The following is a 115,343-nucleotide window of genomic DNA, read 5'->3' on the forward strand; positions in this document are numbered from 1 at the left end:
TTTTGGACAAGCGCCCGTGCGATCACCACTTTCTGCTGATTGCCGCCGGACAGTTCGATGACGCTCGCATCGGAATCGATGGCCCTGATGTTGAGCTTGTCGCTCCAGTCCGCCGCCATAGCCTTCATCTCGGCATAGCTCACGAAGAGGCCCGGGCTTACATTGGCCGCCTGGGCCGCCCGATGGATATTTCTGCTATCGACATGCTTTCATAAAATCCTTCTATCTTGCGGTCCTCGGTGACATAAACGATCCCGTCCATCACCGCGGGCCGGGGCGTGCGGTAGCGAACCGGCTTGTTCTCAAGCCTCACCTCGCCGCCGTGAAAGAAATCGCGTTTATAGATGCCGCAGACGACCTTTGCGGTTTCGCTGCGCCCCGATCCGATCAGGCCGAAGATGCCGGTGACCTGCCCGCCATAGACCGAGAACGAATTGTTCTTGACGATCTTCGACATCGACAGGTTCTGAACGGACAGAACCTTGTGGCCGGGGGGACGGATCTTGTCCTCGCCATGGCTGTGGTAAAGCTCGTCGGACAGGCTGCGCCCCACCATCGCCTGAACGATCATATCGCGGTCGAACCGGTCCGCATCGTCGCTGATCACCAGCTCACCATCACGCAAGACCGAGATCCGGTCGGCAATGCTCAGCGCCTCTTCGAGCGCATGGGTGATGAAGATCACCGCCACCCCGCGCGCCTTGAGATCGGACCAGCGCAAAGAAATGCCGTTTTTCCTCGGGCGTCAGCGTCGCGGTGGGTTCGTCGAAAATGATGACGCGGGCCTTTTGCCGGACGGCGCGGGCAATCTCCACCATCTGTTTCTTGGCTGCGCCCAGGGTCGCCACATCGGCCCAGGGATCGACCTGAAAGTTCAGCGACTGCATGAATTGCTGCGCCGCGATGTAAATCCCGCGCAGCCGGTTGAAGAGCTTTTCCTCCCCGAGAAAAAGATTTTGCGCAACCGTCATGCTGGGGACGAGGCTGGTTTCCTGAAACACCATCGCCACGCCTTCGGCCAGCGCCTCTCCGGGTGTCGCAAAGGACACCGCCTTGTCGTCGAGCCGCATTTCGCCCGCCGTCGCCTGGGTGACGCCCGCCATGATCTTGGTCAGCGTCGATTTACCGGCGCCATTCTCGCCCAGCAGCGCATGCACTTCTCCGGGAAGAAGCTTGAAATCCACGTTCCGGATCGCGGGAATACCTCGATATTCCTTGGTCACGGATCGCATTTCGATAAGTGGTGATATCTGCATGGTGGTCACCTATAGTTTCGCACGGACGACAACATCGCCGCCCTTGGACGTCATGAGCAGGCCGTCACGGGACGGCAGACAACTGGTCACGCCGTGGCGCACCCCGTTTGCGCGGGAATGCAGGCTCTCTTTTGCATGGCCCGCCGGGTCCAGACGCAGCACGATGCCGAGCGAGCGTGACGGCGCCCATGGTTTGAGTTCTCCGAGTTGCTTGAGACTGCCGCCTTGCAACGGTTCCAGATAAGAGGTCGGAGCATGCAGTGACGGCGCGATCCAGTATTCCGGCTCGATGGTCGCGATCATGCGCTGTCGGTATTCGTCCTCGCGCAGAACGAATTCGATCAACTGCGTCCGCGGTGCAAAGAGAGTGAGCCACAGGCCCTCTCCCTCCGCGTCCCGCACCAGACGCCCCGGATACCCGGGAAGCTCCGCGAGCATGACCTTGGTCCGCCCGTCCGCGCCGATCCGCAACACTTGATGGCGCCAGCTTTCCGACACGATGACACTGTTCTCCTCGGCCGCCACGATCCCGTAGGGGAACGCCAGATCCCGGCACAGGCAGGTTGCTGCGCCAGCCGCGAGATCGAGTTTCCAGACAGAGCCGCTAGCCCGTTTCGTCATCAGGTCGAGCTCCAGTCGCCCATCCGGTTGTCCTGACTTGCCAGGCACAAAAGGAGTGTGTCCGGGTCGGTGAAAACGGCGGCGGACGGGGCGACGATCGGCATGCCGTTCAATTGCGTCCCCTCCCAGCCGTCATGACGACCACCGCGAATGAGCACCCGACCCTCGTCGAGCCCCACCGCCAAAGCTCCGCTGTCGTCGCTTGCAAGGCATGTGATGTCGCTGGACGCGCTCCAGATCACATCGGTTCCGCCCTCCGGCGTCAGACGCAGCAACCGCTCACGACTCGACAGCAAGATGCCATCAGGGGTGGACAGGATGTTGTCTGGGGCTTCCAGAGAAGCAAGCGCCTCTGCCTCGTCGATCCGCGTGTTCGGTCGCAGCGCCCCGTCCATCGGGGGCAATGTGGTGGCCGCGCTGCCGCTGCCCCGAAATCGGTCCAGTGTCCGGAGAAAATGTTACTCATCGGTTTTGTCTCCCTTGTCTTGCTTGTCTCCCCAGTAATGTTTGATGCCCGTCCACTCGGGGTCCGCACCCGGAAGGTCGTAAACCCCGATCCGGTCGTTGAAGAGCCCCCCGAGATAGAGCCTGCCCTTGTGTTCGCGCATTGAGGTGATCGAGGGGTGCTTGACCCCGTCGCGATCCCACAGCACATCAAGGATTTCGCCCTCCAGGCTGAACTTGAACAGACAGCCCGCATTCATGTTTGGATACATCCATTCGTCCGCCGCCACGCGGTAGACCATGCGCCGCCGGAACTGTGGCATCCGCTGAGCGAGATCGAATGTCGGCGACCGCATGCCGATGACGGCACACCAGAAGGACCCGTCCGAGGCACGGTTGATATTGTCCGGGTAGCCGGCAGATCCGGGATCACGACTTCGGTCTGCCCCTTGCGCGGGCCCGCGTACCAATAGCGACTGATCCGACAGCCCCAGGTTCGGCAAAGAGGAAGGATTCATCGTCGCCAACCATCGTGATGCCATTCGGGAACTGAAGGTTCGACAGAACGGTCCGGGACGAGCCGTCGTGCGGGTCGTAGCAGATGATCCGACCATTGCCGCGCGATTCCAGCGCATCGAGAATCCAGTCGTGAATCTCGTAGCGGATGGTGGCTTCGGAAAAGAAAATCCGACCGTCCGGCGCGATGTCGAGATCGTCGGCGAGCCGCATACGGGAATCGTCGATCACCGAGAACAGCGAGCGGTTGGTTTCGTCCGAAAGTTTGACCGGCTTGCGGTCCTTGGTGACTTTGTAAAGCCCATTCCCCCGACACAGACCACAGCTCCTGATCCCGATTGAACGCCATGCCAAGCGGCTGCCCCCGATATGGACATAGACCTCGTGCCGTTTGTAATCCGGGGCAAAGAACCGGATCACATCGCCATGACGGCTGCCGCAATAGAGGTTGTCGTCTTCATCGAGAATAATGTCTTCCGGCCCGTCGAGCTCGCCCAGACGATTGCCTCCGCCGACGACAACCTGTCGTTGACCTCGTAAACCGACGACGAGCCTTCCACCGTTTCGGGACAGGGCGGAAGCGCGAAATAGGTCGGGACACATAGGCCCGGTTCAGGATCTTGAGCCGGTTCTTGACCCATTTGACGTCGATCGCCACGGCGGCCAGAAGAATCAGCCCCAAAACGAGTTCGCTTGTCCCGGTGCGCAGCCCGAGCCGCACCAGCGCATTGGTCACCAGCACGACGATCACCGTGCCGATAATGGCCTTGGCCACAGACCCACGGCCACCGCCAAGGCTGTTGCCGCCGAGCACCGCCGCCGTCAGGATCACAATTTCGAGTCCGACACCGACAGAGCCGCCTATGCTGCCGAGGCGCGAGGCATAGAACAGCGCCCCGCCGCCGTCAGAACGCCGGACATCACATAGGTCTGCGCCACGATCCGCTGACCGGCAGACCCACATTATAGGCCGAGCGGCGCGAGCCACCGACCGCACTCAAATGCCAGCCGAAGCGCATGCGCGTCATCAGGATATGGATCATCACCGCGACAATGGTGGCAAATACAAGCGAGACCGGCACCCCATGACACTGGCCAGCCCCAGATAATCCCATGCCGGCACCGCCGTGTCGGAATAGGAAGCCTGGACCCCGTAGTTCAGCGACAAAAGTTCCACGATGGCGCGCAGCAGGATGAGCGTCACCAATGTGGTCAAAAACGCGCGCAGACGCATGTAGCCGATAAGCAGCCCGTTCAACATCCCGACGAGCCCGCCGAGCAGCAGGACCGCAGGATGACGACAATCAGCGGCATGCCGAGCGCATTCACCAGATAGAGCCCGGCGAAATTGCACAGGCGAAATTAGACCCGACACTCAGGTCGATTCCCCGGCCTTGAGCACCAGCGTCATGCCGATGCAGATGAACATGTATTCCCCCAGAACACGGGCAATCGTCGACAGGCTCCCGATGGTGAAGAACCCCGGTATGATCGTGGAAAACACGGCGATGGCGAGGACCAGGAAAAGCACCGGGATCGCGTTGTCGACCCAGTTCTTGGCCAGAATTTCGCCAAGCAGATGATCCGGGACATAGCGATACCGCCAGCGCTGATACGTTTCGTTTACGCTCATTCAACTTACTCCGAAGATATGCGCGGCCGCAGCACACAGGCATACGACCGCGTCCGGGGCTCAGTCGCCCGCCTTGATCCCGTCCAGCGTCCAGCAGGATGCGGGGCCCACCGTGTCCGGTGTCAGGATCTTGTTTTCCGTATAAAGACCGAAGGGCTGCGATCCCGGTTCGGGCCGGGTCTGCAACAGGATCTGGATGGTTTCAGCCAGTTGATTCGCCTGATCGCGGGTGTCCACCTTGACATAGGACGCAAACGCGCCGCTCTCGAGGTTCGTACAGCCGAATTGCTGATTGCCGCCGCCTGTTGAAATCAGTTTGACCTGCTCCGTCAGCCCGGCTTCGCGAATGGCCGCCGCGATGCCGACATCCATATTGTCCCACAAGCCGATGAAGGCGCAGAGATCGCCATGTTGTTTGAGAATGGTCGAGGCGATCGAGCGCGCCTTGGACGCGTCCCAGTCGGCGGCCTGATTGGAAACGATCTCGATATCCGGGTACTCCGACAGGGCATCCTCGACGCCTGCAACGCCCAACTGGTTCGGCGGCGCCGTGACCGGCCCCTGCACCACGGCGACCTTGCCCGAGGTTCCCTTGCCGCACATCCGGCGGCCTCCTGCGCCGTTTTCACCCCGACATCGTACCAGTCCCGCCGACGAAGGCGTCGGAGTTGACCGGGGTCTTCAGGTTCATCTGGATCACATTGATGCCCGCATCCATCGCCCGGCGAATGAGCTTGGCATAGGCCTGCATATCGTTGTTGTGGACGATCAACACATCGGGCTTTTCGTTGATGAGCTGTTCGATGGCCTGGGCCCCGGCATCGACATTCCAGTTGGGATCGCGGATCGTCAGCTCATACCCGAGCCGCTCTGCATCCCGTTCAACGGCCGCCATCCAGCCCTGTGTCAGGTCGAACCCCATCGTGATCGGAACGAAAGCGACCTTTTTGCCTTCCAATGCCTTGTGATAGTCAAAGATCAGGCCGTCGTTCGGCGCTCCGCCATCGCTGGCATGGAAACCCTAGGGTCGCGCACAGAACGGCTGTGACACCGAGCGCCTTTGTCAATCTGGACAGTTTCATGTTTCTCCTCCCATGAGACTTGTTGTGCTTTTTTTCGATTATTGTTGGGTGTTGTTTTGGCCTGTAAGCGCCTCAGATATCCCCCTGTTGAGAGGTCTGTTCATCTCTGGGGTTGAGCACCGAGTCGACAATGATCGCCAACAACAGAATGAGGCTCTTGATGATGTTCTGCGCGAATAGCTGATGTTCATGATCGTCATGCCGTTCAGCAGCAATCCGATCAAAAGCGTGCCTGAAAGAACATTGCGTACGCTGCCCTTGCCCCCGGCCAAACCGATCCCCCCGATCACGACCACCAGAATGATGTCGTAGATCATCGTCGAACTGGCCAGTTTGGTGTTCACGGAGGACACCGTCATCGCCATGATCAGACCAGCACAGAAGGCGATGAACGCCGAACTGCTGTACATCAGGACCTTGATGGGGCGGATCGGGATACCGCTGTTGCGCGACGCCATCGGGTTGTCGCCGATCGCATAGACGAACGCCCCGTAGCGCGTCAGGCGCAGCCCGACGAAAGCGGCACAGGCGACGACCAGGAACAGCACGACGGGCATCGGCAACGCCGCGACGCTCCCCGTCCCAAGCGAGGCCAGCCAGCCAACATCGCCGCTGATGAAAATATTGTCGCTCGGCACCAGCGCGAAACGCCCGAGCCCGGTAATGACGGTGGCCATGGCGAGCGTGGCGAAGATATCCGGGATTTCGACATAGGCCACGAGGATGCCGGTGACCGTCCCAATGGCCAGCGCCAGCAACAGCCCCAACAGCAACGCCAGTTCGATCTGCATCCCGCCGGTAAAAAGGACAAAGGACCATCCGGTGGAAAACACCATGACCGCAACCATCGTCAGGTCTATGCCCCGTCCGATGACGACCCCGGCCATGCCAATGGCCAGAATACCCAGCATCGAAACATTCTGTAAAAGCGACACGAGATTCGACACCTGAAAGAAGCTGTCGAGTGTCAGCGAGAAAATCACGAAAAGCGCCCCGGAAATGGCAAGCACCATTTGTTCCTGGTTCAACGAGAGCCTCGTTTTTTGATGTGCAGTCATGGCGGCTTCCTCCCCAAGCCATGCCCCTGCCCTCGTCGCATCTTCATGTGCGATCGTTTCAGAGCGGGACCCAAAATAATGTCATGCCTGACAATCCCGGGCGAATGTCTGCATTCATCCCGACAGGCGTCATGTGTCGTCCGTATCACCTGACAGAGGCGATGCCCTCCTTGCCATCCTCCCTGTCGCAAGCCTTTGGCAAGATCGTTGTGCGGCGCCAACCGGACGCGTCATTTTGTCGTCTTGTTTGTTTTGCTGCCCGTATCTTTGGGATCGGGCGATATTTTGTCTAATATCAACTTCACAAAAATACATATGAGATAGATTATGAATTAGAGTTCTCATAGTACGACATCCATGACACCCCCACCCATACGGGAGAACGGATATTCCCTTGGAAACATCGACCGCCCGCCAAGCCATCACCGACACCGCCCGCGAACACGCGCCCGACGCGTGTTCGCGAATAACCTTCGCAAAATCGTTCCCCTGCCGGGACATCTCGGCCTGCCAATACCGACTGAAACCTGAAACCGGACCGAAGCCATGACACAACAGCCGAAACATGTCCCTCTGCCACAGGAGTTTCTGCATTCCAGAAACCTGACGTTGCATAAACTCAATGTATTTTGCATCGTTGCCAAATATTCCAGCGTGACAAGGACCGCCGAACATCTAAACATTGCCCAGCCGGCTGTTACGGCGCACCTGCGCAGCCTCGAAGAAAGTCTCGGAACGCAACTTGTGCGCAAGGCCGGGCGCAATATCGAACTGACCCAAGCCGGCGAACGGGTCTATTCCTGGGCAACCGAGGTCATGCAACGCAGCACGGAGATGTTTCTTGATCTGGAGGATATCCGTCAGGGTATCCTTGGAGAAACCAAGATCGCAGCCACAATGGTCGTCGGAACATATAAACTTCCAGATATCATTATCCGGTTTCACAAGGAGTATCCGACCAGCAAGGTCTGCATGTCGATGTCCAGCCCCCGCCTCGCCACCGAGGCCGTTCTCTCCGGCGACTGCGATTTTGGCGTCGCCCTGATTGACCCTAACCAGGACACATCGCGGCTTGAAATCGAATTGCTCTGGAAAGAACCCCTCTTCCTTGTTGCGGCCCTGAACAGCAGCTTCGCCGGAAATGTCGCAAGCCTGTCGGACCTCGCCTCCCTGCCGTTCGTCACCCCCCGCAAGGGACAGATCGCCCGCGAACTCATTGACGAGGCCCTGCGCACCGCGGGCGTTGTCCGCACAAACAGCGTCCTGGAATTCGGGCATCCTGAACCGATCCTGAGCGCCATTCGCGCAGATATCGGTGTCGGCTTTGTGTTTCAGAGCGCCGTGCCCGCCAACCCGGAAAAAGACGGGCTTCGCATCGTGCAGACACCGGAAATCGACATCGCCATCCCTCTGTTCCTGATCCATGACAAGAAAATGGTCTTCTCCGCGCCGCAAACCGAACTGATCTCGGAAATCCGCAATACGTTTGCGAATTTCGGACGGGAAACCACAAAATCATAGACCTCTAAGATTATGTCGTCTAAGGTTTCGGAAATCATTTTCGGACTGTGAGGACATCGTGACCATTAAAAACATCCTTCTCGCCCACACTGGAAGCGCGGGATTTCCCCATAGCCTTCGTCACGCCGTGAAAGTTGCAAAACGCCATGAAGCATGGCTGACCGGCATTTATGGCGGACCGTCGTCCTATTTCGATCAGGTGCTGGGTCTGACCGAAGACCTCCACGACAAGCTCAAGACGGTGAGAGCCGCAAAAATCGAGGGCTCGCGGGAGTTGTTTCAGCAGGAAGTGGAAGCCGCCGGGATCGAAAATCGCGCCCGTTTTCTCATGCCCGAGGTCATCGGCAAACTTTCTCTGGCAGAGATCGCCCGGAATTTCGACTTCATCGTAACCGGCTATCCTCCGAAACTTCCCACGGATGAATACCGGGCCGTCAGCCCGGATGTGATGGCGCTGCAAAGCGGTCGCCCCGTACTTGTGGTGCCCGATGACTATATCTCAGAAGGGCTGGCCAATCATGTGCTGGTCGCATGGGACGGCAAACGGGCCTCCGCGCGTGCGCTGAGCGACGCCATGACCGTGCTCGAAGATGCACCGAAGAAGGTCTCGATCCTGACCGTCGGCGATGTGCTTCACGAGATGCCCACAGGCACCGATATCGTGACCCACCTCGAACGCCACGGCATACAGGCGGAACACATCCTGCGTCCCCGATCGGGACGAAAAATCGCGGAGATCATCGAAACTACGGCTTCTGAAATCGGCGCACAGCTGATCGTGATGGGCGCATACGAGCACAGCAAGTTTTCGCAGGATCTGTTCGGCGGTGTCACCCACCATGTAATCCGCACCGCCAAAGTGCCAGTGTTCATGTCGCACTAAAAGAATGCCCCCTACATGCATGTTTTATGCCAACAACAGGACAGTTAGACAAAGCGGAACGAGACGACATTTCGTTCATATTAACCACTAAGAAGTGGCTCTATGGATGCCCGCCAGCGCGGGTCTACCCCGTCTTGATAAGACGCGCGATGCTCGTGAATCACATCCGGACTCGTGCGCCTTAGCCGCGCGGACAGCACAGAGAATAATCTGCAATTGTAACATATATTTAGCGTGACTGCATGTCGCGCATAATGTCCATTCCACAGTCGTCAAATTGAGCAACTGTGTTTGTATTGAACATGCAGGAGCTGAGACGCGCGTTTTCTTAGTCATGACGAACTTACTAATCTGTCCAACATGAGTCGAATTCATATGGCAAGGAGGAGAACGCAAAGTTCGCTTCATCCATTAATTTATTGGAACGTATCACAAAATTCTTGGAGGGTGACCCGACCCTCTTGTTCACAGAGCGCTATATAGGCCTTTTATCATACCCCTGCGCGCTCATGCGCACATTTTATTTGTAAGCAGTATTTTTATGGGTAAAAAGAAGATCGGAAGGCCCTTTCAGGAAGGCTATTTCCTCTCAAAGCAAGTCGAAACCCACGTCTTCACGGACTACCGTTGGAACGATGGCACCACCAGCCGTCTCTGGCATTTTGACCCTGACCAATATGACCCGTCGGCCATTTACATCCGCCCTTTTTCCCTCAGCGATCCTGATGAGAGCGATCAATAAGCAAACCACTCCGAGTGGCCCATGTTGCCCTCATAGTCGCCGTATTCGACCATGATGCTGCGAAGAGAGAATTCACCTGAGCGTCGCCTCGTGGGCAACTCGATCACTTGGCCACTTTGAGAGACGAAACTGTCAGGCCATGACCGGCTTTCTCGTCGCGCGCGCTGGAGATAGGTGCAGGTTCGGTTCTCCCGATCGCACGATTTCACGGACCAGTTCCACACACGCCCATCCTCATTGGTGTCATATGAGCTTCCAGTGAACCAGATCACATGGGTCCGGTTCAGCCATTCGTATTCCGGCAGGTTGGTGTCGAGCTCACCCTCCCCGCCGGGCCCGCCCAGCTCGACCGGCACATGGGCAAAGGTGCAGACCCCGAAGGGCGGCAGGCTCGGCCAGGGCGTGATGCGGCGGATCATGGTGCGATAGGCCCGTGCGCAGACCGCGCTTGGCGGGAAACCACCCGCCATGCAAAGCATGATGGCGCAGTCGATATCATAGGCCCGCGCCTTCTCAGGGGTGCCGAACGCCGCCATCACACCCATCACCGCAGCCATCGCCTGTCGCTTCATGTCGCTCACCAGCCTTGTTTCGCGCGAAAGTTGCGCGAACTATCGCGCAATTTGTATTTATCTGCAATATGTCGTATTGACTCCATATGACTTTATGGCCTTAGTGTCGTGAAGTAGAAGGGCTCTCATGGGGAGAGTCCGAACATGCCGATAGCGCGCAACCAAATTTTGATCACCATCGATGGTGTAAAAGACCTTTTTGAGAAGGGCGTTGCATTCCGCTGCCGGTATGAACTCGTGGGGTTCACGGACGATGGCAAGCCGCGCTACCAGTGCATCTACCTGCGGATCGGCGAGCCGGAAGCCATTCTCGTCTCCACGAGAATTACCCCGCACGGGCCCGAGCCGCGGTATTTCAACATCTGGCCGGGGCTCTTTAAACATCATCTCGAGTTCGGTGACGGGCGCAATCTGTGCTTTGGCCCTGACTACAGCATCACCCTCGAGGAGTGCGGCTGACGTCATCGCTTTTGCGCGCGATGGCACTGTTCGGACGTCAGGTTGGACCTTCCACGGCGAAAAACCCGCCTGGGCAGGGCTGAACGACGGCGCTGAACCCGTGGTTTCATTTCCACCTCAGGAGGCTACACCGACTTCGGGGCGCACAGAGATCCTCAATTTGATCCTGGCCACCGCAGATCGCCACGAGGGCAATCGCGCCCTGCGGCAGGTTGGTCTGGGCCCGGATGATTGGCAGGTCCTGTTCCGCGCACTGGTCGAAGCTGAAAGCAGCTACAACCCGACCGCCGTAAGCCCCAAGGGCGCCTATGGTCTCGGCCAACTGATGCCGGATACCGCCCGTGCTCTCAGCGTCGATCCGCGCGATCCCTCCCAGAACCTCGACGGCGCGGCGCGCTATCTCCTCGCTCAACTCGCCACGTTCAAGGACATCGACCTTGCGCTCGCGGCCTACAATGCCGGTCCTCACCGCGTGATCCAATACGCGGGCGTCCCACCCTTCTCCGAGACGCGTGCCTACATTGCGCGCATTCACCGGATACAGTCTCGGCTGGCGGGGACGCCTACGAACAAGCCAAGCTTCCGCCTCGCGACCAGCCTGCCAGAGCGCGCACCGGTCCTCATTGATTTTCAGTAATTAAAGGAACTTCGCATGCTTCGACATCGCCTCAGCCGCCTTTTGCCCACCGCTACAACCTTGACGATTCTCTCGGCACCCGCTTTCGCGCAAGACTTGTCGCCGATCCAGACCATGCTGGAAACCGTCGAGGCCGCTCTCACCGGTCCGATCGGGATCGCGGTCGCGACGCTCGCGGTCATTGGCACCGGCTTCATGTGTATGATGGGAAGGCTCAACTGGGGCTGGTTCGCCTCGGTCATCATCGGGATCGTGCTGATCTTCTCGGCCGGCACCATTGTCGACGGCTTCTCGTGACATTCCGGCAAAATAGCATCCTACGAGCGACCCGAACGCGTTGTGCTGCGCAAACGCTGCCTCGGGTCCCTCTCCGGACACACAATTTCTTCTAAGCCGGAATATCACCCAATGGCAGAACGATCCCCCCTGTTTCTGGGCCTCGCCCGTCCGCCCAAGTATCTGGGTCTCCCTGTCGGATACCTCGTGGTGCTGGCGACAGGGGTCGTTCTGCCGTTCATCTGGACCAAGTCCATGGCCTTCTTCCTGATCGGCCTCGTCGCCTATCCGATCCTCTGGTTCGTCGCCGACCGCGAGCCGCATTTCTTCGAGGTGCTGCGCGTCTCCTATGGATCGGTGCGCCCGACGAAGAACCGGGCCCTGCATGGAGGCGACAGCTTTGGCGCTTGATGCAGGCACACTTTCCACTCACGGAACGGCACTCCTTCAGGCTGGCGGCGGGGAGTTCGCGCGGGAGAGCTATCTCGCCGAACACCTGCCGTATTTTGCTCTCGCCGATGACGATGTCATGGTCCTGCGCGAGGGCGATCTGATGGCGACCCTGCGCCTCGACGGGCTTAACCCGATGACCACTGAGGACGCCCGGCTCGATGCGCTCAAACGCGCGGTCGCAGCCATCGTCGCCCAGACCGGTAATGCCTTTGGTTTCTACATCCACCGGATCTCAGTCCCGCAGGATCTCGGGATGCGCCCTATCGAGGGAGACAGCTTCGCCGCCGCGATCGACACGCGCTGGCAGGCCCATGTCAAAGACCTGCGCCCCGCCAAACGCCAACTTTATCTCAGCGTGATTCGGCGGCCTGACATCTCGGCCCGTATTCCGCTCCTGCGCGCGCTGGCCCGCAGGGCCTGGGTCAAGGACCGCGCGACACGCCTGCAGGAGCTGAACGAGGTCATGGGCTTTTTCGAGGTGGCGCTTGCGTCGGCCAACCCAGTCAGACTCACGAAGTCCGGTGGTGAATGGCTGGGCTATCTCAATACCCTGAACGCGGGCAGCTTCTCCCCCATCGCCTTCGGGCATAGCGCCCTGCCCCTCTCGCATACCTTGAGCAATTGCCGCGCGACCTTTGATGGCGAAGTTGTCACCCTGACCGATGCCGTGACCGGTCGGGTCAAATACGGCGCTCTCTTTTCGATGAAGTCCTACCCCGCACTCACCGACGTCACACTCCTCGACGCGCTCGACCTGCCGCTGGATATCGTGCTGACGAACTCCTTCAGTCCGATCCCGAACAACATCATGGCCGAACGCATCCAGCGCATCATCCGTCAGATGCATGCCTCCGACGATGCCGCCGTCTCTCTGCGCGAACAACTGGGCCAGGCCGCCGATGACCAGGAAGCGGGCCGCATCGCCTTTGGCGATCATCACCTCTCCATCGCCGTCTACGCCCCGGACCGCGACACGCTCGAACGCGCCGCCGCCCAGATCAAACGCGTTGGCCAAGAGATCATGTCGGTGATCGTGCGCGAGAACATGGCGCTTAAAGCCACCTACTTCGCACAATCTCCCGGCAACTTCGGCTACCGCGCCCGCAAGACGCCGATTTCCTCGATCAACTTCGCGGATTTCGCGGCACTTCACGGCAGCGTCGAAGGGCGCGGGCCGGATCAGTCGCCTTGGGGTCAGACCATTTCGGCCCTGCCCACGGTCGGCACCTCGGGCTATCGGTTCAATTTCCACGAGGCGGGCGGCCCCGGCAAGGAACCAACGGTCGGCCATACGCTTGTGCTCGGTCGCACCGGCACGGGCAAGACGCTGACCACCGCTTTCCTCGCAGCCCAAGCGCAGCGGGTCGGCGCGCGGCTCTTTTTCTTCGACAAGGATCGCGGCCTCGAAATGGCGGTTCGCGCCTTGGGCGGGCGCTACAACGAGATCCGCGCGGGCGTACCGACAGGGCTGAATCCGCTCGCCACCGAGACAGACGAGCGCGGCCGTGCCTGGCTTTCGGACTGGCTGGCGACACTCCTCACGCGCAATGGCACACTCACCGGCGAGCAATCCCGCCATATCCAGAGTGCGGTCGGCCAGAACGCCGATGCGGGCGCGGCGCTGCAGCGCTTTGTCAGTTTCGAGACGCTGTTTCAGTCGCTCGATGATGATGGCGAGCTGCAGTCCCGCGTCGCCGAATGGGCGCCGGGTGGACGTTACGGATGGGTTTTCGACGAGTCCGAGCGCGGCGCGGGCCTCAAGCTCACAGGCGACATCGTCGGGTTTGACATGACCGAGATCCTCGACATGACCACCGAGCGGATGGCGGTGCTCTCCTACATTTTCCGCCAGATCGAACGCGTGGTCGAAGACCGCCGCCCCACCATCATCGTGCTCGACGAGGCCTGGAAGCTTCTGGACGATCCGTATTTCGGGGCGCGGCTGGAAAACTGGCTGGTGACGCTGCGCAAGATGAACTGCGTCGTGATCATGATGACGCAGTACCCGAGCCAATTGCGCGACAGCCGCGTCGGCAAGACCATCGTCGAGACCGTCCCGACCCAGATCCTCTTCCCCAACGATCGCGCCACGATCTCGGACTATGACTTCCTGCGCGTGAACGCCAAGGAGGCCGCCCTTCTGGTCCAGCCCACCATCGGCCAGCGCATCGCGCTTGTGCGCTCGGCGGGCGACAGTGTCTTCGTCGATGCCGATCTCTCTGCCTTGGGCAACCTCCTCCCCATCCTTGGCGGCGGCGCCACCGGCGAAGCCCGCGTACGCGCCGATTGGCGCGCCAATCCCGATTTCTGGAGACATGTGATATGAGTCTGAAACCCCTCCTTGCGCTTTGTGCGGCCGCAAGCCTGCTGGCCGCTTGCGAGAAATACACCGAGAAAACCTCACCCTGCTTTGGTCGCAATGGCAAGCCGCAGGTGACCCGGTCCGCGCTTTCCTTCTCGATCATGGGCGTACCGGCTCAGGAGACGGCCAAGCCCGACTGTACCTTCGAGCCCCTGCCCCGTCCGGAATGAGCCGTGCCGCGATCATATCTGCCGGGCTCTGCCTCGGCCTCAGCGCCCTGCCCGCGCTCGCCCAAGGCGTGCCGACGCAGGATAATTCCGCGATTGGCCGCGCTATCGCGCGGGTAACGGCGCTCGCCGAGGATCTGGGCGTTCAGCAAGACAAGGACCGCACCGAGTCCACGCTTGCGGATGTCCAAGCCGACCAGCTGCGCGTCCTCGAAGAGATGACCGCGGCGATCACCGGTCCCGGCTTCGATATCCGCGCGCTCGAGGGCAATGCGAATTTCGGGGTGGCGGCGGTCTATCCCAATACCGATCCCAGCCCGATGAACAGCCGCCTTTTCGGAGAGGGCCGGGAGACGGTCGAGATGATGATCGTCGAGGTCGCGGGCGAGTTCGCAGGCGCCCCGGGTGTGACCCGGGCCGGTCTCTCGGCCACCCAGTGGCGCTGCCTCTTCCAGGCGCTGATCAAGCAGGAGAGCCGCTTCAACGTCACAGCACAAAGCCCCGTTGGCGCCTATGGGCTGACCCAACTCATGCCCGGAACCGCCGCCGACCTCGGCGTCGACCGTTATGATGTGAAAGACAACCTCCGCGGCGGCGCGCGTTACATCACCACCCAGCTCAATCGCTTCGGCAACATCCCTCATGCGCTTGCGGCCTATAACGCAGGCCCGGGCCGGGTGATCGAATATGGCGGCGTTCCGCCCTTTGCCGAGACCCAAGGCTACGTCCGCAATATCTCGAAATTCTACAACGAATACCTGGCTGTCGTGGGCGGTGCCGACGCGCTCGGCACACTCTCTCCCTCGGATTTTGCGCTCGCCGAATATGCCAGCATCTCCGAGGCGGGCGTCTATTACGCCGCCGACAGCTCGGCCACCACCGAACAGGTGATCAACCGCTTGCGTGCCATCATCCTGCAGATCGACGCGCAACCCAATGCCAAAGCGGCCTGGGAGCTCAACACCTATGCCAAAGCCGAGATCGGTCGCATCCTCAACCTTCGCGTCCGGCTGATGGCGGCAAACCAGCAGCGCGAGGCGGCTTACGCGCAGCACCTCGTCGCCGACCGGCTGGCCGAGCGCGACTTCATGCAGATGGGAGTTCCCGAATGAGACATTTTCTCCTGACCGTGGCCGCAGTCACCACACTCGGGTTTGCCTCGCCCGCAGCGGCGCAGGGCGTGCCGACCTTTGATGGATCACAGCTTGGTCAGCTCGTGGCACAGCTCGAGCACATGGCCGAGGACCTGAACGTCCAGATGCAGCAGCTCGCCACCATGCGGCTGGAACTAGAAACCCAGTTGTCGCAACTGACGAACCTCGAGGCGCAATTGACTTCACTGATTGAGGGCAGCGGGCTCGGAGAACTCTTCGCCACTGTCGAAGAATTCCGCGCGCTGCGTGGCAAGCTGGTGGCCCCCCTCAATACCGCGCAGTCACTGGCCAGCGGCGATTTCCTGAGCGGGTTCAATCCAGGCGCAGAACTCTCGGCCTCGGTCGAACGGGTTCTGTCGGGCAGCGGCTTCACCTCGGGACGACTGAGCACGCTCTCGGGCTCCGATCAGCCTGCCGACAACCGCATCGCCACCTCGGCCGGGGCAAGCGCCATGCTCTCCGTCGCAGCCGAGGCGAGCCACGAAGAGGCAGGGCAAAGCCTCGAACGGCTCGAGACCATGGTCGGGCTCATCGACGATCAGGACGGGCTGAAGGCCGCCGTCGATCTCAACACCCGCGTCACCGCCGAGCTCGGCATCATTCTAACCCAGATCTGGCGCCTCGAAGCAGCCCAAGGCGTCAGTGCCGGCCAGCTTGGCGTCGTCGATGCCGCGACCCTCGCGGACGAGCGCAAATTCCGCTCAATGGCGGTGGATCCATGAGGACCTCCAAGCTTACCCCGAGCCGCTTCACCCTGAAGGAAGCCGGACTTCTGAGCCTTTCGCTTGCCCTGCCGCTCGGCCTCCTTGTCTTGCCTGACGCGGCATCAGGTCAGGATCGGCCCTTCACCTCGATGGAGATCGCACGGGATGAAGAGGATGCGTGCCGCGTCCCCAAACCCCCGGTGGATCTCGCCGAGACCGCTTACCTGCGGAACGGCTACCGCGCGATCCTGCGCATCCTTGTTGCTGAAGAAGCCCTCGCCTCGGAAACCTGCACCTGCCTGCTGGGCGACTTCACCTGGGATCAGGCGCTCACCGCCCTGCCCCGGTTCCAGACCTCGGACAACCCACGCCTGCCATTCAAGGTGCTCGATCTCTACGCGCAGGCCGACGCGCTCGAGGCGCAAGTTGTGGAGGCCTGTGCGGAGTAGATGGGGGTCATTCGCGACATCCTGAGCCAGGTCGACGCCGCGGTGGATACCGTGGCGCAGGACGGGTTTGTCTCTTCGGCAGGTGCTGTCGGCGATGTGATCTCCGCCGGGGCCGCGCTCCTTGTCGTGCTCCTCGGGATCAACGCGGTGATGCAACTCCGCCCCCTGCCCTTCGGCACCGGCTTTGCCTTTGGAATGAAAGTCGCGCTCGTGGGCATATTCGCGCAGAGCTGGGACAATTTCAGCGTCATCTATGACATCGTTACGCGCGTGCCCGACTCCGTTGGAGCCTCGATCCTGGCGCTTACCGGCTCGGGCGACGAGGCCGGGGTCTATGAGAGCCTCGACAACATGGTCGCCCGCATCACCGCCTATGGCGACACGATTGGGGATCGCGCGGGCTGGGTCTTTGGCGCGGTCCTGGGCGCGATCTTCTTCGTCCTCTCCGCCGTCTTCGCCGCCGTCACCGCCGGGATCATCGCTTTCGCCCGCATCGTCTTCGCGCTTATGATTGTCATCGCCCCCTTCATGATCGTGACCTCGCTCTTCAAGCCGACCCAGTCCCTCTTCGAGGCCTGGACCCGCGCCACCATCGGCTATGCGCTCATGCCCGTCGCCGCAGCCGGGGCCGCGGGCATCATCGTCGCCATCGCAGAAGCCATCGGCGACGCCTCAGCCGATCCGGGCGATGTCGAGACCGTCAGCCTCATCCTGCCCTTCCTCGTCATCCTGATCCTTAGCGCCGGGATCATGGCCTCGGTGCCCTACATCGCCTCCAACCTCACCGGGGTCGTCGGCATTGCCTCGAATGCCGTAGGCCTGACCGGCCTCGCGCGGCAAGGTTTCGTGAACACGCGGGAGTACGGCACTGGCGCGACCTCGCGCCTCGTCACTGGCAAATCCCCGCATGAGCTGAACCAGATGGCCAATGCGGGCGTGGTGAAGACCGGCGAGATGATCCGGCAAAGCCCCGGCGCGCTTCTCTCCGCCGCCAAGGCCTTCCGCAAACCCTGATGTGAAAGACGATTGACTTGAAGAAGACGGTACCTAGTTCCTCCGCGCCTGACCGCGACGCTTTCGAGGCGGATTTCATCTACGGGCCAAGACGGCGTGAGCGTTTCGCCTGGTTCGTTGCGGCGGCCGGCGTGCTGGTCGGCGTGGCCGGCATGGTCGCGGGCGCGAGCCTCTTTCCAATCAAATCGACCGAGACCTTCGTGGTCGTGGTCGATAAGGAGACCGGCGAGATGGACCGGGTAGCCGCCGTACAGGCCCTGACGCTATCCGAGAGCGACGCCATCATCCAGGCCAATCTTGTCGCCTACGTCGATGATCGAGAGACCTATGACCTGACCGATGGCGAGCAACGGATCAACTCGGTCCTCGACCGTTCCGATGGCGATGCCGCCCGAACGCTGCGCGATCTCTGGTCCTCCACCAACGAAGACTACCCGATCACCGTCTATGGCCGCGACGCCAAGATCGAGGTGGTGATCAAGTCGGTGAACCAGATCGAGCGCGGCGTGGCCCAGGTCCGCTTCACCCGCACGCTGCGCCGGCCGCGCGACACCCGCACCGTGACCCGGTCTTACGTCGCCACGCTCAGTTACGACTTCCAACCCGAAACCCGCCAGCGCCTTCAGGATGTCTGGGCCAACCCCTTGGGCTTCGTGGTGACCTCCTACCGCGTCGACGCCGAGACCCTGGAGAACTGACCCCCATGAAATCCCTGCCCGCGCTCCTCACCACGTTTCTCCTAGCGCTTACCATTCCTATTGCCGCCCTCGCCGAGGCCACGCCGCAAGGCGGGTCGCTCGACATCCGCATCCGCACCGCCGTCTATAACGAGAACCAGGTCTACCGGATCGAAACGGATCTTCGGCATTCGACGACGATCCATTTCGGGGCGGGGGAGCGGTTTGAAGCAGTGATCGTCGGCGACACCGAAAGCTTCCAGGTCGATCCGATCCCCGAGCTTGGCAATGTGCTGACGATCAAGCCGCATGTGGCCAATGCCTCGACCAACATGACGGTGATCACCAACCGCCGCACCTATTCCTTCCATCTGCGCGAAGGCTCGATCCCGAACCGCACCGGCATGTTCTTCGAGGTCCGCTTCCGTTACCCCGACGAGGAGCGCCGCGCGGCGAGTGCAACCCAGCCCAAGGGCGTTGAGGCCCCGCGCAACTACAATTACCGCGTCTCGGGCGAAGGGGATTTCCGCCCCAGCCATATCTACGACGACGGGCGCTATACGTATTTCGTCTTCCCGGAGAACGCCCGTCAGCCCGCCCTCTTCAAGGCCGATGACCAGGGCCGTGAGCGCACGGTCAACTGGACCCAGCAAGGCAACACCGTTCGCGTGCTCGGGGTAAACACCTACTGGACGCTGCGCATCGGCGATGAGGCGATCTGCGCCTGGCGCGACGAGAGCGCCATCTATGTGAGCAACTGACCATGGCCGATCAAACCCCTCCCGATCTTCAGGACCGTCTCGACCAGTTCAGCCAGCGCGGCAAATCCAAACGCCGCGGCAACAGCCTCGGGGTTGGCGCGATCGCCGCTGCCCTCGCCCTTGGCGCCGCCGGGGTCGCGTATTTCCTGGCCAACGGCCTGCAGGAGGGCGACAGCGCGCTGGGAACCTCCGATGTCGAGACCTTCCAGGACCGCCGCCCCGGCACCGGCGGGCGGCTTGAGTTTCCACCCGACGAAACAGAGCAACGGGTCAATGACGCGCTGATCGCTGTCGAGGAAGCGCTCGATGTGCCCGCAGCCCCTGTCCCGGAACCGAGCGCCGAAGTGCTGGCCGAGATCGCCAAGCTCCGCGAGGCCCTCGCCGCCAGCCAGGCCGCCCGCAACTCGGAAATCCAGTCCGCCGTCGCGGACCTGCGCGAAGCCTTCGACGAACAGAAGGCGGCGCTTGAAGCGACGCTGGCCGCAAAAGAAACCGAGCTTGCCAACCTGCAGCGCCAGACCGAGACCCGCATCGAAGGTCTGCAGGCCATGCTCGATGCCGAACGGGCGCAGCGCGAGGGTCTTGAGGCAGAGCTGGACCGCGAGGGGCTGATTGCGGATCAGCGCCTTCTCGAAGAACGCCGCCGGCAGGAAGAGGAACAGCGCCAGCGCGAGGCCGAACGGGTCGCCGAGGAGCTTCTGACCGCGCAGATCAAATCCCCCGCAGTGGTCTATGCCGACGGTCCGCGTGGTGGCCAAAGTGGCGCGGCGGTGGCCGATCCGGCGGCCGCTGGCACCGGGGGGCCGGTCCTCTCGGGCAATGAACAGTTTCTGCAGAGCGCGCGGCCACTTGAGGTGCAGGAGGCCGCCCGCCTCACCCATCCCGAGCGCACGCTGACCCAAGGCTCGGTCATTCAGGCCGCGCTCCAGACCGCCATCAACAGCGATCTGCCTGGCTCGGTCGTCGCGGTGGTCTCCGAACCGGTTCCGGCATTTTCCGGGGACCGGATCCTGATCCCCCGGGGTTCCCGCCTTTTTGGCCAATACCGCTCGGGCATCGAGATGCATCAGAAGCGTATCCTGATCCTCTGGACCCGCGTCCTGACGCCGGACGGCACCTCGATGGAAATCGCCGCCGTGGGCGGGGATCAGCTCGGCCGCTCTGGCCTCACCGGTCTCGTCGACACCAAGTTCGCCGAGCGCTTCGGCGGAGCGGCACTGATTTCCGTGATCGGGGCGGCGCCGGCCGTGGCGGCGGAGAGTACCAACAACGAAACCACCAGCATCGTTCTGGGCGATGTCGGCAGCGACCTTCAGGACGCCGTCGGCTCAGTCATCGCCGACCAGGTCTCGATCGCACCGACGATCTATGTCGATCAAGGGGCCTCGGTCACCGTGCTCGTGGACCGGGATGTGGTGATTTATTGAGCCATTCAGAAAGCCCAACCTCCTATCTCGAGCGTTATCTCGACCCGTTCCGTGACCTTCTAAGGCGTGACGACGTGGTCGAGATCGCGATCAATCCAGATGGCAAGGTCTGGCTCGAGGCCGCGGGCGACGCCACCATGCGCCACGAAGGCCAGACCGTGGACCGAACGACTGCGCTCAACATGGCCCAGACCATCGTCGGCGACGCCAAGGCCCGCGTCTCTGAAAAGAACCCGCTCGTCTCCGGCAAAGTAGAATACGCGGGCCGCCCGCTTCGGGTCCAGGTCGCCGTGCCGCCCGCCATCGACCGCGGGGCCTCGATCACCATCCGTCTCTTCGCCTCGGGCAGCGTCCGGGACTACGCTCCTGCCTATCTCTTCGGCAAGGCCGTCTCGCTCGACGCGCTCCGAGCCGAGAAGATGAAGAACATTTCCAGTCTCGCCGAAGAGAACCTCGAAGCTGCCCTACAGACCCTGGTCGAGGCACGGCTTAACGTCCTGATCAGTGGCGGCACCTCGACCGGCAAAACAACCTTCGCCCGCCATCTCCTGACCCATGTGAGCGAGCACGAGCGGTTGATCACCATCGAAGACGCCTTCGAGCTCTTCCCCGGCCAGCCGAACACCGTCGCCCTCCTGGCCGACCGCGGTGCCGGTTCGCAACGCAGCGCCAATGCTCTCCTTCAAGCCTCCCTCCGTATGCGACCCGATCGGATCATCGTCGGCGAGCTGCGCGGGGCCGAGGCCCTGACCTATCTCGAAGCCATCAACACCGGTCATGGTGGATCGGTTTCCACCATCCACGCCGAAACCGCGGAACTCGCCATCGACCGGCTGGCGATTATGGTGCTGCAGGCAGGGACGCCGCTAACATTCGCCGAGGTGCGGGAATATATCCGCAAGTCCATCGATGTGATCGTCCAGCTCGGGCGGGTTGAGGGGAAGCGCGGGATTACGGAGTTCTATCTGCCGGGTGAACGAAGCCATTGAACGTTGACGCATTGAAAGCAGATTAGCGACGTCTTGAGTGCAGTGATATCGGTGAAACGTTCGGACACACATGGCGTAACGATCACCCTATGACACAGCAAGTATCTGTTCCTGGCTTCGAAGGAGAAGTTGCTGTCGCCTAGACGCCGTGCTGAAAGATCGGGGGGCGCCCATTATCCCAATCCTCTCGGTTCAAGAAGATTCGGTACGAGTTGAGGTGGAAGGCGGCATTTCCGAGATCCTTCACCGGATCTAGGGTTTCGACATGGATGAAGTGGCGATAGGAGACCCGGAATCCGTCGCCAGGTGCCGCACGGAAGTGAATGCCCTGGGGCCCGATCGTCAGACATGCCTCTTGCTGCGGATCGTTCATCTCAGACAGCGAAGAAGCCGCGAAATCAGGCTGCAATATCCAGTCGGTTCCAAAGGAGATACACCACTCGTCCGCTTCCCACTGGAATATCCGATGCCAATTGGCTTCGCCTTCACGCCCAAAGTCAGGGTTCAATAGCAGAACCGTCGGTTTGTCGTTGGGCTGATTCAATGGTTCGGAAAGCTTAATGCCATAGATCGGCTGATGGCCGTACCTCTTGAGGAGAAACAGCGTACCTTTCGGCTCCTCGGCGAGAGCGGCTGATTTTGCGTTCAAAGTGCTTCGCATATGTGGTCTCCCTCACGAGCCTTCATTCCCAACCCCTCCGGATATCGGTTCGATAACATTCGGGACAATGCACCGCGCTAGTCGGCCGCTTTTCACGGCGGGCCTCGCGACGTTCGTACTCATCAAGCACTTCGACTTCGAAGCGGTGCCCACAATTGTTGCAGCGGAAATGAACACGCTCAGTCATAGCTGATACCTGCGTTACCAATGAACTCATTCCAGAGCACCTCAGCCGCTCGCTCTGGAGTCAGTCGTTCATCAGTTCTACCGAAGACGTTCATGGTTTGAATCAGGAATTGCTCGTAATCATCGGCCGAAATGTTGAAACCGCCGTTTGCTGTGTTGTCACCGGCGTTTTCGCTGAACGAGTAGTAAATATCGCCCAGGGCGACCTGCGAGCTACGGCAGTGCACCGAGATGTGGGCCGTACCATTTCGATGGCCGCTGTTGACAACCGTTGCCCCAAAAGAGGTCGCACTTCTGTCAACGAAACGTCCGCGCAATCCATCGATTGAGTCCATTTCGATGATCGCTCGTCGGAAGTAATCCTTGAAGGTGGCGAAGGCAGCATCGCGGAAATCACCCTTGTCGATTTGGTCGAACTGCCGCTTTGCTCGGTAGCGTGCCATCGAGGGGCGTGTGGCCGACGGCTCATGGGCTACCTCCGCCGCAGCTGCAGGTACAGCTTCAGCTTCGATGATGCGTCGAAGCTCCTGCACGACATTTAGGTAAGCGGTGTTTGGATTGGCCCATGCGCTGATCGCCTTGCCGTCAGTCGGCGCGGCCTTCAGTTGGCGCAACTCCCTCATCGCTTTCCAATCGCATTCCTCCACGATGATCGGCACTACACGGGCGGTCCCTGCGGCGTGGCGTTCAAGCGCGCGTCTCATTTCGCGCTCGACACAGTAGTCGGATGCGATGAAGTCGGGGCTCACCAGGAGCAGGAACAGGTCGGAAGCCTCCAGTTCCCGTTCAATCTCAGCGTCCAGTTCGCCACCAGCCAAGATGTTGCGATCATACCAGGTCTCAATACGCCCTTCCCTTGTAAGGTTCTTGAGGTGGACGTGCAGCCGATCAAGCGCGGCCTTGTCGTTATGGGAATAAGAAATGAATGCCCGCATCTGCTCAACTCAAATGTTTAATGTTTGTTCATGATTTACCCAAAGCGCTACCTACGTGAGACACGGCCTGTAGCGCTTGAGCCCGAAACCACTGTTATACTGTCTACAGTCAGCGCTTCTTGTTCGACTGGGACAACACCGAAGCGGCAAGTGTCTTTGTCTTTTCAGAATAGCGATCGCTGCGAAGTACCTTTGACGCGAGGTCCTCCATTTCCGCTCCGGTTTGCCGATTGGTCTTTGACTGAGACAACGCCGAACCAGCAAGCTTGCGGGCGATCTGTGAAGAGCCAGGTTTGAAAAGGGTGTCTGCTGCAAGCGAGGCAACCTTGGTCGAAGTTCCTTTACGATTTACCGCCATACTATCCTCCATATGGTGTTTGGTTTGCTTCTAGATACTAGATGTGGGATTGGAGCCAACTTTTCGCAAGCTTCATCAGTGACATTTCAAAATGGCAGCCTCGCCTCAAAAAGGTCTGGCGTGTCTTCGTCGCGCCGCCTGCTCAGGCCTTCACCAAGATGCAGGCACGGATGTTTAATACGTGTCAGGCCTTTGCCGCCCTCAAAATGGACCCACCCTCCTCTGGGCATGCCCACGCTTACGATCAGCGCCCCGCATATTGGACAAGTCCGCCTGAAGGATGCGCCCTTCTTGCTTTCACGATCGCCTCGAACTGCCCAACCTCCGCGAACGGATACCGTGCGCCCTGTCGACAGACGGCGGGTATGTGCCTTCCTGTAATACCAACGGTCCGTCATCCCAGCCCCCTCCTTTCCTCGACCCGGCTGCCGCTCGGGGTCGAACGCACGTAGAAGCCTTGTGGAATAGCCTCTTGCACCAGCCCTACATGGGATATCAGGCCCACGGCACGACTGCCCTCTGTCAGCGCGGCAAGAACTTGGATCACTTGATCCAGCGTGCCCGCCCCATTCTCGGTGTCGAGGCTCCCAAAGCCTTCGTCGATAAAGATTGTGTCCATCCGGATCTTGCCCGAAAGGCTCTCGACCACATCAGCTAGCCCAAGCGCGAGGGCCAGTGCCGCGATAAAGGTCTCGCCGCCTGACAGCGTGGCTGTCGGGCGCGCCTTGCCGGTGTTGATGTCGAAGACCTCGATTTCGAGCCCACGCTTGCCGCGACCGCCAGATGCCTCGAGCCCGCGCGTTAGCCGGTAGCGACCACGTGTCATTGGGTCGAGCCTCATATTCGCCGCCTCAAGAACCTGGTCGAACATTGCCCCGATCGCGAAGGTCTCGAGTGTCATCTTGAAATCGTTCTTGCCGTTAGCCAGATCAGCCAGCCCCCGGAGCGGACCGGTTTCGGTTTCTAGCCGCTCGGTTTCGGTCAGAGCCGCGGCAAGCGATTCCTTGAATTTGGTCAGTGACGATACATCCGTTCTCGCTGTGGCAAGTGCTGCGTTGGCCGCGTTCAAGGTCTGGGTGGCGTCTGCCAACGCCAGCTGAAGTGGGGCAAGATCCGGGCGTTCACGATCTGCGCAAGCGGCGATGGCGTTCTGCAATGTCGTGCGAGCAGCGATCAATCCATCGCGGTGATCGGTTACCTTCTTGCGGTCGGCGTCGAGAGTCGGGAAATGGCTCTTGCAAGCATCATATCCCGCTTTGTCCAGCCCAACCTCGGTAAGCCGAGCGACAAAATCACCTTGTGCCTTCTTCACGCGCTGCTGCTGCCCGTCGCGCGCCCGCTTCGCTGCTTCTAGCTGCTCTTGCGAACGGGTGAGCACTTCACTGGCGGCTCGGTCCTGTTGCGTCGCCACTTCCAGCGCCTCGGAGAGTTGCCTTTGCTCTCTCTGCAAAGCCTCCCGTCGAGCGACAACCGCCTCAGGCGTGCGCAGACCTTCCGGCAGGGCCTCAATCACTGTGTCCAGCTTGGCGCGCGCGCCGGCAAGAGCGTTCTCGGCTTTCCCCGCAGCGGTGCGCGCCGAAGCCTCGCCGGTTTCTGCCTCAGTCACCTTGCGCTTGAGCTCGGCCAACTGCTCCGCCATCGCGTCCAGATCAACCGCCTCTCCAAGCGTGGCGACGGTGCCTTCAATCCGCGCGATTTCGTCTTCGAGTTCCGCCAACGTGCGCTCAGGGCGCTCCTGTTCCTCCAGCGCCCGCTTCTTTTCGTCGAGCCGCATTCGGAAATTGCCGAGGTCGCTTTCGGCCCGAACTCTGGCTTCGGAGGCGATTCTCGCCTGAACCTGAGCGCTCCGAAACGCTTCTGTCAAACCAGATTGTTCAGGCGCACCATGGGCAGGCGCCGGATGATCATGGGAACCACAGACAGGGCAGGGCGCCCCTTCGGTCAACTTTTCCGCGAGAATGATCGCTTGCGTGCGCGAAAGCCGTGCCTCGGCTTCTAGCAAGCCCGCGTCAGCGGTTCGCGCCGCGTCGGTTCTTGTCGCCAATTCGTTCGATGCCGCTTCGACTTTTCGTTGAGCATCTGCGACAGCTTCTTGCGCCTTAGCATACGCCGCTGCCTTGACCCTTTCTCGGTTGAACTCGGCCAGCTCACCGGTCAGCTGGCCTCGCTCCGTTTCGGTCTTTCGCGCTTGATCAAGCGCCAGATCGGTCGCATCGCGCTGAGACTTGAGCTTCTCTCGGGCATCAATGGCCTCGGTCAGAGCCTTCTTCGCTGAAGCTTCGTCCTTTACAGCGTCGTCAAACGCGCTTCTAAGATCCGCTGCCTGCCCGACCTGCTTCTCGATCGCCTCCAACCTTGTCAGGTCAGCCTGAACTTGTTGCCGTCGGTCCTCGCCAGACTGTGCCTCAGCAAGTTTCTTTTCCGCCAACTCCTTCGCGCCAGTGGCGATGTTGAGTTCCGCCTCGGCCTTCGTGACAGCCTCCACCGCTTTCAGGCTATCCTGCTCCGCATTGCGCCAAGCCGTCTCAAGATCACGGGCCTGCAAGGCATTCCGGACAGCCTCAACGCGCTTGGCTAGCTCTTCGACCTCGATCGTTTTCTTTTCTAGATCATCGACAGCCTGCTGTGCCGTGTCGGCAGAAGAAAATGCCTTTTCGATTTGCTCGCCTTCGGTCAGAGCTTTACGCGCAGCTTCGTTTGCCATCTCCGCACCACGCTGAACGCCCTGCTTTTGTTCGACTTGGGCTTCGGCTGCGACAATCCCAAGTTCAAGCGCTTCGGCGCTCTCGAACCCGCGCTCCTCGAGTCGAGCCAGGTAGAGCGCACGCTGGTCGCGCAACGCTCGTTCTGCCGCTGAGGCTTCTTCCTTCAGCCTTGCGGCGAGATCGCGATAGACCTTCACGTCGAAGAGATCCCGCAATATCTCGACCCGCGCATCCGTTTTTGCGGCCAGGAACGTCTCGAACTTGCCTTGCGGTAAGAGCACGATCTGTCGAAACTGATCCGCCCCGTAGCCAAGCAGCGCCTCGACCTGCTGCCCTACTAGCGAGACCTTCTTTTCCGCAATGACACGGCCGGACTGACTCGGACCAAGAGTGTCCACCGGAATCCCGGTGACGTCGAATAAAGAGGCTTCCGCCGCGTCCTCAGTGGTCCCTTCACCGCGTGCCTTCGGACGTTCCTGCGCCGGACGACGACGGATTAGGTAGGCCTTGGTGCCCAGCTCAAAGACAAATTCGACTTCGGTAGGTAGATCCGAAGCGGCGTGATCCGAGCGTAGTGAACGTGGTTCCTGATCGGTCTTGGTTGGTGCCCCGAAAAGCGCGAAAGACATCGCCGAGAACAACGTCGACTTCCCAGCCCCTGTCTGGCCGTAGATTCCGAACAGCCCTGTCTCCAGCGCGGAGCGAAAATCTACTACCTCGGTTGTCGCAAATGGCCCGAAGGCTTGAAGCGATAGGCGAATGGGTCTCATGTCTGCTCCTCCCCGGAGGCTCCTGCGTGGAGCTTTTCCGCGACGATCGCGACTTCGGTGGCGTATGGTTCCCGGCCGAGCACAACTTTCACGAAGTTGCCAATCATCTCGATTGGCGTGACCGCGGCCCGCCCACTGCCGAGCACCTTGGTCTCCGCAGCGCGCTCCTGCCGGGCATAGGCCAGATGGCAAGCATTGGGATAGGTCGCGCGTAACCGCTTCATCGGATCGATCAGAGGGTTTTCATCCGTCAGGATCGCCTGGATGAAGTCATCAGACGGCGTTCCTTCCAGAAGATCCGAGAATGCCCCGGTAAGCGAGCGAACCTGCCGGATCGGTCGGAACGGTACGGTGCGGATCTCGGCCCCTTCAGCCTGCAGATCGACGACAGTCATGGATTTTTCGTTTCCTGCCTCGTCGAACCCGAAAGCGAGCGGTGCGCCGGAGTAACGAATATGGCTCGCGCCGACTTCCTGCGGCTTGTGCAAATGTCCTAGTGCAACATAGTCCGCCCCGTCGAAGACATTGGAGGGAACAGTTTCGATACCCCCGACTCGCGTCAGGGCGCGCTCGGTCTCGCCAACCGCACCCCCCGCGACGAAAGCATGGGCCACGACGACCCAACGCGCCCCATCAGGCACCTGCCTCCTCGCCGCAGCGATCTGAGCGGCAACGACTTCCGCTGGCGCATCAATGCTTTCATCCCCGAACACCTCGCGTGCGGCGTATTCATAGGAAAAGGGCAGTGCGGAAAAGGCGATCTCGCCTTGCGGGTCACGCAGCACCAGCGGCGCCTCTACCGCGTCGGCAATCCCGCGCACCAGCACACAAGACGCGGTGGAAAAGACAGACATTGCCTCGATCCGGTCGCCAGAATCGTGGTTTCCAGAGATCATCACCACAGCGGCTTCGGTCTCCTCCGCCACGCGCTTGAGGAAACGATTGAACTGCCGGATCGACGAATTGGGCGGCGAGGCACGGTCAAAAACGTCTCCGGCGATGACAAGAACATCGACCCGATCGGCCACAAGCGTTTCAAGGATCTGACCCAGGATAACCTCGTGATCCTCCTCAAGGCTCAACCCCATGAACTGCCGCCCCAAGTGCAGATCCGCTGTATGAAGTATTCGCATCAGATCAATCCACATTCTATACGTATAGTAAATGTATGGACTTTGTGAGCCGAGTCAAGTACTGCTTCGTGCATGACCCTAGAAGACCTCAAACACGCGCAACGCGAGCGAATTTTGTTCCTCGACCAATGCCTGACCTGGAGGGGTCAGGCGAACCGTCGTGACTTGATGGAACGATTCAATATCTCTATGGCACAGGCTGCCGTTGACTTTCGAACCTATCTCTCGCTGACGAATACGCCGCCAGTCTACGATGCTGGGGATAAGGCCTACTTCTCGACCGGCGACCACTGCGCATTGACTGATGCTGGCCCGAAACAAGTTTTCGAATTGCTCGATGGCAAGGCTGCATCGCTTGGCGCGAGCATCCCGCTTCCCACTCGCGTGATGGATTCCACCATCGTCGCACAGCTCTACCGCGCGATGAAGGGCGAACGAGACATCCAGATCACCTACACCTCGATGACAAGCGGCCTCTCCGACCCTCAGTGGATCAGTCCAGTTCAGTTTCATTTTGACGGAGAGGCAATTTATCTCCGCGCCTGGAGCTATAATCACGAAGCGTACCGCGATTATCTCCCAATACGAATAACGAAACAAACCCAGCTGGAAACGCGGGAGAGGCCTGCCTCTCTGCGATTTGACACGGACTGGAACAGCTTGGTGCGCTTGTGGATACGCCCGCGTTCAGATCTATCCGATGCACAAGCGCAGGCCGTCCGGCTGGAGTACGGCTTTGGCGACAAGACGCACCTACTGATCGAAACGCGTAAGGCGCTCGCATTTTATGTCGTAAGACGATGGCGCCTCGATGACGAAAAAGCTCGGCTAGAATTAGATAGGATGGAAGAATTGGGTGCTTAAAGTACGCCCTCAGCGAAAAGACTGCAAATTCAATGCCGAACAGGATGAGATAAAACAGTGGCCCTGTCTGCATCTGTACGCCAACATGAGCCTAATGAAACTGACATAGTAAGCTGGCATCTTAATTTCCGCATGACGGAGGCAAGGCATTTCGGCCTAGCGGGATACAGAACGCACGACAGACACGCCCCCTGCGCACACTATCCAAACTGCGCTGCTAACAAGCGCAACAAGCTTCAATGCGGTTGGAAAGCCGGAGCCTTTTCAGACGGCCGCCGTAGACGGGCGAGATCGAGCGTGAAATATTGAACCAAGTGCTAGATGCGAGGATGCAGAAGCAAGTGTTGAGGGAGCGCAAGTTGACTGTCAGTGTTCATAATCCCGATCAGTATATGGCGGCGCTTAGGACGATCGTCGCGCAGGGCCGGAAGCGGATCGGGCTGTTGGTTGGCGCTGGAGCTTCTGCCGGAATGGCAAAGCCCGATGGCACCTATCCGCTCATCCCGGCAGTTGCGGGGCTCACGGACCAAGTTCTCACGACACTTGCCCCAACCTATCAAAAACAGATTGATGGCCTGAAAGCCGAACTCGCGCAGCATGACATCGAGACGATCCTTTCGAGGATTCGCTCTCTGAGCCAAGTGATTGGTTCGTCGAAAGTCCACGATCTCGACGGCCCAGGCTTTGCGACCTTCGGAGAAGCGATCTGCTCCGAGATAGGCAAGATCGTGGACGTCCGATTGCCCGAGACTGAATCAGCATATGCAGATCTCGTGAATTGGATCACGGGCACAACGCGTGACTATCCCGTTGAAATCTTCACCACGAACTACGACTTGTTGTTCGAAGAAGCGTTCGAATCCGTACGAGCGCCGTACTTCGATGGCTTCACGGGTGGTCGCGAACCATTCTTCGACCCCGTCTCAGTGTCGCGCAGTGATCTTCCCGCGCGCTGGACGCGGCTATGGAAGCTCCATGGATCGCTCGGCTGGCGCGCTAGCTCTAAGGGCGAAGTAATTCGCACGGGCCAAAGCTCAGCAAGTCACCTCGTCTTCCCCGAACACCTGAAATACGATCAAACACAGAAAGCGCCCTACGCAGCGTTGCTCGATCGCCTTCGTACGTTCCTGCTCACCCCCGACACGCTACTCATTTCTATCGGATTTTCTTTTGCCGATGCACACATCGCGGCCCGAATAGATGAAGCGCTCGCAGCCAATCCATCCTCCAGCGTATTCGCATTCCAGTACAAGATTCTAGATGAAGAGGGTCCGGCGTGCGACCTCGCGCGCCGTCTGCCTAACTTTAGCGTCTATGCACGTGACCAGGCCAAGGTGAACGGCACGCGCGGCGCATGGAAAGCTCCGGCCGAACTTCCGAGCAAGGATTGGGGGCCGATAAGGTCAACCTACATGGACGACAAAGGAAACTTCACGCTCGGTGCAATAGAACCCTTTGCTCGCTTCTTCGCGGCATCACGATCGGTTCAAGCATTTCCGACACAACCGGACCTTGCAGCATTGGCAGCGGAGGCGCCACCACCGACAGCCGCCACCGCGTCGGAGGCCAAATGAACGCCCCTACTCTTCTCGGCCATGTCGGCTCTGTCGCCGGTTCGACCGTAAGTGTGCGTCAATTCGAGGGCGTTGCTTCGGGCATTGCGATCATCGGAGGACGAAGCTACCGGGTAGGTCAGGTCGGCAGCTTTGTGCGGATACCACAGGGGTATCATGATCTTTATGCTATCATATCAGAGGTCGGGGCAAGTGCGACACCGGTGACGCTAGTCGATGCGCTAGACCGCGGCGAACGATGGCTAACCGTTCAGCTCATTGGCGAGATTGTCGAGGCCTCGTTTGAGCGAGGCATCAGCCAGTATCCGAACGTGAACGATGAAGTGCATCTGGTCACAGAAGAGGATCTGGCCAAGATCTACGGTGCAGAGTTTTCCGGACAAGTGATAGTCGGGCGACTTGCTAACGCCGAGAGCATTCCGGTCCGCCTGGACCTCGACAAGCTAGTCACGCGCCATAGCGCAGTGCTTGGCTCTACCGGGTCGGGCAAGTCCACGACTGTCTCTAGCTTGTTGCGGTCAATCTCGGCGCCTGACGGAGCAGGCTTTCCGAACGCGCGCATCCTCTTACTCGATATCCACGGCGAATATGCCAGCGCGCTCGCCGACAACGCTGAGATTTTTCGGATCACACCCGGAGTCGGAGAGAAGCAGCTGGTCATTCCGTACTGGGCACTACGGCCGGCCGAAATACTCAACTTTCTGTGCGGGAAGTTGGATGATCGCGCAACGACCGCAATACTCGACAAGATCTTCGCAGCCAAAAGCGCGATTGCTCAAGCAGACAATTTGCCTGGTGTCGATCTGAATTCAATGACCTTCGACAGCCCTATTCCGTACAGCTTGCGAAACCTGTGGCTCGAGCTGATCGAACCAGAAGTTAAAACCTGGCTCGATCAGGCCAAGACACAACCGGCGATCATTCAGCCCGGCGACGCGACCACGCTTCGTCAACCAGCCTACCAGCCGCACACAACAACGAATTCAGCACCTTACCAGAACAACGTCGGTGTGCTCGGAATCCGCAAGCAGCTCGACCGAATGCGATCACGTATGCTCGATCGTCAGTTCGAGTTCCTGCTCAAGCCCGGTGAATGGGAGCCTGACCTGACGGGCCACGTAACGAATGACCTTCCATCCCTGCTCGAAAGCTGGATTGGCCACGAGAAAGCGATAACGGTGCTTGATCTGTCGGGTATTCCTAGCGCGGTTCTTCTAGATTTGATCGGGGCGATTCTGTCGATTATCTATGAAGCGCTCTTCTGGGGTCGCGAGCGCGATGAGGGCGGCCGAAAGCGGCCTCAACTCGTCGTTATGGAGGAAGCTCACCGGTATCTTGGTCGAGAATCCGACAACCCTGCGCGCGAAATGGTTCAGAGAATCGCGAAAGAGGGACGCAAGTTCGGTATTGGTGCAATGATCGTCAGCCAGCGTCCTTCGGAAATTGACGACACCATTCTCTCCCAGTGTGGGACTTTTGTCGCGTTGCGCCTCACCAATTCCACTGACCGCAGCAAGGTACAAGCCGCTTTGCCCGATAACCTGAGCGGTATCGCCGATAGCCTCTCGGTTCTAAGGACCGGCGAAGCAATAATAACCGGCGAGGCTGCACGGCTTCCAGTGCGCTGCCGCGTCACTCTCCCACCCAAAGACCGTCGTCCAAACAGCGAAGATCCGCTTGTAGCGGACAGCTGGAAGCGCCCCAGGGGCCCTGAAAACTATGATGAGCTTGTCGCGGTATGGCGTGCCCAGGACCCAAAGTGGAAGCCACCAGAAGTGGGCGAGAACGAAGACGAGAACGAGGGAGGAATTTGATGGAACGACAGCCAGTAACTTCCAGCAACTTGGCTGAGGTCGGGTATGACCCTGAATTAGAGACGCTCGAGGTCCAATTCAGGCATGGCGGCGTTTATCAGTATTTCAACGTGCCTGCCTTCATGTACGAGCGTCTCATGTCCGCCGACTCACTAGGTCGTTTTTTCAACGCGGAAATAAAGGGGCACTACCCCGAGGCGAAGATCTAGCGTGCTGCGTTGAAATGACTTTGAAGTTTTCAAGCCGCATTGAGATGCATCTCAAGCGCGCTTGTCTCCAATCAGTCCCAAGGGCAAAGCTGCCTACAAGATTGTCGCGCTCACCCACCCAACAACTCCTCAATGAAATCCTCCTGCCGGTCGAGCGCCGCCTCCCATTCCTTGGGCACGTTCGCTTCCCGCTCGAGCGTCTCTGGCTCTGGTTGCCCACGCCCGGCCTCCATCGTCCTCAAGCTCATCGCGCGCGCTTCGCGGCGGTGCGAGCGATCCCGGACTGGCGCGCGTTCGGTTGGCTTCAACGGCTCATCAGCACTTGCCTCGTCACTACCGTCGCTGTCCCACGGCCCCACGCCCTGCACACTCGGGGGATAGGGGAAGGGCTTTCCCTCCTGGCGCGCCAACATCTCCTTGAAGAACGGATCGTCGTAATATTTGATCCGGCTCGCCTTGATCGGATGCTGCGGCGAGGCGAGGATAATGACCTCGTCGGGGTCCATCAGGCGCGCTTCGGTCTCGGAAAGCAATGGCCGCTCTTCCAGACGCGCCGAGCTCGAGGTCGCCCCGAGGAAGCCCTTGTTCCGGCCATACATCCGGGTAACCGCCTCGCGGGTGGTGCTGCCGACCGCAGCGGAGACTTCCTTCACGGTGCGCTGATCGCGAGGCGTGATGTAAAGCTTCAGCCCCGCCCCGTTCTCAAGGCTTTCGCGGCCCTCGGGCCCGTAAATCCGGTCGAGCGAGGCCAGCGACTGCGCAATCATCGCGACACGACCGCCATAGCTTGCCAGCGAATGGATCGCGCGTTCGAGATAGGGCATCGCTCCCATTTGCTGGAACTCGTCGATCATCATCATGACGGGCCAGGGCTCGTCCGGACCCGGCTCATTCAGGCGGATCGAGGCAATGAGATCGGCGAACATCAGGCGTAGGAGCGGGGCGAGAGTCGCGATGTGATCCTCGGAGACGGCGATGTAGAGCGACTGCGGTTGCTTCCGAAAAGTCGAGAAATCAAAATCGCTCGCCTCGGTGGCCGAGCGTACCGCCGGGTTGTCCCACTGTTTGAGACCGGCGGTCATCAGCGCCTGGATGTTTGAGGTCAGCAGCCGCGACGAGGCGCTCGCGGCATTGGTCCAGAGCTCGCGCAGGATGTCCTCCTCGGCCTCGTCGGCATAGGTCTTGTATTGCGCGTTCTTGTATTCGCCCCCGGCGACGATCTTGTTGACCTCACCAAGATTCGGCGTGCCGCGCTGGATCGCCAGCAGACAAGCGGCAACAAAGATCGACTTGCCCGCCTCGGAGAAGGTGTCGAGTTGCTTGTTGTCCTTGTCGAGAAAGAGGTCGGCCAGGATCGAGACCTCAGTGAAGCGCTGTGCGAAGCTCGGGGCCTTGGCGATCCGCGCCAGCGGATTGTAGCGATGCGTGGCATTGGCCCAGTCGAAGGGGCTGAAGCGATAGACCTCGTCGCCGTTCAGCGCCCGGAGCCGTGCGGTCTTCTCGAAGTTCTCGCCCTTCACATCGAGCACCACGACCGAGCCCGCGAAACTCAGAAGGTTCGGGATCACGAAGCCAACGCCCTTACCGGCCCGCGTGGGCGCGACCATCATCACATGCGGGATGGTGGTCGAGGAGATGAACTCAGCTTTGGACGTCGGGGCTCCGAGCTTGCCGCAGACGAAACCTTTGCCCGGAGCCTGCAGCATGTCGTTCTTCTTTAGCTCCGCCTTTGTCTGCCAGTGCGCCGAGCCGTAATCGTCCCGCTCCTTCTTCCAGGTCCAGGCCAGCGCCAGGGCGCCGAGGCCGAAAGCCCCGAAGCCGACAGCGCCAAACCCCACTTTGAAGGCCTCGGGGTGCGCCGCGCGGGTGCCGGCGCTGGCCTTCCAGAGCGCCAACATGTCGAAGCTTTGAAACCCGGATTTCAGGGCCAGGGTCAGGTAGAAGGCGGCGATGATCGTGCCGATGACAGCACCGCAGATCACGCCGAAGAGGAGCGCAGCCCAGAGGGGAAGTGTCTTGGTCATGGTGGTCATCCCCCTCAGAATTCCATCTCGTCATCGAGACCGCGGTCGCGACCAAGATCGCGGCCCAGCTCCTCCTGCTGGCCACGCATCCGCGCCACTTCGGTCGCCTTGTCCTGCTGCAACCCGGCAGCGCGGTCGGTGAAGACCTGATCGCCGGTCTCCTCAAAGGTCATCTCGAGGAATTCCTGCGTGACGGTGATCTGGTCGAGCTTGCTCGGCAGGGCCGCATCCAGCACTTCGTAGTTGCCACGGCGTAGCTCGGCCAAGCCCTCTTCGCCCAGCTCCTTGAAAAGCTCGGATTGCAGGGTCCGCTCGACCACCTCTTCCTGTTCTTCGGTGAGCTTGCCATCCCGCAACATGTCGGCGAGGTCCTGCAGGTAGGGATTGGGCGTCCGGTCGTCCTCGTCGATGAGAGGCAAGGTCGCCTCCTCCTCGTCCGCGAGGGTCCGGCCGATCTCGACGCCCATCTCCTTCGCGCGTTCCATAAGCGCGTCCATCACCCCGTCGACCTTCTCGAGCGCGACATCCAGTTGGTCGTCATTGGCCGTCTCAACGCTGAGGCCATCCTTCGCCAGCACCGCGTTCATGTCCCGCTCGACCCAGTCCTGTGCCATGCCGTAGTTCCGCGTGCCACCCGCCGCGATCCGGGCCACCAGCTCTTCGCTGTCCATGCCTGCCTCTTCGGCGCGCTCGAGCAAGTCACGCAGCCCTTCATCATTGCCAGCCTGAAGTGCCGCGATCAGCACCTCGCTGCCCGCCCCGGCGGATAGGGTTCTTCAAGCTGCTTGCCGAAGCGCGCGCGCAACTCCGGGTCGGGCACCATCTGCGAGAGATCCGCGATGATCGGCGCGGCCTTCGCCTCGAAGGCGGCCCGCTCGGCCGGGTCCAGTTCCTCGGCCTTGAGCCTCAACGCCTCGATCGTGCGCTCGGAATAGTCGATCGCGTCACCGACGGTCTTGATGTCCTTCATGTCTATCTCTCCTTCGGTGAAATTCCACGGCGTGCCCGAACCAAGCCCGTCCGCCATGCCGCGCACGGCACGCGCCATGTGGCGTTGGTCCATCCGGTCCAGCAGGTCGGCGAGGTTCTTGTAGTCCTTGGCGAAGCCCACCACCTGCGCCTGCGCAATGGCGGATTCCTGGGCCGTCATAACGATCTCGCGCGGCAGGCGGGCCTCTTCCTTGGCGCGGTAGATCTCCTCGATCCCGGCGGGTTTCTCGAAAATGCCGCGCTCGAGCCGGGTGGTGGCATCAAGCATCACGCCATAGCGTTCCGCGATCTCAGCCTGCTTCTCGCGCATCAGCTGCGGCGACATTACACCCTCAGCCCAGCAGGAAAACCAGGTGCCCTTCTCGACGCCGCGGTTGTTCAGGATGATATGGGCGTGCTTGTGCGCCCGGTCGTCATGAACCGCGAGCACATAGTCCCACTGATCGCCGTACTCGCCGCTCTCGAAGAAATGCTCCGTCCAGTCCATCGCGATGTCGCGCACCTGATCGACCGTCACGTCGGTCGGGAAGGACAGGAGCATGTGCGAGGTGAAACCGAGCTTGGTCGAGCCGCGCCAGGTCCCTGCCCAGTCCTCGATAATGTCCTCTTTCTGCTCCTCAGAAAGCACCGCGGCATCGGTCAGGGCATTGGTCATCGTCGAGTAGGTGTAGACAGCCTTGTCGTTGATGTAGGAAATCTGCGCCCCGAGCGAAGCACGCGTCTTGCAGCCTCCGGCCCGGATCCGTTTGAAGACCGCCGCCCGGCTCTGACCCGACGCTGCCTTCAGCGCGTTGCGCGCCGACATGGATCCGACATGCGCGAAGCTCCGCCCCTGCCGACGCCCCGCCAGCCGCGCGTCGATCCGCGCCGCGGCCTGACCCCGGATGCGCTCATCTTCCCAGAGCCGCCCCATGACCGAGGTATAGAGGGCGAGCGGATCAGCCATTTCTTACAAGCCTCAATCCGCGTTCGATCGCGCGCGGGTCCTCCTCCAGAACCGCGCTCTCCGCCCCCTGCCCTCCTTCCTTTTGCGGCCACTCCTGATGACGAAGCACCTGCGCCGCATCCTTCATCCGGCCCATCTCACGGCTCATCGACTGCGCCAGATCGAGCAACTCGATCAGCACCGCCCGGTCCGCCTCCGAGACCTCCAGCCGACCGCGATGGACCGCCTTGGCGAGCACCAGTCCGGTGTCGCTCACGTCCCTCGCCTGACGCCATGCGGCGCAGAATTCGGCGACCAGATCGCGGGGGACATCAAGGAATCCGCAGCGACCGCGCAGCACCGCATTGAGTGCCTGAGACCGGTTGGCATAGCCCCGCGCGCGCCACTCCGCATCGAAGGCGTCCAGCTCGGATCGGCTGGCCCTGAACGCCACTGTCTCGCTCGGATCGCGCACCGTGATCCCCTCGCCCGCCCCCTCTTTCGCGAGCCGGTTCACATGACGCGGAGAGATGCCAAATGCCGCCGCCAGGTCCCGCGCGCTTTCGCCCGCTGCAAAGCGCCGCGCGACTTCGATGCGCTCTTCAAGCTTCAGGTTTTTCGCTGGCCTCGGCACAGGTCAGACCCCTCGGACAAAATGTGCAAACATTGGCCATATCCTGCCAACGTCTTCTTTCTCTCCTTCGTTTATACTTCAATACATCACATTGCGCAATATTACGTTTTGCATTTTGTGTCTTTTTGCTGGCAATATGGTGCAGTCAAGACTGCTCCGCAGCGCAACATGGAACGGGTCCCGCCCTCATCGATGCAGGACAGCCAGGTCGAAAAAGCTTCCGAAACTTGTGTTCAAGACGCACGCGACGAAAGGCAACCCAACGCTCGAGCCGGTCACGGATAGGGCGCTCCGAACGCGAAAATGGCCCGCGCTGGATGGCGCGGGTCGCACCCTCTGCGAGCGTCACGATGCTTCTGAGTGTCGACGTCAGCCCCCTGCGGATCCGAAGACCCGCAGGGGTGTCTGGGTCAGTGACCCAGTCCCTGATTGCGCAGATCGTCGTAGCGGCTGCGGGCGATCAGCGCCTCGGTCTCGAGGCTGTCGAGGGTCTCGGGATGGGCGTCTTCATCGAAGGCGGCGAGGTAGGCATCGAAGGCCATGTCGGCTTGCAGTTCGGCGAGGTCGATGGATTGTTCGAGTGTCATGGTGTGATCCTTTCCGTTGATTGTCGTTGGACGGATCGTGGAAAAGGTCGGGGGCTTGAGAGCGGGCTGCACCCGGCACGGGGCGGAATGAAATGGAGCACGCCGGGGGCAGGTTTGTTGTGAGCGGTGCACTGCAGCGCTCAAGGCGCAAGCCGTCCAGAAACCTGCCCCCGGCGTTGCCAACCGCTCGACCCCGGGCTAGCGATCTCTAAGGCCAACAGGTCGACGGAAAGGCGCGCGGCGGTGATCCTAACGTGAGACGTTGCCCCGGGATGCATGACGATGATTTGCGATTTCCACCCTCGCGGCAAAGGGTGAGTTTGCCACCCCTGGGCGCATCGCCTAGACGACCGTGACGCAGGTTGCTCGACTGAGAGATGGGGGGCGCTTACCTCGCTCAGCGGGCTGCCAGCTCTCCCTGCGGACATTCGGTTCCGACTCGGGTTCGCGCGATGCACGTTGTCACTGAACAGAAAGATCGAAGCCGCGTCAGCGGCCTATCCAGACTGACTGTCCCCTTGTGCGTCCGCGTCCGAAATATGCCGTGTTCTTCGGACATCAGCTTTTTGGCCCGCCCATCAGGCGCACCCAAGAACGAGAAATAGCCAGACCGCCGAAGCGGTCTGGCCTTTGGCTTAGGCGGCGTCCTTGGGCCCCCAGGGGATGATGGCCTGAAGGGACAGGTCGTCCTGGTTCGCGGCCTTGCCGAGGTTGGCGTTGAAGCCGTGATCGCGGATGGTCAGCGTGTAGTAGTCGGCGCCGGTCTCCTTGTTCTGCTTCTTCCAGATACCGCCGCATTCGACCAGCTTGCCGCGCGGGGAGCGGCCGAGGACGCGGTGCGTGGGGGCCATCGGGTTGGTGCTCGCGACGGGTTCGACCGTGATGTCGAGATCGAAGGTCAGGGTCGAGATGGAGCCGACGCCCTTGGCGGTTTCGATGTCGGCGCTGGTGAATTTGATGCAGTTCGTGGTCATTGCTCTTCTCCTTGTTTGCGTTGCAATGATGGTCACCTTGCAGCTGGCCAAGGCCTGGCCACACCGAAGGCGAAGCGCAGCGGAGAGGGGCAGGCGCCGGTCTTTTTGGTGCGCGAGGAATGACCCGCAGGGTCAGGGGAAAAAAATCGGCGACAACCTTTGTGGACGGGACGACAGCTGCGACCAGCATGTCATGCAACTCAGACAAAAGGAGAAGTGCGGTGGCCACGAAGGAAACTGGGAGAACAGCCGAAAGAGAGAAATGCCTGTGGTGGCGATATTTCTGCCCTCTCGCTCCGAGCCGAATCCCGACCAGTCAGAGCTTTGCTGACCCTGCCTCACGTGCCACGACGGCTGGTTTCCGTGGCAACCCGATGTGTGTTGTCTGGAAGCGCAGCATGGAGAACGTCGAAGCTTCGACAACCTGTTCGGATCACCGGGATTTCGAACTGACCCTCTACGGCAACCCGATAGCTTGGGTTTGCACAGCACGACCATCACCGGCCTTCTGCCAGCTTCGGTCAATGCAATCCGGCGGTCGTCGGACATCGTTTGCGACCCATGATCGCGGCGCGGAGCTGCGTATCCGGCAAAGCGAGGACCAACAGCGGCCGAGACGCGAGGTACGTGATCACTGATGTCACACGCCCGCCCCAGCGACCGTTACCGAATGGCCGAGATGAAGCGTTACCACGACCATGCGACGGCTGGCCGGGCTGGCTCCGGAGGAGACGGCATGGCCAGCGGCACGTCGCAGGGAGAGGCGGCGGTTCAGCTCGGGGAGGGCGGCTGCGCGCAGCCGACCGAGTGGGGCGCGGTCCTGACCAAAGGGCAGGAGGGGCCAATAACACTAAAACCTAAGATTTGCGCATCACAAAACCCTAAAGATCGTTCGACACATACACCTAAATCATGTACGACGCTAAAACCTAAATCTCGAACGGAGCCGAATAATTATGCCGAGTGCCGCAGAGAAGCTTGCAAGCTCCTTGGAAGAGCTCGAGACACTACAGTCTGGTGGTTCGATTGCCATTCGCTCCAAAGACATGTCACGCACTCACCGCGAACGGCTGCTGAAGGCAGGCTTCCTGAAGGAAGTCATGAAGGGCTGGTACATCCCATCACGCCCCGATGAAAACGCCGGTGAGAGCACAGCATGGTACACATCGTTTTGGGGATTCTGCGCACAATACCTGTCAGATCGGTTTGGCACTGACTGGTCTCTGTCTCCTGAACAGTCCCTCATCATACATGCTGGAAACACGACAGTTCCTGCTCAGCTATTGGTAAGAGCGGTCAAGGGCGGAAACTCTAAGACCGATCTGCCCCACAACACGTCGCTTTTTGAGACGCGCGCAACGATCGCGTCAGATGGGGCGCTCGAAATCGTCGACAATTTACGCCTATTCTCCGTCGAGGATGCCCTAATCCTCGTTCCCGAGGTCTTCTTCCAAAACCATCCGACAGAAGCGCGCACTGTGCTTGCTATGATGCCGGATGCCTCACGGCTGCTTGGCAAGCTGTTGGACGGGGGGCACACGCGAGCGGCCGGCAGGCTTGCTGGTGCTTTTAGAAGCATCGGGTCCGAAAAGGTCGCAGACGAAATTCTTGCGGCGATGAAAGCCGCTTCGCATGACGTTCGCGAGATCAACCCCTTTGAGCAGTCGATTCTTGTGCCAAACGCCGGGCGGATCACCTCGCCCCACGTGCATCGCATCCGCTTGAAGTGGGAGAGCATGCGCGACGATGTTATTGATCTCTTTCCAAAGGCCCAACCCATCACCAATGACATCGACGCCTATCTCAAGCAGATCGACGAAATCTATGTCACGGATGCGTATCATTCGCTCTCCATTGAGGGCTATCGTGTCTCGCCGGAACTGATTGACAAAGTGCGTTCGGGGACCTGGACCCCAGAAACAGATGAGCAAGACCGAGCGCTGAAAGACGCCCTTGCAGCGCGTGGATATTGGGAAGCATTTCAGAGAGTGAAGGAAAGCATTCGGGCAGTTCTGGAAGGTGCTGACGCGGGTGAGGTTGTTGAGCGCGATCTGAGTGATTGGTATCGCAACCTATTCGCAACGTCTGTCACAGCGGGCATCCTGAAGGCCTCTCAACTTGCAGGCTACCGATCGTCCCCTGTGTACATTCGGCAATCCCAGCATGTCCCAATGAGTCCTGAGGCAGTTCGAGACTGCATGCCGGTCTTCTTCGACCTACTCAAGGCGGAAGATGACCCGACTGTTCGGATCGTCCTTGGACATTTCATCTTCGTATTTATCCATCCGTTCCTGGACGGGAACGGTCGAATAGCGCGCTTTCTGATGAACGTCATGATGGCCGCTGCCGGGCAACCATGGACAGTCATCAAGCTCGAACAGCGCGCGGCTTACATGGCCGCTTTAGAGACAGCGAGCGTGAGGGAAGATATTCGACCGTTTGCAGCTTTTCTGGCCGAGACAAGGGCAGCGCAATGACAAATAAATATGTTCTGGTCATGGGAAGCGCCAATGACGCCGAACGCCAGCCATTCAAGTTCTACATTTGAGCGAGTCCGACGATGAGAAACACTCATTCTGCAGCTACCGTTAAGACGCCAAGCCTGATCGACATCGCTGAGTTGCGCGTCTAGCTCATGCCAGTAACCCTAACCCCAATACGGCAGAAAGATTGTTGGTCGGGCTCCACTTGGACGATTGAGGACGAGGACCAGCTTGCTGAGCTCCTGGCCCGCGTCGCAATAGGTCAGTCGCGAACAGTGGAGCGCATATTGCGCGCCACAGGCGATTTGCCCGCGCGCTATCCCAAAGGCGGTTTCGAAGGTGCGCGAAAGCTTTTGACCGTCGGCACTGGCGACAAGACCTACCATCGGGATGGTTGGTTTTTTCAGGTCATTGCGTGGATCGCCGCTCACCGTTTCGACGATGAGGCTCTCATACGGGCTCCACAGATGATTAAAGCGGACAAAGGGTTGGATGGCCTCATTATTGAGTTCGACAGCGACGGCATTGCCCATGTTGTCATCTGCGAAGAGAAGGCGACCAAGAACCCTCGGAACCAAGTTAAATCAAAGGTCTGGCCGGAGTTTGAGCAGTTTGAAACAGGCGGACGAGACAACGAACTCATTGCGTCGGTAACTTCGCTACTTGAGGTATCCAGAGACCCAGACCCCGACGGGACTGTTGCCGATATTCTATGGAATGAAAAACGGGCATACCGCGTGGCGGTGACCGTTGGTGGCAAATATGCATCGGCAAAGGGACGCAAGGGCTTGTTCAAAGGGTATGAGAAGTCTGTACTGGGTGACGTAGCACGCCGGCGCGCCGAAACCTTAGTTTTGGAAGACGTTCGCGACTGGATAGATTGTGTAGCGGAGAAAGCGCTCGTCAAGATCGACAGTGCGGAGGCGGCAGCCAATGTATGATCCCGCAACGTCCGAACTCATCAGGTCCACCCCAGACTTGCCCGACCTGGACCGCGAAGGTTTGCCTGACCGACTTGCACGTGCTTTCGCCGAGATCGTATCGGCAAGGGTACTGCTTCGCGAGAGTGAAAATGGGGAAGAGCTTCTCGAGGACACAATTCGATTTGCACGCCGGTTGGCGCAGACCAATGAAGCATTGGTAGCCATTAATCCCGATAGAGAAAACCGGGCAGCGGCAGGCTTTGTTGCCGCAACGGCTTATCAGTTGGTTCATCAAGCGATCGCTCTACGGGACTCGGACCAGCCAGTTTCATTTGTATCGCCGAATGCGATCAGTCCGGATGTTTCGGCAATGCTTCTGTTCTTGGTAGCCGGGGCATCGGCGGATGCTGCTGAGGTGGCAGACTCTATCCGCATCCCGAGCGGCGATTGGCTGCAGTCGGAACTGATTCTTCACTTGATCATGCTCGCAAAAGGACAAGTTGGTCGTATTCGGAATCGAAAGCGACCGCCCCAAGACCGACTCGTCTCGGGTACCGGTGGCGAGCGAGCCAATGCAGCGCTCTACTATCGACTCTTGCGAGGTGTGCGAGCCTTGGCCTTCGTGCTGCAAGGGCGTCGAGTGAGCGGGATGGTCGATCCAATTGCAGTCTTCTCTGAAGTAAAGTCGCTCGCCGCCGGCGCATCAGATCTGGAGGATACATTCCCCGAAGGGGCAATCGCTGTCTTTCCCGGACCGTTCCATTTGGCCAGTCTCTTGATCGCTGCAGGCTCTGCCCTGATGGAAAGCGCCGTCGTCAACCTACCGCCTCCGGATGGCGTACCTGAGGATCGTTGGACCGAGGCCATGAAAACGGTTGCCGAGACGCGCCCGTATCTGTGGCGTAATCACAAGGACGCCGTCGCCCAAGGGTACCTCAAGATTGGCACATCTGCTGCGATAGGGTTCCCCACTGGGGCCGGGAAGTCGACGACCGCACAACTCAAAATTCATGCAACTTTGTTATCCGGGCGCAAGGCGGTATTCCTAGCTCCTACGCACGCTCTCGTTGATCAGACAGCACGGGACCTGCGCGGTGCATTTCCGCGGGCAACCGTTCGCGGTGAACGTATGGACGAATTCGGGTTTTCTGGGGATAGCGACGAGTTGCCGGACGTCATGGTGATGACTCCAGAAGCCTGTCTCCTTACCAGTCATATGGAACCAGAGCGGTTTGATGACGTCGGTCTTTTGATCTTCGATGAATGTCATCTGATGCATCCGAGCACTGACGGAGACCGGAGAGCAATCGACGCGATGCTATGCATCTTGGGGTTTACCCGCGTTGTACCGGACGCCGATATCGTCCTGATGTCGGCTATGATGAAGAACACATATGAACTGAGCGGTTGGCTGGCGGAGCTGACAGGTAGAAACTCACTTGCTCTCGACAATGCATGGAAACCAACCCGGCAACTAAGGGGATGCGTCGTTTACGATGAAAAGAGACTTGCTGACCTGCGAAAACTCTTGCGGAATGCTCGCGCAAAAAGCTCCACTGCGGGGGTTCCTGCTGCGGTAAAGCGCAAGCTGACGGCAAAACCAAACGCGTTCTTCAGCGTGAAGCAGACATGGGCGTCACAGGTTCGCCGCGACTATGCTCTTGTACCACTCTTGAACGAAGCACTTCAGCTTTCGACAAACAAGTTCTGGAAAGTGACGCCTAACTCCGGTGTCGTTGCATCTTCAGTCGCTGCTGCAGCCGCTGGAGCAGGGCTACGAACTCTCGTCTTTTCTCAATCCATACCGAATGCCTTTTCTATATCAGAAAAGGCTGGGGCAGCACTTGATGAGTGTAGTGTCGAACTGACTGAAACTGAGCAGCGTCTGTATGAGATTTCCGTCGATGAAATGGGTGGTGCTGATCAGCTGTACTTGACTCTAGTGGATGGAAAATTGGCATCCCAGGCTGCGACCCACCATGGACAATTGCTTCCTGAGGAGCGCCAATTGGTGGAGGCACTGTACAAGCGCCAGGGTACGTTGGCGGTGCTCGCAGCAACCCCGACGCTCGGCCAGGGTATGAACTTGCCTGCGGACCTGGTCATCATTGCGGAGGACAGCCAGTTCGACGCATCTTCCGGTCGGAAGGACCTTTTGAATCCAGAGGACCTGCTGAACGCAGCCGGCCGTGCCGGGCGGGCCGGTGAAAGCGCAACCGGTATCGTTCTAGTCATTCCAGGCCAGGTCGTTGGCCTGGACGATGCAGAGAACAGGATCGGTTCAAGATGGAGTAGGCTGCGAGACATATTTGGGCAAACCGATCAGTGTTTGGTATTGGACGATCCATTCACGGCCCTGATGGACCGCATCCACGACAGCGCAACAGACATCGGTGACCTGGAGCGCTACGTCGTCGCGCGCTTGGCTGAAACTGATCAAGGCGACGATGGAAAAGTGGACATACGACTTGGCCTCGCTAGGAGCTTCGCGGCTTATCGTAAACGTCAAGATGCGGATGAAGACTGGGTTGAGAGCAGAACCTCCGCAGCCCTTTCACTGCTGAAGAGTGATGACGGAGACTTGCCCGTCGAGCAGCTGTCTTTGCGCAACACTGCATCCATGTTGGGGTTGCCGGAGGATATCCTGGACGACATGTCAAAGGCGCTCGACATGCACGGTTTTCGAAACTTCGAAACAGTCGACAGCCTGTGCGATTGGGTCTTTGAGTGGCTGATGGTTAGACCGCAATACCTCGTTCGCTTGGTTAAGTTGGAAAACCTAGAGTATCTCTTCGGAACGGAAATCAAGAAGCTCAAAGATGATCGTTCCCGTGCATCCTTTTCTCTTCCGAAGCTTCGCGCAGCCTTGCAGGACTGGATGAACGGCGCACCTCTCATGCAAATTCAGAAGCGGCTTTCAGACAAAACACGCGACAAAAAACGTTCTACCAGTGCCCGAAAATTCGTGATTAGGCTTGTTCCTGATCTCGCCCATCTTATGGGGGCGCCGCTTCAAATCCTTCAGGGTCATGTCAACGTGCATTCCGAGGAAAAGACGGAACCGTGTACAGCGATGGCGTTCGCCAATCGTTGCGTGAGGCGGGGATTTTCAAATGCTGAGATGGCCTCGTTTGGATCATTTATGTGGTCAGCCAAATGGTCGCGGCGTGAAGTCCATCGACAATTCGCAGATATCGTACCCTATCTCAAACCGGCTGCGGTCGGTGAATCTCAAGAGGCATTGGAAGCACGCGTGGAGTCCGCTTCTGAAAGCGAACTAAATAATCGAGATCTGGACGACCTCATCTAACCAGCAAGATTGGACGGCTCGACAACTTCCAGCTCCGGCAGATCCCGCAGGCTCTGCAGATCGAAGGTCACCAGGAAGGTCTCCGTGGTTACGAAGGTATGCGGCGCGCCCGGCCGCGGCGAGCGCGGTCCGCTGGCGATCAGGTCCTTGTAGCGCAGCCGGGCCAACAGGTCGCGGCTGACCTCCTTGCCGAAGATGTCGGCCAGGCCCGCCCGGTCGATCGGCTGATGATAGGCGATGGCGCAAAGTACACCCATCTCCATCTCGGTGAAGGTCAACGACTGCTCGCCAAGATCGGCCGCCGCCTTGATCGCGTCCGCGAACTGCGTCCTCGTTCGGAACATCCAACCGCCGGCCACCTGCGCGAGTTCGTAGGGACGACCGGTCAGCTCGGCCTGGATGTCGTCGATCACCATCTCGACCGAGGCTCCCTGCCCCACCACGCGGGCCAGCTCGTCGCGGCCGACCGGCGACGCACTGGCGAAGAGCACCGCCTCGACCCGACCCATCCATTCGCGCCAGCGGAGCTCCTGCGGGAGGTCGTCGAGCTCCCGGTCAAAGACAGCGCCGCCCTCCTCCGCCGGTTTCCGTTTCCTGGTCGTGGTCGTCATGATGCGATCCCGTAGAGCCGGAAGGTCGGTCGTCCAGTCAGTTCCCGCGCAACTCCGAGCTCGACCAGCCGGTCGCAAAACCGCCGCGCGGCGCGGTCAGTCATGGGGATCGAGGTGCCGCGAATGCAAGGAGACAGCATCGACGCAGGCGCCACGGCATCCTCGGTCAGGAACAGCGCGACCGCCGCGTCCGACCCTTTGGCCCGTAGCTTCGGCGCAACGGCGCGAAGGGTCTCGGCGCGTCGGGCCAGATCCCGCGCCACCCGGATCGACTCTTCGATAGCCTCGAGGACCCGCACCTCGACTGCCAGATCGGCCCCCTGCCCTTCTGCAGTCAGGTCGCGCAGAACGGCCTTTGTCAAACGCTGCGCAGTCACGGGCAGCACCTGCTTCCAGTTCAGCGCCCGCGCAAGGACGACGTCCGAGAACAGGCAGGCGGTGCGCTCTGCCCGGTCGTCGGCCTCGAGCACGGCGCCCAGGGCTGCGACGCAACCCGACAACGGACCATGGGTCCGTGCGCGTTCCAATCCCACGTCAAGCCAGACACCCACCTCGCCCGCATACTCCGCTCCAACCAAGTCAGCGATCTCACCCGGGCGCGCCCGCAAACTCTCGCGCCAGAACACCAGAAGATCGCCGTCGGGCCCCCGCGCCTCGCCGGGTAGCGTCAGATGGTAGGCGTCGCGGATATCGGCCTCCCGCGCCAGGCGACCTTCCAGTTTCGAGGTGGCGGTTGCGGCTCTCAGCGCCAGTCGATTGGCGAGCAGCTTCACCGGCACGCCATACCGCGGATCGGAAACCAGCTGATCGAGCACCGTCAGCGCGGCTCCCGACCGAAAGGCCACAGTTTCAAGGGTTTCGACACGACCGGAGGTGACCCAGCCGGGTAGCTGCGGTAGGGTGCTCAGGTCGTCAGAGATGGTGGCGGGCTGATATGTCATGCTACTACACTAGTCTCGCGCGGCGCTTTCGTCCACAATATGATGTGCAAACCGCCCCACCTTATATCTCTCCCTCATGTCCAATAAGTTTGCATTATCAGACATAGATGGAAATGGCCGGAAACGCATGCCGCAACGCCCAAAAAACACCCCGGATGTCGGATGGCCGGAATTCATGAGATTCAAGCACTTCCCTGAAAAGCGAGTCGGGGTTCATGAGATTCTGTACCGGTATTTATGAGACTGGATGGTGCGGTATTTGTGAGACTGGCGCTGTCTCGCGGCTTTTTCGGCAGACTGGCGTGCGCTCTCGTCGCGCTCAGCGCGCCAGAACCGGGCCGAGATGCGTCGCCTCAACGAGAGTGGCCATGATCGGAGCGCTTCCCGGACCCGTCCCTGCCCTTCCGCGTCGCTCATGAGCTTGATTGAGATCGCCCATTTGACCGGATCCTCGATGATCCGGTCGATGCCAACCGTCAGCGCGAAGGCCTGTAACAGCGAGCCCTGCGCCAGGGCGTGGAGACCGGGGCGCACCGGCTTGGTAAGGACTGGCGCCACCTGATCGTATTCGGGAACGACGACCGTCAGCGCCTGCCGGAGGATCGGCGTGGTGAGGAAATCATGGTAGTCCCGCCGGGTCTGGAGCGACATCCGCGGTTGCTCGTCGACATTCGGCGGCGAGGCCCGGCGATGCCGCGCCGTCAGAACCTGAAGCACTTCGGGCGCTTCCAGGTCTCCCTGCCCCGCGCTGCGCGCCCAGGCATCCAGATACGCGGCACCGGCCTCGGCATGCCCTTCAAGTTTCTTAAAGCAATCCGCACCGAACCGGTCGGACAGGGTCTCGCCGGTCGCGTCCCGAAACTCCACAGCATGCACCGGGCAACTGAATCGCCACGGCAGCGCGGCGGATTTGCGATGCAGCTCTTCGGGACAGAGCGGACACGTATGCCGGTTCTTCCGCGCGATCATCATGCGCGCCGCAGACCCCAACTCCCGGAAGGTCATGGCCTGCACGGTCTCAGGCGAAAGGCCGGTCCAAGCCGCGATCAGAGCCCCCTGCCCTTCCGAAAGACGCCATTCCAGGTCGAACACGTCGTGCCCCTTCAGGCCAAGCGCTGCAACGAATTCCGAAACCGTCATGGCGTAGAACGGGGCCATGCGCGCGGCCCAGGAAGACAGTCGTTCGTCGACCTCGGGGGCGTAAACAACCGGCAGGCGCCCGCACCCCGTCACACCGGCTCTCCCAGGACCGCCTGCAACCGGTCGCCACCCAGAATATCGCGCGAGAGGATGCGTTCCTCGCCGCTTTCGATGGCGGCGATCGCCAGCTGCGACAGGATCGAAAAGATGCCCGAGGTGATGCCGCCAGTCACCTTGATGATCCGCGCGAGCGCGTGTCCGTCGATCTGGCTTTGGCGCCGAAGCGGCAGCGTGCGCGTGAGCGTGCTCATCAGCCCGTTCAGATCCTCGCCCTCCCGCCAGGGCGGCAATGCGAAGGCCTCGAAGCGACGCACCAGCTGATCATCGGTGCGCAGCGCGTTGCGGGCCTGTGCGGTGCCGACGCAAACCAGCGGGATGCGCAGCTCGTTGCCCAGAAAGCGCAGCATGTTCAGGAATCGCGCCTGTTCGCGGATCGTGCCCGCCTGCAGGCTGTGGATCTCGTCAATCACCAGCATCCCCGGGCGCAATTCGGCGAGCAGTCGCAAGGCCAGACTCTCAAGTACAGATAGTGTCGCCCGCGGCGGCTCGGGGGCTCCAATCGCCGCCAGGATCCGGCGGTAGAAGCGCGACTCGTCGGGCCCCGAGACCATCTGCACCGCAACGACCGGCATATGCAGCCGTCCACTGGCTTCGTCGAAGCTCGACGCGTGATCGCGGGTGAACTTCTCGATGATCATCGTCTTGCCCATGCCGCTGTCACCGACAATGAGCAGGTTCGGCATGCGGGCGCGCTCGGGAAACGACATCAGCGTTTCCAGCTTCTCCAAGGCCGCCTCGGCCCTGGGATAGGAGACCCAGCGGTCGGCGCGAATCCGGTGAATGCGCTCGTCGGCGCTGAGCGCGGCGATCTTGCCGGCTCCCGGGTAGAGATGCGGGAACTCAGTCATCGTCGTACCATTCCTCGACCTTGAAGCCGGGATGGCTGAGGAACGGGCTCCCCTCCCCTTCCAGCGCGGGCAAGGCATCTCGCGCGGCGTCATCCGGTGTCACGTCGATCATGCGCCGGGGTGCCAGATGCGCCCGCCGCGCCTGATGACGCCGCGTGGCCTTGGTCTGCCGTACCGCGGTGTCGACGAGGTCGCGCTGCGCCTCGATCGTCCTGAAAATCAACTCCTCGTCCACAGAATGACGTCCAGCCTCGCGCAGGGCCCGCCGCGCCGCGCGGTGCTCCCAGAGCGTGATCGCAGGCCGTGTCAGATCAGCAGGTCGGGCTTCGATGATCCCACTCTCTGTCAGCACGAAGATGCGCGAGAGATCGCGCGGATCGTATTTGAGCGTGAACTTGCGGCTTTCCCGGCCCATCAGCCAACGCAACTCGTCCGCCCAGTAGCGGATGTGGAAGAGATGCAGGCCGTCGCGCTGCAAAACCCGCTGCTCAGACGGCAGAAAATCGACCAAGAACTGGCGCAGATCGGCGGGTATACGGAGTCTGACTTCGTCCACCCGTGTTGCCCAGGCCGCCGAGGGCGTGATTTCCAACGCGCTATGCACCCGCGCGTGGTAGGAGCCGGTGATTTCCAGCGCCAGCCAGGTTTCCAGCTCGCGCAAGGTCATCACCGCCTCGGCTTCGGCATCGAGATCGCCGCGCTCGAAGATGTTCGAGAAATGCGAGCCCGGCAGCAGGTGAATCGCGCCCATCATCGTGCCGATCAGCCGCTCGATATGCCCGCCATAGCGCGGCGTGCCGGGCGGACGGTACTGCAGGTCGATCTGGTATTCGGAACAGGCAAGCTGAAAAGCCCGGGCATGGAACTCCGCGCCATTGTCCACATAAATCGCGGTCGGGATGCCCCGCGCCAGCCACTCCGTGCTGATCCCGCACGCCGTCAGCCAGTGCATTTTCTCCATCACCGCATGGGTCAGGCAGAGGGCGACGGAGAGCAGCGAGGGCGGTTCCAGGGACAAGTGGAAGCCCAGAACCATGCGGGTATTCACGTCGATCGCGACCGTCAGCGTTGGCCGACCGAGCGGGCGTCGTGTCACCGGATCTACCACTGTCACGTCAGCCTTGGTGTGGTCGATCTGGACGATATCCAGCGGATCGTTGGCGACCAGCCCCCCAGGCGTGGCCAGATAGCGCCGGTCGGCCTTGTCCTTGCCCTCTCGCCGGGCCATCAGCTTAGCCTGGTCATGTTGCTCCAGCCAGCGCCCCAGACGACGGATCGAGGGCGGTGCCAGCCCTTGAGCCCGACAATCGGCGGCGACCTCCCGCCAGAACCGCGTTCTGGTAGGTTTGCGGCGGGTGGCATAAAGCCCCTTGAAGTGGCGGGACACGATTTCTTCCACCGCCGGGTCCAGCGGCTGCATGCCAGGTTTGGGGCCCCGGGTGTCCGGCAGAAGTGCACTGGTCCGCCCGTCCTCGCGGAACTGCTTCACCAGACGAAAAAGCGTGGATCGGCTGACATTTAGCTGACGTATGGCCCAGTCGACATTGCCCTGAGTCAGCTGGGCCGGCAGCTCCGCGAGCACCCGGGCGCGAAACTCCGCCTCTTCCCAATCCTTGTCAGCTGGAAAATTATCGGACATAACTTACTCAGTGCATGGATGCCGGATAGTCTCACCAATGGTGATTCAAATCGGCGTCCAGTCTCACATACCTTGAATCGGTTTCAGAAATGCGACACAGGCAAGCTATTGAAAACACATGGAACGCAGTCTCAAGAATTCCGGCAGACCGACAGATTTTCTGGAAAATGCCCACAGAGGACGAAAGGTCGACGTCATCAAACTCTGGTGCGTTTAGTATCGCTCAGAACGGCGACAGCGATCAAGAGAAAAGCGACAGCATCGCGCTGCCCTCCCATGTCGCGGGGTCCGGCAGCCTTGATCGCCTGGTCGACACCGCCCGCGACTATGCCCGCGCTGCAGCGTCCGACAACACGTTGACAGCCTACGCGAAGGATTGGGCGCATTTCACGCGCTGGTGCCGGATGAAAGGCATCGAGCCTCTACCGCCGTCTCCCGAGATGATCGGGCTTTACCTCGCGGATCTGGCCGCTGGGTCAGGCCCCTCCCCTTCGCAGTCGGCGTCCCGACCCCTATCAGTCAGCACCATCGACCGCCGCCTCTCAGGCCTTGCGTGGAACTATGCGCAACGCGGCTTCACCCTCGAGCGCAAGAACCGTCACATCGCGACAGTGCTGGCCGGGATCAAGCGCAAGCACGCGCGTCCACCGGTGCAGAAGGAAGCGATCCTGGCCGAGGACATTCTCGCCATGATCGCCACCCTGCCCTACGACCTGCGCGGGCTGCGGGATCGGGCGATTCTACTCATCGGCTATGCTGGCGGGCTGCGCCGGTCCGAGATCGTCAGCCTCGACGTTCACAAGGACGACACGCCGGACTCGGGCGGCTGGATCGAGACCTTCGACAAAGGCGCCCTGCTCACCCTCAATGCCAAGACTGGCTGGCGTGAGGTCGAGATTGGCCGCGGGTCAACAGATCAGACCTGCCCCGTACATGCACTGGAACAATGGCTGCACTTTGCGAAGATCGACTTCGGTCCAGTCTTTGTCGGCACCTCGCGCGATGGCAAACGGGCATCCGAAACGCGGCTGAACGACAAGCATGTGGCCCGGCTGATCAAACGCACCGTCCTAGATGCCGGCATCCGTTCCGAGCTGCCAGAAAAGGAACGCCAGGCGCTATTCTCCGGGCACAGTCTGCGCGCAGGCCTCGCCAGTTCGGCTGAAGTCGACGAGCGCTACGTCCAGAAGCATCTGGGGCACGCCTCGGCCGAGATGACTCGTCGCTACCAGCGCCACCGTGATCGGTTCCGAGTGAACCTGACCAAGGCCGCCGGTCTCTGATCGCGAGCGCCGTCACGCCGCTTGCCCACTGAGCCTGCCATAGAAGCTGCGCTCGAGGTGCAGCTCCCCTGCCCCGGCTTTTTCGACCATACCCCGCAGATAGCCGCCCGGTGAAGAAACCTCGCCCGCGCAATGCTTCTCGAAAACAAGCGCCAGCGCCGCTGTCGCCACCTGTTTGCCGAGCCGTTCCTGCGCTACGTTCCAGGCATGCTCGGACACTCCGATCATCGGCCTGAGCTGCCCGGCAACCCGATGCAGATCGCCCCAGTCCTTCAGGAATCCGCCCATATTGCGCGCCCAGGACGCAAATTCAGGACAGGCCTGCATCACAGTGGGCAGATCCAGCGCCGCACGCTTCTTGCGCACCTCGGCAACCCACTCTTCCAGCTGAGCATTGGGCACCACGGCCGCGACTTCCTCATGTTCTGAGGAATTACTAGTTACAGGATTAAGTTGGTTTGTAATTAGTATATGAGGGTCAGAAATGACCTCCCTGGGGTTCGTTTTTTGAGGCTTCTTGAGAACTTGCTCCTTGGTTTCCGACGTGTTTTCTACAGGTTGGGCGGCCTCGGTTGCCTTGAGATAGGCAGCCTCGACACGCTCCTGAAGCTCTTTGAACCACGTCAAGAGCCGAGCAAGCTGCTCAGAAGCTTCATGGCGGCGCGGCAGCCGGTCCAGAAGCTCCTTGAAAAGGCTTGTGAACTGCGTCCAGGGCCCACGCAGCGCGCTGCTGACGGCCGCGTCGATCCGCGCGCGGATCATCCGGCGTGCCACCGTGATCTGACGCTTCAGGCGCTGGCAGAGCTCGCGTTCGGCCTGCAACTCGGCATGGAGCTCCTCGAACTCCTCGACGCGTGCCGACAGCGGCGACAGATCGAAGCCGTAGGCCTCGATGATGCGTCCATCGGCGTCCCTGCGGCCCCAACGCTTGCCGTTGGGGCTGTCCTGGAAGGAGATCACGCCGATCTCTGCCAGGCGTCGGGCATGGCGTTTCAGCGCAGAAAGCGAGAAACCCGTCTGTTCCATCAAGTAGGCGTTCGACGCCCAAACGATCGGGCGTTGCCCCTCCTCCCAGTCCTGGGCCTGGGTGAAGGCCCCGAGCGTGTCGAGGAGCATCATGTCTCCGGCCTTGAGGCCAATATATGCACCGACCCGCTTCACGGCGACGAACGCCCGCGTTTTGGGTACAGCTACTCGTTCACCGGCTTGGGCAAGCTGCTCTGCAATGCCAAGACCCGGTGTCGGCTTGCGCCAACCTGTATGTTTCATGCCTGTTTCTCACCTCCAGTTATGTGGAGGCAAAAGAAAGCCGTTCGCCAAAGTGGCGTTCTTGTTGACAGTGATTCGCGGGAGAGATATCCTCTAAGCGACCAAACTTTTCAGATTAGCTCTCAGGCCACGCTGCTTGGGGGCTTTTCTTTTGCCTAGATCATTGTTCTGACTGCTCCTCTTTCGTCGCGAGGAATTCGCTGTACAGCTGATCAAGCCGACCCGAGAGAAAGTCCCCGAACTCGGTTGAATCTTGTGCCGTAAGCGAAATGCTGAATGCCTTTCCGGAACGACCGACGACTCCCTTGATGCGGCCTTTGCCGGCAGTCCAGGTTCGTTTCTTGGGCATGGCACGCGTTTTTCGGCGCTTCGGCGCCCTGCCCGCTTCTGCCAGCTTGCTGTGCAGGAACTCAAAGCGAGCATCACTGTCGAGGTTCTGAAACCCGTCGAACTCCAAAGCTTCCTTGAGGATCTTGTCATTCGATGGTTCCGAAGCCAACTTCTTGAAGTCTTCCCAGCGATCACGCCCAATCTGCTTGGCTGGCCCGATCTGTTCGATGACGTGCCGAGGGACGTTCTGCGCCACTGACAGCATCCGTGAAAGCAACGTCCCATCGATGGTAAGGGCGGACTGGATCACGTCCTTTGCTTGCCCCATATCCAAGAGGCTCTTCGCAAATAGGGCCTTCTCAATAAAAGAGAGATCTGCGCGCGCAGTGTTTTCCTGCCCTTGAGCAAGAATGTGAGCCACATCGTCCATTGGTTTTACAACTGCGCGAACCTTACGGCCTAGCGCCGAAGCAACTCGCACACGGCGATGCCCGAAGACGATCATATAGCGGCCATCCGCTTCCGGATGCGGTCTAAGCAATACCGGCGTGTCCTGGCGACCTGCAGCGATCGATGCTTTCAGTTCGTCGAAAGCAACATCGTCATCACTAAGCCGATCCGAAACGAATGACACATCGATCAATTGCGGATCGATCTCGACAATGGTTTCGCCTTCAAGGAGACGCTTCGAGTTCTCCGCAAGGCTATCAATCGAAACCTTCATCGATTTCGAAGCACCGCGCATTGCGTATCCAGAGCGACCGGAATCCTTGGGCTGCTCCGGCGAGCCGGCCATAACGCTCTTTAGGAGGTCTTTGCGAGCCATCAAGCCATCTCCCTTTCGCCCGAATCCAACCGACGCGCAGCGCGCATTTCGACAGTTGCACGGCTGTCAAAACTGGCTCTCTGCACGGCTGTCAAAACCTTAGTCATTCACGCCCCCAAGCCTTGTGGATCAGTTCGGCGATTTCGTCGTTCACGTCATTCAAAGATGTCACTGCGCGGTCGTAAGTAGTCCGCACGAACTGAGACCGTTCAACTTCGTAAAGCGTCTGCTTGGTGATCCCGGCGTCGGAGATCGCCGTAGACTTCAGCACAGGAGCCGACAGCATCTGATTTGGGAACATCGCCTGGAGGAACCCAACCATCTGCTTTTGGGGACCGTCCGTTGGTTCAAATCGCGTTACGAGGTATCGGAACCACTTCAGGCGCATGTTCGCTCCAGCGTCACGGATCGTCTTCATGATCCCGCCCAGCATCAGGAGAAACTGGCTCATCGACATGACGTCCAGCATCTGAGGATGGACCGTCACAATGACTGAGGAAGAAGCCGTGAGAGCAGTGAGCGTGAGGTAGCCCAGCTGAGGAGGGCAATCGATCACAACCACGTCATAACGGTCATCAACCTCGCTAAGCGCCTTCGATATACGAGTGAAGAAGGTGCGGCCCTCATGGGGATCGCTGCTCGTCAAAGCAACCGGGGTATCGTATTCGTATTCTTGAAGCTCGAGACTTGCCGGAACGATATCTAGGTTGGGAAAGTTTGTTGGCCGGATCACCTCTGAGATCGGCTTGCGCTCGTCATCATACCGAAGTGTTTCGTAGAGCGAAGGCACGTCGTCGAGTTCAGGCTGAATGCCATGCAAAGCTGTGAGCGAGGCTTGAGGGTCCAAGTCGATCGCAAGAACTCGATGCCCCTTCAGCGCCAAGTGCTGCGCGAGGTGGGCGGCGGTAGTGGTCTTTCCGGAACCCCCTTTGAAGTTCACGACAGACACGACGTGCAGTTCTTCGCCAGGCTGCCGATAGGGGACATAACGGCGTTTACCGGGGCGGCCATGCTTGTCGAGATAAGCTCTCAGTTCGAGCATTTGTTCAGCTGAATAGCTACGTCTCCCCGACGACGAAGTTTCCGGATCGGGGCCCTTACCTTCGAGGTGGAGCTTCTTGATTGTCGACTGCGTGACACCGAGGTAGTAGGCGACCTCTGCTAGGGAAAACTGACGTAGACCTTTTTGAGCGTCCGGAGGATACTGTTCTTGCCGCAACATGTTGAGGCGATCAGATATCAGCTCCCCCTGCTGGAGGATGATCTCGTCGAAGGGTTGATCCTTCGTATCAGCCTCAAAAGACCTTTCTCGCATCTGCCCGCCCTCTAAATATCGCTTTTTCAGCGAATTCGCTCTTTAAAGTGTCATCTACACGGAAAATCGAGTCTTAACAACGTTTATTGCTCGGCTGTTCGGCCTCACCTCAGTCGCCAGCGAGTCTAGAGGCCACAACAAACCATGGCGACAACCCTAGATCGCAGCCCAACATATAGATTCAACGGGGTTCTTAGCCACGCGAGATGAGACCGTGGTTCCGTGCCAACGTAGTCATATCTAACTGTTATATTTGTATTTTTTCGCTCTGCACGGCTGTCAAATGGCTGCCTACCCAGATCGTCAATGCCGGTCCCAGTTACGAAGGCACTCATGCTCCGCTTTTACTTTGCAAGGTTGAATACCACTCAGATCTAACTTCATTTACTTCGTTTAGTGAGCGGCGCGAAAGCTTTTCAACGCGTAAGTCGACCGTATCAGTGGCAAGCGAAAAAATGAGAATCGGCCGGGTTGCCCCGGCCGATTCTTTTCGTCACGCCGCGTCTTTTGGCCCCCAAGGGATGACGGCCTGCAGGGACAGATCGTCCTGGTTGGCGGCCTTGCCGAGGTTCGCGTTGAAGCCGTGGTCGCGGATGGTCAGCGTGTAGTAGTCGGCGCCGGTCTTTTTGATCCGCGAGGAATGGCCCGCAGGGTCAGGGGAAAAAGATCGGCGACAACCTTTGTGGACGGGACGACAGCTGCGACCAGCATGTCATGCAACTCAGACAAAGGGAGAAGTGCGGTGGCCACGAAGGAAGGTGGGTGAACAGCCGAACGAGATGCCGACGGTTGGCGATCTAGTGTGAAACCGACATATTAGCCCAGTGCAGTCGACAGGCCTTTCCTAAGAAAGTGGCGGTAGGCTACTGTCCGCAAAGCTATCGCGTGGGAGACATACTGTCGATTTTGCGACATTTCAGCTACACCAGCCGCGAGGAGATCGACCAGTGAACGATGAAGTAGAAGAAACTTGCTGTCGATTTTGTGGCTCGCCGATGCAGAAAGGCTATGTTTTCTGTAAGCAGTGCAATCACTTCAACGACTGGCGGCGGCACTTCTCTATTTCGACGCCAGTATTGGGACTACTTGTGGCGCTGGTATCCGTTTTAGGCATCAACGCAAACAATGTTCTGCAGGCACTCGACCCCAATCGGGCAAACTTTTTGATCGGCGGTCAGTTGATTGATGCAGATAGATTTCGAATGACCGTTACAAACACAGGTGGTGAACTTGGTTTCATCGGAGACAGGTTGGCATGCGAGCCGAAGTTGGAAGGCGGAAACTCTCTGTCATTCCGAGCTTCAACGGCGACAGGTGTAGCCGCAGGCGAGCAAGTCGAGCTAATCTTTGAGCCAAACAGCACCTACTACATCAAATTTCTCATTGCGCTTGAAGATGGAGATTTCCAACCAACACAGCCGGAGGATGGATATGGCTTCAGATCGATCAGTGAGGACCTCGGAGGGCCGTGGACTTGCAGCATTCACGCGTACGATCGACATGGGCCGGTCTCTGTTTCGCTTAGCGGCAACGAGCTCGGACTGACAATGCGAAACGGTCGCATTTCAGGAAGTCTATAAACTTCATTTGCAAAAACTACGCTTCTGTCAGTGGCGAAAACAACCGTTTGTGCCGCATGCAGAAACGTCGAAGCGGCCATTGGCGCATCCACAGCGAAATCTCACTTCGTACTGCATTGCTCCCCTTTCAAGAAAATAGCTCCAATGGCAGCCTCGTCGAACTAAGCCGAAAACGAACCGGGGCCTAAGCCCCGATCCTCTTGATGCGGATCCCGAGCTTGCGGGCCTTGTCGACGATGTTCTCGGTGATCCCGGAGCCCGGTGTTGCGATCAGGCCCTGCGGCATGGTCTCGAGCATCTTGTCGTTGCGCTTGAAGGGGGCCGCCTTGCCGTGGCTCTTCCAGTCGGGTTTGAAGACCACCTGGGTAACACCGCGCGTATCTGCCCAGCGGGCGGCGATCATCTCGGCACCTTTTGGAGTGCCACCATGCATGAGCACCATGTCGGGGTATTTCTGATGGGTGGCATCGAGGACGGACCAGATCAGATCGTAGGCGTGATAGTCCCCGCCCGAGAACGCGATCCGCGTGCCTTCGGGGCAGTGCACCTCGGTCTCCTTGCGGCGCTTGGCCGATAGATAGGCCCGGCTGTCCACCACGGCGGAGGTGAGGCCGCGATGAGAGACGCGTGATCCAGTGCGGGGCAGCCAGGGAGAACCGGTGGCGGCCGAGAAATGGTCCACGGCCAAATCGCGCATCTGTTCGAAAGCGTCGCGATGGTCCCAGAGTTTGAGCCCGATCATCTGGAGTCGTTCCAGCTCGACCGAGGCGACCTCGGAGCCGTCCTGGATGGCCAGACTTTCCCGGACCTCGGATTCATTGTCGTCGAGGAGCTTCTGGATATGGGCCAGCCGGCGATGGAAGATCGAGGTGAGGGACCAGAGCATCTCTTCGAGATTGTCTTCCAACTGGCTGCCAGTGAGAAGGCCGGTGGTGGTCTCAAAAAGTGTCGCCATGGCGAGATCAACCTCGTCAGGCTGGGGCAGGGGGCGGTGATCGGTCTCGCCAGGTCCCGGTGTTGCGCCATGAAGTGCGAGGTGGTCGAGGATGGCGGAGGTTACGCCGGTCTCCTCGGGGATGTCTGTCTGATGGGGCATTGTCTGGTTCCTCTGTTTGATCTGACCCGATTTGGATGGGGCGATAACAGGACCGGCGGCGACCGGGCCGCATCCGTCAGGATCGAAGCGCAGCGGAGAATGCGCCGCGGGCCGGAAAATTGTTCCCGCGAGGAATGAGCCGAAGGCTCAGGGGGATTTTTTGGTGCGGGGCGCATTGCTGCCCGGGCGAGGAGCACTCTGCTCCGACCCGCCGGTCCATCGCTCCCCTTATCCAAACGGGATCAGATCGAGCCCGCGGAACCTTTGCCCCTTCAGTTATCACGAGAGGAGGCTGGCGCTCACCCGTCCTCGATCTCCAGACCTTGCGCTTTCATGGCCTTCAACAAGGACCGGCGCAGCGGATCTTTGCCAAAAGCCCGCAAATCGTCGTTGAAATCGCCCATGTTTGGCACGAGATCACCAAAGGCAATTCCAATCAATTCCAGCTGGTTACGCAATCTTATGGATGCGTTACGTCCAGCCTCGTCATTGTCCCGCGCGATCCAGATGCGCTGGATGCCCGGCGGCGGGATGAAGAGGCCGAGATGGGTGGCGGTGAGACAGGAGGCGAGATCGAACTCCGGGAGAGCGGTGCCGATCGAGAGGGTGTTCTCGAGACCTTCGCCGACGATGAGATCGCTGCGAGGTGAGCCGGACCAGAAGCGGATGGCATGGCCATGAAGCTGCCCAAGGATCCGTTTTGGGCTCTCGATCGCGGCCAACCCGCCGGTAGACGGGTCGAGATAGGTGCGCGCACATCCGGTGACCTGACCACGATTGTCGGTGATCTTCGCCAGCAGGGCAGGGGCCCTTTGCGGCGGATCGGCGTCGTCCTCGCCCTGCCGCAGAAAGACCCGTGGGTGATAGCGGAGGGCAGGACCGAGCCGTGTGATCCCGCGACCTTGCAGATAGGTGGCGGCCAAGGTGCCAAGCACCGGCTTGCCGGCGGCAAAGAGTTTGCGCGCCCGCGCGATACGTTTGTTCGTGGAAGCATCCGGACGCTCAGCCTTTCGGGTGTCACGCAGAGCGGCAGGGCAGGGGGCCTCACCGAGGAAGGACCGGGCCTCCCTCAGCGTTTCCTTCAGCGTGACCGATCCAAGCCGTTCCTTCAGCAGGTCGATCAGATCGCCATATTCACCCGTCGCGAAATCTTGCCAGGACCCAGCTTTACGACCACCCTGCGCTTGCAGCCGGATCGCGAGACTCTGGCCCTTTGCGCCAGAGGTATCGCCGACCTGCCAATAGTTGCCCTGCTTACGCCCCTCGGGGAAATACTGTCGGCAGAAACTCTCGGCACGGTCTGCCAGATCGGCCGAGAGGTCTGCGATACTGCGCCGCGCGTTCATGCGGCGGCCTCCGATGCGCTTGCGCCAACCGGATGTGCGGCAAGAACCCGTGCAAGAACGTCAATGCCGTCCACCGGGATGAACATCCGCGTCTTCCATTGGATCACTTCGGTGAAGCAGCCCATGACCTTCAGACCGGGCAGGGCTGCACCCGACGCACCGATCAGCTCGAGCCTAGGCTGACCCATGACCAGCGACCGGCGCAGCTGGTAGCCGCCAAGGAGGCTCAGGGTCGTTCGCGCCTCCATCACCGCGCCGAACACCTCCTGCGGCGTCATCTCGATCTGACAATCGAGCCCGAGCCGCGCATAGACATTGAGAAGCTGCTCCTGGCTGACCAAGCGACCGATGGCGCGCTCCCCGTCCTCGGTCTGCAGGCGATAGATGCGCATGTTGTCGGCGGGCAGCCGGTCCCAGATTGGCAGGAGAAGGCCGCAGATCAGTGTGATCTTCGACGTGGTGAACTCCGGCACCGCGTCGACCTCGGCCCGCCAGAGCTGTTCGAACATCGCATCATTAATCTCTTCCCAGTGCGATTTCGAGAATTCGGAAAGTGCGAGGATCTCGGTCGCCAAGGGCCGCAGAAGCTTCACCCGCAGGATCGGCACGCCATCCTCATCCATGAAGGCCGGCGCCTTCACCATCAGGGCCGCGCGTTTGGAGGAGGTGTTCCAGCAGAGCGTCGCACCCTTCGTATCGGCGCAGATCGCTCTAACCCGGGGCAGGGTGAGCGGATCGTTGCGATCGGTGCGCTCCACGGTCAGCGCGGTTGCCGTTGCGCCCGTCGCCTCATGCTCGAAGATGACCTTGCGGTCGACGATCTCGAACTTCTCGGCGCGCAGGGTCTCAAGCCCGACGTCCAGCGTGCCTGCCTGGCGCGCATCTTCGATGATAGCCGAAAGAAACCCGCCGAAGGCCTCAAAGATTGCATCCTGCATGTCGATGCGGAGGGCCAGGCAGCGGTTCAGGAACTGCTGGATCGGCGGCAGGTTTTCTTTCATCGTACCATCCGCCTCATCGAGCGTCAGCCCGGTCATCTCCTGAAACTTCGCGTAGGAGCAGGCGTCGATCTTGCCCGCCCGCAGCTTGTAGAAGAACTGCCGCAGCGCCGCGCGCGCGTAGGGACTCTCGAGGTTGTCCTCTGCGCGGAACATGTTCTGCCCGCCGGTCTCGCGTTGCCCCTTGGTGATGGCCCCGAGCGTGTCGAGACGGCGGGCGATGGTGGAAAGAAACCGCTTCTCGCCTTTCACATTGGTCGCCACCGGCCGGAACAGCGGCGGCTGCGCCTGGTTGGTACGATTGGTGCGCCCGAGCCCCTGGATCGCATTGTCGGCCTTCCAGCCGGGCTCCAGAAGGTAATGCACCCGATGGCGCTGGTTCTTGGCCCCGAGATCGGCATGGTAGCTGCGCCCGGTGCCACCGGCATCGGAGAAGATCAGGATGCGCTTGGCATCATCCATGAAGGCCTGGGTTTCGCCCAGATTGGAGGAGGCGGGGCGGTTCTCGACCTTGAGCCGTCCTTGCCGCGTTTTCACGATGCGCCGCTTGCGCCCCGTGACCTCGGCGACCGCCTCCCCGCCGAAATGCCAGAGGATCTGGTCGAGCGCGCCCTGCACCGGAGCGAGGGCACCCAGATGTTCGACAAGAGCGTCCCGCCGCCGCTCCGCCTCACGGCAGATAATCGGATTGCCGTCGCCATCGAGGGCAGAACGCGAGCGCAGATCGCCATTCTCGTCCGTATAGGGCTCAAAAAGCTGCGTCGGGAAGCTGTGCAACAGGTAGTCCATGATGTTCTCGCGCGGCGTAAAATCGACCTGCAGATCATCCCACTCGGAGGGCGGGATGTCTTCGAGGCGGCGCTCCATCACTGCCTCGCTGGTCGACACCACCTGGATCACCGCCGAATGACCCGCAGCCAGATCCGCCTCGATCGAACGGATCAGGGAGGGGCACTTCATAGCGGTGATGAGATGGTTGAAGAAGCGCTGTTTGTTGCTCTCGAAGGCTGAACGCGCGGCGGATTTAGCCTGGGCGTTCAGCGTGCCGGTCTCGGAGGATATGCCCGAGGCCTGAAGCGCCGCCTCGAGGTTGTTGTGAATGATCTGATAGGCATCGGCGTAGCTGTCGTAGATCGCGACTTGGGCAGGCGTCAGCTCATGCACCAGCATCTCGTATTCGACCCCGGCGTAAGAGAGGGACCGCGCCAGATAAAGCCCGAGCGCCTTCAGGTCGCGCGAGATAATCTCCATGGCGGCGATACCCCCGGCTTCCATCGCGGCGACGAACTCTGCCCGCGTCACAAAGGGGAAATCCCCGGTGCCCCAGAGCCCGAGGCGGGAGGCATAGGCCAGATTGCCGACAACCGTCGCACCAGTGGCCGAGACGTAAAGGACGCGTGCATCCGGAACCGCGTTCTGCAATGCAAGACCAGCGAGGCCTTGCTGGGAGGCGCGTCTGTCGCCGCGGTCGGACTTTTCGCCGGCGGCGTTCGCCATGGCGTGGCTTTCATCAAAAGCGATGACCCCGTCGAACCCCTCGCCAAGCCAGGACGTCACCTGGTCGAGGCGAGAGGCTTTGCCCTCGCGTGTCGCAGAGCGCAGCGTGGCATAGGTGACGAAAAGGATGCCTTCGGGAAGCCTGATGTCGCTCCCTTGGCGGAATTTCGAGAGCGGCATGATATCGCTTTCGCGCCCGCCGAGCGCCACCCAGTCGCGGCGCGCATCCTCGATGAGCTTATCGCTTTTTGACACCCAGACTGCCCGGCGACACCCCTTCAGCCAATTGTCGAGGATGATACCCGCGACCTGCCGTCCCTTGCCACAACCCGTGCCATCGCCCAGGAACCAGCCTTTGCGCAGGCGAAAGGCACCTTCGTCGCCCTCGGCCGCGGCCATCAGCTGGCCTTCGATTTCGCCGCGCTTGAACCAGCCCTTCAAGTGCGTCTCATGGGCATTGCCTGCGTAGATGACACTTTCGAGCTGCGGCGCAGAGAGGAGACCGTCCTGGACGAGGCTCTTCGGCAGGAGCGGGCGGTAGCTCGGCACGGGCGGCGGCACCGAGGCCATGGCGGCGGATTGGACAAGTGCTGTCGGATGTTCCGCCGCGCCGTCGATCCGGATCGCCTGAAGGTCATAGGCCTCGTAAACCGTGTCTTGCAGCGCACCGTCTAGTTCGCTCCAGGCTTTCGCCAGGTAGTCGAGCGGGGCCGTCTCGATGTCGTCGAACGGATGCTTGGCCCGTTCCTCGGCGAGGGCACGGGTTTCCTTGAGGGCGGCATTGCGCAGGGCATGTAGGTTCTTTCGCGTCGGGCGGGACGGAATCGACAGGGCTGAACTGGTTGGGCAGGGCGGAGGGCTGCGGCGCTCCGGGCAGTGGGTCAGCACCGCGTTTAGAAGTTCACCCGTTGTCGCGCAGATCGGATGATAGGCGGTCTCGCTCTCGGTAGGTGCAGTTTCTCCGGCGCCAGTCGGGCGCTTGTCGATCACCGTCAGCCGCGTGTCGATGGTGGTGCCATGCCGAGCGAAGACCTTGCCGTCGATGGCAGCAGAAAACACCACATCGGCGCGCTGGCCGATCCGTTGAAACGTCGACTGGAAGGATTTCATGGAGGGGCGGAAGCTTTCGCCAGTGATGACAACAAGGCGCCCACCCGGCGCGAGGCGCGCCAAGGCGGACAGGACATGCTGGCTGGTGGCCTGCCGGAACCGACCCGCGACATGCTTCGCCGCGGAGAAGGGCGGGTTCATCACGATGACCGAGGGCGTGATGGACCGATCCAGCCGGTCGTCGATCGCCGCGGCGTCGTGATCCGAGACGACTGCACCGGGGAACAGAAGTCCCAGCAGGGCGCGGCGGGTCTCGGCAAGCTCATTCAGCGCCAGGCGAGCGTCCGCAATCCGGGCGAAAATCGCGAGCATGCCGGTGCCAGCTGACGGTTCAAGTACCAGGTCGCCGTCCTGAAACCCCGCCGCCTTCGCCACAGTGGCCGCGAGCGGCAAAGGCGTTGAGAATTGTTGCAGACGGACGCTGTCTTCGGAGCGCCGCGTGTGAGACGGGGCCAGAGCGGCGAGGCGCTCGATCATGGTGAGGAAAGCCTGTGGTGAGGCGGCCTGGCGCTGCATCAATGCGCCGTAGCGCGAAAGCATCAGGATCTGCGCAACCTCGGCGGCCTCATAGGCGTCCTTCCAGACCCAAGCACCGCTGGTGTCGCTGGCGCCGAAGGCACCTTCCATGGCGGCGCGAAGGGCGGCGGCGTCGATGGACCTGCCCGCCTCGAACACAGGGACGAGGGTTCTCGCAGTCTGGATCAGGTTGTGGGCGAAGCACGAGGCTTCCGGGCGGGCAGGGGCCTCAGGCTCAGGCACAAGCGGGACAGAATGGGGGTGAGCGTTCATCGGCAATCTCCGGGGTTGAGGGTTGGCCCCAAGCCCCGCGCGCACTCTCTCACCCGGGAGGGGTCACCCCTCCCGCCCTGTCTCTCGCTCTTTCATGGGATTGCTGATCTCCGTTCAGATAGCGGAAACTTATCCCCAAAAACTGGGGATGGGTCTGTGGGCGCTGTCGCAGAAGTCCTTGTCAGCTTGGCGCAGTACCAGCTCGCCTAAGTTTTGGGCGGTTGGCGGCCTGCGCATCCGAAACAGGTCCGTCGTCGACCGATTGGCGGCAGTAGGCACCCGGACAACCTTCAGGAAGAGCTTTGAAAAAGAGAAAGGCGGCATCCGGGAGGAGGTGGATGCCGCCGATTATTCCGGATCGGTTCAGGGAGGAGGAGAGAACCGATCACAACTTCAAGATAGTGGCTATGCTGCAGCCGCACAATAGGCAGGCCATGATATTTCTGCATTGCAGCAATGCGAGGCCGATTGGGATTGCCGCAAGAAAGGGAGCGTATGCCACCTGTGCCGGTTCCTAAGGGTGAGCCCGCGCTTGAGCGGCAGCGGACTCGCGTGTTTGACTCGGTAACGGTGCTGGCACCGCCCGGCGCGACTCGAGCAGACAGTCCAGCTCATAGTCGCCGACAAACCCCCAGCAGGCGTCGACCTCCTCGCCGTCCCACTCGATGACATAGCCATAGACTCGCCCGCCGAGATAGGCGTCGTAGCTGACAATTTCGCCGCGCAGGATGCCTTCAGCTTTTGCGCGCAGAGCCTTGGTTACGCGTTTTGCGCCGAACTCCGTCCGGACCGCCTCGAGCGTCACATAGACATAGCCGACCTGACCGGAATCCCACGGGCAGTGGAAGCCGATGGTGTTCATCGCGAGGCCGGAATGGTCATAGAGGAACACTGGCAGAATGACCGCCTTGCGCTCGGCGCGCTCAAGCAGCTGGTCCATTGAGAGGTCGCTCTGCTCCGAAACACCGGCGAGATCGCGCAGGAACGCCTCGGGGCTGTCGAAGGGGTGGCTGTCGCCAAGCCGGTATCTGCGGTGCCAGCAGATCAGTGTTCCGAGGTTGCACCACTCCCGTGGGCTTTCTGCGTCCGGGTCGTGGTAGATCTTGATGGTGTGGCCTTGGTAGGTCTCCTCGTAGACGGGGTTGTGCATATTGATGTCCTTTCTTGAAACGCATTCGACCCGCCCGGCCGGTAGTGGCTCAAGCGGGTCGATCAGGGGGTTTTCCGAGGGGCAATGGCTTCACTGCCCCATGGCTCAGGCGGCGGCGCGGTTCTCCCGATGCTGGACGTGCTCGACCGAGACCTTCAGCAACCAATCTTCGAAACCGAGAATGGTCTGGTGATTGGAAACCGCCGCGACCCAAACTGCGCGCGGATCGCTGCCGATCTGCGTCGGATCGTTGTCGATCCGGCCATTGGCCATCCACGGTTCGGGTTGTATGCGTCCGAGCCAGTCAGCCAGCGACGGGATGCGCCCCTGGCAGTCTTCGCGCACATGCTGCTCGACGATCCAACGGATCGGGACGACCCGGCCCGCGCTGTTGGTCAGGAAGTGTCCAAACAATCGCTCAGCTTCGAAGATCCCGAGCGTGTGGTGCCGATGTGCACGATGCGTAAAGATCGCGAGGTGCTCTTTGGACGAGTCAAACCAGTCATGCACATGCTGGTAATCATCTGGAACGCCGCCGAACTTTCGGGCCGAGCTTTCGGCGTGATGGAGGGGATGTGCCATGTCAGAGCCCCTCGTGTTCGGTGGTCTCAGACTCGATATAGCGGTTCGAGTGGCTGACATCGATCTTGTCCGCCTCGAGCGACCAGGTCAGTTCGCCGTAGCCGCCCTCGTTGTTCTCGAAGCCTGGGCTCAGCGCATAGGCAAAATCCCAACCGAAGTCTTCGACCCGGCGCCGCAACTCGTCCGTCAGGGTGACCGTGTCAGGGGCCACGACGACATCCTCAACATTGCCGGAATCGCCGTAGCCTTCGTATTGCACCTCGATGTTCATTATGCCGAGGGCGCGCAGTTCGATAAGAAGTGCCGCGCGGGTCTCAACCCGATGTTCGGCAGCACGTCTCTGGGAGTCGAGCATCTGCGCGTAGAAATCACTCACTTGTGTCATGTCTTTGGTCCTTTGGAACTGAGGGAAGGGGAGGGCGACCGTTGCACAAGGCCGCCCCAAAGGTTTCCGAAGGGGGCCTCAGGCCGCAGCATCGCCGCGGTTTTCAGCGGTCCGGTCAACCAGGTTGAAATAGAGGTTCTCCGTCGCGCGCTTGAAACCCGGTGGTTTGCGCGGGGCGAGGCAGCGCACCGAAGCGCTGCAACTCTCGCCATGCTCCATCGCGAACTGCGTTACCTTTTCGATCAGGTCATCCATGCCAGCGGCCTGGATACGCTTTTCGGGGTAGCTCCCCAGCATCTGGAACTGGGTGACAACGAAGGCGCCGTCACGATGCGCCGGATAGAGGGTGATCTGGTAGTCGAGTGTCTTGGCCATCTCTGGTCTCCTGCAGCAGGCCGAACGCGATCATCGCGCCCCTTGGAACCCGCCAGCCCGAAAGGACCGCCCTTTGTGCAAGGGCGATCCGTGGCGATGTCGGTGAAACGGAGTCGTCAGTATTCCGACGGCAGAAGCAGGGTCAGGACCCGGCGCGTTTGCAAAGGGTCAGAAGGCTCGGGCGAGCCATATTGGTAGTCGACGTCGTACAAATCGACCTTGAACCAGACGGTTGTACCATCGAGGTCGATGACGCCCATCTCGTGCCAGCCCTGCGGATCAATGTCGGCATTGAACCCCTCGAAGACGGCGACACGGAGGGTCAATTCCAGTTGCGCGTCGAGCCCAAGCGCCGCGACGCCGCGTGTCATCACGAACTGGCCCTGCGGGGCATCGGCGACGGGAGGATTGCCGAGGATGGAGTGGCGAAACGCATCGTTTTGCGCGGCGATCAGTACGGCTTCCTGAACGGAATCGAGATCGAGTGTGGCGGTCATGGGGTGTCTCCGGGACAGGCCAGCCGATCCGATATCGGCTGTAGGCAACCCGTCAGGCGGAAAGGGCCGCCCTCAAGGTGAGGACGGCCCAAGGCTCATGTGGTAATCAGATCGTTGTTCGCTTCGTCAGGTCGCATCCCCGCTGAGGAAGGCGGGCAAGGACGATGGTTCATCGCTCTCTGCCTCGACCAGAGCGTCTGCGGCGGGCACGTCGCCCTTCTCGGCATCGGGCGCATCGCCAATCATTTTGGTGTCGGCCTCCAACGCACCGGCAAACACCATCCCGTCGGGCAGCCAACGCGTCGTCCTTGCGACCGTGGCGGCGTCGAACCCTTCCGTCTGACCGGCCGTTTCCGCAAAGGCCCGCTCCACGGCCGCGGCGAGATCACCCTTACGCTCGCGATTTCGATCTTCGGCGTAATCCTCGCCGATCAGCTTGCGCGCCGTGGCCACAGCATGCCCCTTGTTGACCCGACCCCAGTAGTTTTCCGCGGTCGGGCGCCAGCAGGCCGCCACATCGACGTCGAGCCGCGCGCCGATCTCCTCGATGATCGGGGAGGGGCGATTGTCGGAGGAGAGCTGCGGCTTGACCGCCAGACCCGCCGCCCAGGCGAATAGCGCCTGCTTGTCGGCAATGGGCAGCGCCGACATGGCCTGGAAGTCCTCGGGTTTCTCCAGCTTCATCCAGTCCGTGGCGAGGTCCTGCTCCAGCGCCTCAAGCATCTTCTGAGCGACCGTATCCTCATGCAACACCTCGCAGTTCTGCGCCTGGAAGGCCCGGATCGAGATGTCGAGCGCCTCGTTGTTGTAAGACCGCCCCAAAGCCTGCTCGCAGAGCGCGTAGAGCATCGCATCGAACGCCACCTCGAAATCCGCCGCCAGATGCGCCCGAAGGATATGCTGACGCGTCGCGCGCAGATCGTCGGCGAGGCTTGCCGAAATCCCGTCCGCCTTGCGCAACGTCGCGGCCGGGTCGGAGGTCGGTGCCGGCGTCGAAGAGGTCGGCGGCGTCACGTGTGGCCGGGCAGGGGAGGGGGCGCCATCCACATCTGCGGTGGTCTCGTCAGGCTCGGGTGCCGCAGGAATATCCTCGGGCCGCACCAGGCCTTTCTCGACCCGCAGCGCTCCGTCATGGCCGATGGTCAGAACGACACCGGCGATGGCGCGATCTTCGTCTGCGTAAGGTTGCCGTTCGCGCTGCAGAGTCTCGATCTCGCGCAGACGCGGCTCGATGGCGTAATATTCTTCGGTTTCAGCGTCGGTCCAGTCCTCGCCGCCATTCTGCGCCGCCAGTTCTTCCTCGCGCACGATGAGGCGTTCCTCCTCGGCAAACAGGTCCGGATCGGGTTCAATGTCTTGCGGATAAACCCGCCCGAAACTGCGAAACGCGCCGTAGTCCACCGAGAGATGCACCTCGACCCATTTCCACACTGCCTCGAAGGGTTTGGCCGCAGCCTGCAGTTTCTCGATGGCGAGGCGCTCGAGGAGCTCGGGGTTTTCCATATGGGCGCTGGCACGGTCGTCGAAGAGGTCGCGCAGCAGAACACCGCCCGCTGCCTCATAGGCCTCGATGCCGACAAAACGCCCGAGGGCTGAGTTCGCCGAATGCGCGGTCTCGGTGAGCTGGCGTTTGATGCTTTGAGGATGGATGTGATAGCCGCCCTTCACCGCGTTCCAGACTGCCAGTTGGCGATCATGGTCATCCGTCAGCGTGAAGGCCATCACGCATTCGAGGGTCAGATCGCCATCACGAAACTGCTCGATGATTTCGGGTGCGACACGGGCGAGTTTGAGGCGGCGGCGCACGAGGTCGACGGAGACGCCGAATTTCAGCGCAATCTCGTCCTCGCTGCGGCCCTCACCGATCATCTTCTCGAAGGCCTCGAATTGGTCGGCCGGGTGCATCGCAGCACGCTGGAGATTTTCCGTGGCAGAGGTGAGAATGGCGTTGCGCTCATCCTCGATGAGGCAGGGCACGGGAAGATCGGCGGGGATCACACCGTCATCGGCGAGTTGCTTCAGCGCCTTGAGGCGGCGACCGCCGGCATCAACCGCAAAACGTGTCTCAGACAGCGCATGAACCACCAGGTTCTGCTTGATGCCGGTCTCGCGGATGCTGGCGAGGAGTTCTGCGTCATCGATGGCGCTTGCGGCCACCTTGCGGACGTTGAGCGGGCTAGGCTCCAGCTGGTCGAGCGGGATCATCCGGATTTCGGCGGTGCCGTCAGGCGCGGCCGATCCGACGGATTCGGTCTTCTTTGAGGTGGTGGGTTTCGGGCGAGTTGCGGTCTTGGCCATGATCAGAATCCTTGTCACGCCGGACCCGGAAGAGGCTCTCTCTATCCTTTCAAGCCCGGCACCCGGGCTTCCCTTCCTCTGGCTCTTGCTGGAACGAGCACAATGGTCGCTACCGCTCATTCGGCACAGAGTATGTGCCAGACAGGCCCGCAGGCAGACCGCGCTCGGGGGAAGCCCTCGTGCTTCTCGGCTGGGCAGAGCAGGGGACGGCGATAGCCCGTCCTTCGGCCGGACGGCGAAACGACACAGGGGGCCAGAGCGGTGAAATCGGGAAGGAGCCGCGCGCGGGAGGAACCGGATTTATACGCGGAGGCTGACGCGGCACGCGACACCAGAGCCCCTGTTCGGGGCGCCGGCCGGATGGCAGATGGTATTCAGGATTGGAAACCTGCCAGCCGGGTTAGGGCGGAGCGGAGACCCGGCTGACCGCTGCTTCAAGCGATCGCGGTTTCGCCCGCGGTCTCAGCTCTAACATGCACGAAGGATCGTCTCCAGAATGGGCGGAAATGCCTCTTAGCGGTTCCGAGCGCAGCCAAGAGCCTGGTCAGCACAGGGCGCTGACGTACAAACCAGTTCATTTGGCAAGTTCCACGAATCCTCAAAGAAGGCTCCACCGACCAAGCCGGTGGAGCCAAACCACGTTCAATCACTCAAGGTCATTGCCACGAACAATGACCCCATGTTCTGCGTATGCGTCCAAAAGATGCCCAAGATACTCGCTGGTGCTGGTAGTAACATGTCCCAAACCCGGCCAAGCGAACGGAAACGTCATACAGGTTATCTCAAGCTCGAGTTCGATGCCAAGTTTGTCGGCAACCGCAATGGCCGCATCCGGGTCCTTGTCATCAGGCCACAGGTCTTCGTCGAAGGTAATCCAAGCATCGTTATCATCATCGACATTGATCTCAGCCAACAAAGCACCGAGCCGCTCTCCCGGGTTGGTGGCATCTTCAAGAAGCGCGATCCGTAGAAGCAAGGAAATACTCTCCTCATCCAGCCTCAGAGTTGGCCTGGAATCCACCACTTGGATTTTGGGTTCTGGACGCTTCCGATCATTGGTACATTCAACAACTTTGGGTTCCCCATCGCCGCCTTCCAACCACCACGGCGATGTGAAGATATCCAAAGGAGAGGCACCGCAACTCGGACAATGCCAAAGGTTTTCAGCGATCTGGGTGCCCGATATTTTGCCATCGCAGTGAAGACAAAACCATTCCGCTGCCCGGTCACCGTGAAGCGGGTGGACGACTTCGCCTTTGGCGTTTGGCTTGGTCGAACGCCGAGGCCAATCGGACGCAATGGCTGCACGGGTTTTCACAGCTTGGGCTTCCGCAATAGCAAGCGCCTTCTCAACGAAGCCGCTATCATTGGCAGGACTCGTCTCTTTGTGTGTGGTTTCGATCTCGACCCTAGGCTGCGAGAAATCCGCCTCTCCAATGAGGATGCGCCACCCATTGCCTTCCATGCGAATGTCACCGAAGGATTCGAATAGTTGGTAGGCATGCCCGTCAATCGCACCTGCTTTGATTGGTTCGTCGACGGGATGCGACATGCTTTGCTCAATGAATTTTGGCTCGCCTCCGAGTGAAGGGAAGAATTCACGAACAAAGGTCTCGGCCTTGGCAAGCTCCTCCTCGCTCGGCATCCAACCTTGCTTGGCCTTGACCGTGAGCGCCTTCCAATGTGGAAAGCCCAGCTCAGAGGCAACCGCATCGAGCGCTTCATGTTGATTTGCGCGCGTGGCATGTGCGTAGCGCTTTGCCAAGAGTTTCAGGTGATCGATTTTCGTTTTTGTCGTCATTGTTCAGGTCCCAAAATAGGGATCCGACTAGGTGCCCGCTACTAACCAGATCCCGAAATTGGTCTGGGTTGTTCATTTAAGAATGAAGTGCTGCGTAGCTTTGCGTGACGGGCACACTGGCATGCACTAGAGGCCGAGTGAAATGTGCCGGATATCCCTAATATCGTCAAGGCGCCAATCCAATTGGACCGCACAAAAATTGTGACCGATAGGTCATCTATTGATTTCAACCTCGAAGGCTTTGATCGAGTCTAGGATGTCATCAAAACGCGGCCCATCCCCGATGATCATCTCCTGCATCCCGGAATAATCCCGGCGCAGAGCAGCGGTGAGAGCCTCATTGGGCATCAATCTCAGCGTTCCGGGGCGTGCCGCATCGTAGTTTGCCCAGGCGGCTTTAAAGAAGACAGACTTGTGATGAGCCACCTGCTCCAAAAGATCCAAGCGACCGAGTGCGCGGGCCTTGGCCTCATGACCGATGAGCTGGGCCATATCGTAGTAGTGGCGTGACATTCGGTCGGCGAGAGGTTTGGCAGGATCCTGATGGTAGAGCATATGCAGGATCGTGGCCTTTTCCCAGAAGGTCCGCTCGACGCCCAACACGTTCACATCCACCCCGGCTGATCCCAGAAGACCAGGAAAGGCTTGATGAACATATGGCGAAATCTCGCGAACCTCGGCCGGCAAGTGAACCCCACGCGCTCCGAACTCGAAACGCACGATCGGTTTGACATAGCCATCGGAGGTCTCCGTCAAAGACGGATAGGCAAAGAGAAGAGTTTGGGCGTCGTTCGGATCAACGGTCAAAGAGAAGTCTTGATCCAGGCTGGCACCGAAAGCTGCATCAATCGCAGCCAAGAGCGGCCCAGAGACTTCAGCCTCTGCCGTCTCCTGGAGTTCTTGGAGCAAGGACTTTCGCTTTCCTCCGGTCAGATCGGGGTTTTCCGGATCGCGATCCCCTTCGAACCCCAACTGAGCGCGATCAAGGGACAAGTCCACGTCTTCTGAGAAGCGGTGGATCATATTGTAGGCTTTGGAGAGGGATGTCCCTCCCTTGAAAATCATATGCTCGCCAAAGGCGGGCAGAGCGAAAAGATGCTTCAGGGACCAACAAACCCAGAAGTCTTTCTCAACGATCGCCTTGGACATTCCAAGCTGTGCCGCGGCTTCTTGAAAGGCCTCGTCTCGTTGTTCGGGGGTGTCGTTGGCAAACTGATCCATACTCAGGCGTGCGCCACGATTTGCTGCACAACCGGGTGCATCCAGGCAGGCACATGTTTGCTTTGTTTGGAAAGCAGCACCCGATCCTTGTCATTCAGCGCACGGGCCAGCTGCCCGATCACCTGATCATCAATCCGGTCCTTACCAATATAACGCAGCGCCTGAAACACGGCACCGGTCCTTTGGCCCGCGCCAACGAGCGTCTTTGAGGACGCCTTGCGAAACTGGATCACCTGCCGACCAACTGTTTTTGTCCGGGTCGGGCCATCGGTCATATAGATCGGCTTGGACGGCACCTGAGTAGACAGCCCCAACTGATTGGCCGCCATAGCAGGGGAGGGTTGCAGCACCTGGTTGTCCTTGCGCGCCACCGCCTTCGCGATGTCATCCGCAGACGGCGACAGATAGCCGAAGCGCGGGCTTTTCTTGGGATAATCGTAGAGCCCACGGGTCAAGCGCCGGATCATGCCCTGATCGGCAAGGCGCGACAACGCCTGATCCACACTCGCGCGCGTCCCGATATCCAGAAAGTCCGAGGGCGCAAAGATGGCGCCTCGACCCTTTCCGATGATGCGTTGTTTGATCTTCGACATAATCATGGCTCATCTCCTTGTCAGAAAATATGGTATGTTTTCCTGAAAGTCAATGTTGTGAATATCGACCAGTCTCCCAGGCTGAACACAGATAGCGCCATCCTCAAAGAAAATGACTTGGTCTGGGCTAAAAAGCCTTGAAACCTGTTCGAAATAGCGATCAAGAAGCATGCCTTCGATTTTGCTGACGTCGCCGCACCCGGCCAGATCATGCCAAGATCAGAGACCATGGGCACCACGCCCGTGTTTCAGCATGACCCCGCAAATCAGCGTGAACAGCTCCACCGGGGCCCAGACCGTCAGATAGGCCGAGACAACGAGGACGCTGATCCGCTTGCCAAGTGTGGATTCGGGGCGGAACCCGTTCATCGTCGGCACTTCAGCCGCTTTTGCCACCGCCAGCTAGGCCACCACAAGGGCCGTGACCAGACCGCCAACCAGCGTCAGGACATTCTTGTAGCCCGACTCGAAGGCCTTGGCCAAAGCCTCAGAACAGACATCGGCCCCAAGGGGAACAGCTGCGTTCCCCACCGGCACGCTATCTTGATTTCCAGAATCATCAGACCAGCGGCCAAGCGTAGAGGCCCAGCAACACAATGGCCAAGGCCGAGCCGAATATGGCAGAAAACGACATCTTCAAAAGACTATCCGCCAGTAATGCCATCGAAGATGGCACAACCCCGGGTGGCTTCAAGATTGAAATTAAACCAGTTTTCGCATACGATAAGTCCCTGATTTGTGTGGGCTGCTCCCCATCCCTGCGAATGGGGAGCAGGGAGTTGACCGCATGCCCACATGCGCTAGACTGCACGACAGATGACGCCCGGTTCACGGGTACTGAAGAGAGATGAAACGTCAGACGACAAAGACGCATTGTGTCGCGTGACTGGCAACGGCGTGTGCCCCTTCAAATGGACAAAGGCCGAAGATGTATTCTGGGTAAGGATGAAGCTGGAATGAGTGTACACGGAGCTTTTACCTTCGATACCGACAACGTTGACCCGGCGGCCCAGTTCCACATGCCCAGCCTGGTCGAAGAACCCGAACTGCAACGCATCGCCGTCCGGGTTGCGCACAATCACCCCGACGTCGTCACCGTGGCCGATTACCGGCGCTTGCCGTTTGAGAAACTGCGCATGATCCTGTCGAACTTGAAACTACCCCCCAGGAAGGTGCAGCGCTTTACCGCCGCCGTCTCGGTTTACACGGAAGCCGTCGACTAAGGCGTGGCGCCGTGACCTGCCCGTACGGCAAGAAACTCTCAAGACCCGCCAGGCCCAACCGAAACCCTTCATAGTCCCTATCCTGATCATCATGCTTGCCGCCAAACCGTTTCTGGCGCAGCTGGAAACCGCTAGGATGGCAGCCAAACGGACCGCCATTGACCAAGCGGTCGAGGAGTTGAGAGGCAAGGCCCGAGATTTAAAGCACTGCCACCTCTTCCCAGCTTTTTGAGCGGTTACCCCGTCCAAGGGCACTGTGCCTCCGTCAGGGGCCCAAGGTCGGGATCGTGCCGAAGACAGTCTCGCGGCCGCAATAGGGCACACTTTCCTTTTCCACGGCAGCACGCCGTGGCGATTGCTTGTGACAGTAACACCAGCTAACCGGCGGCTCGTCCGGTAGGGTATCTCGCAACCATTTGGTAATATGCCAAGCGGTCAACAGACTGACCAGTTTTCCCTTCTTCAACCCCTCGAACATCTTCGCCACTTGTGCCAGAGGTTGGTTCGTTGTCCGTTTATACGACAACAGAAGCGCAGGATCGTCGGCAATTCGGGTCCACAGCTCGGGCCGGGGCAGCGCGGTTTCGAAAACTGACAGGTGCAGGCTCAGCCCATGGGTCAGGGTCTGGTTGTGCTCGATATCCAGCTCGCGCAACTTTGCCTCGATCTGGTCCATCGACTGCTGATCGAGGCCTTCGACCTCATGTTCAGCGGACAGGGTCAGGCCCGAAACCTTGCCTGCCTTGATGAACACGGCAATCTGCAAACAGGTCAGCAACAGAAAGGCGTTGGAAAACAGTGTGCGTTCGTTGCGCCAGATGCGACGGATCTGCGGCTCGGGCAGCATGGTCCAATCCGCCGGGTTGTTCGGCGCGACCTGGCTCTTGACCTCATCCGGCACCAGACGCGCAGCCAGATCGACCAGCGGCTTGATCATGTCTATGAACAGCGCGCAGTTGATAGCGGTAAAGCACCCGGCAACCTCTTCACGCACCCCGGGCAGATAGCAATGCCGCCAGCGGCCATAGTCGTCCTGCCAATCGGGCGGGATAAAATGCGCGGGGGCCAGGTGCTGGGGATGCAGATAATCGTCAGGGTCATCCGAAAGCCATTTCGGTGACTGTTTCAAAATTTATACCCTCTTATCACCCCAGACACCCTTGTGCGTCCTATGAGGGCAAGTTCTCGCCCAAGTCGAGGTGTTCCGTCAAGAATTAACCTTAGCGCGGGGCGGTTTGGTGCAGTTCGGGACGGTTAGGGAAGAGCCACCGGGTGGCGCCTGTGCGCGACTTTGCCTGCCGGTCTGGCCCCTTATTTGCCGTCGCATACCCCTGTTCGCCGCCATTCATGTGCATGCGGCGGTGTGGGACGTGGTTCACACGCCCGTACAGGCATGGGTGGCGTTTTCTATGAACAGAGGGATCAACGCAAGCAGAAAAGAAGAGGCCCGATGAACAAACCCCTCAATCTTGGCGGAAATGCCACCCTTGCACGCCTGGCCAGGCTGCAGCCCAGCCTGCCCGCCGATGTGCCGTCCCGCTGGCCCGGCTTCCGTTTCCTGCGGATATTTCACCACGCCCCGGTCGTCACCTGCGACGATGCCGCGCGCGCGCGTGGCGTGCTCTTGGGTAACGAGCTGAAGACCATTGTACTCAGCACCCCGGACGGGCTGGTCGGGGTGCATCTGCCCGGCGACCGGCGGTTGCATTCGCGCAACGTCAAGGCCGCCCTGGGCACCCGGCGCCTGCGCTTTGCTGATGCGGATGAGCTGGGCGCAAACGGCTTGGCACCCGGCCTGGTCAACCCGCATAGCGCCGGGTTCGTGCGCCGTCACCTGATCTGCGCCAGCCTGATGGGCAAGGCTTTTGTCACCACCAATGCCGGAGTGTTCACCCACGGCGTGGCCTTCGCTCCCCTCGACCTCACCTCCCTGACCCCCAAATTGATCGGAGACTTCTCCCATGACAACTGACCCCAGCACCTCGCATGTTTGTCTGGTCGCCGACACGGTAACCCAGCACGACGCCAGCTTTGCCAATCGCACGCTTGAATTCACCGAAGCCACGTACCTGAAAGCGGTGGTCGGCGGCCTCACCGACGCAGGCTTTCGCGTCACCCACCTGGACAGCCCAGGGGCGCTGGCCGCTCAGGCACCCGCGCTGTTGCGCGAGGACGCGGTCGTTATCAGCCTGTGGTCAGGCACGCGCACGCGCACGCGGCGCACGCTGGTGCCATCGACCTGCGAGGGGCTGGGGCTGCGCTATGTCGGAGCGGACGCCTACAGCGCGATCGTCTGCCAGGACAAGGACCTGGCAAAAAGCTATGCTTGGCGCCATGGCATTGCCGGGCCGGCGGGGCAGGTTGTCGATCCCGGCAGACCGTTTGAACCCGACCCGCGCCTGACCTCGCCCTTCGTGGTCAAACCCCTGGCCGAGGGCGGTTCGATCGGCATTGACCAACGGGCCTTCTGCCCAGGGTGGGAGGAGGCTGCGCGCCAAGTCGCCACCCTGCAAGAGGCCCTGGCCTGCCCGGTGCTGATCGAAGAATTCTTGGAAGGCGACGAGGTCTCGATCTGCCTGATGGGCGCGGATGGCGACAGCGCGCAGTTGGCCGCCGTGCGGTTGGATGTCGAGGGGTTTGACCTGGCGCGCGGGATCTGGTCGATGGAGGTCAAAAAGACCTTGACCCGCCCGACGGAAAACACCCCGATCACCCATGCCCTTGACCCCGCGCTGCTCCGCGCCTGCCGGCGCTTGTTCGACAGTTTCGAAAAGGTCGACTACATGCGCATCGACGGTCGCATGACGCGCGACGGGTTCCGCTTGATCGAGCTGACCCCGGACGTGCACCTTGGCCCGACGGCCAGTTTCGCCCAATCCATGGCGTCGCTGGGGGTGGAGTATCCCGACATGTGGCGTACCCTGATATCCTTGGCGACTTGACGACCACGCACAGGGGCGACAGGTCACGGGTTCGCGGTAGAGCAAGAAGCCCGGTTCAGGTCCAGTGGGAAATGCCACTTCGACAGGAACGAATAATGAAAAGGCTGCCCAGCCAGAAAGGTGGAATCACCGTCTGGCAAGGTGGTGCCGAACAGCCGTGCCTGCCAAAGGTCCGTGTGGATCATGTCGATCCCGCGCGCCTTTTCCATGCGCGCCTCGGCCGTGGGCGCATCGCCCGCAGCCGAGGCCCACCGGGACCAGTTCCAGTGGAGACTGCGCCACAGCCCCTGGTTCGACAGGGCATGATGAGTCAGCAGACGCTCGGCCGCAGCGAACAGGGCCTCGGTGTCGGGATCACCGGTCAGCGCCCCGACCACCGCTAGGTTCTGCGCCAGCACGATCCGGTCGAACGGATCCTGCGCGCCGTCGCGGGCCAGCAGGAAGAGTATGCGCGTGCCCTCGCCATGCTGGCCCGCCGACAACTGGATCACCCCGCGATTGTTCAGCATCTGCGCATGGCCTGTGGCCTGGCCGGTCATCATCTGTTCGGCCTGGGCCAGTTCGGCAGAGGCCTCGTCCAGCCGCCCCAATCGGCCCAACTGCATGCCCAGGGCATTGCGCGAATGGGCTGCCTCACGCATCTGCCCACGCGCCGCGAACAGCTCGGCGCTCTGGCGTAAGGGCGCCAGGCTGTCGCCATAGGACAGGAAGATATCGGCATTGCGCAGCAGATAGGGGAAATAGGGGCTGCGCGGGGTTTCCGGTCGGGCGACGACCTGGCGATAGAGCGCCAGCGCCGCATCACGTTGGTGAATCGAAGCCAGCGCGGCTAGCCGCACCACCGCGAACCCGGTGTGATCGCGACAGCCCGCCAACTGTTCGGGTGCGGTCAGCGCAAGGGTTTCATCGACCTGATCCAGCCGCCCGGCGACCGCCGTCCGCGCCAGGCGATCCATCTCGCCCGACAGCTCCAACCGATCCAGCAGAAGTGCCACCGAAGCATAGGCTTCCAGTTCAAACAACAGGCCAGCGACCTTGCGCAGGCCCGACAGGCCTAGATCCCGCGCGCCCTCGGCAATCTGCTGGCCGAACAGGGTCGCGGCGGCCTCCAACACCGCCACGATGCGGTCACGGAAATGACTGTTGTCGCCGATCGCCTCAAGCCTCGACAGGGCGCGGTGCAGGGTATGTTCCTCGCAATGTTCGATCGCCAGGCGCAGTTGGAACAGCCACTGATCGTCGGTCTCGGCCTGATCGCCATAAACGTCGATCCAGGTCTTGCGCGCAATCTGGACCATCGCAGGGGGCGCCAGGTCTTCCATAGCGCGGGCCAACCCATCATGGGCAAAGGCCACCTGACCGCCACCCAGGGTGATCATCTCGTTCAACGCCAGCTCCATGCGCGCTACGCGCAACTGGTCGGGGTCCAGCCCCTGACCCGCCAGCCTGTCCATGAAATGGTCCAGGAGAGCCGCCGGTGCCGCCCCGTCATGCAGATGCAGGGTCACAGCCAGAAAGCGTTCATCGCGACTCATCGTCTTGAACAGTTGCGCATAACTGTCGCCGTCCGAAACCTGCGTGGCATTCAGCCCGGCACCGGAGCGCACCACCTTCGCTAGGTTGTGGATCCCGCGCAGATCGCCGCCATCCTGGTGATAGACCTGCGACAGGCGCTGGTCCTTGGTGACGCCCATGTTGCGCGCAACCTCGGCGTAATGAGTATAGGTCAGAGGCAACAACATCCGCGCCTTGCAGGTAAAGCCTGCGCGGTCGAACTCCTCGACCAGTTCACCCAGGCTCCAGGTCACGAAAGGGCTCTGCGCCTCGATCTGGGTGATCTCACACAACACCATGCTGTCCTTGCGCCAGGTCACATCTTCGACCAGAAACCCCAACGTCGCCTCGTCGATCAGATGGATGTTCTCCAGGATCAACCCGACTGGATGGTGTTCCACCACCGCGCGCACATAGCGTTTCAGATAGGTCACCGCGGCCTGTCCGTTCATGTCCAACAGCTCTTCGGGCTTGAACTCACCCAGGCTGAAGCGGCGTTCCAAGAAGCCCTTGATCTGGCGTACCAGAGGCACGTCCAGTTCCTTCAACAGCTCGTTGGCGACCTCAAGCCCCAGGTGTTCGTCGGTCAGATAGGCCTTTAGGTTCTTGTTGAACTCCTCGATGCTGAGGATCTTGGCCCCGGTTTCGGCGGCCTTTTGCAGGGCGGCGGCGATCTGGGTCAGGAACACCCCGTCCTCCAGGCGCGACCCGCGCGAGCGGCGAATGCGCACGCGTACTAGATCGCGGCCCTCGTGTCGCTGGGCGACCTCGTCCATGAAGCGGCTTTTGCCGATGCCCGATGCCGCCTCGAGGAACAAGCAAAAGGGTTTGTCCCAGTGCCCATGCAACAGGCTCAACACATCAGACAGGTCGTCGGTTCGATTGACGAAAGGTAAATCACTCATCGCGAAAACTCTTCAACGCTGCAAATCCGCGCCCAGCATAGGCAAAGCCGCCACCTCAGGGAATACCAGTCTCGAAATGTCATACAAATCGCCACATATAATATACATAATAAACCTTACAGGCCACTAAAATTTAGCTAGGGGCGCGCTACTTTGAACTGCGACTCCTATTATAAATCAATGGGTTATCTAATTAGGAGATTGTGCCATGTCTGGCTCCTACAAGCAATTGAACATCGAAGAACGGCGTAAAATCGAGCGCTGGCTGAGTGCTAAAGTTCCTGTCCGTGAGATGGCGCGTGTGTTGAAGCGCTCGAAAGCGACGCCCTACCGTGAATTAAAGCGGAACTATTTTGTCGACGAGAGCCTGCCGAAATACGCGGGTTACTATGGCGCTGCTGCTCAGTTGAAAGCCGATGACCGACGTTCGCGACAACGCAAGCTGATCAAGCATCCAGATCTCGCCAAATTCTGTCCAAGAGATGGGGAGTAGCTCATTGAAATCAAGCGAGTGGTTTTTCTCTTTGCCATCGTGGATCGTCTCTTTCATCATGCGACCCACCTTAAACGCTGGTCCGAATTCCCGCGACCTCCTCTTCCATAAGGCGCTCATCGATATGTGACGCTTGTAAGTTCTACCCAATTCGGATGACTGCACGGGACAAACGAGGCGTGTTCATCTATTCTGGTTTCGCGACAACACATGACTGAGCGTTAGAAGGGTTGATGCCGGGCGCAATGCCAATACATGACGTGAAATCCTCCAAGCCGTTTCGGACGATTACTCCCAAACAAAGAGGACGGGGGCCCGACATTGCCAGTTTCTCAACTTACTCCCAAACTCGTGATCTTCGACTGTGATGGTGTGCTCGTCGACTCTGAGCCGACCTTCAATCGCGTCCTGCATACTTACTTGCTTTCGACTGGCGCACGCCTGTCACTCGTCGAATGCTGCAATCTGTTCGTCGGTAAGAGCAGACATGATGTCGAACGTTACGTGAGTGACAGGGGATTGCGCCTTCCAGAGAAATGGCCGCAGGATTTCTACAACAGAGTTCTCGACGCTCTTAGGACAGACGTCACGCCGATCCCGGGTGCCCGTGAGGCGGTGGCGTTGATTTCGTCGGCTGGCATACCGCTCTGCGTTGCCTCCAATGGGCTCCTGGCAAAGATGCATGTCACGCTGGAACAGACAGGGCTGCTTTCCTGGTTTGAAGGAAAAATGTATTCAGCTTATGATGTCGGCGCCAGCAAACCCGCGCCTGATGTGTTTTTACATGCGGCCAAAATGAATGGCGTTGCGCCGGAAAACTGCGTGGTAGTCGAGGACAGCGTGAGCGGATTTGAAGCGGCTTTCAATGCTGCTATGACTTGTTTTGCCTATGTCCCAAAGACGGCATTGAAACCAGACGACCTCTTCGGTGCGCGACGGCTAACCGATATGGCTGACCTACCGAAACTGTTGGGGCTTTGAGAGCGATCAATCCAAGGTCAGCAACCAGCTTTGCAGAGACCGAAAAGTCTATGCCGGGCTGCACGATCTTTATCCGAGTAGACAAAGGTGTGACGTGCGAAGGAACAGACCCGTTAAGTATATTACATTTTCGGGTCTGCTTCACCAATTATTGTTATTGATCGACTGGGTGAGCTATAGGCCCAAGCGAGACATCACACGGATGCCAGACCATGAGCTGAAACAACTCAACAATACGCCCGGAAAATACCTTGGTTAGAAAACCCCTTTAGCAGTCTTCCAGAAAAGAATACTGGCCGAGATAGAACTCCCCCTACCTTCGGAGGCAATAGGGGTCGCGCTTCATCTAGCGCTCATAGATTGCGACCGGCACGAAACCGGTCGCATCGCCTGGTGTCAGCCTTTTTTGCGCGCTTCGAGTTTCCAGTCCGACATCGTCGGCTCGATATTGAAGAGCTTCAGAGCGTTACCGCCCAGAATATCCCGCTTGGCCTGTTCCTTCAGGAACGGGAGATCGTAGATCGTGCTCGGAAGATCCATGTCCCAATGCGGATAGTCCGACGAATAGAGCAACTGCGACTCGGCGTTCATCATCTTGAACGTCACTTCCAGCGCCTCCCGGTTGTCGACAAGCTCCATCGGCTGCGACGAATAGAACATCTCGCGCATGTAGTCGCTGGGCTTTTTCTTCAAAAGCGGCGCGTCAGAGGTGCGCATCATGTATTCGTTGTCCAGACGCTGCATCAGGAACGGCACCCAGGCCAACCCGCTTTCGATCCAGAGGGTTTTCAGTTTCGGGAAGCGTTCCGGCATCCCGTTCAGCACCCAGTTCGTCATGTGGATCATGTTGCAGAAGCTGAATCCGAGCGCGTGCACCGAGATGAATTTGTTCAACTGCGCCAGCGACGAATCCGCCCAGTGATAGGCTGCATGGAAGCCGAGAGGTTTGCCGTGCTCTTCCAGCTTAGCAAAGATGCGCATGTTGGCATTGTCATGCACAGGCCGTTTCAGATAGCCGGTAGATAGGAAGCCGACGACGCCCTTGCGTTCAGCGAATTCGTCGATCATCTTCTCGGCTTCATGCGGCTCGTTCATCGGAAGGTAGACCATCGAACAGATGCGTTTGTCCTCTTCCAGAATGCGCTCGCAGAGCCATCTGTTATAGGCGCGGGCCATGTTGACCTCGACCTCCGGCTGCGGATGGGTCGCCAGCAACAGCATCGGCGTCGGGAAAAGGCAAGCCACATCCACCCCCATGGCATCCATCCAGCGACGGGTCAGGGTGATGTCGCGATGCGGACTTTCGGGCACTTTTTCCTTGTTGCGCCCGGCATAGCGCGTCACGCGCCCGGCCATGTCCTGCGATCCGATGGCCTGAGGAATAAGGCTGGCACGCCCGACATTGCCCGCCGACAAACCGAGATGCCGCATGACCGGATCATCCATGTACTGGAGGATTTCGGGCAGGGCCTCGGTTTCGTAATGGTGGCTGTCCACATCACAAATGAAGAAGTCTTTGTAATTGCGCTCTTCCGCCTGTTTGCGAGCATTTTTCAACAGCTTCGTCGTGTTGAATTCCTTGATCGCAGGATCGTTGTCAGAGCTATAGTTCAGTGCGTTAGGTGTCAGTGACATTTGAGGTATCGCTCCCTGTCCTTAATTTTTCAGCGTTTGCCACATGCCCAGTTCGAACGCCGCCATATCGGCCGCTTCGAGCAGGCCGGTGGTGGCAATGGCCACTTCGGTCGCCGAGACATCGCTGTCGTTCGGGAAAGCTGCCAGATCCTTGTCGCTTTCGCGCAGACCGGCATAAACGCGGATCAACCCAGCCAGAAGGGATTGCATTTGTGTAAGGCTGAGCCCATCGCCATCAGGCGCACGCAAAGCACGAAGCACATCATCGACAGAGGCGTCCAGCGTATTGGTTTGCGGGGTCATTTTTTCAAACTTCGACATAGATGTTTTCATCCCGCTCAATCACCTTGTAGCGATTGAGACGAATTTTCGGGTCGCCCAGGGCCTCGCCGGTTTCGATCTTGAATTCCCAACCGTGCCAGGGGCACACGAAATGCATTTCGTCCGTATCGAAGCTTTGCTTGAGCGGGCGACGCTCTTCGTCGAATTCGACACAGACCTTGGGCATCTTGAGCCCTTCGCACACCGGCCCACCCTGGTGAGGGCAGACGTTGCGATAGGCCACGACCGTTCCTTTGTGACGGATCACACCGATCTCCACACCTTCGAGCTCACAGATTTTCGCAGTAGTCTCGCTGATATCCGATGAGGCACACAACAGTTTTTCAGGCATACACTCTCCTCCGTTATAGTAAGCAAATCTTACTGTTAACATAGTAAGATTGTCTTACTATATGGAATGCTTTAGGTTTCGTCAAGAATTTAAGGGCCTAAAATAATGATGAATAACAATGTCATAGGTGAATCCCCCTCGCAAAAACGCGGGCTGGGCGCGTCCCTTCGCCTCGCCAATCATCTCTATGGCAAGCTGTTGCAAAAGCGTTTGATCGATTCTGATCTGAGCATGGCGCAATACATCCATCTCAGGACACTGAAAGAAGAAGGACGCCTCAGCCAATCGGAACTCTCCGCACAGCTCGGCATCGAAAAAGCCTCATCGACGCGTGTCCTTGACGAGCTCGCACAGAGAAACCTCATCCGCCGCGAACGTCATAAACAGGACAGGCGCATGATCATCGTCAGCCTATCGGAAGAGGGGCATAAGAAAATCGACGAGGCCATGTCCTCGGCCAAAGTCGCCGCCAGACTCGCCTCCGAAAATTTCGACGAGGGCGAATTGCTCCAGCTTTTCGCTTCGCTGGACAAAATCATCAAAACTCTCTCGACCGCCACCTGAGCAGCGCTCGGGAAACCGAGATCATGACAGAACCGGAGCGAGGGCCAGCAGGATCACCCCTGTCCCGGCCATCGCAGAGGACAGGTAGAACCTGCGTCCGGGGCGGTTTTCGGTTTTGAAGACATAAGCCGCAAACCAGACGGCAAAGAACATTTCGACAGACGAGATAAGCGCGACCACGGTCACATCGGCCAACATCAAGGCAAAAAACAACGTGATCTGCCCCGTGCTCATCGCCACGGCAGCCAAAAGCTGCCAGCCGCTCGGTTTCTCCAGCAGGGCGCGAAGCTGTGTCTGAGGGCTGTAACGCAAAATCGCAGACGCACCAAACCAGAACAATCCAGTCAATGCGCCAACGAACACTCCGGCGAGCGGATCGGGCAAGTATTGCATGGCCATCTTGCGCGCGACCAGAGAACTGCCGTAGCCCCCAGCCGATCCAAGAGCCAGCAAACGCCCCTTTTGCCGCTCCGCAGCGGGACGCTCTGAAATGACGCCGGGAAGACCCGAACGGCGCGACGGGCTTGTCATCATCACGACCACGCCCGTGGTGACCAGAAGAAAGGCGACCATGATCGCCGGGGTCATCACCTCTCCAAGAAAGAAAAAGGCCAAAACGGCGGCGAAAACCGGAATGAGTCTGCGGATCAGCCCGGTTTCGATCGCTCCCGCTAGTTCCACCGACCGAAAAAGCGTCAGTCGCCCCAAAACATTTCCCAAAAGCCCGGCGAGGACAAAATAGCCCACGCCGAGAAAGACCGCCGACCCATATTCGGGCAGCGGCGGGCCGATCAAAAGCCAGAGCCCCCCGGAGACCGTGGCGGTCGTGACAATGGACAGGAACACATCGTTGCCGCGTCCCCGGGCGGATTGAGCACTCTTGACGATGGCAACAGAACTCAACGCATAACAAAAAGCTCCGAATACGGCCAGAAGCCCCCCGAAAACCGCTATCATGGGAATGCCTCCGACATGCCGCTGTTGATCAGCGGGCCCCTTCACATATTTTTTGCAGGAAACGATCCGAAGCCATCACCTCACGCAGCGGCATTTTCTTTTGCGCTTCATCAAGCTCGGAAGAATAACTCAGCCCCTGCCCGTCCCAGAACCACCAATAGATAATCTCGCCCTGCTTGCCGCGCACAGGCATGCGGAACATCGGGAATTTGCGTTCGCCATAAGGAATCTCGGCCTCTCCGATCTTGCTATGCGGCAGATTGAGCTTTTTCAGCACACCGGCAAGCGGCACCATTGCAATGGACTCTTCCTCTTTGCCGGAAAAAAGGCTAGCGACGTTATCGGGCCGCTTTTGATACGGCCCGTTCAGGAATTTCACGACAGGCGGATAGCTTGGGTGCGCATGGGTGACCTGCACATAGGCCAGCCCATCGTCCGTCTCGATTTCGACGATATCGCCGGGTTTATATTCTTCCATTTCGACTATCCCCTCAAAGGCTGTAGGCTTCCAACGTGGACGGATGGAACAGTTCCTCGATCTTGACGCGACGCGGCGACAGACCCTGGCTGGCATGATAGTCTAGGAAACGGTCGAGTACATGAGCGTTGTCAGCAACCCCATAGCTCCAGGGGTCTTTGCCCATCAGCGCATGCACCCGGTTCAGGTTGTCCTCGACAAAGGGCATGGTGACCTTGGTCGCCGAGGTGTCCGACAGGGCCTCTTCGGCCAATCGTTTCGATTGGGTAAAGGCCTTGAGCAAGGCCGCGGGCAGGAACGGATATTCTTCGGCGAGACTGCGACGCACACCCAACACATGCATGATCGGGAAAATCTTCGTTCGTTTAAAATAATCTTCGGCCGTCGTGATGCTGTCCGCGAACAGCCGCCCGACATGCGGATGACCTTCGGAGAAACAGCGCGGCCAGCGCGGACCGATAAACCCGTCGATCTCGCCCGCTTCCAGCATGCTGTTGAGCGTGGCCCCTTCGGGGGCATCGACCATGGTGATATCGTCGGGCAGTTGCACCTTGATCTTTTCAGGCCGTCCGGGCGTGTCCATGCCGCCGCGCACCCAAGTGATATCGGAGGGTTTGACGCCGTAATCCTCTTCCAGGATGCCACGCACCCAGACGTTGGCTGAGAGCTGATATTCAGCGATCCCGATGCGCTTGCCCTTCAGGTCCTCGGGCTTCTCGATGCCTTTGTCCGTGCGGATATAGACCGAAGTATGCCGGAACGCCCGGCTCAGAAAGACCGGGATCGCCACATAATGCGGGTTCCCCCGCGCGACCGAGATGGAATAGGACGACAGCGAAATTTCACTGATATCGAAGGCCTCGTGCCGGAAGGCGCGAAAGAACATTTCCTCCGGCGACAATAGCATCGGAATGGGATCGACGCCGTCGATCTGCACCCGGCCATCCACGATGGCCCGCGTCCTGTCGTAATTGCCCATGGCCAGAGATAGCTTGAGATTGGTCATTCTGTCGGTTCCTCGTGTTTCGTTCTGCACTGATACTGCAAGTCGACCGGTTGGCCGGCAGCGGCGGATGTCAGGATTGCGTGGCAAACCTCAAGGCTTGCGAGCCCCCATGCGCCGGTTTGATCCGGCGCCGTGCCCTTGCGCACCGCATCGACCACAGCGTCGAGCACGGTTCGGCGGGGGGCGGGCCCAAAGGGGGCTTCGATGAAGTGCCGCTCGGTGTCACCGAAAACTTCGATCCCGTCCGGCGTCAGTTTGAGATCGGCACGGTCACACAAAGCGATGACCGGACCAAAATGTTCGTTATGCGATGCCTCGATCGTCGTCCCGCTGCCGAAGGTCCGTGTAGCTTTGAGCCGGGCTTCGTCATCGGGGTTGAGGTTCATGAGCGCACGGCGGGCTCCGCCATAGGCCCCCGTCTTTTTCGGCTGGCCCAATTCTCCGACATCGTTCATCCAGATGTCGCTATCAAAATGCGCATAGCCGGAATAGGTCAGATTGGCGACACAGCCCGTCTCGAAACTCATAAGGGCGGTAAACGCACCCTCTGTCGGACGTTTTGGATCCCAAGCGCCGGTCATCGCGTAGATGTTTTTGGCCATGCCACCGGCCAGCCGCCGCACCACGTCGATCTGGTGAATGGCCTGGCTGAACAGGACCCCGCCCCCTTCTTCGGTGCGCAACTCTTCGGGGCGACGCGGGCGATAGAGAAAATCGGTATAATTCAGCGCCTGAATCATCCGCAATTGACCGAACTCCCCGCTTTCGATCAGGCGCGCGGCCAGATCCACGGGGGATCAAAGCTATGGCTCGGACCGACGATCAGATGCACACCGGCCTCGTCGGCGGCGCGCACCATCCGCTCGGCATCCTCCATGGAGATGGCCAGAGGCTTTTCCACCAGAATATGTTTGCCCGCCTGCGCCGCAGCCAGCACATGATCTATATGCATCTGATGCGGTGTGGCGATGTAGATCGCCTCGACCGAAGGGTCGGCACATAATTCATCGACCGTTTCATATGCCGCGCCGCCATAGTCCCGGACGAAAGCCGCACGGCTTTCTTCGCGGGGGGCAGCAGCGGCCACGAGTTTGACACGCGGATCGGCATCGAAGGTCGGCACCATGAGCATGAAAGCACGCCCCAGCCCAGCAACGCCAAGACGGACGGGATCAGAGGTCAAGAACCAGCCTCCCCGACTTGGCGCGCGACACGCAGATCATCACATAATCGTCTTTTTCCTCATCCATCAGAACCATGTCCCGATGATCGGCATCACCACTCAGAAGACGGGTCTTGCAGGTGCCGCAGGTGCCGCTCTCACAGGAGCTGGAGGTTGCAAAGCCGGCATCCCGCAGCGCTTCGAGAATCGAGCGGTCCTCGGGAACCTTCACGACTTCACCGCTTTTCTTCAATTCGACTTCAAAAGGCACATCATCGTCGCGTACGACGTCGACGGGTTTGAAGTCCTCGAAATGGATACGTCCCTCGGGCCAGTGACCCGACACGGCCTTAATCTCTTCCATCAAGGGTTTGGGTCCGCAGCAGAAGACATGCGTGGCCCGGGGCGTCACCAGATCGTCCCAGAAATCATAGACCTGATCGAGATCGCCATTGTCATGGTGAACGATGATCCGGCCTTCGAAAACAGCGTTCAACTCGTCCAGATAGGCGGACTCTTCCGCGCTCCGACTGACATAAATGATCCTGAGCGCCTTGCCCTTTTTATCGAGGTAGCGCGCCATGGCATAGATCGGCGTAATGCCGATACCGCCCGCGATCAGCAGGTATTTCTGCACATCGGTCAGTGGGAAATCGTTCTCCGGCGCTTCGATATTGAGCTCGGTTCCCTCCTGTGCGTCCTCGTGCATGGACGCCGATCCGCCGCGCGACTGCGGCTCACGTTTGACTGCGATCACGTATTCCTTGGGTGTTTCCCCATCGTTTACTAGGGAATACCGGCGCATCGCTCCCGAAGGCGTTTCCAGAGTGATATGGGCCCCCGGTGCAAAATCCGGCAAATCAACGGCCTCGACCGGCACCAGAGTGAATTCAGAGATGCTTGGCGTTAAATCGCGTCGTTTGTCGACGCGCATTTTTATTTGCTCCATAAAATCCTCCCGATCTGTTCGCAGCACCCCATCAACTTAGATAGCTAAGTTGATGAAGTCAACATTCGAACCCCTTGTTCGTCCAGTGTTTTGGCTCAGATAAATCCGTCCCGGCCATTTCATCTGGCCACCAGTAGGCATCACCGCATCTCAGAGCCCACAAGCACCCGGCGATCCAAGTCCTGCGGCCTGCGACAGCCGGTAAAAATCATGGTTCGGCGTATTTCTTCCTCAAGAATCGACAGCGCCCGCGCAACCCCGACATGCCCGCCAGCCGCCAGACCGTAAAGCGGAGCACGTCCCAGAAGAACGCCCTGCGCTCCCAGCGCAAGCGCCTTCACGACATCGCTGCCCCGCCGTATCCCGCCATCGAGCAACACGGTCGCGCTATCGCCCAACCGATCCGCGATCTCTTCGAGAACCGACAGCGTCGCAGGCGCTCCGTCAAGCTGGCGTCCCCCGTGGTTTGAGACCACCACACCGTCCACCCCCTCATCGCGCGCCCGCAAGGCATCGGCGGCACACATCACTCCTTTGATCAGAAGCGGTCCGCTCCACTGTTTTCGGATACGTCGCACATCGTCCCATGAGAAATTCGGATTGCGCTGCGAGCGGGTGAAGTCCGCCAACTCCTTGTCGCTGGCCCCCTCCCCCAGAAACGCCGTCAGGTTTTCGAACCGGGGCCGGTGTTTACCCAGCCATACGGACGTCAGCCATCTCGGGTGCATCAAACCGTCGAGAAGGATCGGAGCACTCATTTTGATTTCATGTGAGAACCCATGTCTCAGGTCACGCTCACGCTTTCCGCCGACCAGCGAATCCACCGTGATCATCAGTGCGGAATATCCGGCGGCGGCGGCACGATCGATCAGTGCTTTTGAAAAATCGGGCTTACCCCATGGGTAAAGCTGAAACCACTGCGGTGCGGAGCCCTGTCTGGCGATCTCTTCCATGGAGGTGTTCGACGCCGTGGACAGCGCGAAACCAATCCCTGCCTCATCCGCCGCACGCGCCAGATGCACATCCCCTTGCGGCCAGTAAAGCCCGTTCAATCCGGTGGGGCCGATCAGTAAGGGGGTGGAATAGCGCTGGCCGAAAATCTTCGTCGTCAGATCAACATCCCCACCCGAAAGAATGCGGGGCTGCAGATGAATGCGCTCGAAAGCCTGCCGGTTGGCCCGAAGCGTGATCTCGTCTTCGGCAGCGCCATCCAGATAATCGAACACGACAGCGGGCAGTCGGGCCTGCGCGCGGCAGCGCAGATCGTCGATATTTATGGCCTTCATGGCCTGGTTTCCGGTGTATCTCATATCTCGGGATTACAACTCCGCCGCCGGGCGTACCGCGCGGTTCGGATATACATAAAAATCCGCCCGACAAGAAAGCCGGGCGAATTGGGGAGAAATATGATCAATGATTACTCGGCGGCCTCTGTGGCTCCGGACGTATCGACGAGTGTGCGCCAGTCGACCTCTTTCGGGTAAACCCCCTCATGAGAGGCGATCTTGGCTTGCGGGACCTCGGAACCAGTGCCGATAGCTTCTCCGCCCTCGGCAACCTTCTTGGCCGCATCCGCCATTAGACGGCGAAACTCGACGATCGCAAGATCCGAGGCGCCCAACACGTCGGTGTGGCGCTGCACGCGGCTGCCCATCGACACCCACATCACAATATCCTCGTTCGGGATACCGTCGACACCCGTGAAGTGACCCTCTTTCATCCGCTCGCGATCCTGCAGGAAGTCGTTCTCGAGCGTCCGAAGCGTCCGCCATTTGTGATCCACATCCACGCCGGGAACGGCATGGGCGAATTTGCGCCATTCCTCGGTCGATGGCACGTTCGGACCCCCGAAAGCGAGGAAGTGGAAGGCCGTTTCATCGTCGTTGATCGGCACGATCACGCTGGCCACCTTGTAGTTGTTGTTCGGCGGGATCAGCGAGTAATAGGGCGCGATGAATTCGGTGATGCGCAGGTAATGATGCGTCGCCGCATTCTTGATCGGCTTGCGGATCGCCGCATAGTGAAACCCGTAGCTGGTGGTTTCGGTCTGCATCCGCGGTGCCTTGTCGGTCGAGGGCCGGTACCAGGATTTGTCATCGGCCGCGGCGCCTTCGACCCGGGCAGGAACCATAGTGGACGAGTGCAGCGAAGACGAATGCGCACTGTCGATCTGACCTTCATGAATCTGTGCCCAGTTGGCCGGAACGCGAATTTTAAGGATTGCGACCGGGGTGTCCTCCGTCGGGGCAAAAGCCGGCGGTTGGAATTCGGGCATCTCATCCTTGTCGCCGAGCCAGGCCCAGACGAAGCCACCCCATTCACGCACCGGATAGGAGCGCTGTTTGACCTTGTCCATGAGCGGGCTGCCCTCGGGCTCGGAGGACATCGCCACTACGTTGCCGTCCACATCCATTTTCCAGCCGTGGTACAGGCACCGCAGACCGCATTCCTCGTTGCGGCCATAGACCAGCGAGGCTTTGCGGTGCGGGCAGAGCTCGTCAAGCATGCCAAGCCGACCATTGGTGTCACGAAAAGCGACATAGCTTTCACCCAGCACCTCGACCCGAAGCGGCTTTCCATCGGGCTCTGCCACCTCTTCGATCAGACAGACAGGTGTCCAGTGCTGACGCATGAGTTGCGCCATCGGTGCATCTCCCGTCACGCGGGTCAGCAGTTCATTCTCTTCGGGTGTTAGCATATGACCTCCTCCATACGACGATGAATCAATTTTCAGAACTCGCATCAATCTTAGTTATCTAAGTTTATTCTGTCAACAACCTGCGCAGTATAAAACATGTGCGCGGCGACAGCATTTTCGACGCCAGCGGTATCAGGTTTACCGCGAAAGCCAACCCCCCAGACGCCGGTTCAGGAACGGCAGGACGTAACCTGTGTTTAGCCCAGTCAACACCAGAGCAACCAGAAACAACGCCCCCGGCACCGGCAGCTGCGCCGTGATCGGTTGCAGCAAATAGAACAAAGCCACCAGCAAGGGATAAACGCCAATCATACTGAGCGCCCAACGCTTCCAGACCGGTGCCGGACGCGGCGGTTTGTCTTTGTCTGCGCTCAGATACGCGATCTCTATATCGAGCGGCGGAGTCTCCGGCATCGACGCCATCCGGCTCCTGATGGCCTGCGCCAGACGTTCAGGCAACTCCGGCATCTCGGCAACAAGACGGCATCCACGGGCACTGATGGAAAAACCATGCCGCTCGGCGCCCCGTTGCTCGGCAAATTGCAGAAAGGACACCAAGGGGTGGCGGGAAACATCCGCAGCGACAACATCACGGCAAATTTGTGCGACAGGAGCCGCGCGATCCGGCGCGACACCGAAAGACAGGGTGAACCCCGAGACACTCCCGGCCTCACGCTTGTTTGCGCTCTTGGTATTTGCGGACATTTTTCCCCCTGCAGACGGCGTATCATGCACGGAAAGTCTCATAATCATTGCATCATACGACTTTTACACAACGTTTCGTCATGGGCATGCGCCATGCCTGCATTCCGAAACGCCTTAAAATGTTGTGGCCACCCTGACAGGGTGGCCACTTTCTTCTGAGAATATGCCGGTCTCAGGTCTCTTCCTTCCCGCCGGCCGCGACCGGAGTGGAAAAGAAGAACTGTCGCCCGAGTACAGCAATGACCAAGGCAATGCTTGCCACAGCCAGAAGCGGGAAAGGGCTCACGGCGCCAACGGCTCCGATCGTCAGCAGCAAACGTTCCAGAGTGCTCAGGTCCGTTTTGACCATCCCCTCCAAAGAACAGGCGATTGCAAGCGTCGCAGAGACCGCACCGACGATGGCAAGCGTGTTGATCAAAGGATCGGACATCAACAGGATCGCCGGGTTCCACACGAAGGCGAACGGCAGAAGGAAACCGATTACAGCCAGCCGAACAGCGGAGAAGGCAATCTTGAACGGGTCTTCATCGGCAATCGCGGAAGCCGCAATCGCAGCCACGGCAATCGGCGGTGTCAGAGCCGACAGGATTGCGTAGTAGAGCAGGAACATCTGGCTGGGAAGCACGGGAAACCCGAGCTTGGCCAGAGCAGGCCCAACGAGAACCGCAGCAAGGATGTAGGCGCTCGGTGTCGGCATACCCAGACCGAGAACGATGGTCACGGCAGCTGCGATCACCAAAGTCAGGATCGGCTGACCGTTGCTGAGTTCCAGGATGACATTGGCGGATTTCATACCGAGCCCGGTCATCGAGAGACCGCCGATCACGAGACCGGCCGCCGCACAGGCCCCTGCCACGGGCAGGATCTGCAGCGTCGTCGTTCCGAGCCCTTCCAGAATTTGCCAGGGCGTCATACGGGTCTCTTTCAGGATCAGCGAGGCCAGAATGGTCGCCACCACACCGACGCCCGCCGTGAACGTCGGGGAATATCCCAACATCAGCGCGACCACGATGCCGATGATCGGCAAAAGGAAAACCCAGCCGGTTCTGAAAGTGTCCGCAACGGACGGGACCTCATCCTCGGAAGGACGCAGATCGAGCCGCACGGCCCGCAGGTGCACCTGAGAGAACACCCCACCATAGTAGATCAAAGCGGGCAACAGGGCCGCGAAAACGATCTCATTGTAGGAAATCCCGGAATACTCGGCCATGATGAAGGCTGCCGAGCCCATGATCGGAGGCATGGCGCTGCCGCCGGTTGACGCAGCAACTTCCACCGCACCGGCAAAACGCGCGCTGTAGCCCAGGCGTTTCATCACCGGGATGGTGATCGAGCCCGTCGCGACGACATCCGAGGTCGGGCTGCCCGACATGGTGCCGTAGAGACCCGAAGAAATGATAGCGATCTTGGCCGGGCCGCCCCGTGCACGCCCGGTGACCAGAGAAGCGAGGTTGAAAAAGAAATCACCCCCACCGGCCTTGGACAGAAAGGTTCCGAACATCACGAACAGGAACACATAGCTGGCCACAACCTGGATCGGCACACCGAACAGACCATCGGTCGTGAACACGAGAACGTCGAGGAGATAGCTGAACTCGCTGACCCGGTGCCCGAAGGGCGGCGGCAGCAGATATCCGAACAGGTTGTAGATCAGGAACAGCAAAACCACGCCGGTCAGACCGAGGCCTGTCGTGCGCCGGGTCGCCTCAAGCGTCAGGAACAACAGGGAAGAGCCAAAGAAGAGCTGATCGGGCGTAAACTGGTCGAGCAGGCTGATACGATCGGCGACGACCCCGGCATTGACGTAAAAATAGATGCCGCAGGCAAGACTCAATGCGGAGAATATCCAATCGTAAATCGGGACGTCATCCGGGGCTCTGGCCGTCGCTCCGATGGCCAGAAAGAGAATTGTGAAGATGCCCGAAATGAACAGGATGCCGAGGATCAGCGGGTCGGAAATAACGAAAAGGTTCGCATAGATAACCCATAGCGCGAAAGCGGCCGCGAGAACGATGACAACCGTTCGCATGGTGGAAGCAAGCTTCCGGCGACGGCCGGTTTCGGTAAGCGAGGGAATGTTCATAGTGCCACCGCCCCGCGTGTCATATGTGTATCGTGCATCTGTCGATCCGCGCCAAAGCCCATCACCGGGCATCGGGCGTCGAGCAGGGGTTGTGCGGCAGTGTTGTGAAAGAATCCGTCCTTTGCCAAGCCTCCCTGCCCCGACACTACGCGCTCGGACATGACCCTCTGGCCCGAGCAGCCAAATATATTCATGTCAGATTTGAAGGCCGTCCTAGATACTTCCATCTTTTCCTCCCTTTTCTTCATGATGATGCCCACAAAGCGGGATATGTGCATCTCCCGCATGGCACTTTTCGCAGCGTGAACACTACAATTATCTTAGATATCTATATTTAATGGCGCAATCATGCGTATTTACGTATAACGCCAAAACCATAACCCGATGGCCGACATGCGTTTCGCGTCGCCCTAGCAAGTCACAGATATCCTCGAACCTCATCGGAAAAGTCGGCGCACATGGCCCCGCGCGCCGACCTGGTTTATACGTTGATCTTATTCGATCAGCCCAAGTTCCTTGTAGGCGCGCTCCGCGCCCGGATGGAACGGAAGTGTCTCTTGCGAAACCAGCAGTTCCGGTGTCAGCATCTGCATCGCGCTGTGCACGGAGCGGATCTGGTCCATGTTATCGACAATGCTATGAGCAATCGCATAGCCCGTCTCTTCCTCCAAAGCGTCAGATGTGACCAGCAGGGCCCCGAGTGCGACGGTCTGTACCTCATCCGCCTGATGCGTATAGCTCCCGGCAGGGATCGTGTAGGGTCCCGTGCCGAATTTTTCATTTGTTTTTTCAATAACATCCTGAGGAACAGTCAACAGAACGACGTCGTTGTTCTTGTCGACACTGAGGAAAGACGAATGGCCAACGAAAATCCCGTTGATCACCATATCCGTGCGACCATCGGCTAGCAGGTCAACCTGTTGCGCGGACCCACCGCGCACGACTGTGCCGCCGTTTTCCTTGATCGTCTCTTCGTCAAAGCCAGCAGCGTCCAGCATGAAAGCGGTCATGTTGGCCGTCACATTGCCCGAGTTGTTCATGGCGACACGAATGCCCACATCGGCTTTCGCAAGATCGTCAAGGCTGTCGATATCGTATTCATCGGCGATGGATTTCTTCAGAAAGAAATGCATCGGCGCCCAGTTATACATGTAACCGATGGCCTGAAGATTGGTGATCGGTTCGCGGAACGGCTCTTCACCGGACAGCGCCAGCTTGATCTCAGCATCGTGCGCAAGACCAAGATCCGTTCTGTCGGCAGCAAGCAGACCGATATTGGCAAAACCGCCGCCGGTCGCCTGATAGGTCACGACACCATCAGGATCGCTAGCTTTGACGGCCCGGTCCACACCGGCCCCAAGCAAGGACCAAAGCCCGGACGGGTTACCCCCCGAAAGCGTCACGTTGACGCTGTCCGCAACCGCAGAGTTCCCGATCGCACAAATGCCGATCGCAGCGAAAAAAGTGGTCAATTTGTGTTTCATTTTTCCTCCCTTTAAATTTTTAGCAGTCGCGATATCCAAGCCTCCTCCATAGTCTTAGATATCTATCTTCTTACTTATAGATACACCCACATGGTCCGTCAATAGTTACACAAGCAAATAGGGAACTAGCTTCAGATCGTCAGAAAAATGCCTTTTTTCGCGCCCGAAAAGCATGAACCTATCATTTGAATCTATGTTAACTTAATGAAGTCAAAATGCTGAAAGATCATAAAGTTCCGGGCACCCAGGCAAACAGAAAGGGAAGCAATCCCAGAAGGTACAGCCCCCCCCCCGGTGCATGTATCCCGCCTAAGGTAACAAAAAAAATCGTGATTGCCGCAACACGCACTCGGCCTCGGGCCTTGTCGAAAATATCGCAAGATATCTGCGTCATAAATTCTGGAAAATCGGTAGCTTTCACGCAACACGGCAATGTTGCTTGTTTGAAATCAAACCGTGTCGCAGATTGATCTTTGAAAGTTTGTCAGGTCCTGGTCAGACGCCCATTCCCTTGGTCGGAGGGACCCGAATCCCCCGACGCACAGCGTCTTTCTCATCCTGTTCGAGGTTCCTGATCATTTTCGCGAGACTGCGCTTCAGGTTAATTTGTTCATCCTTGGTCAGCCCTTCTACCGCAACCTCGTTTGCCTCGATTGCAAGCGGTTCAAGCAGCCCCCGCAACTGCCAGCCCCGTTCCGTCAAAAACGCATGCTGTCGACGCCGGTTTCCCTCGATGTTGCGCCGAACGATATACCCCAACTCTTCCATTTTCGTCAGGGCACTATGCGCTGTCGGCTCCGTCAGATGTGCGCGATCGCTCAACTCACGCTGCGACAGACCGTCCTCCTGCCAGAGGATACGAAAGAAAATCCACTGCCCGAATGTTACATTCTGCGTCGCAAGTCGCATTTGCAGAGAACGGTTAAAGCCGCGGGCCGCCAGTCGCACCAATCGGGCGAGACGCTCATCCGCCTCCGGCAGGTCGTTCAGGTCTTCGGTGCATGTGGATTGATCTGTCATACGCTATACAAAGCAAAATTATCAGGCTTTGCCAAGTGTATCAAATGCCACAGCAGATCGGCACAGCTTCAGAACCCGTATCCCTGGGGAAACAGGTACAATCGCTTCTGCGCCATACGGATCAAGGCGTTAATCCGGGACTGATCTCACCCTGATTTTCGCCTCGATATTTCCGATGGTTTATTTGGCGGAGGCTGGCCCGGATACGAACCAGACCTCCCTTGCGACCGTCCGACCGCAAGCCAGTCTTGAGAACCGCTCACTCGCTCCGGGTCAGACCAGCGACCATATTCGGGTTGTAGCCCGGCTGCACATGGGCGTCGATCACGACGCTTTTGCCCGCCTTGACCATCTCGATGCCCTTGCGCACCGCCTCCACAAGCTCGCCCGCGGTCGACACCGGCCCGATCCCCTCACAGCCCTGCGCCCGCGCAACGGCCGCGATGTCGATATCGGGATCGCCGATCCGCTGGCCGATCCATTTGTTCTCGACCGGACGGTTGCGCTCCACGGCGACACGTTCCTGATGCACCTCGTCATTGTAGAACGACTGGTTGTTGGACACCACCGCCAGGAAGGGCGTGCCGTAATGCGCCGCCGTCCAGAAGGCCGAGGCCGCCATCATGAAATCGCCATCGCCCAGCACCGCAACCGGCAGGCGGTCGCTGTCCTTGAGCGCCAGCGCCGCACCGATCAGCATCCCCGGCCCCGAACCGATACCGCCGCCGCCGTCATAGCCCAGAAAATCGAGCGGATGACGGAAATGCCAGCTTTCTCCGGCCCAGCCGAGCGGCAGGCGCACCATGCTGGCACAGATGCCGTCGAGCCCCTGACCGAGCGCGCCCGCCAGCGTCATGATGTCGAGCGGCGTTTCCTCCGCAGGTGCATCGAACGCAGGTTTGACCGGCAGGTCCGTCGGCGCGTCCCCGGCCCCGACACCCAGCGCATCGGCGAGGGCATGGGTGGCAACATCCGGCGTACAGGCGAGATGCAGGTCCAGTGCCGGAAGCGCCTGATGCTCCATGCCCCAGCCATTGTGCAGCTGGTGATCGAGCGATGCCTGAATCACCCTGGCCTCCAGCTTGCCAGCCAGTTTCAGCGTTCCGGCGAGATCGAGCCAATCGAGGCTCAGAATAACATCCGCCTGACGCAGAACCTCGCCCGAAACATCGTCGATGAAAAAGGACGGCTTGCCGCGATGCTGCGGATGATCGGTCGGGAAGGACGCACCGATGCGAATATCGGTCAGAACCTCAGCCCCCAACGCCTCGACCAGTGCCACGCGCCGCGCCCAGTCCGCAGGGTCGCGCGAGACGCGCCCAGCCAGAACAACCGGCCTTTTCGCCTGTTTCAAAAGCGTGGCCGCCTGCGCCACTCCTTCGGCGGAAGGCGCCGCCGGGAGTGGCGGACTAAAGCGGGAAAAATCAGGCAAGGCGGGGGCCTCGGCATGTTTCTTTTCCTGAATTGACACATCGAAACTGACATAGGTCGGTCCGGTCGGCTCCGTCCGTGCGATCACATCGGCGCGCAGCATAGATTCGAGCGCCGCCTCCATCGAGCCGGGCTGATCGTCCCATTTCACATAATTGCGGATCAGCGCGCCCTGATCGCGGCAGGTGTGCAACCAATCGATCCATGGCCGGCGCAGCGCTGCATCCACCGGCCCCGTCGCGCCATAGACCAGCATCGGAACGCGGTCGCACCAGGCGTTGAAAATCGACATGCTCCCGTGCATCAGGCCCACGTTGCTGTGCAGGATCACGGCCAGCGGCTCTCCCGTCACCTTGGCATAGCCATGCGCGATCGCCACCGCATGTTCTTCGTGCAGGCACAACAACATCTGCGGATCGCGATTGCCGAGCTTGTTCACCAGACTGTCGTGCAGCCCGCGAAAGCTCGATCCGGGGTTCAGTGCAACATATTTGACACCAAGTCCGCGCAGCATCTCGGCAAAGATATCACTGCCCCAGACCCCGGTGTCCTCAGAGGTCACAGGCATTTCGACATCTGTCGTGTTCCGGTCTTTCATTGTGCGTTCCGTTTCTTTCATTTCGTTTGCAAAGCTGGCGCGCAGTGCGGTTTTTGCGCCATTGCTCTTTCGATCCATCAGACATGACCCCGCGATGCGGCAGTTTGTCAGGCCCTCTTTCAGGCCTGCGCGGATGGAATGGCCTCAGACCCGGGCCGACAGGCGCGGGTCTTGTCGCATCTCATTTCACTGCCCTGATTCATTGCCCGGACAGGTTGATATGGACGTTCTTTTCATGGGTGAAGGAAATCAACTCCCCGATCCCCTCTTCCCGGCCAATCCCGGATTGCTTGACACCGCCGAAGGGCGCGCCGAGGAAATGGCGACCGACTTCATTGATCCAGACAAATCCCGCCTCGACCTGTGCTGCCGCACGGTGTGCCGTGACGAGATCGCGCGTCCAGATCGCGCAGGTCAGACCCAGTTCGAGCCCGTTGACCTCACGCAGCATCTCGTCCTCATCGCTCCATTTCCGAACCGCCAGAACCGGCCCGAAAATCTCTTCGCGGGCGATACGCATCTCCGGCGTCACATCCGCGAAAATCGTCGGCGCGACGAAACAACCCTTGGCCAGGGCGCCATCGGTGACGGCATATCCGCCTGTGACGGCCCGTGCCCCTTCGCTTTTGGCGCTTTCGATATAGCCCATCACCCGGTCGAACTGATCCCGACTGACGATGGCCCCCATCGTGGTGTCCGGGTCGGTCGGAATCCCCGGCTGATACCGCGCGATTTTCTCGGACAGGAAGGACAGCACCTCGTCGTGAATATCCTCATGCAGGAAGGCCCGGCTGGTCGAGCCGCAGGACTGTCCGCACCAGCCGAAATTCATCCCCGCCACAATCGCATCGGCGATCTTTTCGGGATGGCTGTCGGCATAGGCGATGAGCGCGTTCTTGCCCCCGAGTTCGAGAAGAACCGGTTTGACCGTGGCACTGGCGCTGCGCATCACCGCGCGGCCTGCGGGCACCGATCCGATCAGCGTCACCTTGGCGACATCGGGATGCTCGGCCAGCGCGGCCCCGGCCTCGGTGCCGCCGGGCAGCACGCTGAACACACCTTTCGGCATCAGCCCGTCGACGATCTCGGCCAGGCGCAGCGCCGACAAAGGAGCCTGAACCGGCGGTTTGATGATGACAGCATTGCCCGCCGCCAGCGGGGCCGCCATTTTGCCGCCGCAGAACATGAACGGATGGTTGAAAGCCAGGATGCGGGCCACGACCCCCAGGGGTTGGCGCAGGGTCATGTTCACACGATCCGGCCCCATCGGGATGGTATCGCCCTTCATCTCGGTCACGAGACCGGCAAAGAAGTCCATCTGCGCCGCCGCAATCGCCGCATCGCCACGCATTTCCGTATAGGGATTGCCGCAATTGGCCGCGTCGATCATCGCCAGCTCATCGCCGTGTTTGCGCAGAAGCGCGGCGATTTCCTTGAGAATGCGGCTGCGCTCCAGCGGCAGCACGTCGCGCCATTCGAGAAACCCCTGATGTGCGGCGGCGACAGCCGCATCGACATCGGCCTTGCCCGCCGTGGCCACAGCCCCGAGCGACTGTCCGTTGGCCGGATTCATCGTATCGTCATAAGTGCCGTTGCCAGGCGCGTGCCAGCCTCCGCCGAAATACAGATCGGTATGTTTCGGCAGCGCCTGTGCGATCTCCTGTGCGATCTCTGGGTTCAAACTGTGCGACAAGATTATTCCTCCCGTATTTTTCCGACAATTAGCTTAGATGTCTAATAATTGTCAAGCGACCGAGCCTGTCGAAAACACCCGGCCAAAGCTCTCTTTTGTGCGTTTTGCGAAGACGGCCAACGCTTTATGGCTTCGTCTTCGAAGGCCTGCGCGGGCCTCTCATCGGACCGATGTTATTGCATCACAAAGGGGTTTTTCGTCTCTGCCTCATAGGACAGCCAGACGGATTTGGTTTCGAGATACTGGTCGATGGCCTCGATCCCGTTTTCCCGCCCGAACCCCGACGCCTTCACACCGCCGAACGGCATGAGGAAACTGGCAGCCCGGTAGGTGTTGACCCAGACCGTGCCAGCCCGCAGCCGTTTCGGAGCCACAGTCGCGCGTTTGATACTGGAGGTCCAGACACCGGCCGCGAGCCCGTAGTCCGTGTCATTGGCGATCTCATAGGCCTCTTCGTCGTCCCTGAAGGAGATGAGAGAAACCACCGGCCCGAAGACTTCCTCCTGCGCGATCCGCATATCGTTGCGGACATCCGCAAAGACCGTCGGCTCGACGAACCAGCCGTTTCCGCATTCCGGCTTCTGGGCAAGCGCCCCGCCCAGAACGCAGCGCGCGCCCTCGGATTTCGCGATCTCGATATATGACACGATCCGGTCGAGCTGTGGCTGCGTGGTCACCGGACCGACCTGCGTCGTCATTTCCATGGGATCGCCCATTCGCGCCGTTTTTGCAGAGGCGACGAATTTGTCGAGATAGGCCTCGTAAATGCTCTCATGCACCAGAAGACGCGAACCCGCGATACAGGTCTGTCCCGTCGCGGCGAAAATCCCGGCGATCCCTCCGGAAACAGCAGCATCGAGATCGGCATCGGGGAACACGATCTGCGCGGATTTCCCCCCGAGTTCCAGCGTCAGCCGCTTGAAGGTGGCGGCGGCATTTTCCATGATCTTCTGCCCGGCGGTCTCCCCGCCGGTGAAAGCAACCTTGGCCACTTTCGGATGGGTCGTCAGCCGGTCGCCTACATCCTGACCGAATCCCGTCACCACATTGACCACGCCTTCGGGGAAGCCCGCCTCACGCACCAGAGCCGCGAATTCGAGGGCCGAGGCCGAGGTGTGTTCCGACGGTTTGATCACCAGAGTGCATCCGGCGGCCAGCGCCGGTGCCAGTTTCCAGACCATCAACATGAGCGGGGAATTCCACGGCACAATTGCCGCGACGACCCCCACGGGCTCGCGCAGGGTGTAGGTAAAGGTGTTCGGCTTGTTGATCGGAATGACAGCGCCGTTGATCTTGTCCGCAAGGCCGCCATAGAAATAGAGCCATTGCGAGATTCCCCGCACTTGCCCCTCAATCTCGGCCCGCAGCTTTCCGTTGTCGCGCACCTCGACAGCCGTGAGACTGTCGGCGTCCCGTGCCACGAGATCGCCGAGTTTGCGCAACAAGGCGCCCCGTTCCGTGGCCGAAAGTTTTCCCCATGCACCGTGATAGAGCACGTCATGTGCCGCCTCCACAGCCTCATCGACATCGCGCGCATCGCATTTCGGAATCTCGGCCCAGGGGTCTCCGGTAAAGGGATTATAGCTCTGAAAGCTCTCGCCCGAGGCGCTGTCCTTCCATGCGTTTCCGATGAACACCTGATATTTCTTCATGCTATTTTCCATTGTCATACTCCATCCCGTTTGTCTTTTCTGGCCCGTTTCACTTTGTCGGCCCGGTTGTGGTGGTTGGATGTCCGCCCCTCAAATTAGGGAGGGAACAAAGGTCGTCAGGCCCGGCATCAACGCGAGTAGGACCATGCCCAAGACGAACAGCGCAACAAACGGCCAGGCAGCGCGAAAGACTGTCGAGAGAGAGCCCTCTCCCCACGCGCTTTTCAGGGCGAACAGCGTATATCCGAAGGGCGGGGTCATACCGCCGACCGTGATGTTCACTAGGAACAGAAGCCAAAACCAGATCGGGTCGTAGTGGAAGGTCTCGATGATAGGCAGGTAGATCGGGATGACGATGAGCATCAGCGCGATCTGGTCGACGAACATACACAGAACAAAGGGCAGCACCATCAGCAGGATCAGCATGGTCCAGGACGACACTTCCAGAGCGACGATCCATTCCGTCAAAGCCGTCGCCCCGCCCGAGAAGGCCAGAAGCTGACTGAACAGCTTGGAACTTGCCATGACGATGAGGATCATCGCGGACACTTGCGCAGAGGCCCCCAGGGATTCCGCCACCATCCTTACACTCAGGTTCCGGTAAATCGCAGCCGTGATCAAAGCCCCCAGAACCCCCATGGCCCCCGCTTCGGTGGGCGTGGCAACACCCATAAGGATAAGCCCCATCACCAAAAGGATGATGATGCTGAACGGCAGCAGTTTGAGCAGCGCCAGCACAACCTCTCTGGCACTCGCCCGACGGGTCGCATCTTCCGTCATCGGCGCCAGTTCTGGATTGCGCCATATCCGAAAGAACACATAGGCGGCAAACAGCGAGGCAAACATCAGACCCGGAACGATCCCCGCAATCAGAAGACCCGCGATGGAGACCCCGGACAGGGTGCCGATGATGATCACAAGAACACTGGGCGGGATCAGCGGCGCAAGGCTGGCCCCGGCAAGGATGGTCCCGATCGACAGGCGCGCGTCGTAGCCCCGTGAAATCATGCCGGGCAACAGCGAACGTCCGAGCATCGCAGCAACCCCCATGGCCGCGCCTGACAGCGTGCTAAACACGGTGGCGAGCACAATCGACAGGATATATTGCCTCCCCCGAACACGCCCGACCAGCGTGTCGATGGACTGGAACAGAACCTCGACCGCTCGGCTGCGAAAGAGCAGTTCGCCCATCAGAATAAAGAGCGGAATGGTCACCAGAGAGGAGCTTGTTGCGGTTTCAAAGAAACTGCCCGAGAACATCCCGAACCCTGCGGGGCCCAGCAAAAGAACCGTCGCCCCGAGATTGACCACAAGAAAGGCCACGAACACCGGCATGCCACTGAACATGGCAAGCAACAACAGGCCGACGCCGGCGAGAACAGCAGGAATTCCCTCGATCATTTGCCCGCCCCTTTCACGCCATGAAAGCTGTCACCCAGCGCCTGTCGCAAAAAATACACCCCGGAATTGAGCATCCCGAACAGGATGAAGGCATAGAGCGTCCATTTCGGCACCGGAACCGTCGTCAGCGTGACCGTACCGCGCAGGAACAGGCGATGTGTTTCCTGCCAAAAGATATATCCGACCCAGAGGCAGACAGCCGCCCCGACCGCAAATCCCAGACGCCGCAGAACCTCGGAGCTGCGCTCCCCCAGAAGATCGAGCAGGATCGAAACCGAGACATTGCCTTCGAGGCGTGTCACATGCGGGATAATGAGGAAAACGGAAATTAGAAGCAGGAAAGACACGAAATCGCTCGCCCATTTCGTCGGAGCGTCGAAAAAATATCGCATCACAACCTCATAGGCGAAAATCACCACGATGGACATGAGCGCCAGAGAGCCCAGCCAGAACCCGGCACTGACCAGGGCATCGTGACCGGACAGAAGCGCCCTGAAAACGCGTCGTAAAAAATTCTTCATAGTGAGCTCCGAAACCACCCCTTGTTTCTGGTTTTGGATCGTCCCCGCAGGGGAACGATCCTTTCGTTTGTGCATTCAGCCACCGATATTCGCCTGCGCCGCCATGTCCCGAATTTCGGCGATGTCCTCTGGGTTGATGGTCGCCGACAAATCCAGAACGCCCTCGAACCAGGCGCTTTTGAGATTGGCGGCGATGTCCTCCTGAAAATACGTGGCCTCCATACCTTCGGCCACAAGCGTGGCCTCTTCCTTGGCTGCGAGATCGTCGAAAATCCCGGAGCTGACCGTTTCGTAATGCCGCGCGGCCGTCTCGATTTCGGATTGCGTTGTTTCATCGAGCCCGTTCCAGGTTTCGAGATTCATCAACAGCATATGGCTCACCTGCCCGAAGGTCGGGCGCACGAAATACCCGGCCACTTCGAACCAGCGGTAGTTCACGGCGCCGACGGCGGGCCACCCTGCACCGTCCACCACACCGCGTTCCAGCGCAGGGTAGATTTCCTGTGCAGGCAACACCGCCGGAGATCCGCCGAGTTCCTCGATCACCGGATGATAAAGCGGAGTGCCGCGAATGCGGCGTCCGGCCAGAGCGTCATCGCCGAGCGGTTCCTTGAGAACCATGTGAAACCCGTTTCTGTCATAGAAGACAGCGATCAGTTTCAGGCCCATTTCCTGATATTGACGATCCGCGAGATCCCAGATGCCGGAGGCGTGAAGCTCCTCTGCGGACCCGCTGAGCGCATCCAGCGACATGCCGACCGCGATATCGTTATAGTGATAGCCGCCATTGGTATACAGCAGGTCGAACAAACCTTGCGACACAGGGTTGAATTGTTCGAACGGCGGGATGGTTTCCGGCCCGAAGCGGCTAAGCTTCAAGTCAGCCGTGGTTTCCTCCTCAAGATATTCCATAAACGGCATCAGCACCTCACCGACAGCGGCATAGCTCTGATCCCAGCTCGACAGGACTTTCAAATCTTGCGCCATGGCCCCCATCGTCACCGGCATCAACGCAGCCGACATGCAAAGGCCTTTCAGAATGGTTTTCATGTTTTTCCTCCCTGTTTTAATGATGGACGACGCCGTATCCGGTCGTTTCGGACCTGGATAAGTGGCGTTACGCCCTTCTCGAAATTCAACGCCCATTGCGTTTGCGCGATCCCCCGTCAAAAGACGATCACACCTTTTCCCGAGGCCTGCCTGTCCAGCAGCTCATAGGCTTTTCCAGCCTGATCGAGTGTCCAACGATCCGAAAAGATTGCGTCCACCTCGACACCACGATCAACCGAGAATATCGCACATTCCTCCATGATATTCGTCGAAAAGGTGAACGACCCCTGCAAGGAAATCTGCCGAAAGATGACATCCGAAGCGAAATCGACCACGGGCGGCTTGCCAAGACCGACGAAAACCGCCGTGCCCCAAAGACGCAGACACTTGGTCGCCCCTTCGATGGCCTGCGGCGCGCCCGAGGTTTCAAGCGAGAAATGCGCACCCCGTCCATGGGTCAGTCCCCTGATCGCCTCGACCGCATCCACCTCCGCCGGGTTGATCGTCTCAGCGGCACCGAACTGTCGAGCCATTTCCAGACGCTCCTTGTTGACATCCAGCGCAATGACCCGCGCGCCCAGGGCGGCGGCGAATTGCGTGCCCGACAAGCCGACCGGTCCTTGACCGAAGATCGCAACCGTATGACTGGCATTGGGCTGAATTTTTCGCAGCGCCGCATAGGATGTGCCCGAACCGCAGGCAATCGCCGCCCCCGCCTCGAAGGACAGTTCGTCAGGCAGGGTGACCAGCGTATGTGCCGCACATTTCATGTATTGCGCATGCGCCCCATGAGCGGTCCAGCCGTAGATATCGGGCACCATGCCCTCGCACATCTGCGGCCATCCTGTCCGGCATTGATCGCAGACATGACAGCCGGAATAATGGTGGATCATGACCCTCTGGCCGATGCGGGCGACACGATCGCTGACACCTGGACCGATTGCGACGACGACGCCACAGGGTTCGTGCCCGGCGATTTTCGGCCCGGTGTCGCGCATGGTCTCATAGGGCTTTCCCTTCGCCAGCTCCCGAAAGGCCCGGTCGTCCGAAGGGGCCCGGTAGCCATGCAGATCGCTTCCGCACAGCCCCGATGCCTTGACTTCGATGACCACTTCTCCCGGCCCCGGCGTCGGATCGTCGAATTCCATGATCGCCACTTTGCGATCCCCCGGAAAGGTCACTCCACGCATAACATTCTCCCATATGCTCTATCCTGAACTCTCGGTTTCAGGACATGTTTTCCATCAAGCGGCGCGCCACTCCGAAATTTCAGATCACACGTTTCAACGCACATTCAGCCGCTCCACAGGACCGGCCTCGCGCAACCAGTCGAGGAGCGCGCGCAATTGCCGGTCCCGCTCTTCTGTGACTTGGTCCACATCGTCTTCGAACCTGTACCAGCCCTGCCCCGTCGCGGCACCCAGATGGCCCTGATCCACAAGATCGCGGAGCACCTTGCGTCCCGCGTAGTTTTCGTCTCCCGTCTGGTGAAACAGCGACTCCGTCACGGCCAGCGCGGTCTTTTTCGAGACGATCAGATCCTCGGTCAGAAGCGGCCCCCAAAGGGCGAGGCGCGGCCCCAGGCTCAAGCGCACCGCCGCGTCGATATCGTCTCGGCTGGCCAGGCCTTCGTCCATCAGGCGGTAAATTTCCGTCAGCATGGCAAACTGGATCTTGTTGATGAGAAAACCGGGCCGCTCCGGGCAGGCCACGCCGACATGGTCGATGCTCTGGACGAAAGCACGGCCCCATGCGACCAGTTCCGGCGGCGTGAACGCGCTGTGGATGATCTCGATCACCGGAATGATATGCGCTGGCGTGATGTAATGAATTCCCACCATCCGCTCCCGCCGCGACATCCCAGCCGCGATATCCGAGATCAGGAACGACGAGGTGTTTGTCGCCAAAACCACATCCGGCGGACACAGGCGATCCAGCTCTTCGAACACCGCCTGCTTGGTCTCCAACACCTCCTGAACGACCTCATGCACCATGAAGACACCGGCCACCGCCGTCTTGAGAGACGCCTCGGTGCTCACACGGCCCAGAATGGCCTCGACCGTCAAAGTGTCGTCGGCCAGTGTCGCGGCAATGGGCCGCGCGCGCTCGGCATAGCTGTCGAGCATGGCGGTTTGGCTGTCGCAGAGCACGACCTCATAGCCGTGTCGCGCATAAAGCGTCGCGATCACGCAGCCCATGAACCCGGCCCCGACAACACAGATGCGCCCGCCTGCGGGGGGATGTGTCCCGAACCCGAACGCCATCAGTGCACCGCCGCATACATGATGCGTTCCTCTGTGGCTTCTTCCGGGGTGAACTCCTCGACGATGCGCCCGCCCCGCGACACCAGAATACGGTCCGACAGGTTCAGGATTTCAGGCAGGTAAGACGAGATCACCACAATCGCGATGCCCTGTTCGGCCAGATCGTTGATCAGCTGGTGAATCTCCGAAATCGCCCCGACATCGACGCCCCGCGTCGGCTCATCGAAAAACACGACTTTCGGCTTTTGGACAAGCGCCCGTGCGATCACCACTTTCTGCTGATTGCCGCCGGACAGTTCGATGACGCTCGCATCGGAATCGATGGCCCTGATGTTGAGCTTGTCGCTCCAGTCCGCCGCCATAGCCTTCATCTCGGCATAGCTCACGAAGAGGCCCGGGCTTACATTGGCCGCCTGGGCCGCCCGATGGATATTCTCTGCTATCGACATGCTTTCATAAAATCCTTCTATCTTGCGGTCCTCGGTGACATAAACGATCCCGTCCATCACCGCGGGCCGGGGCGTGCGGTAGCGAACCGGCTTGTTCTCAAGCCTCACCTCGCCGCCGTGAAAGAAATCGCGTTTATAGATGCCGCAGACGACCTTTGCGGTTTCGCTGCGCCCCGATCCGATCAGGCCGAAGATGCCGGTGACCTGCCCGCCATAGACCGAGAACGAATTGTTCTTGACGATCTTCGACATCGACAGGTTCTGAACGGACAGAACCTTGTGGCCGGGGGGACGGATCTTGTCCTCGCCATGGCTGTGGTAAAGCTCGTCGGACAGGCTGCGCCCCACCATCGCCTGAACGATCATATCGCGGTCGAACCGGTCCGCATCGTCGCTGATCACCAGCTCACCATCACGCAAGACCGAGATCCGGTCGGCAATGCTCAGCGCCTCTTCGAGCGCATGGGTGATGAAGATCACCGCCACCCCGCGCGCCTTGAGATCGCGGACCAGCGCAAAGAAATGCCGTTTTTCCTCGGGCGTCAGCGTCGCGGTGGGTTCGTCGAAAATGATGACGCGGGCCTTTTGCCGGACGGCGCGGGCAATCTCCACCATCTGTTTCTTGGCTGCGCCCAGGGTCGCCACATCGGCCCAGGGATCGACCTGAAAGTTCAGCGACTGCATGAATTGCTGCGCCGCGATGTAAATCCCGCGCAGCCGGTTGAAGAGCTTTTCCTCCCCGAGAAAAAGATTTTGCGCAACCGTCATGCTGGGGACGAGGCTGGTTTCCTGAAACACCATCGCCACGCCTTCGGCCAGCGCCTCTCCGGGTGTCGCAAAGGACACCGCCTTGTCGTCGAGCCGCATTTCGCCCGCCGTCGCCTGGGTGACGCCCGCCATGATCTTGGTCAGCGTCGATTTACCGGCGCCATTCTCGCCCAGCAGCGCATGCACTTCTCCGGGAAGAAGCTTGAAATCCACGTTCCGGATCGCGGGAATACCTCGATATTCCTTGGTCACGGATCGCATTTCGATAAGTGGTGATATCTGCATGGTGGTCACCTATAGTTTCGCACGGACGACAACATCGCCGCCCTTGGACGTCATGAGCAGGCCGTCACGGGACGGCAGACAACTGGTCACGCCGTGGCGCACCCCGTTTGCGCGGGAATGCAGGCTCTCTTTTGCATGGCCCGCCGGGTCCAGACGCAGCACGATGCCGAGCGAGCGTGACGGCGCCCATGGTTTGAGTTCTCCGAGTTGCTTGAGACTGCCGCCTTGCAACGGTTCCAGATAAGAGGTCGGAGCATGCAGTGACGGCGCGATCCAGTATTCCGGCTCGATGGTCGCGATCATGCGCTGTCGGTATTCGTCCTCGCGCAGAACGAATTCGATCAACTGCGTCCGCGGTGCAAAGAGAGTGAGCCACAGGCCCTCTCCCTCCGCGTCCCGCACCAGACGCCCCGGATACCCGGGAAGCTCCGCGAGCATGACCTTGGTCCGCCCGTCCGCGCCGATCCGCAACACTTGATGGCGCCAGCTTTCCGACACGATGACACTGTTCTCCTCGGCCGCCACGATCCCGTAGGGGAACGCCAGATCCCGGCACAGGCAGGTTGCTGCGCCAGCCGCGAGATCGAGTTTCCAGACAGAGCCGCTAGCCCGTTTCGTCATCAGGTCGAGCTTCCAGTCGCCCATCCGGTTGTCCTGACTTGCCAGGCACAAAAGGAGTGTGTCCGGGTCGGTGAAAACGGCGGCGGACGGGGCGACGATCGGCATGCCGTTCAATTGCGTCCCCTCCCAGCCGTCATGACGACCACCGCGAATGAGCACCCGACCCTCGTCGAGCCCCACCGCCAAAGCTCCGCTGTCGTCGCTTGCAAGGCATGTGATGTCGCTGGACGCGCTCCAGATCACATCGGTTCCGCCCTCCGGCGTCAGACGCAGCAACCGCTCACGACTCGACAGCAAGATGCCATCAGGGGTGGACAGGATGTTGTCTGGGGCTTCCAGAGAAGCAAGCGCCTCTGCCTCGTCGATCCGCGTGTTCGGTCGCAGCGCCCCGTCCATCGGGGGCAATGTGGTGGCCGCGCTGCCGCTGCCCCGAAATCGGTCCAGTGTCCGGGAGAAAATGTTACTCATCGGTTTTGTCTCCCTTGTCTTGCTTGTCTCCCCAGTAATGTTTGATGCCCGTCCACTCGGGGTCCGCACCCGGAAGGTCGTAAACCCCGATCCGGTCGTTGAAGAGCCCCCCGAGATAGAGCCTGCCCTTGTGTTCGCGCATTGAGGTGATCGAGGGGTGCTTGACCCCGTCGCGATCCCACAGCACATCAAGGATTTCGCCCTCCAGGCTGAACTTGAACAGACAGCCCGCATTCATGTTTGGATACATCCATTCGTCCGCCGCCACGCGGTAGACCATGCGCCGCCGGAACTGTGGCATCCGCTGAGCGAGATCGAATGTCGGCGACCGCATGCCGATGACGGCACACCAGAAGGACCCGTCCGAGGCACGGTTGATATTGTCCGGGTAGCCCGGCAGATCCGGGATCACGACTTCGGTCTGCCCCTTGCGCGGGCCCGCGTACCAATAGCGACTGATCCGACAGCCCCAGGTTTCGGCAAAGAGGAAGGATTCATCGTCGCCAACCATCGTGATGCCATTCGGGAACTGAAGGTTCGACAGAACGGTCCGGGACGAGCCGTCGTGCGGGTCGTAGCAGATGATCCGACCATTGCCGCGCGATTCCAGCGCATCGAGAATCCAGTCGTGAATCTCGTAGCGGATGGTGGCTTCGGAAAAGAAAATCCGACCGTCCGGCGCGATGTCGAGATCGTCGGCGAGCCGCATACGGGAATCGTCGATCACCGAGAACAGCGAGCGGTTGGTTTCGTCCGAAAGTTTGACCGGCTTGCGGTCCTTGGTGACTTTGTAAAGCCCCATTCCCCCGACACAGACCACAAGCTCCTGATCCCGATTGAACGCCATGCCAAGCGGCTGCCCCCCGATATGGACATAGACCTCGTGCCGTTTGTAATCCGGGGCAAAGAACCGGATCACATCGCCATGACGGCTGCCGCAATAGAGGTTGTCGTCTTCATCGAGAATAATGTCTTCCGGCCCGTCGAGCTCGCCCAGACCGATTGCCTCCGCCGACGACAACCTGTCGTTGACCTCGTAAACCGACGACGAGCCTTCCACCGTTTCGGGACAGGGCGGAAGCGCGAAATAGGTCGGGGACACATAGGCCCGGTTCAGGATCTTGAGCCGGTTCTTGACCCATTTGACGTCGATCGCCACGGCGGCCAGAAGAATCAGCCCCAAAACGAGTTCGCTTGTCCCGGTGCGCAGCCCGAGCCGCACCAGCGCATTGGTCACCAGCACGACGATCACCGTGCCGATAATGGCCTTGGCCACAGACCCACGGCCACCGCCAAGGCTGTTGCCGCCGAGCACCGCCGCCGTCAGGATCACAATTTCGAGTCCGACACCGACAGAGCCGCCTATGCTGCCGAGGCGCGAGGCATAGAACAGCGCCCCCGCCGCCGTCAGAACGCCGGACATCACATAGGTCTGCGCCACGATCCGCTTGACCGGCAGACCCACATTATAGGCCGAGCGGCGCGAGCCACCGACCGCACTCAAATGCCAGCCGAAGCGCATGCGCGTCATCAGGATATGGATCATCACCGCGACAATGGTGGCAAATACAAGCGAGACCGGCACCCCCATGACACTGGCCAGCCCCAGATAATCCCATGCCGGCACCGCCGTGTCGGAATAGGAAGCCTGGACCCCGTAGTTCAGCGACAAAAGTTCCACGATGGCGCGCAGCAGGATGAGCGTCACCAATGTGGTCAAAAACGCGCGCAGACGCATGTAGCCGATAAGCAGCCCGTTCAACATCCCGACGAGCCCGCCGAGCAGCAGGACCGCAGGGATGACGACAATCAGCGGCATGCCGAGCGCATTCACCAGATAGAGCCCGGCGAAATTGCACAGGGCGAAATTAGACCCGACACTCAGGTCGATTCCCCCGGCCTTGAGCACCAGCGTCATGCCGATGCAGATGAACATGTATTCCCCCAGAACACGGGCAATCGTCGACAGGCTCCCGATGGTGAAGAACCCCGGTATGATCGTGGAAAACACGGCGATGGCGAGGACCAGGAAAAGCACCGGGATCGCGTTGTCGACCCAGTTCTTGGCCAGAATTTCGCCAAGCAGATGATCCGGGACATAGCGATACCGCCAGCGCTGATACGTTTCGTTTACGCTCATTCAACTTACTCCGAAGATATGCGCGGCCGCAGCACACAGGCATACGACCGCGTCCGGGGGCTCAGTCGCCCGCCTTGATCCCGTCCAGCGTCCAGCAGGATGCGGGGCCCACCGTGTCCGGTGTCAGGATCTTGTTTTCCGTATAAAGACCGAAGGGCTGCGATCCCGGTTCGGGCCGGGTCTGCAACAGGATCTGGATGGTTTCAGCCAGTTGATTCGCCTGATCGCGGGTGTCCACCTTGACATAGGACGCAAACGCGCCGCTCTCGAGGTTCGTACAGCCGAATTGCTGATTGCCGCCGCCTGTTGAAATCAGTTTGACCTGCTCCGTCAGCCCGGCTTCGCGAATGGCCGCCGCGATGCCGACATCCATATTGTCCCACAAGCCGATGAAGGCGCAGAGATCGCCATGTTGTTTGAGAATGGTCGAGGCGATCGAGCGCGCCTTGGACGCGTCCCAGTCGGCGGCCTGATTGGAAACGATCTCGATATCCGGGTACTCCGACAGGGCATCCTCGACGCCTGCAACGCCCAACTGGTTCGGCGGCGCCGTGACCGGCCCCTGCACCACGGCGACCTTGCCCGAGGTTCCCTTGCCGCACATCCGGGCGGCCTCCTGCGCCGTTTTCACCCCGACATCGTACCAGTCCCCGCCGACGAAGGCGTCGGAGTTGACCGGGGTCTTCAGGTTCATCTGGATCACATTGATGCCCGCATCCATCGCCCGGCGAATGAGCTTGGCATAGGCCTGCATATCGTTGTTGTGGACGATCAACACATCGGGCTTTTCGTTGATGAGCTGTTCGATGGCCTGGGCCCCGGCATCGACATTCCAGTTGGGATCGCGGATCGTCAGCTCATACCCGAGCCGCTCTGCATCCCGTTCAACGGCCGCCATCCAGCCCTGTGTCAGGTCGAACCCCATCGTGATCGGAACGAAAGCGACCTTTTTGCCTTCCAATGCCTTGTGATAGTCAAAGATCAGGCCGTCGTTCGGGCGCTCCGCCATCGCTGGCATGGAAACCCCTAGGGTCGCGCACAGAACGGCTGTGACACCGAGCGCCTTTGTCAATCTGGACAGTTTCATGTTTCTCCTCCCATGAGACTTGTTGTGCTTTTTTTCGATTATTGTTGGGTGTTGTTTTGGCCTGTAAGCGCCTCAGATATCCCCCTGTTGAGAGGTCTGTTCATCTCTGGGGTTGAGCACCGAGTCGACAATGATCGCCAACAACAGAATGAGGCTCTTGATGATGTTCTGCGCGGAATAGCTGATGTTCATGATCGTCATGCCGTTCAGCAGCAATCCGATCAAAAGCGTGCCTGAAAGAACATTGCGTACGCTGCCCTTGCCCCCGGCCAAACCGATCCCCCCGATCACGACCACCAGAATGATGTCGTAGATCATCGTCGAACTGGCCAGTTTGGTGTTCACGGAGGACACCGTCATCGCCATGATCAGACCAGCACAGAAGGCGATGAACGCCGAACTGCTGTACATCAGGACCTTGATGGGGCGGATCGGGATACCGCTGTTGCGCGACGCCATCGGGTTGTCGCCGATCGCATAGACGAACGCCCCGTAGCGCGTCAGGCGCAGCCCGACGAAAGCGGCACAGGCGACGACCAGGAACAGCACGACGGGCATCGGCAACGCCGCGACGCTCCCCGTCCCAAGCGAGGCCAGCCAGCCAACATCGCCGCTGATGAAAATATTGTCGCTCGGCACCAGCGCGAAACGCCCGAGCCCGGTAATGACGGTGGCCATGGCGAGCGTGGCGAAGATATCCGGGATTTCGACATAGGCCACGAGGATGCCGGTGACCGTCCCAATGGCCAGCGCCAGCAACAGCCCCAACAGCAACGCCAGTTCGATCTGCATCCCGCCGGTAAAAAGGACAAAGGACCATCCGGTGGAAAACACCATGACCGCAACCATCGTCAGGTCTATGCCCCGTCCGATGACGACCCCGGCCATGCCAATGGCCAGAATACCCAGCATCGAAACATTCTGTAAAAGCGACACGAGATTCGACACCTGAAAGAAGCTGTCGAGTGTCAGCGAGAAAATCACGAAAAGCGCCCCGGAAATGGCAAGCACCATTTGTTCCTGGTTCAACGAGAGCCTCGTTTTTTGATGTGCAGTCATGGCGGCTTCCTCCCCAAGCCATGCCCCTGCCCTCGTCGCATCTTCATGTGCGATCGTTTCAGAGCGGGACCCAAAATAATGTCATGCCTGACAATCCCGGGCGAATGTCTGCATTCATCCCGACAGGCGTCATGTGTCGTCCGTATCACCTGACAGAGGCGATGCCCTCCTTGCCATCCTCCCTGTCGCAAGCCTTTGGCAAGATCGTTGTGCGGCGCCAACCGGACGCGTCATTTTGTCGTCTTGTTTGTTTTGCTGCCCGTATCTTTGGGATCGGGCGATATTTTGTCTAATATCAACTTCACAAAAATACATATGAGATAGATTATGAATTAGAGTTCTCATAGTACGACATCCATGACACCCCCACCCATACGGGAGAACGGATATTCCCTTGGAAACATCGACCGCCCGCCAAGCCATCACCGACACCGCCCGCGAACACGCGCCCGACGCGTGTTCGCGAATAACCTTCGCAAAATCGTTCCCCTGCCGGGACATCTCGGCCTGCCAATACCGACTGAAACCTGAAACCGGACCGAAGCCATGACACAACAGCCGAAACATGTCCCTCTGCCACAGGAGTTTCTGCATTCCAGAAACCTGACGTTGCATAAACTCAATGTATTTTGCATCGTTGCCAAATATTCCAGCGTGACAAGGACCGCCGAACATCTAAACATTGCCCAGCCGGCTGTTACGGCGCACCTGCGCAGCCTCGAAGAAAGTCTCGGAACGCAACTTGTGCGCAAGGCCGGGCGCAATATCGAACTGACCCAAGCCGGCGA

The 115,343-nt window shown here is 59.7% G+C and carries 102 protein-coding genes and 4 pseudogenes (1 of these 106 running past the window's edge); 34 read left to right on the forward strand and 72 right to left on the reverse strand.

Annotated features, from left to right (window positions below; translation table 11 throughout):
- The 10 genes and pseudogenes from DA792_RS01980 to DA792_RS02010 all read right to left on the reverse strand — a co-directional run.
- A pseudogene (locus tag DA792_RS01980) lies at positions 1 to 1,256 on the reverse strand (sugar ABC transporter ATP-binding protein); the annotation flags it as partial.
- 9 nt (positions 1,257 to 1,265) lie between these two features.
- Positions 1,266 to 1,877 (reverse strand): hypothetical protein, encoded by a 612-nt coding sequence (locus DA792_RS01985; RefSeq protein ID WP_107717974.1) that lies wholly within the window; start codon positions 1,875 to 1,877, stop codon positions 1,266 to 1,268.
- Complete coding sequence (locus tag DA792_RS01990) at positions 1,877 to 2,281, reverse strand: hypothetical protein (protein ID WP_159075137.1); 405 nt, start codon at positions 2,279 to 2,281, stop codon at positions 1,877 to 1,879. Before DA792_RS01990 ends, DA792_RS01985 begins: the two co-directional genes overlap by 1 nt.
- Before the next feature lie 54 nt (positions 2,282 to 2,335).
- The gene (locus DA792_RS23150) at positions 2,336 to 2,677 is read right to left on the reverse strand and encodes a hypothetical protein (RefSeq protein ID WP_368074463.1); all 342 of its coding nucleotides are present in this window, start codon (positions 2,675 to 2,677) and stop codon (positions 2,336 to 2,338) included.
- A 73-nt stretch (positions 2,678 to 2,750) separates the two neighbouring features.
- Positions 2,751 to 3,440 (reverse strand): strictosidine synthase family protein, encoded by a 690-nt coding sequence (locus DA792_RS23155; RefSeq protein ID WP_368074464.1) that lies wholly within the window; start codon positions 3,438 to 3,440, stop codon positions 2,751 to 2,753.
- Between the two features lie 439 nt (positions 3,441 to 3,879).
- Entirely contained in the window at positions 3,880 to 4,098 is a 219-nt protein-coding gene (locus tag DA792_RS23160) for a hypothetical protein (protein ID WP_368074465.1), read from the reverse strand.
- A 114-nt stretch (positions 4,099 to 4,212) separates the two neighbouring features.
- A complete protein-coding gene (locus DA792_RS23165) occupies positions 4,213 to 4,470 on the reverse strand; it encodes a hypothetical protein (protein ID WP_368074466.1) in 258 nt (85 codons plus the stop codon).
- A gap of 60 nt (positions 4,471 to 4,530) precedes the next feature.
- On the reverse strand, positions 4,531 to 5,073 hold the full coding sequence (locus DA792_RS02000; protein ID WP_107717978.1) for a sugar ABC transporter substrate-binding protein: 543 nt from the start codon (positions 5,071 to 5,073) through the stop codon (positions 4,531 to 4,533).
- Between the two features lie 22 nt (positions 5,074 to 5,095).
- Positions 5,096 to 5,428: a substrate-binding domain-containing protein gene (locus DA792_RS02005; RefSeq protein ID WP_107717980.1), complete on the reverse strand. Its 333-nt coding sequence runs from the start codon at positions 5,426 to 5,428 to the stop codon at positions 5,096 to 5,098.
- 162 nt (positions 5,429 to 5,590) lie between these two features.
- Positions 5,591 to 6,610, reverse strand: coding sequence for an ABC transporter permease (locus DA792_RS02010; RefSeq protein WP_368074467.1), 1,020 nt, complete (start codon positions 6,608 to 6,610; stop codon positions 5,591 to 5,593).
- Between the two features lie 546 nt (positions 6,611 to 7,156).
- Here DA792_RS02010 and DA792_RS02015 point away from each other — a divergent pair.
- The 3 genes from DA792_RS02015 (at position 7,157) to DA792_RS02025 (ending at position 9,756) form a co-directional block, all read left to right on the forward strand.
- Positions 7,157 to 8,131: a LysR family transcriptional regulator gene (locus tag DA792_RS02015; RefSeq protein ID WP_074646903.1), complete on the forward strand. Its 975-nt coding sequence runs from the start codon at positions 7,157 to 7,159 to the stop codon at positions 8,129 to 8,131.
- 58 nt (positions 8,132 to 8,189) lie between these two features.
- Positions 8,190 to 9,014 (forward strand): universal stress protein, encoded by an 825-nt coding sequence (locus DA792_RS22620; protein ID WP_226946242.1) that lies wholly within the window; start codon positions 8,190 to 8,192, stop codon positions 9,012 to 9,014.
- Positions 9,015 to 9,555: 541 nt separating this feature from the next.
- Positions 9,556 to 9,756, forward strand: a complete 201-nt coding sequence (locus DA792_RS02025; RefSeq protein ID WP_074646905.1) for a hypothetical protein — start codon at positions 9,556 to 9,558, stop codon at positions 9,754 to 9,756.
- On the opposite strand, the gene DA792_RS02030 is transcribed toward DA792_RS02025, so the two are convergent.
- Complete coding sequence (locus DA792_RS02030; protein WP_074646908.1) at positions 9,750 to 10,328, reverse strand: hypothetical protein; 579 nt, start codon at positions 10,326 to 10,328, stop codon at positions 9,750 to 9,752. The two genes, DA792_RS02025 and DA792_RS02030, sit on opposite strands and share 7 nt — an antisense overlap.
- A gap of 144 nt (positions 10,329 to 10,472) precedes the next feature.
- On the opposite strand from DA792_RS02030, the gene DA792_RS02035 reads away from it, so the two are divergent.
- The 14 genes from DA792_RS02035 (at position 10,473) to virB11 (ending at position 21,857) form a co-directional block, all read left to right on the forward strand.
- On the forward strand, positions 10,473 to 10,787 hold the full coding sequence (locus DA792_RS02035; protein WP_074646910.1) for a hypothetical protein: 315 nt from the start codon (positions 10,473 to 10,475) through the stop codon (positions 10,785 to 10,787).
- 151 nt (positions 10,788 to 10,938) lie between these two features.
- On the forward strand, positions 10,939 to 11,424 hold the full coding sequence (locus tag DA792_RS02040; protein WP_439099358.1) for a lytic transglycosylase domain-containing protein: 486 nt from the start codon (positions 10,939 to 10,941) through the stop codon (positions 11,422 to 11,424).
- A 15-nt stretch (positions 11,425 to 11,439) separates the two neighbouring features.
- The gene (locus DA792_RS02045) at positions 11,440 to 11,721 is read left to right on the forward strand and encodes a TrbC/VirB2 family protein (protein WP_074646914.1); all 282 of its coding nucleotides are present in this window, start codon (positions 11,440 to 11,442) and stop codon (positions 11,719 to 11,721) included.
- A 111-nt stretch (positions 11,722 to 11,832) separates the two neighbouring features.
- Positions 11,833 to 12,111, forward strand: coding sequence for a type IV secretion system protein VirB3 (locus DA792_RS02050; RefSeq protein ID WP_074646916.1), 279 nt, complete (start codon positions 11,833 to 11,835; stop codon positions 12,109 to 12,111).
- Entirely contained in the window at positions 12,086 to 14,479 is a 2,394-nt protein-coding gene (locus DA792_RS02055; RefSeq protein WP_199908057.1) for a type IV secretion system protein B4, read from the forward strand. Before DA792_RS02050 ends, DA792_RS02055 begins: the two co-directional genes overlap by 26 nt.
- Entirely contained in the window at positions 14,476 to 14,685 is a 210-nt protein-coding gene (locus tag DA792_RS02060) for a hypothetical protein (RefSeq protein ID WP_107717983.1), read from the forward strand. The genes DA792_RS02055 and DA792_RS02060 overlap by 4 nt, the downstream gene beginning before the upstream one ends.
- The gene (locus DA792_RS02065; RefSeq protein ID WP_107717985.1) at positions 14,682 to 15,794 is read left to right on the forward strand and encodes a transglycosylase SLT domain-containing protein; all 1,113 of its coding nucleotides are present in this window, start codon (positions 14,682 to 14,684) and stop codon (positions 15,792 to 15,794) included. The genes DA792_RS02060 and DA792_RS02065 overlap by 4 nt, the downstream gene beginning before the upstream one ends.
- The gene (locus DA792_RS02070) at positions 15,791 to 16,558 is read left to right on the forward strand and encodes a type IV secretion system protein (protein ID WP_074646920.1); all 768 of its coding nucleotides are present in this window, start codon (positions 15,791 to 15,793) and stop codon (positions 16,556 to 16,558) included. The genes DA792_RS02065 and DA792_RS02070 overlap by 4 nt, the downstream gene beginning before the upstream one ends.
- Positions 16,555 to 16,989 (forward strand): hypothetical protein, encoded by a 435-nt coding sequence (locus DA792_RS02075; RefSeq protein WP_245708064.1) that lies wholly within the window; start codon positions 16,555 to 16,557, stop codon positions 16,987 to 16,989. Before DA792_RS02070 ends, DA792_RS02075 begins: the two co-directional genes overlap by 4 nt.
- On the forward strand, positions 16,990 to 18,003 hold the full coding sequence (locus tag DA792_RS02080; RefSeq protein WP_107717987.1) for a type IV secretion system protein: 1,014 nt from the start codon (positions 16,990 to 16,992) through the stop codon (positions 18,001 to 18,003).
- Between the two features lie 17 nt (positions 18,004 to 18,020).
- Positions 18,021 to 18,701 (forward strand): virB8 family protein, encoded by a 681-nt coding sequence (locus DA792_RS02085; RefSeq protein WP_107717989.1) that lies wholly within the window; start codon positions 18,021 to 18,023, stop codon positions 18,699 to 18,701.
- 5 nt (positions 18,702 to 18,706) lie between these two features.
- The gene (locus tag DA792_RS02090; RefSeq protein WP_074646926.1) at positions 18,707 to 19,441 is read left to right on the forward strand and encodes a TrbG/VirB9 family P-type conjugative transfer protein; all 735 of its coding nucleotides are present in this window, start codon (positions 18,707 to 18,709) and stop codon (positions 19,439 to 19,441) included.
- Positions 19,442 to 19,443: 2 nt separating this feature from the next.
- The gene (locus DA792_RS02095) at positions 19,444 to 20,868 is read left to right on the forward strand and encodes a TrbI/VirB10 family protein (RefSeq protein WP_074646928.1); all 1,425 of its coding nucleotides are present in this window, start codon (positions 19,444 to 19,446) and stop codon (positions 20,866 to 20,868) included.
- A complete protein-coding gene (gene virB11, locus DA792_RS02100; RefSeq protein WP_074646930.1) occupies positions 20,865 to 21,857 on the forward strand; it encodes a P-type DNA transfer ATPase VirB11 in 993 nt (330 codons plus the stop codon). The genes DA792_RS02095 and virB11 overlap by 4 nt, the downstream gene beginning before the upstream one ends.
- A gap of 139 nt (positions 21,858 to 21,996) precedes the next feature.
- Here virB11 and DA792_RS02105 read toward each other — a convergent pair whose 3' ends face one another.
- The 5 genes from DA792_RS02105 to DA792_RS02130 all read right to left on the reverse strand — a co-directional run bounded on the left by DA792_RS02105 (position 21,997) and on the right by DA792_RS02130 (position 28,620).
- Positions 21,997 to 22,518, reverse strand: coding sequence for a hypothetical protein (locus tag DA792_RS02105; RefSeq protein WP_074646932.1), 522 nt, complete (start codon positions 22,516 to 22,518; stop codon positions 21,997 to 21,999).
- A gap of 179 nt (positions 22,519 to 22,697) precedes the next feature.
- On the reverse strand, positions 22,698 to 23,639 hold the full coding sequence (locus DA792_RS02115; RefSeq protein ID WP_074646934.1) for a toll/interleukin-1 receptor domain-containing protein: 942 nt from the start codon (positions 23,637 to 23,639) through the stop codon (positions 22,698 to 22,700).
- Positions 23,640 to 23,748: 109 nt separating this feature from the next.
- Positions 23,749 to 23,997, reverse strand: a complete 249-nt coding sequence (locus DA792_RS02120) for a hypothetical protein (RefSeq protein WP_065331062.1) — start codon at positions 23,995 to 23,997, stop codon at positions 23,749 to 23,751.
- A 394-nt stretch (positions 23,998 to 24,391) separates the two neighbouring features.
- Complete coding sequence (locus DA792_RS02125) at positions 24,392 to 27,472, reverse strand: AAA family ATPase (protein WP_074646936.1); 3,081 nt, start codon at positions 27,470 to 27,472, stop codon at positions 24,392 to 24,394.
- Positions 27,469 to 28,620, reverse strand: a complete 1,152-nt coding sequence (locus tag DA792_RS02130) for an exonuclease SbcCD subunit D (RefSeq protein WP_245708065.1) — start codon at positions 28,618 to 28,620, stop codon at positions 27,469 to 27,471. Before DA792_RS02130 ends, DA792_RS02125 begins: the two co-directional genes overlap by 4 nt.
- Positions 28,621 to 28,677: 57 nt before the next feature.
- On the opposite strand from DA792_RS02130, the gene DA792_RS02135 reads away from it, so the two are divergent.
- The 4 genes from DA792_RS02135 (at position 28,678) to DA792_RS02150 (ending at position 33,066) form a co-directional block, all read left to right on the forward strand.
- Positions 28,678 to 29,469: a WYL domain-containing protein gene (locus DA792_RS02135; RefSeq protein ID WP_074646938.1), complete on the forward strand. Its 792-nt coding sequence runs from the start codon at positions 28,678 to 28,680 to the stop codon at positions 29,467 to 29,469.
- Between the two features lie 359 nt (positions 29,470 to 29,828).
- Positions 29,829 to 31,043, forward strand: a complete 1,215-nt coding sequence (locus DA792_RS02140; protein WP_083351910.1) for an SIR2 family NAD-dependent protein deacylase — start codon at positions 29,829 to 29,831, stop codon at positions 31,041 to 31,043.
- Positions 31,040 to 32,857 carry an ATP-binding protein gene (locus DA792_RS02145; RefSeq protein WP_074646942.1) on the forward strand — a complete coding sequence of 606 codons (1,818 nt, stop codon included), beginning with the start codon at positions 31,040 to 31,042 and terminating at the stop codon, positions 32,855 to 32,857. Before DA792_RS02140 ends, DA792_RS02145 begins: the two co-directional genes overlap by 4 nt.
- A complete protein-coding gene (locus DA792_RS02150; protein ID WP_065331067.1) occupies positions 32,857 to 33,066 on the forward strand; it encodes a KTSC domain-containing protein in 210 nt (69 codons plus the stop codon). The genes DA792_RS02145 and DA792_RS02150 overlap by 1 nt, the downstream gene beginning before the upstream one ends.
- A gap of 110 nt (positions 33,067 to 33,176) precedes the next feature.
- Here DA792_RS02150 and DA792_RS02155 read toward each other — a convergent pair whose 3' ends face one another.
- The 5 genes and pseudogenes from DA792_RS02155 to DA792_RS02170 form a co-directional block, all read right to left on the reverse strand.
- A complete protein-coding gene (locus DA792_RS02155) occupies positions 33,177 to 35,090 on the reverse strand; it encodes a type IV secretory system conjugative DNA transfer family protein (RefSeq protein WP_074646984.1) in 1,914 nt (637 codons plus the stop codon).
- A gap of 14 nt (positions 35,091 to 35,104) precedes the next feature.
- Positions 35,105 to 37,026: pseudogene (locus DA792_RS02160) on the reverse strand (relaxase/mobilization nuclease domain-containing protein).
- The gene (locus tag DA792_RS02165; RefSeq protein ID WP_074646947.1) at positions 37,019 to 37,639 is read right to left on the reverse strand and encodes a helix-turn-helix domain-containing protein; all 621 of its coding nucleotides are present in this window, start codon (positions 37,637 to 37,639) and stop codon (positions 37,019 to 37,021) included. Before DA792_RS02165 ends, DA792_RS02160 begins: the two are co-directional and overlap by 8 nt.
- Before the next feature lie 410 nt (positions 37,640 to 38,049).
- Positions 38,050 to 38,226 (reverse strand): hypothetical protein, encoded by a 177-nt coding sequence (locus DA792_RS22385; protein WP_176832925.1) that lies wholly within the window; start codon positions 38,224 to 38,226, stop codon positions 38,050 to 38,052.
- 635 nt (positions 38,227 to 38,861) lie between these two features.
- Positions 38,862 to 39,200: a DUF736 domain-containing protein gene (locus tag DA792_RS02170; protein WP_068248363.1), complete on the reverse strand. Its 339-nt coding sequence runs from the start codon at positions 39,198 to 39,200 to the stop codon at positions 38,862 to 38,864.
- A 956-nt stretch (positions 39,201 to 40,156) separates the two neighbouring features.
- Between DA792_RS02170 and DA792_RS02180 the strand changes: the two genes are divergently transcribed.
- From DA792_RS02180 to DA792_RS02190, 3 genes are all read left to right on the forward strand, one after another.
- The gene (locus DA792_RS02180) at positions 40,157 to 41,677 is read left to right on the forward strand and encodes a Fic family protein (RefSeq protein WP_074646950.1); all 1,521 of its coding nucleotides are present in this window, start codon (positions 40,157 to 40,159) and stop codon (positions 41,675 to 41,677) included.
- A 293-nt stretch (positions 41,678 to 41,970) separates the two neighbouring features.
- Positions 41,971 to 42,624, forward strand: a complete 654-nt coding sequence (locus DA792_RS02185) for a hypothetical protein (protein WP_245708066.1) — start codon at positions 41,971 to 41,973, stop codon at positions 42,622 to 42,624.
- Complete coding sequence (locus tag DA792_RS02190) at positions 42,617 to 45,916, forward strand: DEAD/DEAH box helicase (protein ID WP_074646955.1); 3,300 nt, start codon at positions 42,617 to 42,619, stop codon at positions 45,914 to 45,916. The genes DA792_RS02185 and DA792_RS02190 overlap by 8 nt, the downstream gene beginning before the upstream one ends.
- On the opposite strand, the gene scpB is transcribed toward DA792_RS02190, so the two are convergent.
- The 5 genes from scpB to DA792_RS02215 form a co-directional block, all read right to left on the reverse strand.
- Entirely contained in the window at positions 45,913 to 46,527 is a 615-nt protein-coding gene (scpB, locus tag DA792_RS02195) for an SMC-Scp complex subunit ScpB (protein ID WP_074646957.1), read from the reverse strand. The genes DA792_RS02190 and scpB overlap by 4 nt on opposite strands.
- Positions 46,524 to 47,468, reverse strand: coding sequence for a DUF1403 family protein (locus DA792_RS02200; RefSeq protein ID WP_074646959.1), 945 nt, complete (start codon positions 47,466 to 47,468; stop codon positions 46,524 to 46,526). The genes scpB and DA792_RS02200 overlap by 4 nt, the downstream gene beginning before the upstream one ends.
- A 213-nt stretch (positions 47,469 to 47,681) precedes the next feature.
- The gene (locus tag DA792_RS02205) at positions 47,682 to 48,626 is read right to left on the reverse strand and encodes a TniQ family protein (protein WP_245708054.1); all 945 of its coding nucleotides are present in this window, start codon (positions 48,624 to 48,626) and stop codon (positions 47,682 to 47,684) included.
- 71 nt (positions 48,627 to 48,697) lie between these two features.
- A complete protein-coding gene (locus DA792_RS02210) occupies positions 48,698 to 49,576 on the reverse strand; it encodes a TniB family NTP-binding protein (RefSeq protein ID WP_074646627.1) in 879 nt (292 codons plus the stop codon).
- A complete protein-coding gene (locus tag DA792_RS02215; RefSeq protein WP_074646626.1) occupies positions 49,569 to 51,215 on the reverse strand; it encodes a Mu transposase C-terminal domain-containing protein in 1,647 nt (548 codons plus the stop codon). Before DA792_RS02215 ends, DA792_RS02210 begins: the two co-directional genes overlap by 8 nt.
- Positions 51,216 to 51,382: 167 nt before the next feature.
- Here DA792_RS02215 and DA792_RS02220 point away from each other — a divergent pair, with 167 nt between their 5' ends.
- Complete coding sequence (locus tag DA792_RS02220) at positions 51,383 to 52,498, forward strand: tyrosine-type recombinase/integrase (protein ID WP_074646803.1); 1,116 nt, start codon at positions 51,383 to 51,385, stop codon at positions 52,496 to 52,498.
- A 12-nt stretch (positions 52,499 to 52,510) separates the two neighbouring features.
- Here the strand turns inward: DA792_RS02220 and repC are convergent, their stop codons facing one another.
- From repC to repA, 3 genes are all read right to left on the reverse strand, one after another.
- The gene (gene repC / locus DA792_RS02225; protein ID WP_074646805.1) at positions 52,511 to 53,767 is read right to left on the reverse strand and encodes a plasmid replication protein RepC; all 1,257 of its coding nucleotides are present in this window, start codon (positions 53,765 to 53,767) and stop codon (positions 52,511 to 52,513) included.
- A 160-nt stretch (positions 53,768 to 53,927) separates the two neighbouring features.
- Entirely contained in the window at positions 53,928 to 54,923 is a 996-nt protein-coding gene (repB, locus tag DA792_RS02230; RefSeq protein WP_074646807.1) for a plasmid partitioning protein RepB, read from the reverse strand.
- 103 nt (positions 54,924 to 55,026) lie between these two features.
- Positions 55,027 to 56,238, reverse strand: coding sequence for a plasmid partitioning protein RepA (gene repA, locus DA792_RS02235; protein WP_074646809.1), 1,212 nt, complete (start codon positions 56,236 to 56,238; stop codon positions 55,027 to 55,029).
- A 947-nt stretch (positions 56,239 to 57,185) separates the two neighbouring features.
- On the opposite strand from repA, the gene DA792_RS02240 reads away from it, so the two are divergent.
- Positions 57,186 to 57,818, forward strand: coding sequence for a hypothetical protein (locus tag DA792_RS02240; RefSeq protein WP_143026887.1), 633 nt, complete (start codon positions 57,186 to 57,188; stop codon positions 57,816 to 57,818).
- 184 nt (positions 57,819 to 58,002) lie between these two features.
- Here DA792_RS02240 and DA792_RS02245 read toward each other — a convergent pair whose 3' ends face one another.
- The 3 genes from DA792_RS02245 to DA792_RS02255 all read right to left on the reverse strand — a co-directional run bounded on the left by DA792_RS02245 (position 58,003) and on the right by DA792_RS02255 (position 64,654).
- Positions 58,003 to 58,914, reverse strand: coding sequence for a DUF2493 domain-containing protein (locus tag DA792_RS02245; protein ID WP_074646813.1), 912 nt, complete (start codon positions 58,912 to 58,914; stop codon positions 58,003 to 58,005).
- 299 nt (positions 58,915 to 59,213) lie between these two features.
- Positions 59,214 to 60,260 (reverse strand): DUF7146 domain-containing protein, encoded by a 1,047-nt coding sequence (locus DA792_RS02250; RefSeq protein WP_074646815.1) that lies wholly within the window; start codon positions 60,258 to 60,260, stop codon positions 59,214 to 59,216.
- Positions 60,257 to 64,654, reverse strand: a complete 4,398-nt coding sequence (locus DA792_RS02255) for a strawberry notch-like NTP hydrolase domain-containing protein (RefSeq protein WP_074646816.1) — start codon at positions 64,652 to 64,654, stop codon at positions 60,257 to 60,259. The genes DA792_RS02250 and DA792_RS02255 overlap by 4 nt, the downstream gene beginning before the upstream one ends.
- A gap of 94 nt (positions 64,655 to 64,748) precedes the next feature.
- Here DA792_RS02255 and DA792_RS22125 point away from each other — a divergent pair, with 94 nt between their 5' ends.
- Positions 64,749 to 65,081, forward strand: a complete 333-nt coding sequence (locus DA792_RS22125; RefSeq protein ID WP_143026888.1) for a hypothetical protein — start codon at positions 64,749 to 64,751, stop codon at positions 65,079 to 65,081.
- 87 nt (positions 65,082 to 65,168) lie between these two features.
- On the opposite strand, the gene DA792_RS02265 is transcribed toward DA792_RS22125, so the two are convergent.
- The 11 genes from DA792_RS02265 to DA792_RS23020 all read right to left on the reverse strand — a co-directional run bounded on the left by DA792_RS02265 (position 65,169) and on the right by DA792_RS23020 (position 74,087).
- Complete coding sequence (locus DA792_RS02265) at positions 65,169 to 65,804, reverse strand: hypothetical protein (protein WP_074646818.1); 636 nt, start codon at positions 65,802 to 65,804, stop codon at positions 65,169 to 65,171.
- A 105-nt stretch (positions 65,805 to 65,909) separates the two neighbouring features.
- The gene (locus DA792_RS02270) at positions 65,910 to 66,386 is read right to left on the reverse strand and encodes a DUF6915 family protein (protein ID WP_074646820.1); all 477 of its coding nucleotides are present in this window, start codon (positions 66,384 to 66,386) and stop codon (positions 65,910 to 65,912) included.
- 1 nt (position 66,387) lies between these two features.
- Entirely contained in the window at positions 66,388 to 66,771 is a 384-nt protein-coding gene (locus DA792_RS02275) for a DUF6878 family protein (protein ID WP_074646822.1), read from the reverse strand.
- 78 nt (positions 66,772 to 66,849) lie between these two features.
- Entirely contained in the window at positions 66,850 to 67,146 is a 297-nt protein-coding gene (locus tag DA792_RS02280; protein ID WP_074646825.1) for a hypothetical protein, read from the reverse strand.
- 116 nt (positions 67,147 to 67,262) lie between these two features.
- A complete protein-coding gene (locus DA792_RS02285; protein ID WP_074646828.1) occupies positions 67,263 to 67,643 on the reverse strand; it encodes a DUF3768 domain-containing protein in 381 nt (126 codons plus the stop codon).
- 126 nt (positions 67,644 to 67,769) lie between these two features.
- Positions 67,770 to 69,941 carry a ParB/RepB/Spo0J family partition protein gene (locus tag DA792_RS02290; RefSeq protein WP_074646831.1) on the reverse strand — a complete coding sequence of 724 codons (2,172 nt, stop codon included), beginning with the start codon at positions 69,939 to 69,941 and terminating at the stop codon, positions 67,770 to 67,772.
- Positions 69,942 to 70,587: 646 nt separating this feature from the next.
- On the reverse strand, positions 70,588 to 71,742 hold the full coding sequence (locus DA792_RS02295; protein ID WP_074646833.1) for a hypothetical protein: 1,155 nt from the start codon (positions 71,740 to 71,742) through the stop codon (positions 70,588 to 70,590).
- Between the two features lie 213 nt (positions 71,743 to 71,955).
- Positions 71,956 to 72,963, reverse strand: a complete 1,008-nt coding sequence (locus tag DA792_RS02300) for a nucleotidyl transferase AbiEii/AbiGii toxin family protein (RefSeq protein ID WP_074646837.1) — start codon at positions 72,961 to 72,963, stop codon at positions 71,956 to 71,958.
- Positions 72,964 to 72,965: 2 nt separating this feature from the next.
- On the reverse strand, positions 72,966 to 73,562 hold the full coding sequence (locus DA792_RS02305) for a DUF6088 family protein (protein WP_176832920.1): 597 nt from the start codon (positions 73,560 to 73,562) through the stop codon (positions 72,966 to 72,968).
- A 213-nt stretch (positions 73,563 to 73,775) separates the two neighbouring features.
- Positions 73,776 to 73,925 carry a hypothetical protein gene (locus tag DA792_RS22130; RefSeq protein ID WP_176832921.1) on the reverse strand — a complete coding sequence of 50 codons (150 nt, stop codon included), beginning with the start codon at positions 73,923 to 73,925 and terminating at the stop codon, positions 73,776 to 73,778.
- Positions 73,926 to 73,958: 33 nt separating this feature from the next.
- On the reverse strand, positions 73,959 to 74,087 hold the full coding sequence (locus DA792_RS23020; protein WP_281241912.1) for a hypothetical protein: 129 nt from the start codon (positions 74,085 to 74,087) through the stop codon (positions 73,959 to 73,961).
- 425 nt (positions 74,088 to 74,512) lie between these two features.
- Between DA792_RS23020 and DA792_RS02315 the strand changes: the two genes are divergently transcribed.
- Positions 74,513 to 74,779 (forward strand): hypothetical protein, encoded by a 267-nt coding sequence (locus DA792_RS02315; RefSeq protein ID WP_074646841.1) that lies wholly within the window; start codon positions 74,513 to 74,515, stop codon positions 74,777 to 74,779.
- Between the two features lie 265 nt (positions 74,780 to 75,044).
- On the opposite strand, the gene DA792_RS02320 is transcribed toward DA792_RS02315, so the two are convergent.
- Positions 75,045 to 75,908 (reverse strand): hypothetical protein, encoded by an 864-nt coding sequence (locus tag DA792_RS02320; RefSeq protein WP_074646843.1) that lies wholly within the window; start codon positions 75,906 to 75,908, stop codon positions 75,045 to 75,047.
- A gap of 321 nt (positions 75,909 to 76,229) precedes the next feature.
- Here DA792_RS02320 and DA792_RS02325 point away from each other — a divergent pair, with 321 nt between their 5' ends.
- Together DA792_RS02325 and DA792_RS02330 are read left to right on the forward strand one after the other, a co-directional pair.
- Positions 76,230 to 76,751, forward strand: a complete 522-nt coding sequence (locus DA792_RS02325) for an aminoacyl-tRNA deacylase (protein WP_074646845.1) — start codon at positions 76,230 to 76,232, stop codon at positions 76,749 to 76,751.
- Positions 76,741 to 77,721, forward strand: a complete 981-nt coding sequence (locus DA792_RS02330) for a hypothetical protein (RefSeq protein WP_074646847.1) — start codon at positions 76,741 to 76,743, stop codon at positions 77,719 to 77,721. The genes DA792_RS02325 and DA792_RS02330 overlap by 11 nt, the downstream gene beginning before the upstream one ends.
- Positions 77,722 to 77,744: 23 nt before the next feature.
- On the opposite strand, the gene DA792_RS02335 is transcribed toward DA792_RS02330, so the two are convergent.
- Entirely contained in the window at positions 77,745 to 80,180 is a 2,436-nt protein-coding gene (locus DA792_RS02335) for a hypothetical protein (RefSeq protein ID WP_074646849.1), read from the reverse strand.
- Positions 80,181 to 80,388: 208 nt separating this feature from the next.
- Here DA792_RS02335 and DA792_RS02340 point away from each other — a divergent pair.
- Positions 80,389 to 80,649, forward strand: a pseudogene (locus tag DA792_RS02340) (helix-turn-helix domain-containing protein); the annotation flags it as partial.
- A gap of 345 nt (positions 80,650 to 80,994) precedes the next feature.
- Positions 80,995 to 81,654, forward strand: coding sequence for an HAD family hydrolase (locus DA792_RS02345; RefSeq protein WP_074646853.1), 660 nt, complete (start codon positions 80,995 to 80,997; stop codon positions 81,652 to 81,654).
- A 396-nt stretch (positions 81,655 to 82,050) separates the two neighbouring features.
- Here the strand turns inward: DA792_RS02345 and DA792_RS02350 are convergent, their stop codons facing one another.
- Genes DA792_RS02350 through DA792_RS02360 form a run of 3 tightly spaced genes read right to left on the reverse strand, consistent with a single transcriptional unit; the run spans position 82,051 to position 83,962 of the window.
- Positions 82,051 to 83,289 (reverse strand): amidohydrolase family protein, encoded by a 1,239-nt coding sequence (locus tag DA792_RS02350; RefSeq protein ID WP_074646855.1) that lies wholly within the window; start codon positions 83,287 to 83,289, stop codon positions 82,051 to 82,053.
- A gap of 21 nt (positions 83,290 to 83,310) precedes the next feature.
- The gene (locus DA792_RS02355) at positions 83,311 to 83,610 is read right to left on the reverse strand and encodes a hypothetical protein (protein ID WP_074646857.1); all 300 of its coding nucleotides are present in this window, start codon (positions 83,608 to 83,610) and stop codon (positions 83,311 to 83,313) included.
- On the reverse strand, positions 83,597 to 83,962 hold the full coding sequence (locus tag DA792_RS02360) for a Rieske (2Fe-2S) protein (RefSeq protein WP_074646859.1): 366 nt from the start codon (positions 83,960 to 83,962) through the stop codon (positions 83,597 to 83,599). The genes DA792_RS02355 and DA792_RS02360 overlap by 14 nt, the downstream gene beginning before the upstream one ends.
- A 105-nt stretch (positions 83,963 to 84,067) precedes the next feature.
- On the opposite strand from DA792_RS02360, the gene DA792_RS02365 reads away from it, so the two are divergent.
- Entirely contained in the window at positions 84,068 to 84,526 is a 459-nt protein-coding gene (locus DA792_RS02365) for a MarR family winged helix-turn-helix transcriptional regulator (protein WP_226946246.1), read from the forward strand.
- A gap of 21 nt (positions 84,527 to 84,547) precedes the next feature.
- On the opposite strand, the gene DA792_RS02370 is transcribed toward DA792_RS02365, so the two are convergent.
- The 24 genes and pseudogenes from DA792_RS02370 to DA792_RS02490 all read right to left on the reverse strand — a co-directional run bounded on the left by DA792_RS02370 (position 84,548) and on the right by DA792_RS02490 (position 114,555).
- The gene (locus DA792_RS02370; RefSeq protein WP_074646861.1) at positions 84,548 to 85,483 is read right to left on the reverse strand and encodes a DMT family transporter; all 936 of its coding nucleotides are present in this window, start codon (positions 85,481 to 85,483) and stop codon (positions 84,548 to 84,550) included.
- Positions 85,484 to 85,511: 28 nt separating this feature from the next.
- Positions 85,512 to 85,961: a hypothetical protein gene (locus DA792_RS02375; protein ID WP_074646863.1), complete on the reverse strand. Its 450-nt coding sequence runs from the start codon at positions 85,959 to 85,961 to the stop codon at positions 85,512 to 85,514.
- Between the two features lie 13 nt (positions 85,962 to 85,974).
- Positions 85,975 to 86,967 carry an ABC transporter substrate-binding protein gene (locus DA792_RS02380; RefSeq protein WP_176832922.1) on the reverse strand — a complete coding sequence of 331 codons (993 nt, stop codon included), beginning with the start codon at positions 86,965 to 86,967 and terminating at the stop codon, positions 85,975 to 85,977.
- Positions 86,964 to 88,099: pseudogene (locus tag DA792_RS02385) on the reverse strand (Gfo/Idh/MocA family protein). The gene DA792_RS02380 and the pseudogene DA792_RS02385 overlap by 4 nt, the downstream one beginning before the upstream one ends.
- A 40-nt stretch (positions 88,100 to 88,139) precedes the next feature.
- Positions 88,140 to 89,063, reverse strand: coding sequence for a PDR/VanB family oxidoreductase (locus DA792_RS02390; RefSeq protein ID WP_226946245.1), 924 nt, complete (start codon positions 89,061 to 89,063; stop codon positions 88,140 to 88,142).
- A gap of 155 nt (positions 89,064 to 89,218) precedes the next feature.
- On the reverse strand, positions 89,219 to 90,364 hold the full coding sequence (locus DA792_RS02395; protein ID WP_074646869.1) for an alpha-hydroxy acid oxidase: 1,146 nt from the start codon (positions 90,362 to 90,364) through the stop codon (positions 89,219 to 89,221).
- Between the two features lie 131 nt (positions 90,365 to 90,495).
- Positions 90,496 to 91,776, reverse strand: coding sequence for a Rieske 2Fe-2S domain-containing protein (locus DA792_RS02400; protein ID WP_074646870.1), 1,281 nt, complete (start codon positions 91,774 to 91,776; stop codon positions 90,496 to 90,498).
- Between the two features lie 138 nt (positions 91,777 to 91,914).
- The gene (locus DA792_RS02405) at positions 91,915 to 92,481 is read right to left on the reverse strand and encodes a hypothetical protein (RefSeq protein WP_074646871.1); all 567 of its coding nucleotides are present in this window, start codon (positions 92,479 to 92,481) and stop codon (positions 91,915 to 91,917) included.
- Positions 92,482 to 92,653: 172 nt separating this feature from the next.
- Complete coding sequence (locus DA792_RS02410; RefSeq protein WP_226946244.1) at positions 92,654 to 94,564, reverse strand: TRAP transporter permease; 1,911 nt, start codon at positions 94,562 to 94,564, stop codon at positions 92,654 to 92,656.
- 494 nt (positions 94,565 to 95,058) lie between these two features.
- Complete coding sequence (locus DA792_RS02420; protein ID WP_074646874.1) at positions 95,059 to 96,048, reverse strand: TAXI family TRAP transporter solute-binding subunit; 990 nt, start codon at positions 96,046 to 96,048, stop codon at positions 95,059 to 95,061.
- Positions 96,049 to 96,543: 495 nt separating this feature from the next.
- Positions 96,544 to 97,068 carry a MarR family winged helix-turn-helix transcriptional regulator gene (locus DA792_RS02425; protein WP_074646876.1) on the reverse strand — a complete coding sequence of 175 codons (525 nt, stop codon included), beginning with the start codon at positions 97,066 to 97,068 and terminating at the stop codon, positions 96,544 to 96,546.
- Between the two features lie 259 nt (positions 97,069 to 97,327).
- Positions 97,328 to 99,097: a thiamine pyrophosphate-binding protein gene (locus DA792_RS02430; RefSeq protein WP_083351906.1), complete on the reverse strand. Its 1,770-nt coding sequence runs from the start codon at positions 99,095 to 99,097 to the stop codon at positions 97,328 to 97,330.
- 199 nt (positions 99,098 to 99,296) lie between these two features.
- A complete protein-coding gene (locus DA792_RS02435) occupies positions 99,297 to 100,766 on the reverse strand; it encodes an aldehyde dehydrogenase family protein (RefSeq protein WP_439099359.1) in 1,470 nt (489 codons plus the stop codon).
- Positions 100,767 to 100,963: 197 nt separating this feature from the next.
- Positions 100,964 to 102,442, reverse strand: a complete 1,479-nt coding sequence (locus tag DA792_RS02440; protein WP_074646879.1) for an aldehyde dehydrogenase — start codon at positions 102,440 to 102,442, stop codon at positions 100,964 to 100,966.
- A gap of 90 nt (positions 102,443 to 102,532) precedes the next feature.
- Positions 102,533 to 103,843, reverse strand: coding sequence for a TRAP transporter large permease (locus tag DA792_RS02445; RefSeq protein ID WP_074646881.1), 1,311 nt, complete (start codon positions 103,841 to 103,843; stop codon positions 102,533 to 102,535).
- Positions 103,840 to 104,364 (reverse strand): TRAP transporter small permease, encoded by a 525-nt coding sequence (locus DA792_RS02450; protein ID WP_074646882.1) that lies wholly within the window; start codon positions 104,362 to 104,364, stop codon positions 103,840 to 103,842. The genes DA792_RS02445 and DA792_RS02450 overlap by 4 nt, the downstream gene beginning before the upstream one ends.
- A 75-nt stretch (positions 104,365 to 104,439) precedes the next feature.
- A complete protein-coding gene (gene dctP / locus DA792_RS02455) occupies positions 104,440 to 105,414 on the reverse strand; it encodes a TRAP transporter substrate-binding protein DctP (RefSeq protein WP_159075139.1) in 975 nt (324 codons plus the stop codon).
- 116 nt (positions 105,415 to 105,530) lie between these two features.
- Positions 105,531 to 106,604 carry a zinc-dependent alcohol dehydrogenase family protein gene (locus tag DA792_RS02460; RefSeq protein WP_074646884.1) on the reverse strand — a complete coding sequence of 358 codons (1,074 nt, stop codon included), beginning with the start codon at positions 106,602 to 106,604 and terminating at the stop codon, positions 105,531 to 105,533.
- A gap of 93 nt (positions 106,605 to 106,697) precedes the next feature.
- Positions 106,698 to 107,678, reverse strand: a complete 981-nt coding sequence (locus DA792_RS02465) for a 3-hydroxyacyl-CoA dehydrogenase family protein (protein ID WP_074646886.1) — start codon at positions 107,676 to 107,678, stop codon at positions 106,698 to 106,700.
- Positions 107,678 to 109,180 carry a sugar ABC transporter ATP-binding protein gene (locus DA792_RS02470; protein ID WP_074646888.1) on the reverse strand — a complete coding sequence of 501 codons (1,503 nt, stop codon included), beginning with the start codon at positions 109,178 to 109,180 and terminating at the stop codon, positions 107,678 to 107,680. Before DA792_RS02470 ends, DA792_RS02465 begins: the two co-directional genes overlap by 1 nt.
- 9 nt (positions 109,181 to 109,189) lie before the next feature.
- On the reverse strand, positions 109,190 to 110,269 hold the full coding sequence (locus DA792_RS02475) for a hypothetical protein (protein ID WP_074646890.1): 1,080 nt from the start codon (positions 110,267 to 110,269) through the stop codon (positions 109,190 to 109,192).
- Positions 110,262 to 112,409: an ABC transporter permease gene (locus tag DA792_RS02480; protein ID WP_074646892.1), complete on the reverse strand. Its 2,148-nt coding sequence runs from the start codon at positions 112,407 to 112,409 to the stop codon at positions 110,262 to 110,264. Before DA792_RS02480 ends, DA792_RS02475 begins: the two co-directional genes overlap by 8 nt.
- A gap of 61 nt (positions 112,410 to 112,470) precedes the next feature.
- Positions 112,471 to 113,427, reverse strand: a complete 957-nt coding sequence (locus tag DA792_RS02485; protein WP_159075140.1) for a sugar ABC transporter substrate-binding protein — start codon at positions 113,425 to 113,427, stop codon at positions 112,471 to 112,473.
- Between the two features lie 141 nt (positions 113,428 to 113,568).
- Complete coding sequence (locus DA792_RS02490) at positions 113,569 to 114,555, reverse strand: ABC transporter permease (RefSeq protein WP_074646897.1); 987 nt, start codon at positions 114,553 to 114,555, stop codon at positions 113,569 to 113,571.
- Positions 114,556 to 115,101: 546 nt separating this feature from the next.
- Here DA792_RS02490 and DA792_RS02495 point away from each other — a divergent pair.
- On the forward strand, positions 115,102 to 115,343 hold the beginning of the coding sequence (locus tag DA792_RS02495) for a LysR family transcriptional regulator (RefSeq protein WP_074646903.1). The gene runs 733 nt beyond the window's last position; the window shows 242 of its 975 coding nt (coding positions 1–242); the start codon lies at positions 115,102 to 115,104; its stop codon lies beyond the right edge, outside the window.

Source organism: Celeribacter baekdonensis (assembly GCF_003047105.1).
Taxonomy (GTDB): domain Bacteria; phylum Pseudomonadota; class Alphaproteobacteria; order Rhodobacterales; family Rhodobacteraceae; genus Celeribacter; species Celeribacter baekdonensis_B.

What these genes read in the sequence shown, in the direction of transcription:
- DA792_RS01985 (WP_107717974.1), bottom strand. Translation starts at nt 1,877, where the DNA reads ATGACGAAACGGGCTAGCGGCTCTGTCTGGAAACTCGATCTCGCGGCT.
- DA792_RS23150 (WP_368074463.1), bottom strand. Translation starts at nt 2,677, where the DNA reads ATGCGGTCGCCGACATTCGATCTCGCTCAGCGGATGCCACAGTTCCGG.
- DA792_RS23155 (WP_368074464.1), bottom strand. Translation starts at nt 3,440, where the DNA reads ATGTGTCCCGACCTATTTCGCGCTTCCGCCCTGTCCCGAAACGGTGGA.
- DA792_RS23160 (WP_368074465.1), bottom strand. Translation starts at nt 4,098, where the DNA reads ATGTTGAACGGGCTGCTTATCGGCTACATGCGTCTGCGCGCGTTTTTG.
- DA792_RS23165 (WP_368074466.1), bottom strand. Translation starts at nt 4,470, where the DNA reads ATGAGCGTAAACGAAACGTATCAGCGCTGGCGGTATCGCTATGTCCCG.
- DA792_RS02000 (WP_107717978.1), bottom strand. Translation starts at nt 5,073, where the DNA reads ATGTGCGGCAAGGGAACCTCGGGCAAGGTCGCCGTGGTGCAGGGGCCG.
- DA792_RS02010 (WP_368074467.1), bottom strand. Translation starts at nt 6,610, where the DNA reads ATGACTGCACATCAAAAAACGAGGCTCTCGTTGAACCAGGAACAAATG.
- DA792_RS02015 (WP_074646903.1), top strand. Translation starts at nt 7,157, where the DNA reads ATGACACAACAGCCGAAACATGTCCCTCTGCCACAGGAGTTTCTGCAT.
- DA792_RS02025 (WP_074646905.1), top strand. Translation starts at nt 9,556, where the DNA reads ATGGGTAAAAAGAAGATCGGAAGGCCCTTTCAGGAAGGCTATTTCCTC.
- DA792_RS02030 (WP_074646908.1), bottom strand. Translation starts at nt 10,328, where the DNA reads ATGAAGCGACAGGCGATGGCTGCGGTGATGGGTGTGATGGCGGCGTTC.
- DA792_RS02035 (WP_074646910.1), top strand. Translation starts at nt 10,473, where the DNA reads ATGCCGATAGCGCGCAACCAAATTTTGATCACCATCGATGGTGTAAAA.
- DA792_RS02045 (WP_074646914.1), top strand. Translation starts at nt 11,440, where the DNA reads ATGCTTCGACATCGCCTCAGCCGCCTTTTGCCCACCGCTACAACCTTG.
- DA792_RS02050 (WP_074646916.1), top strand. Translation starts at nt 11,833, where the DNA reads ATGGCAGAACGATCCCCCCTGTTTCTGGGCCTCGCCCGTCCGCCCAAG.
- DA792_RS02055 (WP_199908057.1), top strand. Translation starts at nt 12,086, where the DNA reads ATGGAGGCGACAGCTTTGGCGCTTGATGCAGGCACACTTTCCACTCAC.
- DA792_RS02060 (WP_107717983.1), top strand. Translation starts at nt 14,476, where the DNA reads ATGAGTCTGAAACCCCTCCTTGCGCTTTGTGCGGCCGCAAGCCTGCTG.
- DA792_RS02065 (WP_107717985.1), top strand. Translation starts at nt 14,682, where the DNA reads ATGAGCCGTGCCGCGATCATATCTGCCGGGCTCTGCCTCGGCCTCAGC.
- DA792_RS02070 (WP_074646920.1), top strand. Translation starts at nt 15,791, where the DNA reads ATGAGACATTTTCTCCTGACCGTGGCCGCAGTCACCACACTCGGGTTT.
- DA792_RS02075 (WP_245708064.1), top strand. Translation starts at nt 16,555, where the DNA reads ATGAGGACCTCCAAGCTTACCCCGAGCCGCTTCACCCTGAAGGAAGCC.
- DA792_RS02080 (WP_107717987.1), top strand. Translation starts at nt 16,990, where the DNA reads ATGGGGGTCATTCGCGACATCCTGAGCCAGGTCGACGCCGCGGTGGAT.
- DA792_RS02090 (WP_074646926.1), top strand. Translation starts at nt 18,707, where the DNA reads ATGAAATCCCTGCCCGCGCTCCTCACCACGTTTCTCCTAGCGCTTACC.
- DA792_RS02095 (WP_074646928.1), top strand. Translation starts at nt 19,444, where the DNA reads ATGGCCGATCAAACCCCTCCCGATCTTCAGGACCGTCTCGACCAGTTC.
- DA792_RS02105 (WP_074646932.1), bottom strand. Translation starts at nt 22,518, where the DNA reads ATGCGAAGCACTTTGAACGCAAAATCAGCCGCTCTCGCCGAGGAGCCG.
- DA792_RS02115 (WP_074646934.1), bottom strand. Translation starts at nt 23,639, where the DNA reads ATGCGGGCATTCATTTCTTATTCCCATAACGACAAGGCCGCGCTTGAT.
- DA792_RS02120 (WP_065331062.1), bottom strand. Translation starts at nt 23,997, where the DNA reads ATGGCGGTAAATCGTAAAGGAACTTCGACCAAGGTTGCCTCGCTTGCA.
- DA792_RS02125 (WP_074646936.1), bottom strand. Translation starts at nt 27,472, where the DNA reads ATGAGACCCATTCGCCTATCGCTTCAAGCCTTCGGGCCATTTGCGACA.
- DA792_RS02130 (WP_245708065.1), bottom strand. Translation starts at nt 28,620, where the DNA reads ATGTGGATTGATCTGATGCGAATACTTCATACAGCGGATCTGCACTTG.
- DA792_RS02135 (WP_074646938.1), top strand. Translation starts at nt 28,678, where the DNA reads ATGACCCTAGAAGACCTCAAACACGCGCAACGCGAGCGAATTTTGTTC.
- DA792_RS02145 (WP_074646942.1), top strand. Translation starts at nt 31,040, where the DNA reads ATGAACGCCCCTACTCTTCTCGGCCATGTCGGCTCTGTCGCCGGTTCG.
- DA792_RS02150 (WP_065331067.1), top strand. Translation starts at nt 32,857, where the DNA reads ATGGAACGACAGCCAGTAACTTCCAGCAACTTGGCTGAGGTCGGGTAT.
- DA792_RS02155 (WP_074646984.1), bottom strand. Translation starts at nt 35,090, where the DNA reads ATGACCAAGACACTTCCCCTCTGGGCTGCGCTCCTCTTCGGCGTGATC.
- DA792_RS22385 (WP_176832925.1), bottom strand. Translation starts at nt 38,226, where the DNA reads ATGACACTCGAACAATCCATCGACCTCGCCGAACTGCAAGCCGACATG.
- DA792_RS02170 (WP_068248363.1), bottom strand. Translation starts at nt 39,200, where the DNA reads ATGACCACGAACTGCATCAAATTCACCAGCGCCGACATCGAAACCGCC.
- DA792_RS02180 (WP_074646950.1), top strand. Translation starts at nt 40,157, where the DNA reads ATGCCGAGTGCCGCAGAGAAGCTTGCAAGCTCCTTGGAAGAGCTCGAG.
- DA792_RS02190 (WP_074646955.1), top strand. Translation starts at nt 42,617, where the DNA reads ATGTATGATCCCGCAACGTCCGAACTCATCAGGTCCACCCCAGACTTG.
- scpB (WP_074646957.1), bottom strand. Translation starts at nt 46,527, where the DNA reads ATGACGACCACGACCAGGAAACGGAAACCGGCGGAGGAGGGCGGCGCT.
- DA792_RS02200 (WP_074646959.1), bottom strand. Translation starts at nt 47,468, where the DNA reads ATGACATATCAGCCCGCCACCATCTCTGACGACCTGAGCACCCTACCG.
- DA792_RS02205 (WP_245708054.1), bottom strand. Translation starts at nt 48,626, where the DNA reads ATGGCCCCGTTCTACGCCATGACGGTTTCGGAATTCGTTGCAGCGCTT.
- DA792_RS02210 (WP_074646627.1), bottom strand. Translation starts at nt 49,576, where the DNA reads ATGACTGAGTTCCCGCATCTCTACCCGGGAGCCGGCAAGATCGCCGCG.
- DA792_RS02215 (WP_074646626.1), bottom strand. Translation starts at nt 51,215, where the DNA reads ATGTCCGATAATTTTCCAGCTGACAAGGATTGGGAAGAGGCGGAGTTT.
- DA792_RS02220 (WP_074646803.1), top strand. Translation starts at nt 51,383, where the DNA reads ATGCCCACAGAGGACGAAAGGTCGACGTCATCAAACTCTGGTGCGTTT.
- repC (WP_074646805.1), bottom strand. Translation starts at nt 53,767, where the DNA reads ATGAAACATACAGGTTGGCGCAAGCCGACACCGGGTCTTGGCATTGCA.
- repB (WP_074646807.1), bottom strand. Translation starts at nt 54,923, where the DNA reads ATGGCTCGCAAAGACCTCCTAAAGAGCGTTATGGCCGGCTCGCCGGAG.
- repA (WP_074646809.1), bottom strand. Translation starts at nt 56,238, where the DNA reads ATGCGAGAAAGGTCTTTTGAGGCTGATACGAAGGATCAACCCTTCGAC.
- DA792_RS02245 (WP_074646813.1), bottom strand. Translation starts at nt 58,914, where the DNA reads ATGCCCCATCAGACAGACATCCCCGAGGAGACCGGCGTAACCTCCGCC.
- DA792_RS02250 (WP_074646815.1), bottom strand. Translation starts at nt 60,260, where the DNA reads ATGAACGCGCGGCGCAGTATCGCAGACCTCTCGGCCGATCTGGCAGAC.
- DA792_RS02255 (WP_074646816.1), bottom strand. Translation starts at nt 64,654, where the DNA reads ATGAACGCTCACCCCCATTCTGTCCCGCTTGTGCCTGAGCCTGAGGCC.
- DA792_RS22125 (WP_143026888.1), top strand. Translation starts at nt 64,749, where the DNA reads ATGGGATTGCTGATCTCCGTTCAGATAGCGGAAACTTATCCCCAAAAA.
- DA792_RS02265 (WP_074646818.1), bottom strand. Translation starts at nt 65,804, where the DNA reads ATGCACAACCCCGTCTACGAGGAGACCTACCAAGGCCACACCATCAAG.
- DA792_RS02270 (WP_074646820.1), bottom strand. Translation starts at nt 66,386, where the DNA reads ATGGCACATCCCCTCCATCACGCCGAAAGCTCGGCCCGAAAGTTCGGC.
- DA792_RS02275 (WP_074646822.1), bottom strand. Translation starts at nt 66,771, where the DNA reads ATGACACAAGTGAGTGATTTCTACGCGCAGATGCTCGACTCCCAGAGA.
- DA792_RS02280 (WP_074646825.1), bottom strand. Translation starts at nt 67,146, where the DNA reads ATGGCCAAGACACTCGACTACCAGATCACCCTCTATCCGGCGCATCGT.
- DA792_RS02285 (WP_074646828.1), bottom strand. Translation starts at nt 67,643, where the DNA reads ATGACCGCCACACTCGATCTCGATTCCGTTCAGGAAGCCGTACTGATC.
- DA792_RS02290 (WP_074646831.1), bottom strand. Translation starts at nt 69,941, where the DNA reads ATGGCCAAGACCGCAACTCGCCCGAAACCCACCACCTCAAAGAAGACC.
- DA792_RS02295 (WP_074646833.1), bottom strand. Translation starts at nt 71,742, where the DNA reads ATGACGACAAAAACGAAAATCGATCACCTGAAACTCTTGGCAAAGCGC.
- DA792_RS02300 (WP_074646837.1), bottom strand. Translation starts at nt 72,963, where the DNA reads ATGGATCAGTTTGCCAACGACACCCCCGAACAACGAGACGAGGCCTTT.
- DA792_RS02305 (WP_176832920.1), bottom strand. Translation starts at nt 73,562, where the DNA reads ATGATTATGTCGAAGATCAAACAACGCATCATCGGAAAGGGTCGAGGC.
- DA792_RS22130 (WP_176832921.1), bottom strand. Translation starts at nt 73,925, where the DNA reads ATGAACGGGTTCCGCCCCGAATCCACACTTGGCAAGCGGATCAGCGTC.
- DA792_RS02315 (WP_074646841.1), top strand. Translation starts at nt 74,513, where the DNA reads ATGAGTGTACACGGAGCTTTTACCTTCGATACCGACAACGTTGACCCG.
- DA792_RS02325 (WP_074646845.1), top strand. Translation starts at nt 76,230, where the DNA reads ATGAACAAACCCCTCAATCTTGGCGGAAATGCCACCCTTGCACGCCTG.
- DA792_RS02330 (WP_074646847.1), top strand. Translation starts at nt 76,741, where the DNA reads ATGACAACTGACCCCAGCACCTCGCATGTTTGTCTGGTCGCCGACACG.
- DA792_RS02335 (WP_074646849.1), bottom strand. Translation starts at nt 80,180, where the DNA reads ATGAGTGATTTACCTTTCGTCAATCGAACCGACGACCTGTCTGATGTG.
- DA792_RS02350 (WP_074646855.1), bottom strand. Translation starts at nt 83,289, where the DNA reads ATGTCACTGACACCTAACGCACTGAACTATAGCTCTGACAACGATCCT.
- DA792_RS02355 (WP_074646857.1), bottom strand. Translation starts at nt 83,610, where the DNA reads ATGTCGAAGTTTGAAAAAATGACCCCGCAAACCAATACGCTGGACGCC.
- DA792_RS02360 (WP_074646859.1), bottom strand. Translation starts at nt 83,962, where the DNA reads ATGCCTGAAAAACTGTTGTGTGCCTCATCGGATATCAGCGAGACTACT.
- DA792_RS02365 (WP_226946246.1), top strand. Translation starts at nt 84,068, where the DNA reads ATGATGAATAACAATGTCATAGGTGAATCCCCCTCGCAAAAACGCGGG.
- DA792_RS02370 (WP_074646861.1), bottom strand. Translation starts at nt 85,483, where the DNA reads ATGATAGCGGTTTTCGGGGGGCTTCTGGCCGTATTCGGAGCTTTTTGT.
- DA792_RS02375 (WP_074646863.1), bottom strand. Translation starts at nt 85,961, where the DNA reads ATGGAAGAATATAAACCCGGCGATATCGTCGAAATCGAGACGGACGAT.
- DA792_RS02380 (WP_176832922.1), bottom strand. Translation starts at nt 86,967, where the DNA reads ATGACCAATCTCAAGCTATCTCTGGCCATGGGCAATTACGACAGGACG.
- DA792_RS02390 (WP_226946245.1), bottom strand. Translation starts at nt 89,063, where the DNA reads ATGCGCGTCGACAAACGACGCGATTTAACGCCAAGCATCTCTGAATTC.
- DA792_RS02395 (WP_074646869.1), bottom strand. Translation starts at nt 90,364, where the DNA reads ATGAAGGCCATAAATATCGACGATCTGCGCTGCCGCGCGCAGGCCCGA.
- DA792_RS02400 (WP_074646870.1), bottom strand. Translation starts at nt 91,776, where the DNA reads ATGCTAACACCCGAAGAGAATGAACTGCTGACCCGCGTGACGGGAGAT.
- DA792_RS02405 (WP_074646871.1), bottom strand. Translation starts at nt 92,481, where the DNA reads ATGTCCGCAAATACCAAGAGCGCAAACAAGCGTGAGGCCGGGAGTGTC.
- DA792_RS02410 (WP_226946244.1), bottom strand. Translation starts at nt 94,564, where the DNA reads ATGAACATTCCCTCGCTTACCGAAACCGGCCGTCGCCGGAAGCTTGCT.
- DA792_RS02420 (WP_074646874.1), bottom strand. Translation starts at nt 96,048, where the DNA reads ATGAAACACAAATTGACCACTTTTTTCGCTGCGATCGGCATTTGTGCG.
- DA792_RS02425 (WP_074646876.1), bottom strand. Translation starts at nt 97,068, where the DNA reads ATGACAGATCAATCCACATGCACCGAAGACCTGAACGACCTGCCGGAG.
- DA792_RS02430 (WP_083351906.1), bottom strand. Translation starts at nt 99,097, where the DNA reads ATGAAAGACCGGAACACGACAGATGTCGAAATGCCTGTGACCTCTGAG.
- DA792_RS02440 (WP_074646879.1), bottom strand. Translation starts at nt 102,442, where the DNA reads ATGAAGAAATATCAGGTGTTCATCGGAAACGCATGGAAGGACAGCGCC.
- DA792_RS02445 (WP_074646881.1), bottom strand. Translation starts at nt 103,843, where the DNA reads ATGATCGAGGGAATTCCTGCTGTTCTCGCCGGCGTCGGCCTGTTGTTG.
- DA792_RS02450 (WP_074646882.1), bottom strand. Translation starts at nt 104,364, where the DNA reads ATGAAGAATTTTTTACGACGCGTTTTCAGGGCGCTTCTGTCCGGTCAC.
- dctP (WP_159075139.1), bottom strand. Translation starts at nt 105,414, where the DNA reads ATGAAAACCATTCTGAAAGGCCTTTGCATGTCGGCTGCGTTGATGCCG.
- DA792_RS02460 (WP_074646884.1), bottom strand. Translation starts at nt 106,604, where the DNA reads ATGCGTGGAGTGACCTTTCCGGGGGATCGCAAAGTGGCGATCATGGAA.
- DA792_RS02465 (WP_074646886.1), bottom strand. Translation starts at nt 107,678, where the DNA reads ATGGCGTTCGGGTTCGGGACACATCCCCCCGCAGGCGGGCGCATCTGT.
- DA792_RS02470 (WP_074646888.1), bottom strand. Translation starts at nt 109,180, where the DNA reads ATGCAGATATCACCACTTATCGAAATGCGATCCGTGACCAAGGAATAT.
- DA792_RS02475 (WP_074646890.1), bottom strand. Translation starts at nt 110,269, where the DNA reads ATGAGTAACATTTTCTCCCGGACACTGGACCGATTTCGGGGCAGCGGC.
- DA792_RS02480 (WP_074646892.1), bottom strand. Translation starts at nt 112,409, where the DNA reads ATGAGCGTAAACGAAACGTATCAGCGCTGGCGGTATCGCTATGTCCCG.
- DA792_RS02485 (WP_159075140.1), bottom strand. Translation starts at nt 113,427, where the DNA reads ATGCCAGCGATGGCGGAGCGCCCGAACGACGGCCTGATCTTTGACTAT.
- DA792_RS02490 (WP_074646897.1), bottom strand. Translation starts at nt 114,555, where the DNA reads ATGACTGCACATCAAAAAACGAGGCTCTCGTTGAACCAGGAACAAATG.